Below are 101,155 nucleotides of genomic sequence, written 5' to 3' on the forward strand. Positions count from 1 at the left end.
CCAAAAGAGTAATATTTTCCCCTTGCGCTGTATCTAGATTTTCATTATTAATTATGTTAGATGACATTAATTTTCCAGATTCTATACAATGGTATTTAAAAATATTTTTTAACATTTCTAAATCTTCAGCTGTGTTAAATTCTTCTAATGAAGTATACCCTTTTTCTTGTATAAGCTTTATAAATGCAACGTCAGAAGGTATAAAAAAAGTAAATTCTTTATCTAAAAAACCTCCAAGACTACTTTGTAATGTTTTAAATAGACTATGCGCTACGTTGCAATTATCTAAATTTTCTAAAGCAGCAGCAAATACTCTACTAGTTTCATTACTTAAATCATCTATCACAGATTGTGGTAACAAAACTCTATCTATAGTATGTATCACTCCATTTTTTGTTGGTATATCTGTTAAAATAAAATTTGCTCCTAAAGTAGTCGCATCTATTAATTCGTATCCATTACTTGTAAGTGAAATTTTTATTTTATTACCTCCAGATAGAGTTGCAATTTCCCCTTCAGTAATATCAGAAAAATTTACAACATCTTTTAACACATGATAAGATAATACATCACGCAACAAATCTATTTCAAACGTAGTGTCTATATCATCTAAAGAAGTAATTCCCGCTCCAAGAAGGGCATAAATACCTCCAAATGAGTCATTCGTAGGAGCAAAAACTGTATAAGTCCCGTCTTCATTTAAAGTATCTAACAACCCTGTAATTTCTAAAGCATCTTTTAAAAGAGAAAAATCTTCATTTTCCTGCACTAATTCTGAAATTGTTTTACTATTAGTTGCATTTGTAGTGTTTAAAAACTCTTGTACCTCTGCAGGAATTAAAATTTTATCTATGGTATGTAGTATACCGTTACTAGCTTTAGTATCTATTTCTAATAAATTAGCATTTACCTCAGATGCATCCCCAATAACAAATGTTTCTCCAGAAGCAATTATTTTAATACTATCGCCTTCTAATAGTGTTTCTAGTGTTTCTGCAGAAAGTGCATCCGAATTTAGCTGCTTTTCTACACCATGATATAATAAAATACGCTTAAGTAATTCTATTTCAATAAAATCGTTAAAATCATTAAAACTATTATAATCATCTCCTAACAATATAAACAACTCTTCTATTGCTTTATTAGTAGGAGCAAATAAAGTTAATGGCCCACCAACAGAAAAATTGCTTTCTAAACCAGCTTTTACAATTGCAGCTTTTAATAATGATAAGTCTTCTGCTTTACTAATTGATTCGATAATATTTAACGTAGCTACTTGCTCTACAAATTCTTCTTCTTCTTCCTTAATAGATTCTTCTTTTATTATTTCTTCAATTTTTTCTTCAGAAATATTTTTACTACAAGAAAATAGTATTGCAAAAATGCTCAATAATAGTAGTAGTTTTTTTAACTGTGAGGTGGTTTTCATTTTGTTGTTTTTTGGTTCTCTAAATAATTCTGGAAAATTAGTGCTTAACAAAACCAACTAGATAAACATAACCTTAATTATAAGTTATTCAAAGTTTAAATTTTAAACATTTAATACTATAAAAAACACGATTATTTTTAGAAAAAAAACGTAACTATTTAAACTACCTATCCAAATAACAAAAGTCTTTAAACGCTTACAATACTAGACGTTTAACTACTTACACTTAAAATATAACCCCTAAACTAACTTAAAGTTACAAGATTAATATAACACTTTAAATTAATGAAAATCAAATAGTTACAACCTTTATGAAATATAATTTTGAATGATTCTAATTAGTAACAATATAATAATAGTCCTAACATTAAAAACAACAAAACAAAATATTCAGTTAAACCTAGCTTAAACCATTGCTCTTAATTTTACACCAGAATTTATAACCCATAACAAACACATTAAAGAAAATGAAAAAATTTACAAGTGTATTGCTTTTAGCAGGTTTAGTTTCGGCTACTTCTTGTGACAAATTAGACGATTTTACTGGAGGTGGAAACGGAGAACCTAAAGAAGGTGTAACTTTAAAAAACCACTCTACTGTACCTGCTTTTTTTAAAGTAGCTCCAGAATTCAATGATTTAAAGATATACTCTTTATTAAGTTCTCCAGATGTACTACAAGATTCTCCAAACTTTATTTATGGATCTATGGCTGATGGTGCAGGTCTTTTAAAAGAAGCTGACGGGACTTTTACACTAATTAATAATATTGAAGCAGATTATTCTATTGCTAGAGTAACTTTTGATGAAACTTTTAAACCTGTTAAAGGAGAATATATTCTTAATGCTGAAGCTACAGCATATACTGCACAATGTTCTGGTTCTTTAATTACGCCAGAAGAACACGGTTTTGGACCCACTTATTTATCTGGTGGAGAATGGGGTGGATCTTCTAAAGCAGTTTTTGCTGTAGATCCTTACAAGAGCCCTTCTAATGCATCTGTAGCAACTACATTATCTGCTTTAGGAGAGTGGTCTACTGAAAATGCAGTGGCAATAGGAAAAGATGCTTTCCCTGGGAAAACTATAATTTTCATTGGTGATGACCATTCTGATAATGAAGTTCCTTCTGGACAATTAGGTATGTATGTTGCAGATCAAGGAGATCTTAACAATGGAAAATTATATACTTTAAAAGTTACTACTGAAGGTGTAATATATGAAATGGATATGGCTGAAGGAGAAACTTACGATGCTGAATTCATTGAAATGAATGAAAGAAATATTGATCTTTTAGATGCCGAAGCTAAAGAAAAAGGTGCTATGGGATTCTCTAGATTAGAAGATATTGACTGGAGAAGAGGTATAGCTGCTAACCAAAGAGAATTATACATTACTGTTACTGGTAGAAAAAAAGATGGTCTTGTTGGTAAAGGTTCTACTTACGGAAGAATATACAAAGTAGTTTTAGATAAAGAAGATCCTACAAAAGCAACCATTTCTTGTGTTTTAGATGGAGATAAATTAGATGGTAAAGCAAAAGCTTTCCATAGTCCTGATAACATTGTTGTTACTAAAAACTATGCATACATTCAAGAAGACCCTAATGGATATCCTGATACTGCAGATAAAGCACACTATGCACAATTATACCAATACAACTTAAATACAGGAGAATTAAAAACGGTATTAGAGTGTGATCAAGTTGCAGCTGCAGCTGCTGGTGTTGGTAACACAGAAAGAAATTGGGAAATTACAGGTATGATTGATGTTTCTGAAACTTTAGGGATGGAAGGTACATTTATCATGATTACGCAAAACCATGGTTGGGAACCTGCAGATGGTTCTGCTTTTACGGATCCTTTAGCTAACTCACAAGCAAATAGCCGTAAAGAGGGTAGCCAGTTATTTGTTCTTAAAGGTTTATCTAACTAATAATTTTTGAATGATTAAGCATTTAAAAAAACAATTAAAAAAAGGGGTTTATGTTTACATAAGCCTCTTTGCTTTATCTATTATTTCATGTAATCAGATAAAAAAAGACACTAAAGAGGTTCATCTAAACATGGGTCAAAAACTTCAAAAAAATTATACTGCAAAACTTATTACATGCCAATCGCACTTAGATAGTTTATCTAAAAGTAATTCTAAAAAAGATTTTGAAAAATATTACTTAAATGCTAGAAAAGTGTTTAAACAAGTAGAACCAATGATGGCATTTGTTGATGCAGAAAATTATAAGTTTTTAAACGCACCTAATATATTAAAAGTAGAAGAAGAAGATGCTACTAATATTAAAGTAATGTCTCCTAAAAGCTTTCAGGTATTAGAAGAATCTATTTATACAGAGGAAACTTTAGACATTAAAAAAGTACAAGAAACCGCTAAACTTATATACCATAGATTAAAACTAATTGAAAAAAACACCAAAATAGAGTATTTTAAAGAACACCATGTTCTTTGGCTGCTTAGAGATGCTATACTAAGAGTTTCGCAAACAGGAATTACAGGTTTTGATTCTCCTGTTTTAGAACAATCTTTAGCAGAAGCGCAAGAGGTATACAATACTTTAAATGACTATATACATATTTTAGAAACAGAATTTGTAAATAAAGAACTTTATAATAGTTGGGTTTCTGAAATTGAATCTACTATAAAAAATCTAGATACTAAAAACTTTAATTCATTTAATAGGTATAACTTTATTAAAAATCACACACACAAACAGTTGCGTTTATTTAATGAAACTGTTCTAGACTGGAATACTAAATTTCCATTTACTTTGGCTCTTAAAAATGATGCTCCTTCCCTATTTTCTGATAAAACATTCAACACAGAATATTATTCAGATATAAAAAACAAAGGATTCTCTAAAGAAGTTATTGCTTTAGGACGTGATTTATTCAATGACAAAAGTTTATCTATAAATAACTCTATGAGTTGTGCTACATGTCATAACAAAGAAAAAGCATTTACAGATGGTTTTAAAAAACCTAAAGGACAATTAAGAAATAGTCCAACATTAACATATGCTTCGCTTCAACAAAGCTTTTTTTATGATAATAGAGCAGGAAGTTTAGAAGGCCAAATAGTATCTGTTGTAAATAATGAAACAGAATTTCATACAAATTTAGAAACATTACAAAAAGCTGTAAATACAAGTCCTGATTATAAATCTCGTTTTGATAGTATTTATAATGGCAAAGTAACAGACTATAATATACGCAATGCTATTGCAGAGTATATTAGAACCTTAAATAAATTTAACTCTAAGTTTGATAAAAATATTAATGGTCTAGAAAATACCTTAACCAAAAAAGAAATTAATGGTTTTAATTTATTTATGGGAAAAGCTAAATGTGCAACTTGCCATTTTGCTCCTGTCTTTAATGGTACTGTACCAACATTATATAAGGATACAGAAATAGAGTTATTAGGAGTGCCTACTAAAAACGACACAATTAATGCCATAGTAGATACAGATTTAGGAAGGTATAACGTATTTAAAACTGAGGAAAGAAAACACTTTTTTAAAACTCCAACGGTTAGAAACATAGAACTTACAGCTCCTTATATGCATAATGGTGTTTACACTACACTAGAAGAAGTTGTAGATTTTTATAATCGTGGTGGCGGTGCAGGAATAGGAATAGATTTAGAATTACAAACACTACCTCCTACTCCACTAAATTTATCCGAAATAGAAAAAGAAGACCTCATTCTTTTCATGAAAAGTTTAACTGATTCTACTAAAGAAAATATTTAAATTAAGCTTTTAAATATAAAATAGCCTTGCAGAAATACATAGCTGTAAGGCTATTTTTATTTATAAGTATTTATAAACTATCTTAGAGGTTTAATTTTTTATTTTAAATAAAATATGCAACCAAAAGCCTTTTTAAAAACCTTAAATTTTCTTCATCTTTCTTTAGTATTGGGTCTAATACTTTTTACAGTAATAGCTTATATGCAAAATTCAGAAATAACGGCACAACCAGATTCTAGCAACCCATTTTTATATGCGGTACCAATTATTGCTATTATTGGTTATTTTGGCAGTCAGTTTTTATCAAAAAAAATGTTATCAAAAATTACATCCAACTTATCTTTAGAAGAAAAATTAAAAAAATATAAGTCAGCATCTCATGTAAAGTTTATGATTATTGAACTTCCTGCTATTTTTGCATTATTTGCTTTTTACACTACATCAAATGCTTTGCCTCTTGTAATTGCTGTTTCCTTAATTGCTTATTTATTCTCGCAAAAACCTTCTTTAAATAAAATAAAAACAGATTTAAACTTAAGCAAAGAGGAAATAAAAGCTTTAGAATCATGAAAAATTTCAAAATCCTTATTATAATTATGTTAGCATTCTTAGGTATAAATAAGGCAAAAGCGCAAACGGAAGACTGGGCAAATTTAAAACATTTTCAAAAAGAAAATGAAGCCATTAAAATTCCTTTAGAAAATGAAGATAGAGTAGTTTTCATGGGAAATTCTATTACTATTGGTTGGCTACACAAAAGACCAGATTTTTTTAAAGGAAAACCATATATAAATAGAGGAATTAGCGGGCAAACTACGCCACAAATGCTAATTCGCTTTAGACAAGATGTTGTAGAATTACATCCAAAAGTTGTTGTTCTATTAGCTGGTACAAATGATATTGCTGGAAACACAGGCTCATCCACTTTAAATATGATTATTAATAATATTAAAGGAATGGCCGAAATTGCAAAAGCAAATAATATTAAAGTAATCCTATCTTCTACTCTACCTGCTTATAAATACCCTTGGAGTCCAGAAATTAAACCTGCAGATAAAATTGTTGCATTAAACAAAATGATAAAAGAATATGCATTTGAAAATGACTGTATTTATTTAGATTATTTTTCTGCTATGGTTGATGATAGAAATGGTTTACCTAAAAAATATGCAAAAGATGAGGTACACCCAACAGCAGAAGGTTATGCGGTTATGGAACCTTTAGTAGAAGAAGCAATTAAAGAAGCGCTAAAAAAATAATTTGGAAAAAAATCAACAAGACTGGGACACAATTATTATTGGTTCCGGAGCAGGTGGCTTAGCAGCTGCAATATGTTTGTCTAGAGAAGGACAAAAAGTTTTAGTTCTAGAAAAGCATGATGTTCCTGGCGGTTGGTGTCATAGTTTTTATTTAAACGGTCATAGGTTTACTCCTGGAGTACATTATATTGGCTTATTAGGAGAAGGAGAATCTACAAGCGATTTATATAAAGGGTTAGGTATAGCAAATGATCTTGTTTTTTTTAGAATGAATCCTGATGCTTATGAACACTGCTGGATAGGTAATGAAAAATTTGACTACCCATCTAACCTAGAAAAGTTAAAAGAACGATTAGCAAAACGTTTCCCAAAAGAAAAGAAAAATATTGCTAAATATTTAACTTTAGTAAAAAATGTAAGTACGCAAATATATTCACTTCCATATATTAAAGGTTTTTGGCAAAAAATAACTATTCCATACCGTACTCGTCATATGGGTAAATATGGTTTATTTAGTCTTAAACGTGTAATAAACTGGCATATTAAAGATCCTTTGCTTAAAAACATACTTAACGTGCAATGTGGAGACCACGGGCTACAACCAAGTAAAGCAGCTTTTCCTTTACATTGTGCATTAATGAGTCATTATTTTAATGGTAGTTACTACCCAATGGGTGGCGGTGGTGCTTTAATAAAAGCCAAAACTAATGCTTTAAAAAAACACAATGGCAAAATTCGTACTAGTACAGGTGTTAAAAAAATTATATTAGAAGAAAACTCCAAAATTAAAAAAGCGGTAGGTGTAGAATTAGAAAATGGAGAAAAAATTTACGCCAAAAATATTATTTCTAATGCGGACCCAGGAATTACCTATTTAAAACTCATTGGGGAAGAAAATATTAGTAAAAAGCTTCAAAAAAAACTAAGTAAAACTAAATATTCCTGTACTTCTTTAATGCTCTTCTTAACGGTAAATTTGGATGTAAAAAAAGTAGGGTTAGACTCTGGTAATATTTGGCTAATGCCAGATAAAGATGCCGATGAATTTTATGATGGCTTAATGAAGGAAGATATTTTAAAGGGGGATGCCTTTGAAGGTATGTTTATAAGCTGTACAACACTTAAAGACCCATCTAGTTATAATGGAAAAGAACACTCCTTAGAAGTTATTACTTATATAAATTATGATTCTTTTAAAGAATTTGAGAATGAAAATAAACAACGCTCAAAAGCATATTTAGAGTTTAAAGAGAAATTAACCCAAAAGATGCTTAATGGTTTAGAAAAGGCCATTCCAAATATTAGAGAACATATTATACATCAAGATTTAGGCACACCCATTACAAATGAGTATTATGTAAATAGCACAAGAGGAAATGTATATGGCACAGAAAAAAGTTTAATGCATATTGGCCCATTTGCTTATAAACCAAAAAGTGAGATAGATAATTTATACTTATGTGGTGCCAGTATCTTATCACACGGTGTAGCTGGTGCAGCACATTCTGGAGTAGAAACTGCCAGTATTATTCTAAATTGTGAAGCAGATAGTTTAAGAGAACCACAACCAGATCAAGAATTAACTATTTTAGAAGCAGAAGATTCTACAAATTACCCAGATTGGTTAGTTAAAAAAATAGAACATAGAAAAACAAGAGCAAAAGCTAAATCTTTAGTAGATTAAAAAACTAAAAATAGCTAATAAGTAGAACCCAAAAGTTTCATAAACTTTTAAGTATTTTTGTACTACATAATTTACAACTTAATAGCTATATGAAAAAAATACTTTTTTCTACAATGGGCATCTTTTTTGCATGCAACACATCTCAAAAAACTGTCACAGAAGAACCTAAATCCAAAAAAGAAATAGATGTATCTACAATTGCTACTTCTATAACCGAGGATGAATTAAAAGAACATTTATACGTTTATGCTTCAGACGAATATGAAGGAAGAGAAACAGGGCAACCTGGACAAAAAAAAGCAGTAGAATACATTAAAAAAGAATATGAAAAACTTGGTATTCCTGCTGCAAAAAAAGATGGAGATTATTTTCAAAATGTTCCTTTAAAACTTAATAATGTACCATCAGGAAAAATAGTTTTTAACAATAAAGACTATAATGTAGGCGAACACGTTCTTACCTTTAATGCTGCAAATTTAAATTTTAGCTCTATAACTTATGTTGGTTTTGGTATAGAAGTAGATAATTACTCAGACTATATAGATATTGATGTAAAAGACAAAATTATTTTACTAAAATCTGGAGAGCCAATGGATGATGATAATAATTATATTATTTCTGGGTCTAAAGAAAAATCTATCTGGAGTAATGCCTCTGAAGCCATTGGTAAAAAAATAAAGATAGCTCTAGACAAAGGAGCCAAAGGAGTTCTTTATTATGATTCCTTGAGCTATAATAGATTTAAAAGCAGATTTAATTTCATGAAAGAAAACAATAGTGGCCGCATGGAAGTAATAGATAAAACTAAAAAACAATTTTCAAGTTTGTTTATTGACTCTTTTTTAGCAAAAAATATTTATCCAGAAATAGAAAGCAACAATGTCTCTAAAGTTTTGGAAAGTCCCCTATCTATACAAGTAGCTAGTACAGATGACACGTTAAATTCTGAAAATGTGGTAGCAATATTAAAAGGTTCTGAAAAGCCAGAAGAATATATTGTTATTTCTTCCCATTTAGATCATATTGGCATAACTCCAAAAGGAGAAATTAATAATGGTGCAGATGATGATGGTTCTGGTACTGTAGCACTGCTAGAAATAGCAGAAGCATTTAAAAAAGCAGAAAAGTTAGGGCAAGGTCCAAAAAGGTCTATAGTTTTCTTACATGTCACAGGAGAAGAAAAAGGGTTATTAGGCTCACAATATTATACAGACTTTGACCCTATTTTTCCTTTAGAAAATACCGTAGCCAACTTAAATGTAGACATGATTGGCAGAATAGACCCCAAAAGAGAAGGAAACAGAAATTATATTTACCTAATTGGATCAGACAAATTAAGTACCGATTTGCACAACCTCTCTGAGGAAGTGAACAAAAAGAACACTAATATAGAATTAGATTACACTTATAATGATGAAAACGACCCAAATCGTTTTTATTACCGAAGTGATCATTACAATTTTGCAAAAAATAATATTCCAATTATTTTTTACTTTAACGGCACACATGATGATTATCATAGACCAACCGATACTCCTGATAAAATTAATTATGATTTATTAGAGAATAGAACTAGATTAATTTTTTATACTGCTTGGGAAATTGCCAACAGAGAAAAACGATTAGTAGTAGATAATACAACTAAATAAACTTTAAGACTATAGTAATAAAAAAGCCTTATCAAAAAAGATAAGGCTTTTGCTTTTAGGGTGGAAGACGGGATTCGAACCCGCGACCCTCGGTACCACAAACCGATGCTCTAACCAGCTGAGCTACAACCACCATTTGTAAGCGAGTGCAAAGATAATTTTTTTTATTTAATCTATCAAAATAAACCAAATAAAAAAATGAGAAAAAGCACTAGTAATAATTACTTAATATTATTAACTTGTAAGGTATATAACTATATAATTATAGGTGAATTATATAGGGCTATTTATTGAATCATTTTTAAAATTATGCAAAATTCTAATAATGAATAACTTAAAACATATTCTTAAATTGCTCTTTAACTTAAAAATATTTTTTTGCATTTTTTTTTGTATTACTACGAATATACATTCTCAAAAAAAAAGTATAAAAAAAGATAGTTTATTACGCTTAATTAAAGAGCAAGAGAATAAAAAAAATTTTACGGTAAAGGATACTGTATATATTAATTTATTAAATAAACTAGCAATTGAATATATATATTCTACATCTGACACGCTACCTACCTTATCTAATAACATTTTAGAATATAGTAACGCTATTAATTATGATAAAGGAAAGGGATATGCATATATAGGTTTAAGCAACTATTATTTAGAAAAAGGGAAGGACTCATTAGTCTTTGAATATCTAAAAAATGCTAAAAAAATAGCTTTAAAAACTAAAGACACTACCCTTTTATTAGAAATAAGTAATCATTACGCAATTGAATATGATCATATAGGAGACAGCTCCAAAGCATTAAAAGAATATTTAAAGGGGAAAGTATTAGCCGAAAAAATTGAAAATAAACTGTATTTACTAACTATATATCAAAATATAGCTGTAACCTACAGTCATAAAAAACTATACACTAGAGCTCTTAAATATTTTAATAAAGCAAATGCTTTAGCAAGTAAAATAAATGACTCTATATCTATTGGTATAACTATGTGTAATATGACTAGAGCATATATTGGTTTAAATAACTTTGAGCAAGCCACTAAATGTATTGACAAAGGAATAAGCATTGTAAGCGAGAATGATTTATACGAATGGTTAGGTTATGCATATATGCTAAAAGGAGATATATTACTTAACGAACATAAATATAATGATGCCATTGTATGGTACAAAAAAAGTGAACCTATTCAACTTTCTACAAACTATGACATTGGTGTTATGGATTTATATAATTCTATGGCAAAATTATACATAGAAATAAATAATATTGCTTTAGGAAAAGAATTTGCTATTAAGGCTTCTAATTTAGCAGAAAAAATAAGGTACCCAATTGGTATTTCTAAATCTGCTGAAAATTTATCTTTAATTTATGAAAAATTAAATGATGATACTAATGCTTTAAAATATCATCGTCTTTTTAAAAAAATGTCCGATTCACTTTCTAAAAATGAGCAAGTAATAGGTATTGCGTTGTTAGATATTGAAAATCAACATAAACATGAACAGCAAAAATTAATTAATGAAAACAAAAGTAAAGTTAATAAGCAAAAGAATTTACTCTATTTTTCATTAATTACAATGCTTGTTTTATTTGCAATAGCGTCATTAATTATAAGGAATTTAAACACTCAAAAAAAACTAAGCGAAGCTTTAAAAGTTAAAAACGAAATACTAGCTTTTAATGAAGAAGAATTAAAAAAAATTAATACTACTAAAGATAAATTATTTTCTATTATAGGTCATGATCTCAGAGGACCTATTTTATCCTTAAAACAACTATTACAAGCCACCGAAGAAGAGTCTATAATAAAACGTTTTATCCCTATATTAAAGAATGATGTAGAGCATGTACATTTTACTTTAAATAATTTACTTACTTGGGGGCAAACACAAATGAAAGGTTTTAAAATTTTTGCAAAAAAAATAGATTTAAAAAAAATCATAAAAAACAACATTGATTTATTTGAAATTACTATTAACAAAAAGGAACTCCAAGTTTCTTTAGAAATGCCTAAAATTGTTTATGCTTTTGCAGATGAAGATCATATAGACTTAGTTTTTAGAAATATATTAAATAATGCTATTAAATTTACTGAAGTAGGTGGTTCAATTAAAATTAGCTCTATAAATACAAATAAAGAAGTTCAAGTCTATATTTCGGATACTGGTAAAGGGATTAAAAAAGAAGACATTGATAAGCTTTTTAATAAACGTAAACATTTTTCTACGTATGGCACTTCTAATGAAAAAGGGACAGGCTTAGGCTTATCCTTATGCAAAGAAATGATAGAATTAAACAATGGAGAAATCTGGGTTAAAAGCGAAGAAAATAAGGGTAGTACTTTTGCTTTTAGCATTCCTAATTTAGGAAAAGAATAAACCTATAAGAATACTACAAATCTTCAAAACATCGATAAAACACACGTTTTACAAGACAAAACACACAAAATATGGTGTTTCACAACATTTATTAGCAAACTACTGCGTATCAAGGTAATTTTATTTTCTTAATATATTAAGAAACCATGACTAAAAACTGTACTCCATTAAAGAACAGTTTTCCCCAACAAATAATCCGTAAAATTTTACTTACGGTACTACTTTTATTTATGCTAACTGGAAGCGCACAACAAACAGTTCGCGATAGTTTAGAAAAAATAATAAGAGCTACAGAATTAAAAAGTGATTTTAGTACAAAAGACACTTTATATATTTCATTACTAAATAAATTAGGAAATGAGCTACGGTATTACAATACAGATAGTTTATTGCATATATCTAAAACTGCATTAAAGTATAGTAATGAAGTAAATTATAATTCTGGCAAAATTAATTCATTAATAGCAATAGGAATTTATTACTCTGACCAAGGTTCTCATAAAAAAGGTATTGAGTATTTTAAAAAGGCTTTAAATGTTTCAAAAGAAATAGAAGATTCTAAAAAAATTATACGGTCTCAAAATAATCTTTCTGGTGAATACACATATTTAGGGGATTATGCAATGGCACTTAGTGGCTATTTAGAAGCAGAAGAATTAGCAACTACAACTGCTAACAAAAAAATGCTATCTATAATAAATGAAAATATAGCTAATCTTTATATAAGTCAAAAAGACTATACCCAAGGTTTATTTTTCTTTAAAAAAGTAAAAAAAATAAATGAAGAGTTAAAAAACCCAATTTTCTCTGCCGAAACAATGAGTAATATGGCTTCTGCCTATGCAGATATGGGAGAACTAGACTATGCCATGTTTAATATAAACCAAAGTATTGCAATTTTTGAGAATAAAAAAATAATGGATTGGCTTGCCTATGCATACGAAATAAAGGGGAAAATTTATTTAAAACAAGACAAATACAAATGGGCTCTTTATTGGTATAAACAAAGTGAAATGCTCCATAAGTCACTACAAGATGTTAGAGGCAAAATAAGTCTTCTTAATGGTATGTCTGAAGCTTACTTAGGGCAACAAAAAGATAGTATATCTCAAGTTTATGCAATAAATGCATTTAAATTATCAAAACAATTACAATTTAAGGAAGGATTACAAGAGTGTGCAAAAATATTATACAAGATAAATAAAAATAAAAAAGATTATGAGCAAGCTTTAACATATCATGAGCTTTTCCAAAAAATATCAGATACTCTATCAAGAAAGGAAAATCAGACAAGTTTAACAATGCTCAAAACAAAAGTTGAACATGAAAGACAAAAAGAAGAATTAATACTTTCTAGTGAAAAGGCCATAGCTAAACAAAAAAATTATGTGTACTATGCTTTATCTATCCTGCTTATTTTTATTATAATAACTTTTATAATAAAAAGAAATGAAAAAATACAAAAGAAATTAAATTTAGAATTAAATACAAAAAAGAAAGATTTAGAAAAAAAGGAAATTAATTTACGAGAAATAAATTCTACAAAAGACAAACTATTTTCAATAATTGGACATGATTTAAGAGGCCCTATTGGTGCTTTTCAAGGGCTATTAAAATTATTCAAAGATGGCGAAATTGGTCAAGAAGATTTTTTAGGTTTTGTACCTAAGCTAAAATCAGACATAGATCATATTTCTTTTACTTTAAACAACTTACTATCTTGGGGACAATCTCAAATGAATGGCGCAGTATTAAAACCTTCCGAAGTATGCTTAGAAAATTTAGTTTCAGAAAATATTAATTTGTTATCTGAAACAGCCCATACAAAATCTATAAACCTAATAAATCAATTACCTCCAAAAACGTATTCGTGGGCAGATAAAAATCAAATAGATATTGTAATACGAAATTTAATAAGCAATGCTCTTAAGTTTACACCAGAAAAAGGAACTATTACTATAGGTTCTATGCAAAAAAGAAACACTTGGGAAATTTTTGTAAAAGATACTGGTGTTGGTATGAGCGTTAATATGCAGGAAACAATTTTTAACAAAAATTCTAATGTTACAACTTATGGCACCAATAATGAAAAAGGTACAGGATTAGGCCTTTCCTTATGTAAAGAAATGGTAGAAAAAAATGGCGGCAAAATATGGGTAACAAGTACTTTAGGAAAAGGATCTTGTTTTTATTTTACAGTGCCAAAAACAAAAAAAGAATATAAACAAATTGCTTAAAAAATAGCATCTAAATTATCCACCCCTATTACTCTTTCTACTGTAAAACCCTCTGCATGATTAACCCCTATTAATCTTCCAAAATCTCTTGCTCTATAATCTACACTATCAAAAAAATTCTTGCTTGTTATTGGAGTCTCTGGTTCCTCACTATTTGGGTCATAAAATTGTGAAGCATAAGCTTTTATAGATTCCATTTTAGTATCTACATAACCAGTAATGTCTACAACAAAATCAGGAGTTATATTTTTCCATTGTATATAATGATATACATTTTTTGGCCTCCAAGGTTCTTGTTTTTTACTTTCTACTTTTGTTTCTATTTTTACTAAACCACTTAAAAAACAAGCATCACTTACTAATTTACTCCCTTTTCCATGATCTATATGCCTATCATCAATAGCATTACATAAAACAATTTCCGGGCTATATGTTCTAATTTGCTTTATAATTTGTAATTGGTGCTCCTTGTTATTTACAAAAAAACCATCGGCAAAGCCTAAATTAACACGAACTGCAATACCTAAAATTTCTCCTGCCTTAGCAGCTTCTTTATCTCTTATTTCAGCAGAACCTCTTGTACCCAATTCCCCTCTTGTAAGATCTACAATACCAACTTTTTTTCCACTTGCTATTGCCTTTGCTATAGTGCCTCCTGCTCCTAACTCTGCATCATCTGGGTGTGCACCAAAAACTAATATATCTAATTTCATTTTTTATATTTTAAAACTAGTCGGTAATAGCAAAAACAACTTTCAGTTCTTCTAATTATTTTTTACTAAAATTTATTTTATATCTCCAATAACTTACTGCTCCTAAAACAAAAACTCCAAATACAGTATAGTAAATAAAATTTGGGGTTATAACTTGATCTCCACTAGCATAACTATGCAACCCAACCAGATAAAAGTTTACTCCAAAATAGGTCATCATAATAGAGCCAAATGCTACAACACTTAAAAAGTTAAAAGTCCATTTACCTCTTAAACCAGGAACTAGTCTTGTATGTATTACAAAGGCATAAATCATAATTGATACTAATGCCCAAGTTTCTTTTGGATCCCATCCCCAATAACGACCCCAACTTTCATTTGCCCATTGCCCACCAAGAAAGTTTCCAATTGTTAGCATTATTAAGCCTACAGTTAAAGCCATTTCATTAATAATTGTTAGTTCCTGTAGGTTAATATCCATTCTTTTCTTATTCTTCTTATTGGTTAAAACCATAAGTAATAAAGAAACTACACCTAAGATCATACCAACAGTTAAGGGGCCATAACTACCTACAATTACAGCAACATGTATCATTAACCAATAACTATCTAAAACTGGTTGTAAATTTGCTATAGATGGATCTACCCAACTTTGGTGCGCTATCCATAATAACATAGAGGTAACAAATGCAGTGGCTGCAATTGTCATATTATTTTTTCTTCCTAAATATAATCCCATTGCCATAGTAGACCAAGCAACGTATAATATACTTTCATAAGCATCACTCCAAGGAGCATGGCCAGATATATACCAACGCATTATTAAACCTGCGGTATGCCACAAAAAGAAAATAACAATTACACCTTTAAAAGCGTAAATTCCAATTTTCCATATTTCACGGTCTTTAAAAATTTGAAATATTAGTGTAGAAAACATCAAAACACCTACTACAGCATAATATTTATACAAGCGATTAAAAATATTAAGCTTATTATAAACTACTTCAGCATTTACCTTTTCATCTGAAGGTAAAACTTCTTCACCGTGGTTTTTTTGGTTTTGCTTAAAAGCATCTAATAACTTATCTGCTTCTGCATAGTTGCCAGATTTTTTTGCTTTAGATAAAGTCATTAAATAATAAGGCACTGCATTTTTAACAAAATTAGCATATAAAGAATCTGCAACTTGGTATTGTCCTCCCCTATATTCTACTGCAGATATCCACTTATTATTCTCATTATTTAACAATGGAAAAATTTTTACAATTTGCCCACTCAAAGCTTGGTTTAATAAGCTAAGTCTAATATTAGCATCTTTTATATCTTGCTGAAACTTATTAGGGTTATTTGTGCCTGTTGCAGCTTTTAAAAAGGGTTCTAATTTATAGTTTCCTTTGCTATCAAAAAAGTCTGTAGCCTTTACAAATTCTTTACCCTTTTCTACACCTATAGTTTTTCTAATACTATCATTTTGTTTTTTCTTATCTACCGCAATAAATTCCGTATTATACCATATTGCAGGATTCATCATCATAGATAAAAATACTTGGTCTGCATTTAAATCTTTATAAGTATCCTTTAAACTAAGTTTTCTTAATAATTCTGATGAAAATGTATTTATGGGTTTCATTCTACCACTCTCATCTTGTATGACTAGTTTCCCAAATTTCTCTGCGTGTTCTTTAGAAACCATAGTAGCCATTAAAACAGAGTCTATTTGCGCAATAGTGGGTTCATTATTATGATTATGCCCATCATTTACACTATGTTCTTGACTTAAAACAGATACTGTAGAACTTAATAATAATATTAAAGTAAGTGCGCCTTTTTTTGCTTTTATTTTATGTAGTTTTTCTACTAAATCTCTAAATCGAGTTTTTCCAAAGAAAATAGTTCCTAACAAACCAATATATAAAAGTGTATATCCTATATAGGTTATCCAAGTTCCCCAAAAGTCATGATTTACAGAAAGAACAGTCCCTTTTTCATCTGGATCAAAGCTTGCTTGAAAAAAACGATACCCTTGATGGTCTAATACATGATTCATAAATATTTTATAATCAAAAGGACGTTCATCTTCAATGGTAACTTTACTCATAAAAGAGGCATAGCCTTTTTCTGTACCTGGATATTTTTCGGCAATAAAATCGTTAAGTTTTATACTAAAAGGAAGCTCATATACTTTAGAGCCATAGGCTAAAGCAAAATCTAAACCACCTACCTTTATTTTATCTGTAAAGTTTGATGTTCCTTTTCCTCCAAGTATTTTCTTTTCTACAACTTCGCCATTACTCTCAATTTTTACAATTAAAGCATCTTGACTAGCTTTTGTAATTTCTTCTTCTGGTAATGGCACTACTCCATATTCCCCTTGTGTAATTGGATCTGGAATTACAAATTGCATACCTGCTGTGTTATATAAAGATCTTAATTGTAGTTCTTGTAAACTATCTTTTATAACAGTGCCTTGCATTTGGTCTGCCATTCGCATAAAATCACCTTCGAACGGGGACTTTATACTATAAGAACCGTCTTTAGTAAAAATATTAATAGCGCCTTCTGTACTTTTATTTAAAGCAAATAAAACATTATGAATGCTTACTACTTTACCACTCTCTAAATAATGGTCATGTCTTTGTCCATTACCAGCTTCAACAATTTTTAAAAAGAAGTTTCCGGTATTACTTGGCACCAAACCTAACTTAGCCCCTTTTATAAAATCTACATAAGAAATTGTAAAATCTTGATTATTATAATCGGATTTCCAAGGTAAGTTAGATTTTAATGCTTCAGGAGTAACAATTAAATCATCTTCAAGAACCTTTCTCTTAGGTTCTCCATTTATTTCCCCATCAACAAATGCTGTTAAATATGTTTTATCAGAATAAAAAACTTTTTCTGTATTGCCCTCTCTAATAGGCATCATACCTTCAAAACTAATATACCTAGTTACAAAAGCCCCTAAAATTATTAATATCCAAGAAAGGTGTAATACTAAAACTGGCCACTTTTCTTTTCTTAAAAGTTTATACCTAAAAATATTCCCCACAAAATTAATTACAAAAAACACCATTATAGCTTCAAACCAGGTAGTATTATAAATCCAGATTCTTGCGGTTTCTGTACTATACCAACTTTCTATAAAAGTTCCAAATGCCATTGCTGTTGCAAATACAATAAATAGAACAGACATTAAACGTGTAGAGAAAAAGAATTTTTTAAGTATGTTGGTCATTACAAAAATGAGTTAATTTTCAGCCAGTAAAAATACAGCCTTTTTGCGAGTATTATTTACAATACTACTGTTAAAATAATTACAACGTTTAATTTTAATTGGCTAATTATTTGCTTTATTAAGAGTAAATATATCCTTAATTTAGCAGTATGTTACAAGTAGTAATTTTAGGCACAGGAAATATTGCGCAACATTTGTTTAATATATTTACTACCTACACTAATATTACAATTGTACAAGTAGTAGGCAGAAATAGTAAAGCTTTAGAGTTTTTTAAGGAAAAAACGGAGACCCAAACTAACTTTAACAAAATTAAAAATGCTGATTTTTACATCATAGCTGTTAGCGATTCTGCTGTTGAAGAAGTGGCTTCTTTTCTTAAGAACAAAAACGGTATAGTTGCCCACACAGCTGGGAGCATACCAATGAAAGTATTACAATATCATCCTAATCATGGAATTTTTTATCCGCTCCAAACATTTACAAAAAATTATCCTGTAGATTTTAAGAGTGTACCTATGTGTATTGAAGCAAATACTAATGAAAGTAGTATTCTTTTAAAAAAATTAGCCAATATTATATCAGATACTGTATACGATGTTACCTCAGAACAAAGAAAAAAATTACACTTAACCGCTGTTTTTATAAATAACTTTAGCAACTATATGTATCAAATAGGAAGTGATATTTGTGAGAAAAACGACCTATCTTTTGATATTATAAAGCCTTTAATCCTAGAAACAGCAAAAAAAGGAACGCTATTTAATCCAGAAACTATTTTAACTGGTCCAGCCCGCAGAGGTGACTATAAAACAATAGATATTCATAAATCTCAAATTAATAATAAAGAGCATCTAAAAATATACAATGTTATAACAGATGCAATTCTAAATAAATATGGAAAAAAGCTATAAAGAGTACCTACAAAACGTTACAACTTTTGTTTTTGATGTAGATGGTGTATTTACAGATGGTACTGTACAAGTTACTACCTCTGGAGAAATGTTACGTACAATGAGCGTAAAAGACGGTTATGCTCTAAAAGTTGCCATTAAAAAGGGGTATAATGTTTGTATAATTTCTGGAGGAACAAATGAAGGGGTAAAAATTAGACTTCAAGGACTTGGCGTAAAAGATATTTACATGGGCGCGCATTTAAAAATGCCCCCTTTACAAGAATATTTAACTGCTAATAATATTGCTCCTAAAAATGTTCTTTATATGGGAGATGATATGCCCGATGTACCTCCATTAGAATATGTAGGCCTATCTACTTGCCCGCAAGATGCAATCCCCGAAGTAAAAGCAGTTTCAAAATATATTTCTCATAAAAATGGTGGCCATGCTTGCGTAAGAGATGTTATAGAGCAAGTGCTTAAAGTACGTGGAGATTGGTTGGGAAATTACAGTGCATCAAACGATTAATATGCTTCTACAAAAATTAGAAAAGTATAAAATAATTTTAGCATCTGGATCTCCTAGAAGACAACAATTTTTCAAAGATTTAGGAATCCCTTTTAAAGTACGTTTAAAAGATGTTGATGAAGTTTATCCTGATAATTTAAAAGGGGAGGAAATTTCTGATTATTTAGCAGAATTAAAAGCATCTCCTCAAAAAGAAACTTTGCTAGCTAATGAAATTCTAATAACATCAGACACTGTTGTTTGGTATAATAATGAATCTTTAGCTAAAGCAGCCAATGCAGGGGAAGCCTATAAAATGTTACGGAAATTATCTGGAGATTGGCATAAAGTAATAACATCAGTATGTTTTACTACTTCAATAAAACAAACAACTGTTAACCATACTACCAAAGTAAAATTTAAAGAATTAAGTGATGATGAAATTTGGTATTATATAGAAAATTACAAACCTTTTGACAAAGCAGGTGCGTATGGTATTCAAGAATGGATTGGTCTTATTGCTATTGAAAAAATAGAAGGTTCTTACACTAATGTAGTAGGTTTACCAACACAACTAGTATATAATTATTTAGAAGAAATTACTAAATAAAAATGATTCTAGGTTCCTACTACAAAACCTAGAATCATTAATAATTTACTCCATAATTTAGATTTAAACTTGCTGAGAGTTACCTAGACAGTTTACTTACTTTCTTTTATTAAAAATAATAAGCCATACCAAAAAGTAAATTAGATGTGTCTAATGAAAAATTAAAAGAATCGCTTTTATTTTCATTAAATTGATTTTCTTCTTCTGTTTTAAAAGACGAATATCCTAATGCCCCAATACCCGCTTCTAATGCTAATTTATTAGAAATTAAAAAAGAAATTCCTGGACGAAAACCAAGAAAAATACTTCTCCCATCATTCGTAGACTCTGGAGAATTAGAAGATGTTATATTTCTCCAATTTTTTGAATAATTAACTTCTGCTTGCACATAAATTGCCAGCCTGCTTCCCAAACTTTTATACCCTCTTATAAATGGCAAAACACCAATACTTGTTGATGTATTTTCACTTTCATTAGAATTAAGCATGGGATAGTCAATATTGTTTTTAGAATAACTAGAGGTAATACCTAAACCAACTATGAAATTATCTTTAATTGCATAACCTAATTTTGGAGCAAAACCCATATTGGTATTATTAAACTCTACACTCCCGTTACTAGAATTGTTTTCAGAATTTGAAAAATTAAAAAAAATAGAGCCCCCTAAATATTTAGAGCCTTTCTCTATTTTAAAATTTTCATTCTCTACTTGTGCAGTTAAAAATAGAACGATAAAAAACTGGTAAAAAAGAATATTTTTTTCATTTAAATTATTTTATAGATTAAGTAATGCCTTACATCAACCTTTATACCATTACCATGTTTATTTTCTTAATTAGCATATAAATAACATTGAATTAACTTTTTGTTTTTATGCCTACAAAAATTAAAAAAACATAATTCACTTATATTCTATTTAAAAGCCATCCCTAACTATATTTTTGGTAATTTTATTAAAAATTCACAATCATGAGAAATACTATGTATTTAGTAAGTTTATGTTTTTTACTATTGCTAAATTTTAGTGCATGTAAGAATAAGGCAAAACAAAAAGAAAATGTTTTAGCTCTTGAAGCAAGTTTAAAAAAAGAAAACAGTGTAAAACCTAACAAAGAACCTAATCCAGAGTTTAAAAAGTATTGGTATGTTGGTAATGCAGAAATTACCTCTTACCAACTTACCCAAGCCCGCTATGGAGAACTAAGAGAAGGTAATGCTGTACTTGTTTATGTAACCGAACCTTTTTTGGCAGACAAACAAGTAAAGGCAGATAAACCAAATAAAAACAATATTTCGGTATTAAAACTAAATAGCACAAAAAATTACCTAACAGGAATTTACCCTTATTCTATAATGAATAGTAGTTTTTATCCCGTACACGACAATTCTCATGCATTAAAAATTTCATTTTCTGCCCAGGAATGGTGTGGTCATGTATACGGTCAAATAAATAATAAAGAAGATTTTGAAGTAATGTCTCACTCCTATTTTGAAAGTGATGCGGATCAAAGTTTTAAACTTCAAAAAACGGTTTTAGAAAACGAAATATGGAATAAAATTAGAGTTAACCCAGCCAACCTACCTATTGGGAATTTAAAAATTATTCCTTCTATAGAATATACCACACTATCTCATAAAAAATTAAAGGCTTATAAAGCAATTACATCAATAGAAAAAAAAGGTAGTATTTATTATTATTCTATTTCGTATCCAGAATTGGAAAGAGACTTAACAATACAATTTTCTGCCAAATTTCCATACATAATTGAAGGCTGGGTAGAAACTTTTAATAGTGGATCTGGAGCAAACAAGAAAAAATTAATCTCCACAGCAAAAAAAATAAAAACTATTAAAACTGATTATTGGAATAAGCATGATAATGCGCATTTACATTTAAGAGACAGTTTAAAATTATAATATTATAAAAATTATTAATGGATAATTATTTTACAAGGAACCAAACAGAATTACTAGCCACAGCTGTAACAATTGCTCTTTTTATTACATTAAAACTAATAATAACTAAAGTTGTAAAAAAAACAGGAGAATCTAGTAAGTTTATAGAAATACGAACAAAACTAGTTAACAAGTATATAACTATAATATTATACATTATTGTTATTGGTATCTTAACCTTTATTTGGGGTGTAAACTTTAAAGAAATAGGGCTTTTATTTTCCTCCATTTTTGCAGTAATAGGTATTGCTTTATTTGCGCAATGGTCCATACTAAGTAATTTAACAGCTGGAGTTATACTTTTCTTTGCTTTTCCTTTTAAAATTGGAGATAAAGTAAGAGTTTTAGATAATGATATTAATAGTGAAACTATTTATCTTATTGAGGATATTAAAGCTTTTCATGTAAGTTTACGTAAAGAAAGTGGTGAATTGTTAGTATATCCAAACAGTTTAATGATGCAAAAAGCTGTAGCTCTAATTAACTAAAAACTTTTTTATCTGTTAAAGAAGTTTTAAAAAAAATTACATGGGGTTTAATCTTTATATCTTTGATAGCAATCTAAACCAAAACTCATGCTTCAAAGACTAGCAACTTGCTTACTAGCATTTTTTTCATTTGTATTAAGTTTCTCCCAAGCCCCTCAAAAAAATACGCCTTCAGAAATTTATCATTCTATAGAAAAACTTAATTTTTTAGGAACTGCATTATATGTTGCAGCGCATCCAGATGATGAAAACACAAGACTTATCTCCTATTTATCTAATAAAGTAAAAGCTCGCACAGGCTATTTATCACTCACCAGAGGAGACGGAGGGCAAAACATTATAGGTCCAGAATTAAGAGAATCTTTAGGAGTTCTTAGAACACAAGAATTACTAAAAGCACGTAGTATCGATGGTGGAGAACAGTTTTTTAGTAGAGCTAACGATTTTGGGTATTCTAAACATCCAGACGAAACACTTCAAATTTGGAATAAAGAAGAGATTCTAGGAGATGTCGTACGCGCAATAAGAACATTTAAACCAGATATCATTATTAACAGGTTTGACCATCGTAGTCCAGGTACAACTCATGGCCACCATACCTCTTCTGCAATGCTTAGTGTAGAAGCTTTTGATTTGGTTAATGATGTTACCTCATACGCAAAGCAATTAGAAACTACAGACACATGGCAACCACAAAGGTTATTTTTTAATACCTCATGGTGGTTTTATGGTAGTGAAGAAAAATTTAAAAAGGCCGATAAATCTAAAATGTTAAATGTAGATATTGGTGTGTATTACCCAATGTTAGGAATGTCTAATAATGAAATTGCTGCAATTGCAAGTAGCCAACATTTATGCCAAGGTTTTGGTCGTTTATCAGAAAGAGGTTCCACAAAGGAGTATGTAGAACTACTAAAAGGAGATTTACCGCAAAACAAACATGATTTATTTTATGGCATAAACACCACATGGTCAAGAATTAATGGTGGAAAGGAAATAGGAGCTATATTAAATAAAGTAGAAGCAGAATTTAATTTTAAAAACCCATCTACGCATATCCCAGATTTAGTAAAAGCATATACTTTGCTTCAAAAATCTAGCAACGAACATTGGAAAGCTATTAAATCTAAAGAGCTAAAAGAAATTATTAGTAACCTAGCAGGGCTACATTTAGAAGCTTTTGCGGCAAATACAAATGCCACCCCAGGAGAAACAGTTTCTGTAAACATTGAAGTTATTAATAGAAGCACGTCCCCTATTACACTTAAAGAGGTCTATTTACAAAAAGATAGTGCTAAACACGAGAATATAGATTTACAAGAAAACGTAAAAAATAATTTAAAATTAAACCTTCTTATTCCTGAAAACACTCAATTTACTAGTCCTTACTGGCTAAATGAAAAAGGAACATTAGGAATGTATATTGTAAAGGATAAAAAATTACTTGGCAAACCAGAAACACCAAGAGCCTTTAACGCTACTTATGTTTTAGATTTTAACGGTTCTACAATTACATTTATAAAACCAATTGTATATAAATATGCAAAAAGAGATAAAGGAGAAATTTTTCAGCCTTTTGAAATTGTTCCTGAAGCAACCACAAGCTTCAATGACAAAGTAATAATATTTGCTGATGAAAAATTTAAAGAGGTAGAAGTGTCTGTAAAAGCGCATAAGAATAATATAGAAGGTACAGTACAATTATGTTATGACAAAAAGTGGGGTATAAATAAAGAAACTAAACCTTTTAAAATAGAGAAAAAAGGAGATGAACAAATAATAAAATTCATTTTAACACCTCCAGAGAATGAAAATGAAAGCTATATATCTCCTATTATAAAACTTAATGGAAAAGAGATTACTAAAGACTTAATTACTATTGCGTATGACCATATACCAACACAAACTATTCTTTTACCTGCCGAAGCAAAAGTAGTACGCTTGAACATTAAAAAAGCAGGAGAAAACATAGGGTATATTATGGGTGCCGGTGATGAAGTTCCAAAAAGCTTGCAACAAATAGGATATACAGTACACACTATAGACCCTACAACAATTACAAAAGGTTCCTTACAAAAATTTGATGCCGTTGTTGTTGGTATACGAGCCTATAATGTAATTCCAGAACTAAAATTTAAGCAACCTTTTTTGTTAGATTATGTTAACCAAGGTGGTAATTTAATAATACAGTACAACACTGCTGGCAGATGGGATAAACAGTTTGAAAACATTGCCCCTTACCCACTTCAAATATCAAGAGATAGGGTTACCAATGAAAATTCTGAAGTTAAAATTCTTGCCAAGGATCATTCTGTAATCAATTTTCCAAATCAGATTAACCAGAACGATTTTAATGGTTGGGTACAAGAAAGAGGGTTATATTTTCCAAATAAATGGTCTTCAGAATTTACCCCAATTTTACAAATGAAAGATAAAGGAGAAGCTGCTACAAAAGGAAGCTTATTAGTAGCTCCTTATGGCAAAGGAAATTACATTTATACAGGACTCAGTTTTTTTAGAGAATTACCTGCAGGAGTTCCTGGAGCTTATAAGCTATTCTCTAATCTTTTATCTATAGGAAAAGATTCTATAGAGAAAAAAAGAAAGATTAAAGGATGAAAAACAAAATTAAAAAAGCTTTATGGAAAAAAGAATACACATTAGTACTTGTTCTTAATATAGTATACATATTAGTTTTTTTCTATGTAATGACATCTTTCTGTTAATATGGGAATATTAGATTGGGTAATACTTAGCGGAACACTACTTTTTATTGTTGGTTATGGTGTCTGGAAAACAAAAGGAAGCTCCAATGTAGATGAGTATATTCGTGCTGGTAATAAAGCAAAATGGTGGACAATTGGTCTTTCTGTAATGGCAACGCAGGCAAGTGCTATTACTTTTTTATCTACACCAGGCCAAGCTTTTCATGACGGTATGGGTTTTGTTCAATTTTATTTTGGACTACCTCTTGCAATGATTATTATTTGTATGGTTTTTATACCTCTTTACCATAAAATGAAGGTATATACCGCCTATGAATTTTTGGAGAATAGATTTGACCTTAAAACAAGAACCTTAGCTGCTATATTATTTTTAATACAAAGAGGACTAGCAGCAGGAATTACCATTTTTGCTCCTTCTATAATTTTATCTGCAGTATTAGGTTGGCATTTAAGAACTCTTAATATAATAATAGGAACCTTAGTTATTATATATACTGTTTCTGGAGGCACAAAAGCAGTAAGTGTTACGCAAAAACAGCAAATGTTTATAATAATGTCTGGAATGTTTTTGGCTTTCTTTTTTATATTAGATTATTTTCCCTCAGATATTTCTTTTTCCAAAGCTTTAAAAATTGCTGGAGCTAACAATAAACTAGAAATATTAAATTTTAGCCTTAACACTAAAAGTAGATATACTTTCTGGAGCGGAATTACTGGAGGTTTATTTTTGGCACTGTCTTATTTTGGTACAGATCAAAGTCAGGTACAACGCTATTTATCAGGAAAATCTGTTCGTGAAAGTCAATTAGGACTGGTATTTAATGGTTTCTTAAAAATTCCAATGCAATTCTTTATCCTTCTTGTGGGTGTAATGGTATTTGTTTTTTATCAATATAACCCAGCACCCTTAAACTTTAATCCTTCTGCTACAGAAACCGTACTAAATTCTAACTATAGTGACGAATATAAATTACTGCAAAACGAACAAATAAAATTAGAATCGGAAAAATATATAGCTCAAAATAAATACTCTTCTGCTTTAGATTTAAAAGAGTATACTGCTATTCAAGAAGCTAAACAGCATATTATAAAAATTAACCAGAAAGATGCTAAAAATAGAGTTCTCGCAAAAGAAATCATAAAAAAAGCAGATAAAAGCGCAGAGACAAATGATAAAGATTATGTTTTTATATATTTTATACTAAACAACCTACCAAAAGGGTTAATTGGTCTTTTGCTTGCCGTAATACTATCAGCTGCAATGTCTTCAACAGCATCAGAATTAAATGCTTTAGGAACAATAACAGCATTAGATTTGTATAAAAGGAACAGAAAAGGAACTTTTACAGAAAAACACTACGTAACCGCCTCTAAATGGTTTACTTTAATTTGGGGGGTAATTGCCATTTTAATTGCTTGTATTGCCAATTTATTCGACAATTTAATACAGCTCGTTAATATTATAGGAAGTATATTCTACGGCAACGTATTAGGTATATTTTTATTAGCTTTCTTTTTAAAATGGATAAAGGGTAACGCAGTGTTTTATGCTGCCATACTTACCCAAATTATTATATGCTTTATATATTACTACCTAATACACATTTACCCAGCTGGTGAAGAAAAACTTGGCTATTTATGGTTAAATTTTATTGGTGCGGCTTTAGTAATTTTCATTGCAATACTCTTTCAATTTTTTGATAAAAAGAACAAAAAAATTAAGATTAGAGCTTAAATAATATTTTCTTTATATTGTATAAATTATTTAATTCACTAATTATTCTAATATAGTATCTTTAAAAGTGATTTTAATGAAATATTTTACATGAAATTATCAGGTTCATCTTATAATATTCAACAAAAAATTCTGGTTGCAGTAGACTGTATAATTTTTGGATATGACTCCAACAATCTTAAACTTTTATTATTTAAAAGAAAAGTAGATCCCTTAAAAGGGCAATGGTCTTTAGTTGGTGCATTTGTAAAAAATGATTTGTCTATTAAAGATGCTGCAAAACAAATTTTGTTTGAATCTACAGGTTTAAAAGATATATTTTTAGAAGAACTTAAAACCTATGGAGATATTAACAGGGATCCGGGAGAGCGTGTAATTTCTATAGGACATTACAGTTTAATAGGTATAAATGATTTTGACATTGAGCAAGTAAAAGAATTTGATGCCGAGTGGTTTAATATAAATGAAATTCCAGAATTAATTTTGGACCATAGAATTATGGTTGAAGATGCTATCATTGAACTAAAAAATAAAGTAAGACACCAACCTATTGGTTTTAAACTACTACCAAAACATTTTACATTACCAGATCTTCAAACTTTATACGAATGTATTTATCAAAGACCGTTAGATTCCAGAAATTTTAGAAAAAAATTTCTTTCTTTAAACATATTAATAAAAACAGACAAAAAAGATAGAACCAGCTCTAAAAAAGGAGCTTTTCTATATCGTTTTGACAAAGAAAAATTTAATGATTTAATTGCAAAAGGGTATAACTTCGAAATATAGAATTCTTAAATTTATTTAAATAAGCGTAAATTTTACACTTAAAATATATTTCTTATATTGCAAGCATTATTCATTAATCTTTTTATGTATGATTAAAGATAGTGTTGTTAGTTTTTTTAAAGAAAATTATTCTCCTAATCCCATAATTATAAAGTCTCCTGGAAGAGTTAATATAATAGGGGAACACACAGATTATAATTTAGGTTTTGTTTTACCTGCATCTATAGAAAAAGCTATTTATTTTGCAATACAAGTAAATAACACTTCTACATTTAATATAGAAGCGTTTTTAACGCTTCCAGAAAAAATAACTTTAAATTTAAAAGGAAATGGTCCAAAATTCTCTTGTTTTTGGGGAAAATATTTTAAAGCCATTATTGAAATCTTAAACGAAAAAAATTATACTCTTAAAGGTATAGATTGTGTTTTTGGAGGAGACATTCCAATAGGATCAGGTCTTTCCTCATCAGCTGCTCTTTGCTGTGGTTTTACACTTGCTATTTCTGAATTGTTAGATTTAAAAATACCTAGAGAAGAAATTGCCAAAATTGGACAAGCTGCAGAACATAAAATTGGTCTTAATTGTGGATTAATGGATCAATACGCTGTTTTATTTGGTAAAAAATCTAATGCGCTGTTCTTAGATTGTAAAGATTTAAGTTATAAATATGTTCCAATTAATTTAGTAGGATATAGTTGGGTACTTATAAACTCCAATGTAAAACATGAATTAGCTGTTGGCAATGAGTATAATAACAGAAGACAATCTTGTGAAAATATAGTGGCAAAAGTTAAAGAAACTAGCCCTAATGTAGCCTCATTAAGAGATGTTACAGAAGAAGCTATTCTAAAAGTAAAAGATAGTGTTTCATCAATAGATTTTAAAAGAGCTCTATATGTAATAAAAGAAAATGGTAGGGTTCTAAAAATGATAAGTGCGTTAGAAAAAGGTAACGCAAAAGAAATTGGAACTATTTTATTAGAAGGTCATAGATCCATGTCTTCAGATTTTGAAATTAGCACTTCTGAAATAGACTACTTAGTAGACGTAAGCCAAAAACAAGACGGAGTTGTAGGTTCTAGAATGATGGGTGGAGGCTTTGGAGGTTGCACTATTAATTTAATTAAAGATGAAAACAGAGAAGTAGCTGTAAAAAATATTTTAACAGCTTATAAAAAAGAAACTGAAATTACTTCTGAATATTATCATTTAAAAATAGACGATAGCGTACATATTTTAAATTCTTAAGATAAATGAACGATAATTTTAATGCTGCACCGCATAGACGATATAATATTTTAACTGGTGAATGGGTTTTGGTTTCACCACATAGAACAAAAAGACCGTGGCAAGGAAAAAAAGAAGAGACTGCTAAGCCAGAAATAATTACTTATGATCCAAATTGTTATTTATGCCCTACAAATACAAGAATTAATGGCGAAGTAAATTCAGATTACAAAAACACATTTGTTTTTACAAATGATTTTGGAGCCCTACTTCCTAATAGCTTAGATTTTAATTACGAAGAAGGGCTTTTAAAAGCAGAAGGTGAAACTGGTATTTGCAAAGTAATATGTTTTTCTCCAGACCATTCTTTAACGCTACCTGATATGGAAGTATCAGACATAGAAAAAGTCATCACTACTTGGCAAGAAGAATATAAAGAATTAAGTGCTAAGCCAGAAATTAATCATGTGCAAATATTTGAAAATAAAGGAGCTACAATGGGATGCAGTAACCCGCACCCGCATGGGCAAATATGGGCGCAAAAGTCTACCCCAAATGAAGTTTTAAAGAAAACAGAAAAACAAGAAGAGTATTTTAAAAAACATGGAAAAAGCTTATTAACTGCTTATATAGAACAAGAGTTAAAAGAAAAAGAACGTATTATTTTTGAGAATGAAAGTTTTGTTAGTTTAGTTCCTTTTTGGGCTGTTTGGCCATATGAAGTAATGATTGTTCCTAAAAACCATAGAAAAAGTATTTGCGAACTTACAGGTAAAGAAAAATTAGATTATGCTGAACAACTAAAAATTGTAACGCAAAAATATGATAAGTTATTCGACACCTCCTTTCCTTATTCTTCTGGTATACACCAATCTCCAACAAATGGAGAGTATCCAGAATGGCATTTTCATATGAGCTTCTACCCTCCTTTATTACGTTCTGCAACAGTAAAGAAATTTATGGTAGGTTATGAAATGTTTGGTATGCCACAAAGAGACATAACAGCAGAGTTAGCCGCTAAAAGCTTAAGAGAACTATGAGACTTTCGGTAATAAGTACAAACTATAAAATTAAAGGCAGTTCCCCCGAGTATTTAACTAGCAATTATTTTGCAAATTAAATAACCAACTCTAAACAACAAAAAGCCATAACTTTAAATAATTATGGCTTTTTTAAATTTATATAATCAGAGTTACAAAAGGCTATTCTACTTCAATACCCCACTCTGTTAAAGAGTCTTTGTTCATTTTTATATAATTTGCATTACCTGCTTCTTTAGCAGCTGCTAAAGACCTTTTTGCAGCGGCAATTGCATTTTTATTATCTCCTTGCTTAGCATAAATAAGAGATTGTTTTCTAGACATCCAAAAAGCTTTATCATTCATAGAAACCGCTTTAGCTATCCATTCTTGTGCTTGCTTTAAATCTTTATCTGCCTCATAATAGTAGGAAGCAGCTGCATAATAATCATTTGCAGAAGGTCCATTCATTACAGTTTCTATACTTTTAGATGCTTTAACATCTGTAGGAACAGTAAAAGGAACATTTACCATTGTTTTATCCCATAAAATTCCTAATGATGCTCCGTTATTAGTTAAATCATCAATAGTAATTGTAAAACTCTCTACAGCCATTGGTAAAGCATATACTTTAACTGTTGCTTTGGCTACAACTAAGCTCTCATCCCATGTTTTTGGTGCGCCCCAGTTTTCTGTATTAGAATAGAAAAGCACTTCCCAATTTTCTTTTCCAGGTTTTGTAAAAACAGCATAAGTACCTGCTTTTACTTTAGCACCACTAATTACTACATCGTCACTAAAAGATATTGTAGTGTTTTTATTTGCACCTGTTCTCCATAAAGTATTAAAAGGAACTAAGTTTCCAAAAATCTCTCTACCCTTTTTAGAAGGCCTAGAATATTCTACAGTAACGTCTGTTAAACCTACTTTTTGCTCTAATTTAGAAGCAGGACTAGGTGCTGGTGTTGTAATCTGAGCATTCATAGATAATGAAGCTGCTACAGCTACTAGTGTTAATAGTATTTTTTTCATTTTCATATTATTTTATTGTTCAGGCAAAACTAAACATTATGATAAGGTGTATTTGTTAATAAATCCTTAAATTAAACTAGAAGACACTTACAAAACTAAATCACAAACACATAATTTTGTTTAATTTTTATGAAATATTATTAAACAAAATTGTATATTTGTTTGATGAAACTTTATCAACTACATACCAAACAAAAACTACCTATATCACAAAAAGATGCTTGGGACTTTTTATCAAATCCATCAAATTTAAAAATAATTACACCAGATTACATGGGGTTTAACATCCTATCTAATCAAGATAAAAAAATGTATTCTGGTCAAATAATACATTACAAAGTAACTCCTGTACTTGGAATAAAGACAACTTGGGTAACAGAAATTACTCATGTTAAAGAAGGAGAGTATTTTGTAGATGAACAAAGGTTTGGACCATATTCTTTATGGCATCACAAGCACTTTATAATACCTACAAGCGAAGGGGTTATCATGGAAGATATAATAGACTATAAAATTCCAATGGGGATTTTAGGGCAATTGGCAAATCCTATAATAGTCAAAAAAAAATTAAAAGAAATTTTTACATACAGGTATCTAAAACTGGAAGAACTATTCGGAAAAGTTACAAACAAAAGTCCTGAATTAACTTTTAAAAGTTTTTAAAATGAAAAAAAATATTCTCATAATTGGTGGCTCTAGTGGTATTGGAAAAACTATAGTAAATAATATAATGGAAGAGTATAATTTATATGTTGCAAACAGGTCTAAAGAAAATAGTAACCTAGAAGATGTAACGTATATAAAATTTGATGCTACTAAAGACAACTTAGAAACTTCATTATTACCAGATGTTCTTCATGGATTAATATACTGTCCAGGTAATATAAATCTAAAACCCTTTAAAATACTAAAAACGGAGTCTTTTCGTGAGGATATGGAAATTAACTTTTTCAGTTTAGTTAATATAGTAAAGAGTGTTATTCCTATAATGACGGATGAAGCAAGTATTGTTTTATTTAGTACTGTTGCTGTTGGTACTGGCATGCCTTTTCATACAAGTATTGCTGCTGCTAAAGGTGCTATTGAAGGTTTTGCAAAATCACTGGCTGCAGAATATGCCCCAAAAATTAGAGTAAATGTAATTGCTCCTTCCTTAGTAGATACTCCTTTATCCAAACGCTTATTAAACAATGACAAAAGAAGAGAAGCAATGGCCAACAGACATCCTTTAAAGAGAATTGGCAATACAGAAGATATTGCAAGTATGGCTGGTTTTTTAATCAGTAATAAAAGTACCTGGATTACAGGTCAAACAATAGGAATAGATGGTGGTTTATCTCAAATAAATAAAGGGTAAAATGAAGATAAAGGTTTCTATTTTTTGGTTTAGAAGAGATTTACGTTTACATGATAATGTTGGTTTTTATAACGCATTGCAAAGTGGAAATCCAGTTCTTCCTATTTTTATTTTTGACAAAATTATTTTAGACAAGCTTCCTAAAAATGATGCTAGAGTTAGCTTTATTCACAAAACTCTTCAAGAAATGAGAGAAACACTCTCTAAAAAATACAGTAGTTCACTAGCTGTATTTTATAACGACCCCAAAGAAGTCTTTAAGAATCTTTCTGACAACTATAATATAGAAACTATTTTTACAAATCATGACTATGAACCCTATGCCATAAAAAGGGATTTAGAAATTCAAAAAATATTAGGTGATAAAAAAATAGGCTTTAAATCTTTTAAAGATCAAGTAGTTTTTGAAAAGGGAGATATTTTAAAAGCAGACACTACACCTTACGTAGTATACACACCCTATAAAAATAAGTGGAAAACACAATTTAATCCTAATGCACACTTAAAACAATTCCCTAGTGAAACCATTTTAAATAATTGTATTAAAGATAGTAATACAGAAAATATAACTTTAAAAGAAATTGGTTTTACTCCTTCGTCCATAAAAGTAGAAAACCCTACTACCACTCCACTTTTAATTCAACACTACGAGGAAACAAGAAACTTCCCAGCAAAAGAAAATGGCACTTCAAAATTAGGTCCACATTTACGATTTGGAACCGTATCCATTAGAAAAATGTTACAAAAAGCAATTAATGAAGACAATGAGGTTTTCTGGAATGAATTAATTTGGAGAGAATTTTTTATGCAAATTCTTTGGCATTTTCCCAAGACCGTTAATTATTCTTTTAAACCAAAATACGATAGAATAGATTGGAGAAATAACGAACAAGAATTTGTAGCATGGAAAAACGGTAAAACTGGCTATCCTTTAGTCGATGCTGGAATGCGAGAATTAAATACAACTGGTTATATGCATAATAGAGTGCGTATGCTTACCGCTAGTTTTCTATGCAAACATTTATTAATAGATTGGCGTTGGGGAGAAGCTTATTTTGCAGAAAAACTATTAGACTATGAATTAAGTTCTAACATAGGTAACTGGCAATGGGCTTCTGGTAGTGGTGTAGATGCTGCACCTTATTTTAGAATTTTTAACCCTACTACACAAATAAAAAAATTTGATAACAAGTTAGAGTACATAAATAAATGGGTTCCAGAATTTCAGGAACTAAATTATCCTTCCAAAATTGTAGACCATACTTTTGCAAGAGAACGCTGTTTAAAAGCTTATAAAGAAGCTCTAAATTAAAATGAAAATAATAACAATATATTAAAACTCTAATCTTAAATTTTTAATTACTTTTAAAAAGTAATTAAAAAAACATACAAAATGAACACTCAAGAAGTTGCAAATAAATGGCGTAAAATGTGTGCTGAAGGTAAAAATTTAGAATGTATTACTGAATTATATGCAGAGGATATTGTTAGTAAAGAAATGCCCGGTATGCCTGGAGAATTAATCACTGGCAAGCAAAATGTTTGGAATAAAAGTAAAGATTGGTTAGAAAGTGTAGAGGATTTTCATGCAAGTGAAATTTCTGAGCCAGTTGTAGCTGGAAACTTTTTTACTGCAAAAATGACTTTTGACTGTACTTTTAAAGAAAGAGGAAGACAGCAAATGGAAGAACTTTGTGTTTATGAAGTAAAAGATGGAAAAATTGCTAGTGAGCAGTATTTATACTCAATGGGGTAATAATTTAATAAAAATATAATTCCTGTAAAGATTGAGCAGTAGTTTAATAATAAAGCCCATTACTTATAAAAAAAACCTGGCCCATAAGGCATTCTGTGATGTATCCAGACTTTCCTTTACAACATTTTATATTAGAAAAAGATTCTGAAGGCATTCATTTTGGAGGTTATGTAAAAGATGAGTTAGTCTGTGTAGTTTCTTTATTTATAAATAATAAAGAAGCACAGTTTAGAAAATTAGCCACCAAAGAAACACATCAGAAAAATGGGTATGGTACAAAAATGATAAACCACCTTTTAGAGTATTCAAAAAAGAATAACGTAACAAAGTTTTGGTGTAATGCCAGAGAAAACAAAGCAAGCTTTTATCATAAATTTGGTTTAAAAGAAACGAATAAAACTTATGTAAATTCAGGAATAAACTTTGTAATAATGGAACTTAATTTTTTAACAAAACAATGATGAAAAGAGCTATACTTTTATTCTTAATATTAAAATGTTTTTCTGTTTGTTCCCAAGAATTTAATTTCCAATACGATCATTATTCCGTTATTGTAAAAGACTCTGATAAAAGTGCTGAGTTTTACAGCTCTATTTTAAAGCTAAAAGAAACCCCTCACCCTACTCTAGCAAAAGGGTTTAGATGGTTTATTATAAACAACAACTCTCAAATTCATTTAATTCAGAAAGAAAACCCAGAATACAAAAAACATAAATCTGTTCATTTATGTTTAGCAACCCAAAATCTTAAGGATTTTATAACTCATTTAAAAGAAAATAACATTACGTATTACAATTGGCCCGGCACTAAAAATGCAATTACTGTTAGAGCAGATGGCGTACAACAAATTTATTTTCAAGACCCAGATGGGTATTGGATAGAGATTAATGATGCTAAACATTAAAAAACAATGAATTCAATAAAAAACATTTTTCCACTTGGTTTTCCTTGGCAAACGCAAGACCCTTTTCTTTTTTGTGCATATCATTATGATTTGTATCCTAAAGGCAATGAAGAAATGGGACCTGCAGTATCTTTAAAAGGCAGAAATTTAGGTAATGATTTTACCATTAAAGATGGTTGGCGAATGTATCATGGAAAAACTATTCCGGGGTTTCCATCACACCCACACAGAGGTTTTGAAACCATTTCTATTGCAAATAAAGGTTTTTGCGATCATTCAGACTCTTTAGGTGCTGCAGGTAGGTTTGGCAACGGAGATGTACAATGGATGACTGCCGGAGCTGGTGTGCAACATTCCGAAATGTTTCCTTTATTAAATACCGAAGAAAAAAACCCTTTAGAGTTTTTTCAAATATGGCTAAACCTAGCTAAAAAAGATAAATTTGTAGCACCGCATTTTGCAATGTTATGGAATGAAGATATTCCTATAATAAAAAATACTTCTTCCACTATTAAAGTAATTGCTGGAACTTATAACAAAGTTAATGCATGCAACCCTGCTCCTAATTCATGGGCTGCAAATACTGAAAATGAAGTAGCTATATGGACACTACATTTAGAAGCTAATACAAGTTTTAGTTTACCTGCTTCTAAAAATGATATAAACAGAACACTATATTTTTATGATGGAGATGCTATTCTTATAGAAGACAAAACTATTACTCCAAATCATGGTATAGATTTAATTTCTAATAAAGAAACAACTATAAAAGTAGGCAAAGAAAAAGCACATATATTACTATTACAAGGTAAACCTATTAAAGAACCTATTGTACAACATGGCCCTTTTGTAATGAATACAGAGACAGAAATAAGAGATACTATGAAAGAATATGGTCTTACTCAATTTGGTGGGTGGCCATGGCAATACGCGGATAACGTACATCCAAAAGAAAAGGGAAGATTTGCCAAATACCCAGACGGAACTTTAATTGAAAAATAGGTTAATAAAAAAGCAACTCGTATGAGTTGCTTTTTTATTTTATACTCCAAAAGGTATTTTACACACGAACAATTTTTGCTCCAATAGCACGTAAACGCTCGTCTATATTTTCATACCCACGATCTATTTGCTCAATATTATGAATAGTAGACTCTCCTTTTGCTGATAAAGCTGCAATTAATAAAGAAACTCCTGCTCTAATATCTGGGGAGGTCATTGTTGTTGCCTTTAAACTAGATTTAAAATCGTGTCCCATAACAGTTGCTCTATGAGGGTCACAAAGAATAATTTTAGCGCCCATATCTATTAACTTATCTACAAAAAATAACCTGCTTTCAAACATTTTTTGATGAATAAGTACTTCTCCCCTTGCCTGTGAAGCTACCACCAAAATAATACTTAAAATATCTGGCGTAAGTCCTGGCCAAGGTGCGTCTGCAATAGTTAATATAGAACCATCTATATAATTCTGAATTTCATAACCATCCTTATGACAAGGAATATAAATATCATCGCCTTTCTTTTCTACAGTAACACCAAGCTTTCTAAAAGTAGTAGGTATTTGCCCTAAATCTTTCCAACTTACATTTTTAATGGTTAACTCACTTTTTGTCATTGCAGCAAGACCAATCCAACTACCAATTTCAATCATATCTGGTAGCATAGTATGCTCAGTACCACCAAGAGAATCTACCCCTTGAATAATAAGCATATTAGAACCTATTCCAGATATTTTTGCTCCCATACGCACTAACATTTTACAAAGTTGTTGCAAATAAGGTTCACAAGCAGCATTATAAATAGTGGTTTCACCTTCTGCTAAAACAGCTGCCATTACAATATTAGCAGTTCCTGTAACAGAAGCTTCATCTAGTAACATGTATGTTCCTTTGAGCTTTTTAGCTTCTACACCATAAAAATGTTCTTCTTTATTGTATCTAAATTTTGCGCCAAGATTAATAAATCCTTCAAAATGGGTATCCAATCTTCTACGACCAATTTTATCACCACCTGGTTTTGGAATGTACCCTTTTCCAAAACGTGCTAATAAAGGGCCTACAAGCATTATAGAACCTCTAAGTCCTCTACCATCTTGTTTAAATTGGTCAGATTGTAAATATTCTAAATTAACATCATCTGCTTTAAAAGTGTAAGTTCCCTTACCTCTTTTTTGGATTTTTACACCCAAATCTTCTAGTAAAGCAATAAGTTTATTAACATCGACAATATCTGGAATGTTATTTATTGTCACTTTTTCTGAAGTTAGTAATACTGCACAAAGTATTTGTAAAGCTTCATTTTTTGCACCTTGAGGTGTTATTTCACCAGATAAGGCATGACCACCTTCAATCTTAAATGTTCCCATGTAGTTGTATGAAGAAGTTTAATAGCGTTTTTTACCGCGATTATTATTTTTTGAATATTTTTTTCCTGAATTATTATTTCTAGGTGTTTTTGCAACTCTATTTTTTAAAAACTGACCGCTATCCGTTAAAGTAACTTCTTCTGTTTTTAAATCAATTTTACCATCACTCAACTCATGCAAATGCTTAAATATAGCTTTATCATCTACAGTGTCTTTATTCCAGTTTAGATAGCACTTTTTCATATGGTTTGCTATTGCAAACTCTAAACCTTCACGCATATCTCCTTTTTCCCATTCTACAGCAACATCAATCATACGTTTAATATTGTTTCCATAAAAACGATACTTTGGAAAATTCTGAGGATACTCTAATGCTTCTGGTCTTTGTTTTAAAACCTCTTTGGAGGTAATAGGAAAAGGCGAGTCTACATCTAATTTAAAATCAGACATAATAAACAATTGATCCCATAACTTATGCTGAAAATCTGGCACATCTCTTAAATGCGGCTGTAAATTGCCCATTACATCTATGATAGACTTTGCAATTTTGTTTCTTTCCTCGCGATCTTCTATAGATACCGCATGATCTACCATTTTCTGAAAATGACGGCCATATTCTGGTATTATTAAATGAGGACGTTCTGTATTGTACTCTAAGTTTTCTATTAAATTCAAATTAAAAGTTTTAGGCTTTTATAAGTATAAAAGTGAAGTATTTTTATAACGACTGCAAAATAAGAAAATTATACTATATATTATTATTTTATAAGGATATTACACCCTCTATCTGTGTTACCTCTTTATATTTAGCTACAACAGCTTCCGGATTTTTTAGAGTCACTGTTATAGAAAGGCTTGTATATTTTCCATTTTTAGATTTTTTAGACTCAATAACCGCTCCTGTATTATCAAAAATAGCATTAATAGCATCTATCTTTTCTTTCTTGCTAAGTACAATAAATTTATACAAATAGGTAGAAGGCCATTTTGATGTATCATACAATTGCTCAATTAGTTTTTTATAAAACTCTTCGGATTTTTCAGTATCCATTTTTATTTCTTTTTACACAAAGATAGTAGTTAGTTACTAATTTTTTTATCCTTTAGGTTTCCTTACTTTTGTTTCTATAAATTTTAAAGTTTGAATCCAAAAAAAATAGTAATTACTGGTGGCCCAGGAACAGGTAAAACCTCGGTAATAAACGCTTTAGAAAATGAAGGTTTTTATTGTTTTCATGAAATAATAAGAACTATGACTTTAGAAGCCAAAAAAGAATTAGATCAAAGCTCTTTAGCATCTAATCCCCTAGCTTTTGTAAAAGACCCTAATGCTTTTAATGATATGCTTTTTAATGGCAGATACAAGCAGTTTATAGATGCAAACAGTCGTAAAGAAAATATACTTTTTTTTGACAGAGGAATTCCAGATGTACTAGCTTATATGGATTATTTTAAACAAGAATATCCAGAGAATTACATAGGTACTTGTATGGATTATAAGTACTCTCAAATTTTTATTTTACCTCCTTGGAAAGAGATCTATGTTTCAGATAATGAACGACTAGAAAATTTTAAAGAAGCAGTTGAAATTCATAATCATTTAGAAAAAACATATACTCGTTTTGGTTATAATACCATAACTGTCCCAACAGGAACTATTGCAGATAGAGTTTCCTTTATAAAAAAGAAAATAGATAGTGCTAACAAACCCTAAAGATCTTCTTGAAAAATATTGGGGTTTTACAACCTTTAGAGGGTCACAAGAAAAAATAATTAATGCCGTATTAAACGGTAAAGATGTTCTTGCTTTACTACCAACTGGCGGAGGAAAATCCTTGTGTTTTCAGTTACCTGCATTAGCTTTAGACGGTATTTGTATTGTAGTATCACCTTTAGTCGCATTAATACAAAACCAAGTAGACAGTTTACAAAAAAAGGGTATAAAAGCTATTGCTCTTACAGGTGGTATTCCTTTTAATGAAATAAATAATTTACTAGATAATTGTATCTATGGTAATTATAAGTTCCTATACTTATCTCCTGAGCGCTTAAAACAAGAAATTGTTGCTACAAGAATACAACAAATGAATGTTAATCTTCTAGTTATAGATGAAGCGCATTGCATATCGCAATGGGGGCATGATTTTAGACCTGCATATTTAGAATGTACTAACCTAAAAACATTAGCTCCAAACATTCCAATGATTGCTTTAACAGCAACAGCTACACAACAAGTAGTAAAAGATATTGAAACAAACTTAAATTATAAGGACTCTCTTTTTATTAAAGACTCTTTCTATAGAAGCAATCTTGCATATAAAGTACTCTGGGACGAAAACAAAAAAGGCCGTCTAAAACAACTATTTAGTGGAGTAGAAAAAAGCGGTATTGTATATGTAAGAAATAGAAAAAACACAATTGAGATCTCAAATTTTTTAAATCAAAATAATCTTAGTGCTACTTTTTTCCATGGCGGACTTTCTAAAAAAGAAAAAGAAAAAAAGCTAGACTCTTGGTTAGCCAATGAAACTAACATTATGGTTGCTACTAATGCCTTTGGTATGGGCATAGACAAACCAGATGTGCGTTTAGTGGTGCACTACCAAATACCAGATTGTATAGAAAATTACTTTCAAGAAGCTGGTAGAGCTGGTAGAGACAATCAATTTTCTGAAGTAGTGCTTATTACCAACAAAACAGATGAAGAAAGGTTAAAAAAACAATTTCTAAGTGTTTTACCAGATGTAAAAACCTTAAAAGTTATTTATAGGAAATTAAGCAACTTTTTTCAAATTTCTTATGGAGAAGGGCACACTATAAAACAACAATTAAACTTTAATGAATTTTGCTCTAGATACTCCTTAAATCCTTTATTAACCTATAATTCGTTAAAAGTTTTAGACCAGAATTCGGTTATATCCTTATCAGAAGCATACCATATAAAAACAACTATACAATTTATTACTACAAAAGAACAACTATTAAGTTATTTAGAAAAAAATGAATCTATTGCGTTAATTACGCAAGTAATATTAAGAACTTATGGAGGTATTTTTGAATTTGAAACCAAAATAGACACCTATCTTCTTGCTAAAAAAACAGGACAAAAAGAAGAATTAATTATTTCTATCCTAAAACAATTAGAAAAAGCAGAAATAATAACCTACCAAGGAAAGCATAGCGATTTAGAAATAACGTATTTAATACCAAGAGAAGACGACCACACTATTAATAGATTTGCCAATAAAGTAGTAGAAAGGAATACCATTAAAAAAAACCAAATAAAAGATATGCTCTCTTTTATTAATAATAATGCTATATGTAGAAGTAAACTATTACTAAAATATTTTGGAGAAGATAAAAGTGAAGATTGTGGTATATGTGATGTTTGCGTTGCTAAAAGTACAAAGCCTGACTTTAAAAAAATTTCAAAAGACATATTACAATTAATACACTCTAAAAGTTTTTCTTCTAGAGAAATTATACAACTCCTACCCTATTCAGAAACTAACCTAATATATACTTTACAACAATTATTAGAAAAAGGGTATTTAAAAATAAATTCTAAAAACGAATACGAAATAAGCTAAAAATGAAAAATATAAGAATACTCTTTATGGGTACCCCAGACTTTGCTGTAGCAACACTTTCTGCAATAGTAGCGTCTAAATATAATGTTATTGGTGTAATTACAGCTCCAGACAGGCCAGCTGGCAGAGGTCGTAAACTAAACACCTCGGCAGTAAAAAAGTATGCTTTAGAACAAAATATTCCAATACTACAGCCAACCAACCTTAAAGACACCTCTTTTTTAGAAGAACTAAAAAAGTTAAACGCTAATTTACAAATTGTAGTTGCGTTTAGAATGCTCCCAAAAGTAGTATGGCAAATGCCAGAATATGGTACTTTTAATTTGCATGCATCTTTATTACCAAGTTATAGAGGTGCTGCTCCAATAAACTGGGCCATAATTAATGGAGAAACAAAAACGGGAGTTACTACTTTCTTTATAGACGATAAAATAGATACTGGAGAAATAATATTACAAGAAGAAACCACAATAACGCAGGAGGATACCGCAGGAACATTACATGACAAGTTAATGGTTATTGGAGCTACATTAGTAATAAAGACTATTACTGCAATATCTAACAACACAGTTACACTACAAAAACAAAAGGAGTCTAAAGAATTAAAGTCTGCCTATAAAATTCATAAAGAAACCTGTAAAGTAGATTGGCAATTACCGTTAAATTCTATTTATAATCATATTCGTGGTCTTTGTCCTTATCCTGCAGCATGGACAACTTTATATAATGGTAATGAGGAAATATTCTTAAAAATATATGCTATTTCTAAAACAGAAGAAATACATACTTATAAGTTTGGACAACTAATTTTTAATAAAAAAGAAATTAAAGTAGCTGTAAAAAATGGATTTATTAATCTATTAGAAATTCAATTACCAGGAAAGCGAAAAATGAAAACTAACGATGTTCTTAATGGACTAAAATTAGAAGAAAACGCACATCTTGTGTAAAGTCCTACTACCATTGGGCTGCGAGAAGCGTAAAAAATACCCTACTTTATTAACAAACCGCCTGAGTTATCAACAAAATAGGGTATTTCCCTTGATTTTACTTGTGTTCGTCGGAAATCCATATAAATTTGTTAGAGGATTGAAATTATTTTAACAATTAATTTAATTATATTATGAACAAAACAGAATTAATCGATGCAATGGCAGCTGACTCTGGTATTACAAAAGCAGCAGCAAAAAAAGCTTTAGAATCTTTCTTAGGAAATGTTGAAGGATCTCTTAAAAGTGGTGGACGTGTTTCTTTAGTAGGATTCGGATCTTGGTCTGTATCTAAAAGAAATGCAAGAGAAGGAAGAAACCCTTCTACTGGAAAAACTATCCAAATTGCAGCAAAAAATGTAGTAAAGTTTAAAGCTGGAGCTGATTTAGGTAAAGCAGTAAACTAATCTGTATAAAATACAGTATATAAAGAGCGTTTCTATTCTTAGAAACGCTTTTTTTATTCCAAAGGTTTTTGGTTTCTATTATAAATACCTTATTTTAGATAACGTAAGGATGTTATAATGATAGATATAAAACCCAATAAAGGAAAACTATTAATTGCAGAGCCTGCCTTAACAGGAGATGTATCTTTTAACAGATCTGTGGTTTTATTAGCCGAACATAACCAGGAAGGCTCTGTTGGTTTTATATTAAACAAACCGTTAGACTACTTTATTAATGATTTAGTTAAAGAAATTAAATTTCCTTTTCAAGTGTATAATGGTGGCCCAGTAGAACAGGACAACTTATACTTTATACACAAAGTCCCACATTTAATTACCAATAGCATAGAAATATCTGATGGTATATTCTGGGGTGGAGATTTTGATATTGCAGTAAAATTAATAAATAAAGAATTAATTACTGAAAATGAAATTAGGTTCTTTTTAGGATACTCAGGTTGGTCCTCTCTTCAATTAGACCAAGAACTTACTTCTAAATCTTGGATTGTAATAAAAAACAAGTACCAAAGCGGTATTATACAAAAATCTGCGGGAGCTTTTTGGAAAGAAAAAATGTTAGAATTAGGTGGCAAATACCTTATCTGGTCTAATGCTCCAGAAAACCCTAGTTTAAACTAAATCTCTTTTTTGCAAGCGTATAACTGCATTTAGTTTTCCAACTAATTCTTTTGCAACGACAGCTGTATATTGTTTTTTACGATATTTAGTTACCGGTTTAATTCCTTTAATAGAATTTGTAAAAAATAATTCATCCGCTTTTTGAAGTTCAAAAGTAGAAATAGAGGTCTCCTCTAAGACATAGCCTTCTAATTTCTTAAGAATATTTATAAGTTGTTTTCTAATAATACCATTTACACAACCATCCTGTAATGGTGGGGTTTTAATAATATTACCTTTTACAAGGAAAATATTCCCATTTAATCCTTCTACAACGTTCTTAGAGTTGTTTATTAACAAACAATTATCGTAATCATTTTCTTTTGCAAAAACACTCCCTACTACGTTTAAAATTCTATTATTGGTTTTTAAATTAGAAAGCATATCCGCATTAACATAAAAATCTTTAAATAACTCTACTTCGTATTTTTCGGTATTTAAAATATAATAAGGAGCATCTAAAGGGCTTGTTTCAATAACAAAAGATACAGTATTTGTTTTTGGCAAATATAGGCCTCCAGAATTTCTATAAATTGTTAATCGCACTCTGGCCTTATCGTTACATTTATTTTGAACAGCCAACTTTTTTATTTGCTCTTCTAAATACTCTAACGTAAACTCCATTGGTATTTCCATACGAATAATACGCATAGAGGCCATTAATCTTAAATAATGTTCTTCCCATAAAAGAACCTCATTATTTACTAAACGAATGGTTTCAAAAAGAGCATCGCCATACCTAAGTCCTCTATTTTCTTGATTAAGAAAAAGAACGTCATCCTCAATAATTTCACCATTAAAATTAACCATAAAAAAAGCCTTAATAAATTAAGGCCAAAGATACTATTAATATTAGAAAAGGGTTATTTAGAACCTAAAATACTCTTTAAATCTGAAACTTGATTTTCCCATAACATTTTTGCTTCATCTAGCTCATCTTCTTCTGCAAAATCTGTAATAAATAAAGAAACATCCTTTGTTATTTCATCTACAATTATTTTAAGCTCAAAGAAACTATCATCTTCATTATCTACCCAAGAAAATCTAACAAAATCGTCATTCTTCTTTTTTAGTAATCTTGCTTCTTCTTCTGCACCATCCCAAATAAACTCAAACAACTCTCCTCTAGAATTCACATTATCTGCAAACCACTCTGATAAACCAGAAGGTGTAGATAAATATTGATATAATAGCTGTGGAGAGGATTGTATTACAAATTCTATTTCATATTTTATTTTATCACTCATTCTATACAATTTAATAAAGCCCAATATATATATTTATATATGATAAAAAAATAAAACAGTGAAGAATATTTTTTTTGCAACTATAGTTGCAAGGTATTAAAATTAAACTATATATTTGCATCCGTTAAAAAAACCTGGCGAGGTAGCTCAGTTGGTTAGAGCGTCGGATTCATAACCCGGAGGTCACGAGTTCAACTCTCGTTCTCGCTACTATAAAAAGCAAAAAACCCAAGATTAAAATCTTGGGTTTTTTGCTTTTTATAATGCCCTGTCCTGAAATAGCGATACACTAAAAATTAGTACCGTTTAATATTCTAATTTATTAGCTTTAAATTTTAACTGATTTTATAAAATATCGTCATTTTTAATACATCTAACAATAATTAGTATCTAGTTTATGTATCTGAATATAGAATTTAAACCACTAGACTAAGACAGTCTACATTTCAAAAATCTTTATGCAACACAAATAATAAAGATTACTCTACAAATTGTTACTTAAAAAACTAATTTTGTAAATACTCTAAAACATTACTATTAATACGTTCTTGTATGTCAGATATATCTGCTTTCACAAAGGTTTCTCCTGTAATATTTTCATAAAGCTCAATATATCTATCAGAAACAGAGGTAATATATTCATCGGTCATTTCTGGTACAGTTTGCCCTTCTAACCCTTGAAAATTATTACTTATTAACCATTGTCTTACAAATTCCTTAGAAAGTTGTTTTTGAGCTTCTCCATTTTTTTGTCTTTCTTCATAACCATCTACATAAAAATATCTAGAAGAATCTGGTGTATGTATTTCATCTATCAATACAATTTTACCATCTGCCGTTTTACCAAATTCATATTTAGTATCTACCAGAATTAAACCTCTCTTAGCTGCTATTTCTGTTCCCCTTTGGAATAATGCATTAGTATATTTTTCTAATATTATATAATCTTCTTCCGAAACAATTCCTTTTTTAAGAATGTCTTCTCTAGAAATATCTTCATCATGGTCTCCCATTTCTGCTTTAGTAGCAGGAGTAATAATTGGTGAAGGAAATTTATCATTCTCTTTCATTCCTTCTGGCATAGAAACTCCACAAAGCATTCTTTTACCTGCTTTATATTCTCTTGCTGCATGGCCAGACATGTATCCACGAATTACCATTTCTACTTTAAAAGGCTCACAAGCATGCCCTACAGCTACATTGGGGTCTGGAGTAGCCGTTAACCAATTTGGTACTATATCGGCAGTATCTGCCATCATTTTAGTGGCAATTTGATTTAGAATTTGGCCTTTATAAGGAATTCCTTTTGGCATTACTACATCAAAAGCAGAAAGACGGTCTGTAGCTACCATTACTAAAACATCATCCTTTAATTTATAAACCTCTCTAACTTTTCCTTTATAAACGCTTTGTTGCTCTGGAAAATTAAAATTGGTATCTATAATTGTATTACTCATATTCTTTATTAATTCTGATGTTCTATACTCTTGTATGCTGAAATTACTTTTTTAACTAACTTATGACGAATTACGTCTTTTTCATCTAAATATATAACCCCTATCCCTTCTACATTTTGAAGTATTAGAATGGCTTCTTTTAAACCAGATATGGTTCTTCTTGGCAAATCTATTTGCCCCGGATCACCTGTTAATAAAAATTTTGCGTTTTTACCCATACGCGTTAAAAACATTTTCATTTGGGCATGCGTAGTATTTTGGGCTTCATCTAAAATAACAAAAGCGTTATCTAAAGTTCTACCTCTCATAAAAGCCATAGGAGCTATTTGTATAGTCCCGTTTTCTATATAGTGGGTTAATTTTTCAGCAGGAATCATATCCCGTAAAGCATCGTATAAAGGTTGCATATACGGATCTAGTTTTTCCTGTAAATCTCCTGGTAAAAATCCTAAGTTTTCTCCTGCTTCAACAGCCGGTCTAGTTAAAATAATTCTCCTTACTTGCTTTTCTTTCAAAGCTTTCACTGCAATAGCTACACTAGTATAGGTTTTTCCTGTACCTGCTGGGCCAATTGCAAAAACCATATCACTTTTCTTAGCTGCATCTACTAATTTACGCTGATTGGCTGTTCTTGCTTTAATTAATCTTCCACTAACGCCATGCACTAAAACTTCTCCACTATCCTCCGAAGTTGTATATTCTGCTTCGTCTTCACTAGTTAAAACCCTTTCAATAGCATTTTCATCTAAAGTATTATACTTAGCAAAGTGTGCCGTAAGCATATCAAAACGCTTTTCAAACTCTTCTAAAAGTTCTTCATCACCATAAACCTTAATTTTACTTCCTCTTGCTACTACTTTTAGCTTTGGAAAATATTTTTTTATAAGGTTAATATTCTCGTTTCCTTGTCCAAAAAACTCTCTAGGACTAATCTCCGTTATCTCTAAAATAAGTTCGTTCAAAAAATTTTACAGTTTTTAAGTTATGGTATAAAAATATTAAAATGCTCCGTTAATTTTGTTTAATTTTGTTTAACAAACTTAAGTAATTTTTCAGTTTACATAACCAAAAACATATCAACATTGCTGTATGGCAATAATTACACTAACTACAGATTTTGGACTTAAAGATTTTTATGTTGGAGCCCTAAAGGGTTCTATATATAAAGAATTGGATACTATTAAGATTGTAGACATCTCTCATCATATAGAACCTTTTAATATACAACAGTGTTCGTATGTTTTAGAAAACTCCTATAAAAGCTTTCCTAAAGGGACTATACATATAGTTGGTATAGATTCGGAATCTACCATAGAGAACCAACATATTGTTGCTTTAATAGATGAACATTATTTTATAACCGCAAATACTGGTGTTATTGGTTTATTAACTGCTGATAAAAAACCAACAAAAATATTTAAAATTGCCATTCCAAACTCAAACAAAGGCCCTTTTCCTGTAAAAGATGTTTTTGTGAAAGTTGCTTGCCATATTGCAAGAGGTGGTACACTAGAGGTCATAGGAAAACCATTTAATGCTCTTAAAGAAATAAAAGAATTTTCTGCTATGGTTTCTGATAGTGGAAATAAAATTACTGGTAATGTTATTTATATAGATAATTACGGTAATGTAGTAACGAATATTCCAAAACATCTTTTTGATTCTTATAGAAACGGAAGAGATTTTGAATTACATGCTAGAAACAATATTATTAAAAAAATTCATAATAGATATAGTGATATTATTGATTTTAGCATAGACAAAGCTAGCCGTAAAGGTCCAGGAGATTTATTGGCTTTATTTAATTCCTCGGAGTATATAGAACTTGCTATATATAAAAGTAACTTAGATACTGTTGGTGGGGCTTCTACCCTATTAGGGTTAGATTATAGAGATACTATATCTATAAATTTTATTTAACATGATAGTACGCATTGTAAAATTGACTTTTAAAGAAGAAAACATTGCTACTTTTGAAGCTATTTTTAAAGAAACAAAACATAAAATTAGAAGTAGTAGTGGGTGTTCTTTTTTAGAGTTATACCAAGACAAAAACAACCCTTCAATATTTTTTACTTATAGTTACTGGGAAGACGAGTCTTTTTTAAACGCCTATAGAGAATCCGATTTTTTTAAAACAGTTTGGCAAAAAACAAAAATTCTTTTTGCAGAAAGGCCACAAGCATGGAGCGTTCAAAAAAGAGCTATTCTAGAATAACTACAAAAGCGCTTTTAACTTTGTACTCCTTCTAACAAAAGCAAGAAGCTCTTACTTAAAGTTTTATTATTTAAAAGCCTCCAAAAATTTGTTAATAAATAATAAACACAAAAGCAACATTAAACACTCATTTACAACACATTAACCACACAAAACAGTATTTACCGCTACTAAATTCTGTTAATAAGTTTGTTTCCATAAAAAGAGCATTTAAAATATCTTTGTTAAGCAAGATAAAAAATAGCTTTACTCCTATTTTATATTTATTACTGTTTACAAAAAGATATTTTCAACAAAAAACTAACGAATGAAATTTATAGTATCTAGTACGTACTTATTAAAACAATTACAAACTTTAGGTGGTGTAATTAACAATAGTAACACCCTACCTATTTTAGATAATTTTCTTTTTGACCTTAAGCAGAATACGTTAACTGTATCTGCTTCCGATTTAGAAACTACCATGAGTTCTATTTTAGAAGTAGATTCTGATGCAGAAGGAACCATTGCAGTTCCTGCAAAATTATTATTAGAAACTTTAAAAACTTTTCCGGAGCAACCATTAACCTTTGTTGTGGAAAACAATAATACCGTAGAAATAAGCTCTAACCATGGTAAATATGCTCTTGCGTATGCAGATGGTGCAGAATTTCCTAAAGCTGTAGAATTAGCGGACCCTAGTTCTACTACAATTTTAGGAGATGTTTTGGCAACCGCTTTAAACAAAACTATTTTTGCTGCTGGTAATGATGATTTAAGACCCGTAATGAGTGGCGTTTTCTTTCAGTTTTCTCCAGAAAATTTAACTTTTGTAGCTACAGATGCACATAAATTAGTAAAATACCAACGTACCGATATTACAGCGTCTCAAGTAGCAGAGTTTATAATGCCTAAAAAGCCTTTAAATTTATTAAAAGGAATTTTAGCTGGTAGTGAGGCTGATGTTACTATAGAGTATAATGATAGTAATGCAAAATTTAGTTTTGAAAACACAGAACTAATTTGTAGACTAATTGACGGTAAATATCCTAACTACGAAGCGGTAATACCAAAAGAAAATCCAAACAAACTTACTATTTCAAGAACACAATTATTAAGTTCTGTACGTAGGGTTTCTATTTTCTCTAATAAAACTACACACCAGATAAGACTTAAAATAGCTGGTGCAGAATTAAACATTTCTGCAGAAGATATAGATTACAGTAATAAAGCAGAAGAACGTTTAACATGTTCTTATCAAGGAGATGATATGCAAATTGGTTTTAACTCTCGTTTTTTAACCGAAATGCTTAATAACCTTACCTCTGATGATATTGCTTTAGAAATGAGTTTACCAAACAGAGCTGGGATTCTTACTCCCGCAGACGGTTTAGATGAAGGAGAAACCGTTACTATGCTTGTTATGCCAGTAATGCTAAATAGCTAAGAAAACTTTTATATACTAAAAAAGTCCACCTAAAAAAAAGGTGGGCTTTTTGTTTTTACACCGTTTATGAGATTTAAGAAATAAACTTAAAAGTTCCAAAATAACTTGGCGCTTCTCCATTAGTAGCTTTTATAGCATTTACTGCTGGCATTATTAATCCTAAAACAGCTGCAAAACCAATAATTAAAAACCCTAAGCCTAAAAGTAGTATGCAAGGAATTCCTATACATATATATGCAATTAAACTTAATTGAAAGTTAATAACCGCCTTACCATGCTCCTCCATGGCGTGTACTTTGTCTTTAGTTGTTAGCCAAATAATTAAAGGAACTATAAGACCGCCAAAACCAGTTACATAATCTAAATATTGTGATAAGTGGGTTACTACTAATAATTGTTTATCGTCTCTTTTTGCTATATGTGTATTTACTATTTCCATATTTTTTTGATTTATTTTAATTGATGCTTAACTACTAATAAGACGAGGAACTGCGATTTTTGTTACAAAAAAATACCTCAGGGAAAATCCCTGAGGTATTTATAAGAAAATAATCTTTAAAATTTAACTATCTGGAAAAAACAGCTTACTGTTTTTTAAGCAGCTTTGCTAATTTAGATTTGTCTTTAGCAATAGCGTTAGTTTCCTTTTCTATTTTCCCGTTAATTTTTTCAATAGCAACAGGAGACAAACTACCTTTAGCTTTTCCTTTTGCTAATTTAGATTGCAGCTTACTTATTTGTTTTTCACTTTTAGCAATACCCTTCTTTTTACTAGAAATAGCTTTTGCCAATTTTTCCGCTTTTTTTGCTTCTTTTTCGGCTTTTTTTATTTCTTTTTCTGCTTTCTTAGCTTTTTTCTCTGCTTTCTCTATTTTCTTTTCCGCTTCTTTTTGCTCCTTCTCTTCTGCTTCTTTAATGGCATCTTCATCCATTTCAACCGCTTCTTCTTCTTTTTCTACCTCTTTTATTTCAATTTCGGCTTCCACCCTTTCCTCAATTTCTGTTTCTAAAGGAGTAGCTTCTTCTAGAGTCATTTCTGTAGCTGTAGTAACATCTACTTCTGTTGGTATTCCATCTTCTCCCACTACTTCTGCAGGTACAACCTCTTGTACTATAGTTTCTTGCGCATTGGCAATACTAACTGCAAAAGAGCTCACTATTAAGGCACATTTTAATACATTTTTCATTTTCTTTTTTTTAATGTTAATGGTAAATTAATTGATACGAATTTAAATTATTTTTTAATATAAAAACCAAACAAATAAGTAACCTTCACAAAAAATAGAGACACCTATTTCTATTTTCATTTTACTTATTTTTGCTAAAGATGCAAACAACAATAAACGATACTATAATTGCTTTAGCTACACCTTCTGGTGCAGGTGCTATTGCTGTAATACGCCTTTCTGGGCCAAATGCTATTGTAATAGCATCTAACCATTTTATATCTTCATTTAATAAGAAACTAAAAAAGCAAAAAAGTCACACTATTCTTTTAGGAAATATTGTAGATGGAGATAGAACTTTAGATCAAGTACTAGTTTCTGTATTTAAAAACCCTAATTCGTATACCGGAGAAAATGTAGTAGAAATATCTTGTCACGGTTCTCCATATATTCAACAACAAATAATTCAGCTATTTTTAAGAAATGGTTGCCGAATGGCAAATGCGGGAGAGTTTACCCTAAGAGCTTTTTTAAATGGCAAGATGGATTTAAGTCAGGCTGAAGCCGTTGCCGATTTAATTTCTTCCGAAAACGAAGCATCGCACCAAATAGCCATGCAACAAATGCGCGGTGGTTTTAGTAATGAAATTAAAAGTTTAAGAGATCAATTATTAAACTTTGCCTCTTTAATAGAGTTAGAGTTAGATTTTGCTGAGGAAGATGTAGAATTTGCAGACCGTTCTGCTTTTGTTTCCCTTGTAAATAAAATTAATACGGTCTTAAAAGGACTTATAGATTCTTTTGCTGTTGGGAACGTTATAAAAAATGGTATTCCTGTGGCCATTGTTGGGGAACCCAATGTAGGTAAATCTACCTTATTAAATGCCCTATTAAATGAAGAAAGGGCTATTGTAAGCGATATTGCAGGTACTACTAGAGATACTATAGAAGATGAAATTTCTATTGGCGGTATTGGTTTTCGTTTTATAGATACCGCAGGTATTAGAGATACTAAAGATGTTGTTGAAAATATTGGTATTAAAAAAACTTTTGAAAAAATAGAACAAGCGCAGGTAGTTCTATTTTTAGTAGATGCAAAAGAAGTGCAGAGTACAGACTTAGGAATTCAGAGTTTAGTAATAGAAATTGAAAAAATAAAAAACAAATACCCTCTAAAGCCTTTACTTGTAATAGCCAATAAAAGAGATATACTTTCTACAAAAGAAATAGAACATTTTTCCTCTATTGTATCTAACCTCTTACCTATTTCTGCAAAAACTGGCGAAGGTGTTGAGGCTTTAAAAAACAAATTACTCGAGTTTGTAAATACAGGAGCCTTACGTAATAACGAAACCATTGTTACCAATACCAGACATTACGATTCTTTACTTAAAGCACTAGAAGCCATACAAAAAGTACAATTTGGTATAGACGAAGAACTCCCTAGCGACCTTATGGCTATAGATGTTAAAGATGCCTTATACCATCTTGGAGAGATCACAGGGCAAGTCACCAACGATGAGCTTTTAGGTAATATTTTTGCAAATTTTTGTATCGGCAAGTAGTTGATTATCAATTAATTAAAAAAATAATTACCACAAAAAATACTATCGTATTAGAAATACTACCTTGGTACTATAACCGGCGAGATTACATTAGGGTAATTTTTTATATTCCACTTGCTATTTTATGTACCAGAAAGTAGAACTACACCCTATAATCTCAACGACAAAAAATGATAGTATAAACATATGTATATTAAAGTTTTTTCTGTCAAAATGACAACTTATCATCTGAATATCAACAATTCTATGACATTTATAAAGATTTGTTAAAATGGTTAGGTTTTTGCTGGTTATAATTCTATGAAAATTAGTGAAAGGTATAATTTAAGTAAAACTCAAGCTGAACTCGATTTTATTGATATAGATACATCTGAAGATATGCCATTATTCTTAGACCCGTTTTTTTTAGGGACTAGAACTGATAAATGGTCAATCAATGCATCTAGAACAATTAGAAGTTTTTTTCAAAAAGTAATCGATTTAATAATCTCGAAAAAAGAGAACGAAGCTAAAGCCTTATTCGATTATCTTCACGAGCCTAATTCGACCTGTTTAGGTATGTCTATAGGTAAACCTAGAGGGAGAGGTGTAGGCTTTACTGACACAGACAAAATATATAATAGCCTTTCAAAAAGCAAAGCCATCCAGACTGGACTTGTAAGAGATATAGAAGATAGTACTTTGTTTATAGACAATTTCGGAAAAGATAAACTTTCAGATATGGCTACAAATATTATAACTGGTCATTTAGTAGAATACACAAAGAACCAATGCAATCTGCATGATATTCCATTAACTGAAAATATCCCATCTGGATATTTTTGGGATTCTATAAGTGAAAGCTGGATTACTGAATATTCTGAAATGTTGGTAGTTGAAGGAGAAGTTAAGCTTTTAGTTCCCAAAGGAATTGTTTCTTTTGCAAAATCGTATACCCCCGATAGATATTGCCAGCATTATGTTCTAAATTTTTTGCAAAATGAGCATCTTAGATTAAATACAGCATTGGTTGAAAAAAGAACGAATGGGGAGCGATATGTAACTAAAAAAAGCCTCAAAGAGCAATTACCAAAGGAAATGAAAGAGTTCTTGAGAGATTTTACAATAAAGCATCCAGAACTTTTAGAGCGATTTAAAAATGAAACAAAAATAGAATCTCTTAACAATCTAGAATTTTCAGAATTTAACGTAAATAAATTAATAGATTCATTAACTAATCGTTTATTAGAAATAAATTCTGGTAGGGATACTGCTGACGATTTTCATAATATAATTATTGGAATACTTGAAGTAATATTTTATCCACATTTGTTAAACCCGACTAAAGAATATGCAATTCATCAAGGTAGGAAGAGGGTTGATATAACATTTGACAATGGTGCGAAAGATGGTATTTTTAATAGATTATCAAATAATATGGGCATTCCAAGCTCATACATCTATGTGGAATGTAAAAACTATTCAACAGATGTTGCTAATCCTGAGCTTGACCAATTATCAGGACGATTTTCTGTAAATAATGGGCAAGTCGGGTTCTTAGTATGTCGTTCAATTAATAATATGGAATTATTCATTGAAAGGTGCAGAGATACTTATAAAGATGGTCGTGGGTTGGTCATTCCAATTGTAGATGATGATATTAATGAATTATTAAAAAATTATAACGATTGGGATTACAGCTACACAGAAAAGTTTTTATCGGATAGGATAAGGAAAATAGTAATTAGTTAATTATAGAATTTGATTTAAATAGCCCTCTAATAGAAGATTATGAAAGTAAGGCTAAAGATGAAAACGAATCCTAAAATCAAGTTAGTTAGTAACTAACTTCGAATATTTTGTACCCCATTTGCACCCCAAAACCGTAACTAATTGATAATCAATATAAGTTATTTTCTGTATTGGAAAACAACTCTACTATAGCTTGCAATAACTAAATGTAAATAACTATAAATAAAACAGTTATAATTATTAATGTTTTACTTGCCTTTCTTTTATAAGTTTATATTTTCACTCCTCATTATTTGGTTAGGAACAACAACTAAGATTGCATAAAATATTCTAGCTACATACATCTTTATGTTAAGGCTAACTGTAACAATTTGCGTTGCACATATAACATAACTTAGATATTCTTAAATTTTTTCCTTAAAAGTTTTAATATAATCGCTTGGTGTTTGTCCAAATTGTTTTTTAAAACATGTTCTAAAATACTTAGCGTCTGAAAAACCAACCATAAAAACAACTTCGGTAATAGAATATTGACCAGAGAGAATGAGTGTGGCTGCTCGTTTTATTCGAATAGTTCTTATGAATTCTGAAGTAGATTGCCCTGTAATAGATTTTATTTTGTTATGAAGTGAGGATCTACTCATACCAATATCTAGTGAAAATTTTTCAACCGAGTAATCTGAATTATCAATATTTTTATCAATATATTTAAAAGATTTTTTTAAGAAGTTTTTATCTAGTTTACTAGACAATTCTTTCCAACTGGAAGGTGTAGATTTTGTCTTGAATTTTTCAGCCCATTGTTGTTTTGTTTTTAAAATATTGTTAACCCTAAGTCTTAAAATCTCCATATTAAATGGTTTTAACACAAACTCATCTGCACCAGCTTCTAGACCTTCTTTCTCATTTTCTAACCCTAGTTTTGCTGTAAGTATTATAACTGGGATATGGCTTGTGCTAATATCATTTTTTATTATTTTACACATCTCAACACCATTCATTATAGGCATCATTAAATCTGATATAATGATATCTGGCCCCATTTTTAATGCAATATCTAATCCTTCTTTTCCATTTTTAGCACATATTACTTTGTAATAGCTTTCAAAGTAATTAGATAAATATTCTCTTAAATCGGTATTATCTTCAACTACTAATAATGTTGGTGTTTCTTTACTGTGCACTACCTTTTTTGTAGTTTCTGGAAGTGTTATTAAAGCGCTCTTAAAATCTTTAACTTCATTTTTAACGAAACTAAAATTATATTGTTTTGGCTGGATTTCGAGCATAGAATCATTTTCATATTCCTCTTTAGATATAGGAATTGAAACGGTACAGGTGGTTCCTTTATTTACAACACTATCCATGAAAATATTGCCTTTATGAATTTTAACTAATCGCTTTGTATACGCTAAGCCAAGGCCAGAACCGGTTTGTATACTATTACTTTCTTTTTTAACTTGATAAAACCTTTCAAATACACTTGATAAATCTTCGCTAGCTATTCCAATACCTTCATCTACAACTTTTATGATGGCGCAAACTTTACCATTAATAATTTCTTTATCTAAAATTAAATCAATGCTTTTATCAGGAGGTGTAAACTTAAAAGCATTCGATAATAAATTATAAACAACTTTTTCAATTTTATCATTGTCAAACCAACCCATTATTGATTTTTCACTAGTTTGAAACTTGAAATTTACTTGTCTTTCAGCCGCAATTTCCTCAAATGCATTATAAATTTCGGTTAAAAAACTTACAAAATCGCCTTCTTCTACTATCAAATTTACATTGCCAGATTCTGCACTTCTGAAGTCTAATAATTGATTAATTAACTTTAATAAACGTGTTGAATTTTTATACATTATAGCATTTAAACGCTGTAAATATTTAGCATCATTACTTCCCTCCATAATTTGCTGTAGAGGTCCAATTATAAGTGTTAATGGTGTTCTTAATTCATGAGATATATTTGTGAAAAATCTTAATTTCATTTGATTTATCTCTTCTGATTTTTCATGTAAAGCACTTTCTAATTTTATTTGATTTTTTAATTTTATTTGATTCCATCTTACTTTATTTACAATAAAAGCAATTATTCCTAATAGCAAAATAAAAAATATAATTGCTCCTGTTGTTAGGTACCAAGGTGGTGTAATTGTTATCATTATTACCTTTGGAACATCACTCCAAACCGAAGAGCTATTAGAGCCATATACTTTAAAAACGTAATCTCCTGGCGGCACGTTGGTATACGATGCAAATTTACGATCTTGACCTATAGTTTTATGAGTTTTTTCTTCAAACCCTTCTAGGACAAACTTGTACTTGTTTTTTTTAGGGTTTGAAAAATGCATACTTGAAAATTCAAATTCAAAAGAATTTAAATGATATGGAAGTACAATTTTTTTGGTAGCATTTATACCTTCAGTTAATATAACTCTACCATTTATTTTTTCATTAACCTTAATAGGTTCATTAAATAGTTTAAAATTTGTAAGTGTTACTTGTGGTTTTTGAGTATTAACTGTAAAATTATTGGGATGAAAAAAAGTAAACCCACCTACTCCTCCAGATAACATCATCCCTGACGATGTAAATTCCATAGCATTATCTGCAAACTGATTGACATTAAAGCCATCTTCTTTTTCAAAATATATTATCTTTCCCGTACTAGGGTTTAATTTAGAAACTTGTCTTGTATGAATGCACCAAATATTTCCCTCAAAATCCTCTTTTACTTGAGAAACAACATCATTAGGTAAACCATCTTTAACCGTATAATTAGTAAATTTATAAGCATCTCTATTAGAATAACTTAAACGGTTTAACCCTCCTCCATAAGTTCCAATATAAAAATCCCCATTTTTAGCTTGATGAATATCTACTACATGGTTGCTACTTAAAGTATTTTTATCTTCAGGGTTACTGTAAAATTTTTCAAAAGTTACTTCACCAGTTGAGGAACGATTTAATTTATTTAACCCATTAACCGTAGCTACCCATATAACTCCTTGGTTGTCTTCTATAATATCTCTAATATTATTACTAGATAAACTTGTAGAATCTTTACTAGACGCATTATAATTAACCGTATAATAAGAGTTGGTTTGCTTATTAAAACTTATTTTTATTAAACCCTTTTCCCATGAACCAATCCAAATATTTCCTTTTCGGTCTTCTTCTATAGCAAAAACCTGAGTATCAATTATATCTCCTAAATTATCTTTTACATCATCAATTTCATTAATCTTGTAAGTTCCGTATTTATCACTATAATCTATTTTAAACAATCCGTTTAAAGCCCCTACCCATATTGCCCCTTCACTATCACTAATTAAACGCTTTACTTCTGGGAATAATGTGGCTTTATCTGTTTTTATGCCGCTAATGGAATCTAAGTAAATTATAGGTGAACCAGATATATTGGGTACATTATTTTTAAACACGTCTTTATCTAAAGCAGCAATAACCCCATTCTGTGTTCCAAACCAAAAATTCCCTTTTTTGTCTTCACACAAAGTAACTATTTGAGATTTGAACAACTGTGATGAATATTTATTATCTAAATACTCGGTTGAATTGTAAAAAGAATGACTCTCTAAATCCATTTTAAACAGACCGTTGGTTAAAGCACATAACCACAAAACATTAGAGTTATCAATAAAAATTTTTTGAATATCTTGATTGGCTATTTCATTTTTTAGTTGTTTGTCATTCGATAAATTTTTAATCTCTCCAGACTCAATATTATAGTTTAGTAGCAGCCTATTTCCTGCAATCCAGATTCTACCTTCTTTATCTCCGGACATATTAATAAGGCGCTGTTCTTTTAATTGGCTACGGACTATACTTTTCTTAAGTTTTATTGTTTTAGATTCAACAACTTCTAAATCAGCATTTAATTTTACATTTAACAACTCAAGCGCATCATTTATTATCCATAAAGTGTTTTTTGGATATTCTAAAATGTCAAGTACGGCACTTTTACTATCAAACAACGCATCTGTGTAACCTGTAGCCTTAATAGACAATTTTGGAGTTGTACCATCTCTTATAATATCAATTTGATGTAGTTTAGAAGTCTTAGAGGGTGTTAACAACCAAAATTTACCATTTGCAGAAGGCTTAATATTTTCAATGTCTAATTTAAACCCTTCATATTTATTTAAAAAAAACTCATATTTTAATTTTCCTTGATCATCAATTTCAAAAAACTTTATACCGTCTAAAGAATTAATAAAGAAAATGCCCGATTCCGTCTGGTATATGTTATTTCTACTTGTAAAATCAAGGGTATCACCTGCCTCAAAATAAGTATCAATTTTTCCTGTGTCAGGGTTTATTCTATTAAGTCCAGATATGGTTCCTACCCAAATATAACCATCTTTGTCTTCAAACAATTTAAATATAACACTACTGCTTAACCCTTTATCACTTACTCCATAATTATATTGCTCCATGGAGTAGCCATCATATTTATTTACCCCATTTAAAGTGGCAAACCATAAGTAACCATTCTTGTCTTGAATAATACTAGTAACTCTATTATGAGATAAACCTTGGTCCCCTCCTATTTGATGTAATCGCCATTGCGAAAACATAGTAGTATAAATAAGCAGAAAAAAAACTGCTAAATAAAGTCTTCTTGTATTTAATATCATTTATAATAAAACCTTTGCTAAATATAAGTATAAACAATTTTTAAATAACCTTGCAAAAAAACAATATATATAGGATGATTTTAATTAAAAAATATTGATTATACTTATATATTCATATTGACTACAGTGCAATGTTAAAAAACAACTGGTGAAACAAAACCAATACACCCATTTAAGAATCAATTCTTAAGTTTTATAGTATATTAAACTCTATATTAACTACTTTATGCAGACGCTCTATGAATAAAATTAAAAGGCACCTTATACTTTCCTTTTTCCTTGTTTAGAATCATTTTAGCAGCCATATCTCCCATAATATTGAAATCTGTAGATACTACCGAAATTCCAAAAAGATTTTTCAGAGGCGTATCGTTGTAAGAAATAACACCAATATCTTCTCCAAGTTTAAATTCTTTCTCTCTTGCTTGTTCTACAAAAGTTACCAATTCCGACTCTTCAATAATAATGAATAAATCTCCTTTATTGATGGCCATATCATCAGACACTTTATCTATTACTTCAAAATCAAACTTATACGTATCACAAAATTTTCCAAAACCATGAAAAATTCTTCTAGGATATGGATAAATTGATTCTTGAGGATATACCAATATTATTTTTTTGTATTTACTTAATATATGAAGTCCTTCTGATAATGCGCCATAAATATCTTTCTCGAAATCTTGATACACCGTTATAATCTGATTTTGATTTGCTTCTAAAGCATTATCCATTAAAATAAGTTTATTTTCTGGCATCTTCTTTAAAGCTTGAGAAACTTTTGGGGTCATACTAGTATGCTCCAAACTTTCCGTTTTAAAGTGCGGCATAATAACATAATAATCATAAGATAACTTGTGTTTGTCTAGCAGGTTTAAAAAAAGTTTTTCATCGCTATTGTAAATATGAAGATCTGTAACTGCATTTTCTCCAATAGAATCTGCAAATGCATTATAAATTTTCATTTTGTAAGCACTTAACTTATTAATTAAAAACAAAATATTAACCTTAGATATAAGTTCTGTTCTAGCTATATAAAACCCTTTACCTCTTATAGAAGAAATAATATTCCGTTTTTTTAAAATGTTGTACGCCTTTTCAACGGTATCACGAGACACAAATAAATTTTCACTAAAACTATTGATTGAAGGGATTTTCTGGTCTATTACTAAATTTCCAACGGAAATATTATGAATTATAGATTTAACAATCTGCTCATATTTAGATTCTCTTGAATATTCATCAATTTTAATAAGTTCTGTTATTTCCATGTTAGTAAAATTTAAAAAGTTAGAGTATGTAGAATATATAAATGGGTAATGGATACGCATTCAAAAAAAAAAGGATACTGCAATATTATAATAACACTGTTCTTTCTTTAAGGAGATATGTTTAAGAAAGGGGGGTAAACGCATGTATTTAAAGGGGTATATGTTTTTAATACAGGGGTAAATGTATATACAGTGTACCCTTTGTAATCAAAAAAATAAGTTTTATGGTAATTCCTTTTGAAGGTTTTTTTACCTTTTAATGGTATATTTTGAAGGATAATTTACCTCTTTTACCCATCCATAGTAATTAAAAGTAAACTACCTCGGGGCAAGCCCACGAGGCATTAGAAGGAAAATTAGCATTGATTTTGACGCAAGCGTCGGAGCATTTAAATCTCGATAATCGAGTAAAAGACTATTTAATTAAGATCTATCTTACTCATGCCTCTATAGCCTCCAGCTTGCACACCAATAGTTTCAGGAGCAAATTTAGAGGGGTCAAATGTCTTATTAGGAATAGGTATTACGGCATTAGACTCAGCTATACGGTTTTCAATTATTTTATCCAGTTCAATTATTATTTCAGGGTAAAGCTTTGAAAGATCGTTATGTTCTCCAATATCCCATTTTAAGTTATAAAGTCGATAATCATGCGTAAAATCTTTCCCTAAGTGAAAAATTCGAATTAATTTCCAATCTCCCGAACGAACCGAAATTGAAGCTGGCAACCAGTCTGGAACCTTAGGCTGATGCGGAAAAAATGTAATAATTGCATCTCTTTCAATGGTTTCTCCTTTTAACGTTGGTGATATATCCATGCCGTCAATAATATGATCTTCTGGTAGTGGTATATTTGCTAAATTTAAAAGAGTTGGATAAAAGTCTGTAGATTGTATTATTTGGTCTGATCTTGTCTTAGGTGTTGTTATACCTGGACAAGAAATAATAGTTGGCACTCTAATACCGCCTTCATACATAGTTGCTTTTCCTCCTCGTAAGGGTCTATTACTTGTAGGTGGAGTAATATACTTTTCTCCAGAAGGCAAGACATCGGTGATACCGTTATACATATTACCTCCATTATCACTTGTAAAAACAATAATGGTGTTTTTTGCAATGTCTAACCTATCAATTTCATCTAACAGCTTGCCTACAGCTTGATCCAAAGAATGTACCATAGCTGCGTATGTAGAAGAATGTTGCAAATCTGTAAGGTCTACTTTAGAACTGTAATATTTTTTTAGAGTTTCCTTAGCGTTAAAAGGAGCATGTACAGAAAATTGCCAGTAATTCATAAAAAAAGGTTTAGACTTATCTACATTTCTTAGCCAAGAAACAGCTTCGTCTGCCATTCTATCTTCTATATGTTCTTTGCCATATTTTTCGTTAAAATTAGGGTATTTCCAAGGTGCCACAAAACTTCCCGCAGGACCTGGTCCTGGCCAATGAGGGACGTCAATATCAAAACCGTGTTGTAAAGGAGAATAAGGGTCGCTCCCTAAATGCCACTTTCCAAAATGTGCCGTAGAATAGCCTGCTTTTTTAAATTGTTTTACTAAAGTTGGTAGTGTATTGTCTAAACGAGATACCGAAACACAATTCACAGCTTTGTTCTCGCTATTTGGGTTTTCTTCAAGCGATGCTTTAAGTAAAACTTTTTTAAGATGTGCTGTTGGTGCCGTAATCCCTGTTCGCAAAGGTGTTTGTCCCGTAAGAATACTAGATCTAGTAGGAGAACACAAAGGGCTTGCAGCGTAAGCATTTGTATATGTTATACCTCGCGCTGCTAATCGTTCTAAATTTGGCGTCTCATAGAGCTTGGTTTTTCCATACAATGTTACATCACTCCAACCTAAATCATCAGCCAAAATAAATACAACATTTGGCTTGTTTTGTGCAGATGCATTTACAATTAAGACCAAAGTAAAGAGTAAAAAAACTAGTTTTTTCATTATACCATTTTAAAATTCACATTTAATTTTATTGATTTATGTTCTCCTAAAGCTGAATTTTAGATTACTGATTGACTTTTTTATTAATGCAAATAATCGTAACAATATTAACACTAAACAAGTAAAAAAGCATCCTGTTGCTTCTGCGATAAGAACCTAGGTACAGTTTTTAATAATTAGGTAAGTAACTAAACCTAAAATCTTTAGAATCTATTTGTTACTAACGTAGAAACTAAAGTTGTTTACAACAATATTTTTTTTAAAAAACTAGTTGAGTTTGTTTTGGAGAAACATCTCATTCATTATTAATTGTGTTGTAATTTATTGGTTTTTTCAAAAATTTTAACACCTATTTTTCTTTATTAGACTATTAAAAAGCATCTGTTTATAGTAACTATCGACAGAAACGACAGGATGCAAAAATCTATTTTTAGCAATAAGTTTGCTAAGCTAGAATTCTATTTTAGTGACGCTTTAGTGTTCAATAAAAAAACGCAAATGAAAAAAATAGCACTCATAATTCTGTCTATAATCTTATTTCAAGCTTGTTCAAAAAAAGTAGAAAATAACATCTCTATTAACAAGGTTACTGTTAATTATTTTGAAAGTCCATTAGGTATTGATGATCCAAATCCTAGTATTAGTTGGACAATGACATCAAACAAAAAAAACAAAACACAAACTGCTTATCAAATTAAAGTAGCAGGCTTAAAGGAGTCTTTAAATACTGATGATAACATACTCTGGGATACAGGTAAATTAATGTCTAACCAAAATTCACAAGTACGTTATGCAGGTCAAGAATTGCAATCTAGACAACACTGTTATTTTAAAATTAGAGTATGGGATGAAAATGATGTTGCTTCGGCTTGGAGCAAAGTAAACTTATGGACCATGGGTTTACTAAATAAGTCTGACTGGAAAGCAAAATGGATAGGTTATAAAACAACAGATAAAAACAAAAAAGATACTTTACATTTACCTCCTCCTCCTTATTTAAGAAAATCATTTAACGCAAAGCCCAACATCAAAAAAGCAACACTATATGTAACTGCACTTGGTGCTTTTGAAATGTCTCTGAATGGTAAAAAAATAGGTAAAGATTTATTAACCCCTGGTTGGAGCGATTATAACAAACGTATTTATTATAAAACTTACAACGTAACACCATATTTAAATGTAGGCGATAATGCAATTGGTGCTATACTGGGAGATGCCTGGTATGCTGGTTATGTTGGCCCAAAAGTATTATCTAAACCAAGAAATAGAGAGTTGTATGGCTTGCACCCTGGGTTACTATCTCAACTAGAAATTGAATATGACAACGGCGACAAAGATATTATAGCTTCAGATGAAAGCTGGAAAGCTAATGAAGGGCCTTTTATTTATGCCGATTTACTTATGGGCGTAGCTTATAACGCCAATTTAGAACTTCCAAATTGGAATACTACCAATTATGATGACAAGGATTGGAATCCTGTGTTTATCCATAAAGGTACAGAAGGTGCCATTCAGGCATATCCAGGGAATAGCATACAGGTATATGACGAAATTGAACCTATTGAAATTACAGAACCAAAAAAAGATACATACATTTTTAACTTAGGGCAAAACTTTGCAGGACACGCAAGACTACAAGTTACTGGTAATAAAAACGACACCATTGTTATTCGTTTTGGAGAAAGATTACATGACGATGGTAAACTAATGACTGAAAACTTAAGATTTGCAAGAGCTACAGACACGTATATTTTAAAAGGTGAAGGCACAGAAATTTGGGAACCTAAGTTTACGTACCACGGTTTTCAATATGTTGAGGTTACGGGTCTTAAAACAAAACCTAGTAATAAAACTATAACCGGTATACCATTTGGATCCTCAATTCCTTTTGAAAGTTCATTCACTTCTTCTGATGAAGTTTTAAATAAAATGTATGAAAATGTACTATGGACTCAACATTCTAACTTCATGGAAGTGCCTACAGATAGTCCGCAACGCGACGAACGCTTAGGATGGTTAGGAGACGTACAGATTTTTTCTAGGTCTGCACTTTATAATGCTAATATAGGTGCGTTTAATACAAAATGGTTTGCAGATGTTCGTGATGCGCAGTATGATAGTGGCCCTTATGCTGTTTTTGCTCCTAGACCCTACCCTAAATTAGTTTGGTATTCTCCAGGTTGGATGGAAGCAGGTGTAATGGTACCTTACAACACCTATAAATTTTATAATGACACAAAAGTTATTAAAAGTCATTATGAATCAATGACGCGATTTATGAATTACCATATTGAGAAAAGTAAAGTTCACAAATTTTATCCAGAAGACTCATGGCAAGAAGCAAGACCTGAAGGTGGCTTTGGAGATTGGTTATCTATGACTGATAAACATCTTTCTCATGATATCTTAGCCTCTATGCATTATCAATATGCGTTAAAGATTATGTCCGAAATGAGTGGTGCTATTGGTAAACAAGAAAAAGCAAACTATTATGAAGCACTATATAACGAATCGGTTAGTGCATTTATTAACCATTATATGGATGAAGATGGAAAATTTCAAATAGACGAAGCTATTTACGGAGAAGGAAAAGGCTATTTTGAAGGAGAAAAAGGCTTTACAGGACACACACAATCTGCATATGCAACAGCTATATATTTTGATTTATTACCACCTGAACTAAAAGAAAAAGCTGGAAAACATCTTGTGGATTTACTAGCTGAAAACAATAATTTACCATCTTCGGGCATTTTAGGGATTAGACAATTATTACCAGCGCTATCCTCCATTGGACGTTCTGATTTAGCTTACGAAATCTTATTAAAAAAGGATTATCCAAGTTGGGGTTTCCATATAAAAAACGGCGCTACAACAATTTGGGAACGTTGGAATAGTTACACCCCAGAAGATGGTTTTAATGGAGAAATGAATGCAAAAATGAACTCTTTTAACCACTACGCATTCGGTGCATTTTCTCAGTTCCTTTTTAGCGATATAGCAGGTATTACTACAAAAGATGCTGGTTTTAACAACATAAAGATAAAACCAAAACTAGGTAATCTGGCATTGACTAATGCTAACGCAAAATACGCTTCTATTAATGGGGATATTGCTTCTTCTTGGTCAATTGACGGTTCCAATTTTAAATTAGAAGTAGAAATACCTGTAAATACTAAAGCTTCTGTATATATACCATCTAAAGAAGGAGGTGTTATATCTGAATCTGGTAGTGAAATTGATTCAAAATTCATAAAATTCCTAAAACAAGAAGATGGTTACAAGGTATATAAAGTAGGATCTGGAAGCTACAAGTTTACATCTGAATTATAATATCTAATAGCTTTAACAGCATTATGACTTTGTTTAAAACAAAATTCTTCTACATTTTAGTACTAGCAGTAGTGCTTTGCAACTGTAAATCAGAGCAAAAACATGAATTTGGGAGTACAATAAGTATTAATACTGAGGATATACAAAACGGGAAACTCATTTTTGAGCAAAAATGTAGTCCCTGCCATAACTTTAAACAAGACGCAATAGGCCCCAACCTTAGTGGAATTACAAAAGAAGTTAATGCCAAATGGATAAAAGAATTTATTAAGAATCCATTTAAAATGGTGTCAAAAAATGATGCTCGCGCAAAAGTATTGAAACAAAAGTATAAAATATACATGCCTGGGTTTCCAGACTTTTCTGAAAAAGAATATGAAGAACTTTTAAGTTATATGAATTCGTACACAGAAAAAGCAGTATCAAATCTTAATAATTTAAAGAATTCTATGGATAACCCAATTATAGATACTCTTATTTATTCAGACACAAAAGCCAATATAGAATTTGTTGCTCAAGTACCTGCTTCAGGAAAAAACCCTTCTTTAGCCCGAATAAATAAGTTAGAATGTACTCGTAATTCCGGACGATTATTTATAAATGATTTAAGAGGAATGCTTTATGAAATAAAAGATAGCCAACCAAAACTATATATGAGAATATCCGAATATCATGATAATTTTATACATGAACCAGGATTAGGAACTGGGTTTGGAAGTTTTGCATTTCATCCAGACTTTGAAAAAAACGGACTTTTTTATACGTCTCATTCTGAGAAACCAGAAATAAATAAAGCCGATTTCCCCCTCCCAGACAGTATTCCTACAAAACTGCAATGGGTTGTTAAAGAGTGGAGAAGTGAAGATACAAAAAGCCCAAATTTCAAAGGCTCAATTAGAGAGATTTTACGTATTGATTTTGTAACTATAATGCACGGCATTCAAGAAATTGCATTTAACCCATATAGCTCTAAAAATGACCCCGACTACGGAATGTTATATATTGGAGTTGGAGATGGAGGTGCTGTAGTACAAGGGTTTCCAAAAATAGCCTTGCATGGAGGGGCTCAAGTTTGGGGAACAATTTTAAGAATAAACCCTAAGGCTAATACTAGTGAAAATGGCAACTATGGAATTCCTACAGATAATCCATTTATAAACACAAAAAATAAAAAAGGAGAAATTTGGGCTTCTGGTTTACGAAACCCAAATAGAATTAGCTGGAATGCAAAAGGACAAATGTTTGCAAGCGATATTGGTCACAAGGTAACAGAAGAAGTAAACCTTATAGAACCAGGTAAGTTTTATGGCTGGCCTATTAGAGAAGGTAAATTCGTAGTTGATCCTTTTGGAAACCAAAGTTTGGCATATCCATTACCAAAAAATGACGTCGATTATGCAGTTACATATCCCGTAATTCAATATGACCATGATGATGGCACTGCCATTAGCGGAGGTTTCTTTTCTAATAGAGCACCCTTTAAGGGTAAATACATTTTTGGAGATATTCCTGAGGGCATTGTATATATAGCAGACCTCTCAAAAACCAACTCTGACCAAAGGAACATTAAAAAGTTACATCTAGTTTATAAAGGAAAGCAAACAGATTTTGGACAACTAACAAAAAAAACTCGTATAGACCTTAGATTAGGTCAGGATTGCGATGGAAACATATATATGTTTACTAAAGCAGATGGTAAAATATATAAAATAAAGAGTGAGTAGTTTCTATTTCTAGACTCGTACTTAAAAACTATTTTATAAGATAGTAGAATTTATAATAAACTAAGTATAGGGATATGGCATTTTTAGGAGGTATATTACTTGTAGCATTGGGTGGGGTTTTAGAAGGTCTTTTTTCAATACCCGTTACCAAAGTAAAAACATGGGAGTTTGAAAATATATGGGGTGTTGGGTCGCTTCTTGCACTTTTATTATTACCCTGGCCTTTATCCTATTTTTTCGTGGACAATTTATGGCAATTATACACGTCTATACCAAGTTCTGTTTTAATAGGTGTTGTATTATGTGGTTTTGCTTGGGGATTAGGTGGTATATATTGGGGACGCGCAATTGCAAACTTGGGAATGGCTTTGGGGGTTTCTATACTAATGGGACTCATTAATGTTTTCGGTTCAATAGTACCTTTGTCTGTTTTTGAACCAAACAAACTATTTACTCTAGGAGGCTATGTATTAATATTAGCTATTATTATAATGATTGTAGGGATAATTATAATATCAATTGCAGGTAAAAAGAAAGAGCAAGCTTTAGCTATACGAGAAAGTAAAGTAGTTGAAAACAAGAAAACAGGAACATTTCGTTTGGGTTTAATCTTTTGCTTAATCTCGGGTATTCTTTCTTCTGCAGTTAATTTTGCATTTATTATTGGTACTCCAATAACTGAGGAAGCAGTAAACATGCTAGTACCTAATTACGCCACAAGTTTTGCTATTTGGAGCTTAGTTTTCACGGCAAATTTTTCCATCAATACCATTTATGCTTTTTATATGATGTTTAAAAAAGAAAGCCTGAAAAAATTATCTAAAGGACGCTTTTCTAGAGAATGGATAGGGGCTATTTTTATGGGCTTAGCATGGCCTGGAGGCATTATTATATATGGTATTGGCGCAAATGCAATGGGTCCTTATGGAGCCTATGCTGGTTTCCCTATGATGATATTAGCATCCATTATAGCAGGAAATTTAGCAGGTGCTTTAGGTGGCGAATGGAAAAACTCTGGAGTAGCACCTCGCCGAATTATGATAACGGGAATTTTAGTATTGTGTTTAGCGTTCTCTTTACTAGGATATTCTACTTACATGATGAATGTATAACAGTCTTATACGAATAGAAATATGAAAAAGTTATCAATAATTGACGCACACATTCATCTTTGGGATTTAAAACTCTTAGCTTATCCTTGGCTGGATCAATTCCCTAATATAAATAGAACTTTTTCCTTATCAGATTACAATAAGGCTACTACAGAACAATCCATTGAAAAAATGATTTTTGTTCAAGCGGAATGCAAACCTTCACAATTTTTAAAAGAAGTGGAATGGGTTCAAGCACTTTCAGAAAAAGATAAAAGACTTGCTGCTATAATACCTTGGGCGCCTTTACATACAGGAAATGCAGTAGCAGAAGTATTAGAAAAATTTAAACAAAACCCCAAAATAAAAGGAGTTAGACAATTAATTCAACCGCAAGAAGATTTAAATTTTTGTATTGATCACGATTTTGTACAAGGAGTTAGACTTTTGGGCAAAAACAATTTACATTTTGAATTAACCATAGCCCCAAAACATTTTCCTGCCGTTTTAAAACTTATAGAAAAATGTCCGGACACAAAATTTATTTTAAATCATATAGGAAATCCTAACATACTAAAAAAGGAAATACAGCCTTGGAAGGAACACCTAAAAGCATTTGCTAATTCTGGACCGCATTACTGCAAATTTTCAAACTTAGTCTGCAATGCCCATTTAGAACACTGGAGTATAGATGACTTAAGACCTTATTATGAAACAGTTATAGATGTTTTTGGTTCAGAAAAATTAATATGGGGTAGCGATTGGCCTCATGCACTTCGTGCATCCTCTTGGTCAAAATGGTTTAAAACATCAGTTTCTTTAACGGATGATCTTAGCGAAAAGGAGCGTACTAAAATTTTTAAAACAAATGCAATTCGTTTTTATAACATATAAATTAAAACAACTATGAGCAATACATTACATAAAAGCAATCATAAATTTATCCCACAAAGGTTTGCAGGTAAGGTTGCCATTGTTACAGGTGGAGCATCTGGTTTAGGAAGAGCTATTGTCGAAGAATTTTGTAAAGAAGGTGGCAAAGTTCTATTTACAGATATAAGCGATTTGGGCAAAAGAAAACAGGAAAATGATGCAAAAAATAATTATGATACTACATTTTTAATGGGAGACATGGGAGATGAAGCATTTTGCAAAACTACTATAGCTGAAACCATAAAAAAGTATGGGAGAATTGACTATTTAATCAATAATGCTTTTTCTTTTGCCGCAGCAGGTATTAACGCTGAAACTAAAGATTGGATGCGAAGTTTTGAAGTAGGTCCATTAGCCTATGCAAGAATGGCACAAGAGGTTTACTCCTATATGAAAAAATCTGGTGGAGGAGCTATTGTAAATATTTCAAGTATTTCTGCTCATATCGCACAAAAAGACAGATGGACTTACAATGCATCAAAAGGCGCTGTAAATCAACTAACTAAATGCCAGGCTCTAGATTTTGCTCAACATAACATAAGAGTAAACAGCGTAGACCCTGGATGGATATGGACTCACGAAACCGATAAAGCCGCAAATCTAGACGGAGGCGGTAGAGAAAAATGGGATCCCATTTGGGGTCGTTTTCATATGCTAAGGCGCATGGGGCTTGCCATAGAAGTTGCAAGACCTGTACTCTTTTTATTAAGTAATGACGCTTCCTTTATTACTGGCACTAATATAGCTGTAGATGGCGGTTACCTCTCAATAGGGCCAGAAGGCTTAGGTGAAAATACTATAAATGCAGGGTCGCAATAATTCAATAATTCTTTTTTAGAAGTATGATAGAAGAACACATCAAGGAGATTAAAAAAAAGCTTGGAGCTGACAAAGTTCTACTTGGAGAAAAAATTAAGGAAAGATATTCTCATATCTGGGAAATAAACAAGCCTTTGAATGCTAAAGCTGTCGTGTTTCCATCAACAACGCAAGATGTTTCAGATATCTTAACTATTTGTCATGAATACCACCAACCCATCGTAGTACACGGAGGGTTAACAAACCTTACAGGAAGTACAGAAACTAACGTTGACGAATTAGTCATTTGCATGGAAAAAATGAATGCGATTGAAGAGTTCGATTTATCCAGTCGTACAATAACTGTACAATCAGGAGTAATTTTAGAAGTTATACATCAGGAAGTAAAAAAAGAAAATTTATTATTTCCTATGAGTTTTGGTGCTCAAGGCTCAGCTCAAATAGGAGGAGTAATTGCGACAAATGCTGGTGGGCTGCGTGTTTTTAGGTATGGAATGACCAGGAATTTAGTTTTAGGACTAGAAGTTGTTTTAGCTAATGGTACCATTATTTCATCTATGAAAAAAATTCTAAAAGATAATTCTGGTTATGATTTAAAACAATTATTTATTGGTTCTGAAGGTACATTAGGAGTAATAACTAAAGCAGTATTAAGGCTACAGCAAAAGCCTAAAAGTAGAAATAGTGCGTATGTAGCCATGAACAATTTTGAAAATGTAGTATCATTTTTAAAATTTATAGATCAAGGTTTAGCAGGCACTTTAAGTGGTTATGAATTATTATGGGAGCGTAATTATAAAGCTATGACCTCTCCCTCAACAGGTATTGCTAAACCACTACCCTATGGATATAAGTATTATGTACTTATAGAAAGTTTAGGAAGTAATCATAATAAAGATCAACAAAAACTAGAATCGTTATTGGAGGAAGCTTTAATGAATGAGCTTATTTTAGACGCAGCTTTAGCACAATCAATAAAACACATAAAGTTGTTTTGGAGAATTCGGGAAGATGTTGACGTTCTAGTTTCTCAATGTAAAAACGTTCAAAACTTTGACGTAAGTCTCCCGGTTTCAGAAATAGGTGCTTATGTTGACGACGTTTTTAATACTTTAAATACTATTCCCCAAGTAGAAAACTTTTTTGCACATGGCCATGTAGCCGATGGTAATATTCATTTTTTAATAAGTAAAAACGAGAACACTACAGAGCTTATTAATAAGATAAATAATATTATATATAGGCCATTAACAACTCTTGGTGGTTCTGTCTCTGCAGAGCATGGTATTGGAACCCATAAAAAACCTTACCTAAAACTTTGCCGATCCATAGAAGAAATACAATTAATGCAGTGCTTAAAAACTGCCATGGATTCTAGAGGTATTTTAAATAGAGACAAAGTAATTGATTTTAAGAAGTAAATTACTGAATAACCATATAAAATATTTTATAACAATTAATTATTTGATAAAATTATTGAGGCGTAAATGTATTTATGGAAGTATTGCTAATGTTTTAAAAACTATAAAAAGGCACTAATTTTTAAAAAAATCTGCTTCTTACTAATATTTAATCCTTTTTTATAGGATTTTTTAAAGAAAGATATTTCTTTCAAATATACAGTGTTAAATTTTATATAGAAAGTTAAAAATAATTCAACTTCATTTATATAACTATATGTGTTATACGGAAAATAACAATAGTTAAAAAAAATATTCTTACAAAGAATTTAAATTATTAATAGAAAAAAAATATAAATCCCACAGATTCGGCAGGATGGAATTTTCTTTGAAATAATATAGATTTACATTGATAGTTTGATTTTTGTACTAAGCAAATCAACTAAATCCAATCAACTAAGTTCAACTAACTAAATTTAATTAAATGATGAAAAAACAACTTAAAAAAATTCACAAAAAAGTACTGTATATGTGCTTTATTTTAATATCTCTTGGAATGTATTCGCAAGAGAATACTATTACAGGTAAAGTAACTTCAGAAGATGGTATGCCACTAGTAGGTGTAAATATTATACAAAAAGGAACAAAAAACGGTCAAGTAGCCGATTTTGATGGTAATTACAAGATAAAATTAGTAACTGGATCAAAAACACTTATTTTCTCTTATTTAGGCTTTACAACTAAAGAGGTTGTCGTAGCGGGTCAATCCACTATTAATGTTATTTTAATAGAAGATGCACAGAGTCTTGATGAGGTTGTTGTGGTTGGGTATGGTACCCAAACTAGAACTGATTTAGTTGGTTCCGTTGGCTCTGTTAAAGGAGAAGACATTGCTAAAATGCCAGTCCCTACGTTTGACATGGCTCTGCAAGGTCGTACCGCAGGATTAAACATTACCAATACATCTAGCGAACCTGGTGGACAAGTTACTATTAGAATTAGAGGTAATAACTCCATATTAGGAAATAATGCACCTTTAATTGTTATAGACGGTTATCCAATGCCTACAGGGAATGAGGCTAGTACCGCAGGAGCAGGAGAGGGCAACCAAACCTCATCTAACCTTTTAAGTTTCCTAAACCCTGCGGAAATAGAATCTGTTGAGATTCTTAAAGATGCGTCATCAACTGCTATTTATGGTTCTCGTGGTGCAAATGGAGTAATAATTGTTACTACAAAAAAAGGAAATTACGAGCAGGCTACTCAAATTAATTTAACAGCAGAAACTGGGTTTAGTGATATTAAAGATTTTCCTGAAGTTTTAGATGGACCAACGTATGCTAAATGGAGAAATGAAGTAGCTGTTATAAACAATAGACCTCTACTTTTTGATGGGGTTGATAGACCCTTGCCTGAAAACGCATCGACAACAGATTGGTTAGGTAGAATTTTGAGAACAGGTATTACTAACAGATACCAGCTTACTGCATCTGGAGGGGGAAATAAGTCTAGATATTTCTTATCAGCTAATTACTTAAAAAATGAAGGTATTGTAAAATTCACAGATTTCTCTAGAGCAAATATCAGGCTAAATGTGGATAATGAGCTTACAAAGCGCTTAAGCACCAATACATCTGTAAATTATGTACGCTCACAAAATAATAGATCAGGAGAAGGATCTGGTTCTATTATAAACTCAGGATCTGTTTTTTCAGCTTACAAGAACGCTCCAACGGCAACGCCTGATGACCCTATAGATGAAGGTGATGGTACTTCTAATTTTTTTACAGATCCTTTGGTAGAATTAAGGGACACTCGTAATGAAACCTATAACGAAAATTTAATCTTAAGCATCTTAACAAGATATAAAATATCAGAGAATTTAACCTTTAACCTTTCAACAGGTACAAATAGCTCAAATAGTAGAAGAGAAGTTTATTTTCCAAAAACAACTAGACAAGGTAGATTACGTAATTCTAGGGCTGTTTATAACGTTAGTAGCAATCGTAATTATTTGGTTGAATCGTATTTATCCTACAACAAGGCATTTGAGAAAAGTAATTTGGATTTAACCGGAGGGTATTCTTATCAAATTGATAATACACGTCGTTTAAATACTATCGTAGATGATTTTCCAGTTGATAACTTAGAGACAGATAATGTTGGACTAGGATTAAACCCTATAATACCCACAAGTTCTAGGATCGAAAGAATTTTATCTTCTTACTACGCTAGATTTAACTATAACTACGATAAAAAATATTACTTATCACTAACAGCTCGTGCAGATGGCTCCAGCGTTTTTGCTGAAAATAAAAAATGGGGGTACTTCCCTTCTATAGGTCTAGGGTGGACTGTATCAAATGAAAATTTTCTAAAAGAATCAGAAACATTGAGTAACTTAAAGCTTAGAGCAAGTTATGGTATTACAGGTTCTCAATCTATAGCCCCATTGCGTTCTTTAACCCTTTTGGGTACTGCAAATGCTGTATATGGAGATAATCTATTTTCTGGTTTAGCACCTGTAAGAATTGGAAACCCAGATTTAGAATGGGAAAAGACAAAGCAGTTTAACATTGGATTGGATGCAGGATTTCTAAAAAACAGATTTACTGCTTCTATAGATTATTACAATAAAACAACAGACGATTTATTATTAAATTTCCCACTTCCAAATTCAGCCGGAATTAACTCTCTTACTGCCAATGCTGGTAGTATTGAAAATAAAGGATTTGAAGTTGTATTAGGAGGATATATAATAGATAACAAAGACTTTAAATGGAACACCAATTTTAACTGGAGTAATAATAAAACAACCGTTTTGAGCCTTGGAGATAATGATGCAGATATTTTTGGCCCTGGACCCGCCACAAATATTGTAACAGACCCAACAAACGTTATGCGAGTAGGTGAAGCTTTTGGTGCTTTATATGGGTATAAAGTAATAGGTATACTCCAAGAAAGTGATTTTGATGCTTCTGGTGCAGCAACGGTTCCAATACGTGCAAATCAAGCTCCTGGTCAATATAAATTTCAAGATATAAGTGGACCAAATGGAGTTCCAGATGGTATAATAAGTGGTTTAGATCGAGGAATAATAGGTGACACTAATCCAGATTATATTTTTGGTTGGAACAACGATTTTACATATAAAAATTTAACTTTAAGTTTATTTTTTCAAGGTTCCATTGGAAATGATGTGATGAATCTAAATAACTCTTTTCTAGGTACAGGGAGAATTGTGAATAATGCTTTTGAAGACTGGTATGTAAACCGATGGACACCAGAAAACCCTACAAATGATACTCGATATCCTAATTACACTGGAGGCAATGGAGGTTTTTTTGCACCAAACTCTGCTACTATAGAAGATGCATCATACGTAAGGTTAAAAAATGTAAGTATTGGTTATAATATTCCTGTAGCTAAAATTAAAGAAATATCATCTGCAAGGATTTATGTAACAGGAACCAACCTACTAACCTTTACAGACTATTCAGGCTTTGACCCAGAGGTTAATATTCGTGGTGGTAATAATCTTTCCCAAGGTATAGATTTTGCTTCTTATCCAAGAGCTCAAACTTTTACTTTAGGTATAAATATTGGTTTCTAATAATGGTTTAATTTAAATAAAATACTAATGAAAAAATTAAAATATATAATTCTGCTGATAAGTCTTGCAGCTTGTTCTAATTTAGAAGAAGAAGTGTATTCAGAAATCAGTCCATCAAATTATTATCAAAACGTAGCTGAAGCTGAAGTTGCAGTAACCTCAATTTATAATTCATATAACAGAGCTGTTAGTCTCTATGATTTTGGGTTGTCATCATTAACTGTAGTACCATCACCAAAAATGCAATCTAAAACGTCTTGGAGAAGAAAATGGGCAAACTATACTACGGATGCTACGGATGCTATTTCTTTACCTCGTGTTTGGAGACCATTTTATCAAGGTATATTTAGATCTAATGTCCTTATTGCAGAATTAGAAGGGAGAGAATTTATAAGTGAAGAAGAAACTGCACGAAAAGAAATAATAGCAGAAGCTAAATTTTTAAGATCGTGGTCCTTTTTTAATCTAGTGCAACTTTTTGGTGCTGTTCCAATGCCATTAAAGCCAGCTATTAAAGCTGAAGAAGCTCAACTTCCTAGGACACCAATAGCAAATGTATATCAACAAATTATTTTAGATTTACAAGAAGCCGAAACGAACTTGCCTAGCAATAAGAGAAGTGAAACACAACTAGGGCGACCTATTCAGGCTACAGCTAAGTTTTTACTTGCAAAAGTATATTTAACTATGGCAGGCTTACCTTTAGAGGATGCAAGTGCTATGGCATTAGCAAATACTAAAATACAAGAAGTTATAGACTTAGAAGATACCGCACAAGGATATAAATTATTAGAAAGCTATGCAGATGCTATTTGGGTAGAAAATAACGATGAGCGTATATTTGCTATTCAGCAAACACAATCTGTATCAAGTCAAGGTACTGCTTTTGGGCATGTTTGGGGGTCTCGAAATAGACTTAATAACCCAGGTCTTGGTCAACGCCATGGTGGATTTACAAAAGATTTTTATGACTCTTTTGAAGCAACCGATGTACGTAGAGATGTTACTATGGCATACTCCTATGTAGATAGAGATGGCATTACACGTACTTTTGCAGATGGTTACTATCCTGAGCGTGAAGGTATATATCAAAATAAGTATGTAGACCTTGATCAAAATGCAGTTGATGGTGATCCAGATATGATTGTTTATAGATATTCTGACGCGCTACTAATGGCAGCAGAAATTGAGAATAGTTTAAATGGGCCTACAGCTACAGCCTATGGCTATTTAAACAGAGTGAGAACCAGAGCAAATGCAACAGATGCCCCAGCTGGTATGACGCAACAAGAATTTGCCGAATATACATATGAAGAACGCTACAAAGAACTTTCTTTTGAATTTCAAGAAATATATGATATTAGAAGATTAGGTAAAGTAGAAGAAGTTTTATCACAACATCCTGAGAATATAATTTGGGCGCCAACAAATACAGCATATAATCCAAATTTTAATTTGTGGCCTTTACCTGTAGGTGAAGTTAATACCAATCCTGAAATTCTTGAAAATAACCCTGGATGGTAATTTTGTGTTTAGTTAGTTTTTAAAGGCTACTGCAGAGTAGCCTTTTTGTTTAAAATAAATATATGTCTAAATGAAAAGCATAGCTTTTATAGTAATTACCTTTATTTGTAGTGTTTACGAAATATCAATTAACAATTCTCCACTAAGTATTAATGATTTAAAAACAGAATACCATACAAACCCGAAGGGTATTGATGTTTTAAAGCCTAGATTTAGTTGGGTTTTAACTGGTAAAGGAAGAAATAGAACACAAACAGCATACAGAATACTTGTGTCATCTTCTGAAAAAAAATTAAGTAATAATCAAGGAGATATATGGGATAGTAAAAAAATAACTTCCAATAACACCAACCAAATTGAATATAAAGGGAAGATCTTATCATCGCACACGACTTATTATTGGAAGGTAAAAGTGTGGGATGAATCCAATAGTGAATCTACTTGGAGTAAAACTGCACATTGGTCCATGGGCTTATTAAAATTCTCTAAATGGAAAGGACTTTTTATAAGCCATGATGTAGGTTACGACAAAACAGATAAATATGATAGTTTATACCTACCCCCTGCCAGATACCTTCGCAAATCCTTCACCCCTAAAAAAAAGATAAAAAAAGCAACTGCATATACAACTGCATTAGGATTATATGAACTAAGACTAAACGGAAGTAAAGTAGGCGACGATCATTTTGCTCCAGGATGGACAGACTATAACAAGCGTTTGTATTACCAAACATATGATATTACCAAGCATATTAAAGAAGGAGAAAATGTTATAGGCGCAATTATTGCAGATGGATGGTATGCAGGATATATAGGTTATGGTTTATTTGTTCGGTTAGACAAGGTTCGTGAATTTTATGGTGTTAATCCATCATTCATGGGACAAATACACTTAGAATATGAAGATGGCAGTGTAGAGATTATCCCTACTGATACATCTTGGAAATCTAATCAAGGAGCTATACGTGAAGCTGATATTTTAATGGGAGAAGTTTACGATGCTACAATGGAAAATACAGGTTGGGATAGTCCAAACTATAACGATGCATCTTGGAAAACACCCAAAGTATATACCTATCCTAATGGAAAATTACAAGTACACCCTGGCAACTTAGTAAAAAATACAGAACGTATAAGACCTATTAAAATTACAGAGCCAACATCTGGTGTTTATGTTTTTGATATGGGGAAAAACATTGCAGGTATACCAGAGTTAAAAGTTAAAGGTCCTAAAGGAACAAAAATTAGACTTAGGTTTGGAGAGATTTTAAAAAGAGATGGCAACATACAAACAGAAAACCTTCGTTTAGCAAGAGCGACAGACACGTATATTCTTAAAGGAGAGGGAGAAGAAGTTTGGCAACCAAAATTCACGTATCATGGCTTTCAATATATAGAAGTTACTGGTTTCCCTGGAAAACCTACTTTAGATGCTATTACAGGTTTAGTACTAAGTTCGATTAAAACTGATGCAAGTACTTTCAGTTCGTCTAATGCAATGAATAATGCGCTTTATAAAAATATAAAAACAACTCAAGAAGCTAATTTTTTTGATATACCTACTGATTGCCCACAAAGGGATGAACGTTTAGGGTGGCTAGGCGATGCGCAAACTTACATGCGCTCTGCATCTTTTAATGCAGATGTAGCCTCTTTTATGTCAAAATTTTTGATTGATGTAGACGATGCCCAACGCTGGTATGGAGCCTATCCTAATTTTGCACCATTTCCGTATTCAAGACCAAACCAATACGCTCCTGCTTGGATGGATGCGGGTATTATTATTCCGTATAACATGTACAAAGTGTATAATGATACTCGAATTTTAGAATACATGTATGCTGGAATGGAGAAGTTTATGGAATTTCAAGCTGATGCAAGTACAGATTTTATTAGGCCCGGTGGTGGGAATAATTGGGGCGATTGGCTATCGGTAAATGAAGCGACAAGTCATGATTTTATTGGAGCTTCTTATTATGGTTATGATGCTAAACTAATGGCTGAAATGGCAGAAGCGTTAGGAAAAATCGCTGATGCTAAAAAGTATAAAACCTTATTCGAAAGTATAAAAACTGCTTTTGCTAAAAAATACATACTAGAAAACGGACACACTTCTGAAGATACACAAACCTCCTACGCTTTAGCTTTATATTTTGATTTATTTCCAGAACACCTTGCAAAAAAGGGAGCTTCTAGACTAGCAGAAAAAATTGAAAAGAATGGCTTTAAATTTTCTTCCGGTTTTCTGGGAACAAAACATGTTATGCTCGCTTTATCAAAATACGGTTTTGATGATATCGCTTACAAGTTATTTCAGCAAACCGAGTACCCAAGTTGGGGATATTCTGTTGTAAATGGAAGTACGTCTATTTGGGAGCGTTGGAATAGTTATACCAAAGACGAGTCATCAAATTCAGATCTAAATAGCTCCATGAATTCGTTTAGCCACTACGCTTTTGGTTCTGTAGCAGAATGGATGTTTATGAATGCTGTTGGAATAGAGACAGAAGATTCTGGTTACAGAAATATAATTATAAAACCTGCCATAAGTAAAGAAATGAACTTTATAAAAGGGAGTTACAAAAGTATTAACGGTACCATATCTTCAGCTTGGAATTGGGAGAAAAATCATTTAATAATGAACATTGAAATACCAACAAATACATGTGCTAAAGTATACATTCCAACATTGCAAGTATCTAAAATTAAAGAAAGTAATATAGCTTTAAAGAAAAACTCAGATATTAAAGTTTTACAGTCAGAAGAAAAATTTACAGTACTTAAAGTAGGTTCTGGTAAATATTCATTCAAAATAAAAACTGACTAAATAAAAATTTAAAACAAATATTTAAAAATGAAAAACATAATTATCCTATTTTCTTTGTTAATCTGTTTAACAAGTTGTCAAAATTCAAATGAACACAAAACACCCTGGGTTTCAATTTTTGATGGAGAAACCTTAAATGGTTGGACACAAAAAGGAGGCAAAGCTAAATATGAAGTAAGAGACGGTGCTATAGTAGGAATAGATGTAAGAGATACACCTAATTCTTTTTTAACCACAGATAAAATGTATGAAGATTTTATTTTAGAATTAGATTTCAAAGCAGATTCCTCAATGAACACAGGTGTTCAGATAAGAAGCAATAGTTTCCCATATTATAAAAAAGGAGTAGTTCACGGCTATCAAGTAGAAATAGACCCTTCTCCACGTTCATGGAGTGGTGGCATTTATGATGAACAACGCAGGGGGTGGCTAAATCCATTAAACAATAACCCTAAAGCCCAAAAAGCTTTTAAGCAAAACGACTGGAATCATTTTAGGATAGAAGCCATTGGAGATACTGTAAAAACATGGGTAAATAATATCCCTGCTTCGTATTTAATTGATGATAAAACAGCTTCCGGATTTATAGGCTTGCAAGTGCATCGCATTATTGGGGAAAAGAAAGAAGGCACAGAAATAATTTGGAAAAACATTAAAATACTTACAAAGAACTTGTCTAAATATTCAAGAAAATCTAATTTAGAGCCTATTAACACAAAAAACAGACTTACAATAAATGAAGAGAAGTCTGGTTGGAAAATGTTATGGGATGGTAAAACTACAACGGGATGGAAAGGTGCTAAATTGGATGTCTTTCCTGAAAAAGGATGGAAAATCAACGATGGAGAATTAATTGTATTGTCTTCTGGAGGTGCCGAATCTGCCGCTGGTGGAGATATTGTTACAGAGGAATTGTATGGCGATTTTCAATTAAAAGTAGATTTTAAACTAACGCCAGGAGCAAATAGTGGCATTAAATATTATGTAGATACCACTATAAATAAAGGATCTGGATCATCAATAGGTTTAGAATATCAAATTTTGGATGATGCTATTCATCCTGATGCAAAATTAGGGAGTCATGAGGGAAGTAGAACGGTTTGTTCTCTATACGATTTAATTCAGGCTAATCCAAAGAAGCCAATAAAGAAGATAGGAGAATGGAATAGCGCTCATATTATCTCTAAAGATAACCATGTGGAGCATTGGTTAAATGGCATGAAAGTTTTAGAATATAACCGAGGAAGTGAAGCTTTTTTGAAATTAGTTAAAGAGAGTAAATATGCAAAATGGTCTGGCTTTGGGTTATTAGAAAAAGGACAAATTTTACTGCAGGACCATGGGGATCGTGTGGCATTCAAAAACATTAAAATTAAATCGTATTAATTATTATGACTACAAGAAGAAATTTTATCAAGAAAAGTACTTTAGCTGGTGCTGCCATAACTACAGGAGCTTCAGCTATGGCAATGTCTGCTAAAAGCTACAATAATATTATTGGAGCTAATGAGCGTTTAAACATAGCTATTGCAGGTTTAGGAAGAAGACTAAATGCTTTTAAAGCACCTATAGCTCTAAAAGAAAGTAATGTGAAATTACTTTATCTGTGTGATGTCATGGAAAGTCAGCGGCTTAAAGGTCTTAAAAAGTTTAAAGAACACATTAACTATAATCCTAAATTAGAAAATGATATTAGAAAAGTATTAGATGATAAAGATGTAGATGTTCTTATAAATGCAACTCCAGACCATTGGCATGCACCTGGTTCTATTATGGCGATGAAAGCAGGTAAACATGTATATGTTGAGAAACCATGTAGCCACAATATGTATGAAAACGAACAACTAGTTAAAGCGTCGAAGCATTTTAGTAAAGTAGTTCAAATGGGAAATCAACAACGTTCTTCTGGGCATACTATAGAAATAATAAACAAAATACATAGTGGTATTATTGGTAAGCCATATAAAGCTATCGCTTTTTATAATAATTCACGAGGAAAGGTTCCATTACAAAAAAAGGCGCTTATTCCTGAAGGCTTAGATTGGGATTTGTGGCAAGGACCAGCGCCTAGAAGAAATTACACTTCAGAAACATGGAATTATAATTGGCATTGGTACGGTTGGGAATACGGAACAGCCGAAGCTGGTAATAATGGTACCCATGAACTAGATGTGGCAAGATGGGCTTTAGATGTGGATTTTCCTGAGCATGTTTATGTTGAAGCAGAAAAGCGTCAATTTATAAATGATGGCTGGGAAATGTATGATGATATGGAAGCCACATTTAAGTTTAATGATAATAAAACTATTAAATGGGACTGTAAATCTAGAAATGGTTATAGTTCTTATGGCACAGGTCGAGGTACTGTTATTTTTGGAACCGAAGGTTCGGTATTTGTAAATAGAGAAAAATATATACTATATGACCGCAGTGGAAAAATAGTTAAAGAATACAATTCAAAATCAAACGAATCAGGAACAGCACTTGGTGGTGGTGGAGATACATCTACAAAACACGTTCAAAATATGTTTGAGGCTATCCGTGGTAAAGATAAATTAAATGCTCCAATTGATGATGCAAGTAAAAGTATGGCAATGGTTCATTATTGTAATATTGCTTACAGGATTAATAAAGGTTTTGATATTGATAATAAAACAGGAAAAATTTACGATAGAGAAGCCATGAAACTATGGTCACGTAATTATGAACCTGGATGGGAACCAACATTTTAATAAAACTCTAATTTTTAGTATAATAATACATTTAGTAATGTGTGTGTTTTGTTAATCGTAGTAGTTTTGGGCGAAAGTAAATTTTCGCCCTTTTTAATTATTATACACTATCTATCTGTTTAGCTTATATTTTTCACTTAATCTTGCTGGCATAGCAGAAGGAGTATATACAACACCAGTACCACGATCTCCTTGCGATTTATAGTGAGGGCTATCTGCAGTACTTTCTGGCTTATAGTTAAGCTCTCCACTTTCTTTTACCCACCAATTAAGCCATTCTTTTTCCAATTCTAAAACTTTTTCATGATACACTTGAGACACATCATTAGTCTCTAGAGGGTCTTCTATCGTATTGTATAACTCCCATCCATTATCGTCTACTTCAATTAAACTCCATTCTGAAGTTCTAATCGCACGATTATCCATAAACTGAAAGTACATTGGATCTTCTCGTTTCCATGTTTTTCCTTTTAACAAAGGTATAAATGACTGGCCTACAAGTTTATTATCCTCTGATTCGGAAGATGTTTTTGCTGCTTCTAAAAATGTAGGCATAAAATCTACTACGTTTATAGCTTCAGTGCTTATAGAATTAGGTTTTGGTATAGATTGTGGCCATTTAACAATTGCCCCAGTTTTAACACCTCCTGAGTGTTGGCTTATTTTATATAGTCTTAAAGGGCTAACACTTGTATAAGCCCAACCTGTGCCCAATTGATAGTTGGCACCTAAATCTCCAGGTAAAAGTCCCTTTTTGAGTAAGGTTTTGTCAAGAACAGAAAAAGAATCTGTACCATTATCACTTAAAAATAGTATTAATGTATTTTTATCTTGATTAGTAGCTTTTAAAGCATCCATTAATTGTCCAATACCTTTATCCATTCGTTCTACCATTGCGGCATAAACAGACATTCTTAAATCTTCTAAATCCTTTTGCGCATCTGTTAAGGTATTCCAGTCTGGTAAGTTTTGAGGATATTCTGGAAAAGAAGCCTCAGCTGCTATAAGTCCAAAAGATTTTTGTTTTTCAATACGTTGTTCTCTTACAGATTGCCAACCTTTTAGATAAGAACCGCGATATTTCATAATATCTTCTTTAGGGGCTTGTAATGGGTTGTGGGGGGATTGATAACTTAAATATAAAAAGAAAGGCTCTTTATTTTGTCCGTTGTTAGATTTCACAAATTCAACGGCTCTCTCAGAAAAAGCGTCTGTAGAATAAAAAGAATTCCCAAAGTCTTCATATTTTTGCTCATTAATCCTATAGTCTTTACCTCCTTTAAAATAAGAAGAATAACCTCCCAAAAAACCGAAGAAGTAATCAAACCCCTTTTTATTTGGTGTGCCATCTAAATGCCATTTTCCAATTAAACCTGTTCTATAGCCCTCTTTTTTTAATTCTTGAGCAATATTAGGACCATTTTGGGCGCCAAAACCTGCTCTTGGCCACCATTTACCCGTTAGCATTGCACTTCTTGAAGCTACACACATACCGGCATTAAATACATTAGGAAGACGAATTCCTTCACTAGCCAAATTGTCTAAAGTTGGAGTACTTATTTCTCCACCATAGCACCCTAAATCACTATAACCCAAATCGTCTGCCATAATTACAATAATGTTTGGCGACCCTACTTCTTTTGGGTTTTCAGTTTTACAACTTTCTGCAAGACAAACAGTAATACACAATAGAATGCATCTAATATTAAAAAATGTATTTTTAGAATAAAAGGTGTAAAATGAGCAATTTTTTTTCATTTGTAATATTATGTATAAAAAATAGAATTAGATATTTGAATTAAAAGATGAAAACCTATCTATAAAGGGGGTATCTCTAACTTCTTTTTTAGGGTTATAACTTTCATTAATCTTTGGCCAATAACGTTTATCTACATTAAGTTTTAACCAACTCATTAACTTGTTAAACATTTTATCTGTAAGTTCTGGGTTTTCTGTTATTAAGTTGTTTTTCTCATACGGGTCTTCCTCTATATTGTATAGGTGGAATCTTCCATACCAATCAAAAATAAGTTTGTAATCACCTTCTCTAATTGCAGAATGTGGCGTAAGTGCATAAGGTTCAAAAGGGCTATTATAAATTACGTTAAAAGGGTAATGCCAATAATGTGTTGTTTTGGTGTAGCTGTTATTTTCATTTTTTACATCAGAAAGTATTGGTATTAAGCTTTCACCATCAAGCTTGTTTTTGGCTACAATATCTTTAGCGTTATAACCTGCCGCATCTAATAAAGAGGGATAAATATCAGTACAATCCACAGGAATATCTACCCATTTTCCTTCTTGTACTTTTCCTTTCCATTTAAAAACCAAGGGTACTCTAATTCCGCCTTCCGTTACACAGGCTTTTCCTCCTAAAAATGGGTCGTTGTTGGTTCCTTTATTGTTTGGTGTAACTTCGGCATCAATACCTCCATTATCAGACATAAAAACAACAAGTGTATTTTCCTCAATACCAAGTTCTTTTATCTTTTCTAGAATAGCCCCTACTGAGCGGTCTAAACTTTTAATCATTGAAGCATAAACTGGATCATCATGCCCATTCCAACCTTTATTTACTTTACTTTCAAAATACGATACTTCTTCAGGTTTACCTTGATAAGGTGTATGAATAGCAAAATGTGAAAAGTACAAGAAAAAGGGTTTGTCCTTGACTTTTGCTCTATCTTCTATAAACCGTAAGGCTTGTACAGTAAGGTCATCTGTTAAATATTTTTTATTTGTTTCTTTTCCTGAACTCCCTATTTCTAATGCTTCTGGAGCAACTTTTGGAAAATTTTTATTTGTTCTATCATTCCATACTTTTCTCCAATTATAATACTTAGACCCTCCAGCATCAAACCAAGCTAAAGGCTCAAAACCTTGGTCTTTGGGTTGATACCCTTTGGCTCCAAAGCCTCCGAGATGCCACTTTCCAATGAAGCTCGAATGATAGTCTTTAAGTGCTTCGGCAATGGACAGTTCGTCTCTTCCTTCATCAAGTTCACTACCTGTTGGAATGGCAGAATTAGAAATTCCGTTAGTTAGTGCTTGCTCAATCTTTATGGGGTCTTTGTGTTCAAAAACGTCGTGTATGTAATAGCCATTAGGTACTTCTTCATTTTGATTATAATAGGTTGCTCTTGGTGGCATAGCAGTAGTAAAACCTAGTCTCCCTGAATATTTGCCTGTTAATATACTTGCTCTTGTAGGCGAGCATAATTGATTTGCATAGGCTTGCGAAAAGGATGTACCTTCAACTACCAATTTATCAATATTAGGTGTTTCATAAAACATTTCGTCTGGATGTGTGCCAGTAAATTTATTAGCATAAGCTTGACAATCCATGATACCATAATCGTCGGCAAGTATAAAAATTATATTAGGGCGGGATGCATTTTTATCTTCTGTACTTTTCTTATTTGCATTCGATTCGCATCCTGCAAAGAATAATACTAAAAGACAAATACTACCTAACTTTAAATATTTCATGTGATATATAATTACTGTCTATTTAACTTTGGTTATTATTAATATGACCATTTAAAACAATTAATTCTATCTGATTATATGCATTTATATTTATGCTATAAGAGGTTTTTGAAGCATGAGTAAAAAAGGCAATGATGTATAATAGAAAAAACCAAAAATATTTGTGCATAGTACTATTCTGAAGGTAATTTATATGATATAAAATTACAGTACCTATTCCAAAAAACCATCCTGCCGAATATGGTTCTTTCACAGAAGGGGCATGATTGTTTTGTTAATCTTTATCGATAATTTAGCTCTCTATAATTAGAATTTAAGATTTATAAAATTTCAAAAAACCAATTAAAACAATCATAAGTATATCAAAATGAAGAATTTAATAAAATTATTGTTTTTTTTATTATCAATAAACATTGGTGCTCAAGGTATAGATAAATCTTTGTATGCTTTTGATTTTAAGATGGATAGTCTTAGCATCCCCCAACGGGCAGAACTTTTTGAAAAGCTTGGTTATAGTGGCACTACATTTATTGTAAAAAACAATGAGCAAATAAAAAAACTACAAGAATATTTAGATACTAAAGCGTTTTCTTCAGGAAAATTATCTATTCCAGTAGTTTATTTCCCGTTTGATTTCTCTAATGATTCTGAAAAAGAAAACAAATTATGGCGCGAAGCATTAAGTGCATTGCCAGAAGGAACGGATCTATGGGTTATCATCTTGAAAAAAGATGCTACAAAGGAAAAAACTTTGGCACTTTTGAAAAACATGACAACTGAAGCTCAAGAATTAAACAAGAATATTGTTATCTATCCGCACGATAATTGTTTTATAGAATCAGCAGAAGAAGCCATTCCATATATTGAGGAGTTAAATGTTCCAAACCTCTATCTAACTCTACACCTATGTCATGAATTAAGAGCAGGTAATGGAAACCGTTTATTGGATGTCGCTATAAAATCGGCTCCATATTTAAAGTTTGCATCCATTTCTGGTTCTAATGTAACGATGTTCAATAATGATAAAGGAAATTGGTCTGATGCTATAAAGCCTTTGGATAAAGGTGATTATGATGTGTCTAAATTTGTATCTGTGTTGCAAAAAATAAAGTTTCAAGGCAAAACCATGTTGCATACTTTTGGAATTGAAGAAGCTCCTAAAGAGCACTTGTCTCGTTCTATTAAGAAATGGAATACTTTGGTAGATACTACATACAAAACTCTAAATAACAATCTAAATAACATTTTAGATAACCCGGAAAATGCATATTGGGATAATGTTTCAAAAACTTGGTTTATTTCTAGTCTTGGAGGAGAAAAAGTAACGATTGAAAAAGATGGTTATGGATGGCTTACCCGTCTGGACGAAAACGGAAATGTTATATCAAATAGATGGGTTGAAGGTTTAGATGCGCCAACAGGAATGGCTTCTTATAAAAACTTACTGTATGTTGCAGATAGGGGTGTTTTAGTAGAAATAGATATTTCCAAAGGAAAAATTATTAGAAAAATAAATTTACCTAATTCTGAGTTCGCTAATGATGTTGCGGCTACAACCAGCGGAGATATTTACGTATCTGACACATTCACAAATAGTATTTACAAACTACCAAAAAACAAAAATATAGAGGTTTTTATTAAAAATGATGTCCTGGAGTTCCCAAATGGTTTATGGATAGATGGAGAACATTTAATAGTTGCTACATGGGGACCAATGACCAATCGTGAAACTTTTGAAACAAGCAGAAAAGGAACATTAATGAGAATAAATCTAAAGACAAAGGAAATAAAACCTATAGGTGAAGGCTTTCCTATTGCTAACTTTGATGGAGTTGTAAAGTATGGAAAGTTCTATTATGCAACAGATTGGACTGGAGGAAGGCTATTAAAAATTAGTAACGACGGAAATGTAGAAGAAGTAATCTCTGGTTTTTCACAACTTGCCGATTTAGGTATTAATACAGAAAAAGGAATTATCATGATTCCTGAAATGAGCAAAAACCGTTTCATTTTTTTCAATCTAAAAGCTCTATAAACTAAAAAATAAGTGTTTTACTTAAAATTGTACGCAAAATAGCTTGTTAATATAAAATGGACATATTTAATTTAAAAAATAAAAGAGCTATTGTTACTGGAGGCGGTAGCGGCATTGGAAGAGCTATTAGTACCGTTTTAGCGCAACAAGGAGCATTAGTTTATATTTTAGATATAGACGAAACAGGAGCAGATAGCCTTCTTGCTGATATTCATAAAAAAGGAGGGCGAGCGGTTTTTAAAAAGTGTGATATATCTATTAAGCAAGAAGTTGATGATGCAATTAAAGCTGCTGCTGGATCTAAAAAAAAGCTAGATATCATTATTAATAATGCAGGCATAGCACATATAGGAAGCCTTGAAAAAACATCTACAGAGGATTTTAATAAGCTGTTTTCTGTCAATGTAGAAGGTGTTTTTCATGTGATGAAATCTTCTTTACCATTTTTAAAATCAAATGGAGGTGTTATTATTAATATGGCTTCTATAGCAGCCTCAGTTGGAATTAAAGATAGGTTTGCCTATAGCATGACGAAAAGTGCTGTAGTTGGTATGACACTCTCAGTTGCGAAGGATTATATAAACTACAATATTCGTTGTAATTCTATTTCGCCAGGCAGAGTACATACACCTTTTATAAACGGGTTTTTAAAGAGAAACTACCCCGGTCAAGAAATGATTATGTTTGATAAATTATCAAAGTCTCAGCCAATTGGCAGAATGGGAAATTCTAAAGAAGTTGCACACCTTGTACTATATCTATGTTCTGATGAAGCTTCATTTGTTACAGGCAGTAATTATGATATTGATGGAGGTTTTACGCGTTTAAATAACTAATATTTAACCATATAAATATTCTACAAATTTTAAAAATAAGACAATGAAATTAATTCGTTTTGGAGTATTGGGCCAAGAAAAACCAGGTGTATTAATAAATGGTGAGCGTAAAGATTTATCATCAGTGTTCAATGATTGGGATAAAGATTTTTTTAATACTAATGGACTTAAAAAATTAGACGAATGTTTAAAAAATATGGCAGTATACCCTAATGTAGATAAATCTGAACGTTGGGGTGCTTGCGTAGCTCGTCCAGGTAAGGTAATATGTATTGGCCTTAACTATTCTGATCATGCTGAGGAATCTGGAATGGCTATTCCTAAAGAACCTATAATATTTCAAAAAGGTTCTAATACAGTGGTTGGCCCTTATGATGATATTATTATTCCTAGAAATTCTGAGAAAACAGATTGGGAAGTAGAATTAGGTGTTATAGTAGGAAAAGATACAAAGTACTTAAATTCTATAGAAGAAGCCAAAGGTTGTATTGCTGGGTATTGTACTTCTCATGATGTATCTGAAAGAGCATTTCAGTTAGAAAGAGGTGGGCAATGGACTAAAGGAAAGTCTTGCGATAACTTTAACCCTTTAGGGCCTTATTTAGTAACAACAGATGAGATTAACGATGTTCAGAACCTAAATATGAAATTAACAGTTAATGGGGTTCAAAAACAAAAAGGCAATACAGGTTATATGATTTTTGATGTATATCGGGTAATTCATCATTTATCTCAATTTATGACTTTAGAAGCAGGAGATATTATAAACACAGGTACACCGCCAGGAGTTGGTTTAGGGTTTAATCCTCCTCAATATTTAAAAGAAAATGATATAGTTGAGCTTGAAATAGAAGGATTAGGAAGTCAAAAGCAAACTTGTGTAAATGCATTTTAGATCAGTAATTTACCTCTATTTAAGTATTTAGGGGTATTTACTCTAGATTTTATTTTTAATTTGGTGATGTACATACTTCACTTACTATATCACTTTGTTTTGCCGTTTAAAAAATTTCAAGATATCCATCATAAAACTATTAGTTGATTTTCTTTAAAATTAGGTATTTCAATATTAAAATGGTCGTACACTTATATTTTACTAAAAGACTTTCCTTTCTTAAAAAAACTATTTAATGAATATTAATTCTTTAGCATTTATCGCTTCTTTATAATTTGCTTTAATAGTTCGATACCTATTAAAGAACTTTTTATTTTCTACATGTTTTAGTACAACAATAATAGTGTTGTCTTCACTTTTTTCTATTTCAGACACTACAACATTTAAATTAATTAAATTTTTATAATTAGCTAATCCTCCTTTTTTTATTATAAAATTTTTTCTTGGTAATATTAAGTATTTGTAATTAGATGCAGAAGGATATCCTATCTCTAATTTAGTTCCTATTTTAATGACATTACTTTCTGAAGAGGTATTTGCTTTTATACTAGTACTCATACTTATATATAATACTATTACTAAATTTGACAATTATAATATTAATTATCTTTAACTAATTTAGAATATAGAGCTATTTAATTATTTAATTCACAAAATTTTCTATATATCAGTAGCTTTTCATTATTTGTAAAATTCTTATTCTCAAACCAATCTATAGCTTTTATTTTTTCATTTTCAATTTGAGCTTCTCGTATAGCTTTTAAAGAAACTAAATGCCAATGTGTAGCATAATCTCTATAAACAGAAAAACCAACATCTTCCATTATATAAGAAATTTTTGGATCATTTTTTAAACGCACTCCATTTTTTAAAACAGCAAGGGTTTTTGTTGTCTTTTCAACTACAGAGAAAGTATATCTTGCTAGGTCTTCAAAACCATCTCTTTTAACATTGTACACCTTATCCCCTATTTTAAGTTTTTCCATAATCTATTTAATAAATAGCTTTCAAAAATAAAATGTACCACTCAATCTAACCATTATTTTCATTTAATTTTATAAACAAAATAGTACTCAATATATTTTATTCATAAACTACAAAACATCAATCAATTATATTTATTTTATTATAATTTCAATTATTTTATTAAAATAAATGCACTTTTGCACTCTAATAAAATTTGAAATGTCTTTAGAGAGAGAAATAAATAAAAGGTCTGGTGGCAACTGTGAATTATGTAGTTCTACTGAAAGTTTACAAGTTTATGCAATTACACCACAAAAATTAGGGGATATTAATGATAATATTCATGCTTGTTCTACATGTGTAACACAAATAGAAGATTCTACAATTACAGAAGCAAATCACTGGAGGTGTTTAAATGACAGTATGTGGAGTGAAGTTTCTGCAGTAAAAATTATAGTATGGAGAATGCTATCTAGATTAAGAAAAGAAGGTTGGCCGCAGGATTTATTAGATATGATGTATTTAGAGGAAGAAGAGCTTAATTGGGCCCAAGCAACTGGTGAAGGACAAGACCCTGAAGACAGAGTTATTCATAGAGATAGTAATGGTGTTATTATTAATGCAGGGGATAGTGTTGTTCTTATTAAAGATTTACCTGTAAAAGGCTCTAGTATGGTTGCAAAAAGGGGCACTGCAGTTCGTAGAGTTTCTTTAGATCATGAAAATGCAGAATTCATTGAAGGTAAAGTAAATGGCATACAAATTGTTATAATTACAAAATATGTAAAAAAGATATAAGCTGTAATATCTTTAGAATGTACTCGTTTTATAATATACTAACTAAGATTTATTTATATGTTTAGTTTTTTTGAAAAGAAAACTTTTTTAATAGACCATTTAAAAGGTTTTACTGATATACACAATCATATTTTACCAGGGATTGACGATGGAGCAAAAACAGTAGAAGATTCTATAGAACTTATTAAGGGATTTTCTGAATTTGGGGTTACTGACTTTATTGCCACGCCACATATTATGCATAATTATTACCCAAATAATAATGAAAGTATTTCTAAAGCCTATGTAAAATTAAAAAAAGAGCTTGCAGCTAGAAACATGAATAGTATTTCTATTTCAATAGCGGCAGAACATATGATTGATGCCAATTTTGAAACAATATTAGAAGACAATAAGGTAATGCCGTTAGAGAAAAGTTATCTTTTGATTGAAATGTCTTATTTACAAGCTTCTATAAATTTTGATAATGCAATTCAAAAAATTTCAGAAAAAAGATTATTTCCAATTCTTGCACACCCAGAACGTTATGTTTATTTACATCCAAAATTTGGGAAGTACAAGAAATATAAAAGTAAGGGTATTATGCTTCAATTAAACTTACTTTCGCTAAGTAATTATTATGGCAAAGATGTTCAAAAAACTGGAAATAGGCTTTTAAACGAAAATTTAATAGACTTTGCTGGTTCTGATATTCATAATATTAGACAATTAAATAGTCTAAAAGAAATAAAACTTACGAAAAAACAATTGCAAAAAATAATACCTGTTATTGATAAAACAATACAGAGTTTTTATTAAACAAAAAGTCCTCTAAATAAGTTTATTTAGAGGACTTTTTTGATTCATTTTTAAATTAGAATTTCCACCATTTTTTTACAGTTTTCCCATAACCGTAACCATACTTCCCACCATATCCTAAGTTAGATTCTTTAACATCATTCACAACAAAAGATAATCCATTTAATTTACCTTCTTCTTTGAGTTTTAAAGGAAACTCTAACACTCTTGTTTCTGTAACACCAGCCCTTGTAACATAAATTATATGGTCTGCATACTCTGTAAGTAATAAAGTATCTGTCACTACCATTAATGGAGCAGTATCTACAATCACATAATCATACTTTAAAGAAGCTTCTGCAATCAAGTCTTTTATTCGATTACTCATCAACAATTCAGATGGGTTTGGTGGTATTTTCCCTGAATAAATAACATCTATAGTATTTGTATGTACTAGCATTGGATTAATTATATCTTTAGATGATAATGAATCATCATATAAGTACTCTGTTAACCCAGCATCTTTATTTCTACTTGGCTTACCAAGCTTATCTACATCTTTATTATTGCTAAAAAATGTATATAATTTGGGGTTTCTAATATCTGCGCCTATCAATAATACTTTTTTATCTGTATTTGCTAGTATCATAGTCAAATTAGAAGATAAAAATGTTTTTCCTTCTCCTGGAACACTTGAGGTAACAAAAATTACATTATTCCTCCCTCCTTTTTTAGATTTTATTAAATAATCTAAATTAGTTCTTAGAATACGTAATGACTCTCCTAAAACAGAACGATCTTCTTTTTTAACTAAAAATTCATCTTTCTTACCAAGTTTAGGTAATTCTGCTAAAACTGGAACTTCTTTTACTAACTTTTCTAAACCAGTTTTACTATGAATTTTATTATCCAATAAATCAACTGTATAGATAATAGAAAAAGGAATAAGCATTCCAAATATTAAAGAAGCTAATAAAATTAAAGGTTTCTTAGGGCTTATTGGAAAATCTCCTTTTTGATAAGCATTATCAATAATTTTAGATTTAGGAGAACTAGAGGCCGCAGTAATTTGGGACTCTTCCCTTTTTTGCAAAAGATAAAGGTATAATGACTCTGTAGTTTGCTGTTGTCTTGTTATATCTCTTAATTGTCTTTCGTTCTTAGGAGCCGAATAAATTTTAGAATTAATTCTAGACATCTGTCCAGATAAATTATTCACCTGTAAACCTAAATTACGTTCCATTCCTGATAAACTAGATTTCATACTTTCTTTCAAACCATTTAGTTGCTGATCTAGATTTACTATAATTGGGTTTTGTTCATTTGAGCTCTTCAATAAGCGATTTCTCTCCAACACTAATTCATTGTATTTTGCAGTAGTATTAGCTATTGTTGGATCAGATAATCCAACATTTGAAGGTAACACTTCATACCCACTCTCACTTGAAACATAATCTTTCATTCCTGAAGCTATATTTAATTGCGTTTTGGCATTTTCCAATTCCTGTCTATTTGCCGCACCTACATTTAATGCTATATTAGCTTCACTTGCTATGTCTGTTACTCCCTTACTAGTTTTAAAATCTTGCGCAGATTGATCTACAGAAGTTAAATTACCTGAAATCTCTTGAATTCGGTCATTAATAAATTTTGAAGTTTTATCCGCTATTATTTGTTTATCGACTACTGCATTAGCATTATATGTTCTTATCAAAGAATTCATAATATCTATAGCTCTTGAAGGAATAGCATCATTTAAAGATATATTAATAATATTAGAAAACTCTTGAGCTGAAGAAACAATAATTTTACTCTGATAGCCTTCTGCAACTTTAAAAATTGGATTAATATTAACTCTTATCCTACTTCCTTTATAATCTTCAAAAAAAGGAATGTTTGGAGTAATTACAATATCCCCAAGTTTTGTTTGTATATTTTTTCCAAAAGAATATACTTTAAGTGGACTATCTTCAAATTCACTAAACCCAAAAGTAGTATCCGATGATAACTCTATAAAGAACTCATAAGATGAAGAATTTATTAAAGAATCATTATTGATAAAATTAATTTTAAAAGGTCTACTTTTATAAAGTTCAGTACTTTTAATTTTTCCTAATTGAGTAACTGTAATATTAAGCTTTAACTCTTCTACTACTTGTATAAAATTTGATCTAGAATTTAATATTTCTATCTCATCTTCTACCTTATTTTTTGCTCCTCCACCTATAAAACTTAATTCATTAAAAGCAGATAATTCTGAGGCAGAACTTTTATCTTCTATTATTTGAATTTTAGCATTTGCGGCATATTCTGGAGTTGCATACCTAATGTATAGTAATGCAAAAATTAATGCTATTAATCCAGATATTAAAAACCATTTCCAATGCTTAGTATAAACCTTTAATATTTCTTTTAAATCTAAATTATTAGATGAAAAGTCTTGAGAATTCATTATTATTTATTTTAATTTAATAACCCTATCTTAATTTTTTTACCTAGTAATAATTAAAACAGTTGAAGTAATCAAAACTGATGCAATTGAAACCCATATTGATGCCCTATTATCTAATGTTGAAGATGTAATTGCTGATTTATTAGGTTCTACATAAACCACGTCATTTTGAGTAAGATAATATACTGGGGAGTTTAAAGATTCCTTTTGAGTTAAATCTACTCTAGTATAAACTTTTGTTCCATTAAAATCTCTTATTACCAAAACATTATCTCGCATACCTTTAATAGTTAAGTCATTGGCTAAACCCAATGCTTCTAATATTGTAATTTGCTCTCCGTTAACCAAATAAGTACCTGGTCTATTAACTTCACCCAGCACTGTAATTGAAAAATTCTTTAAACGAATATTAACAATTGGATTTTTTAAATATAAACTTAACTTTTCTTTTATAAGCTCTTTTGTCTCTTCAGGAGAAAGACCAACAACTTTTACAGCTCCCAAAACTGGAAAATCTATTTCCCCATTCTTATCTATAATATAGTCTACTTGTTCTGGTCTAATACCACCCTCTTCTGCTCCTTTAAAAAGATTAAACGGCATACTAGCTTCCGGATCTAAAGTAGAAACATGTATACTAATAACATCGTCTATTTTAAATTTATTAGTATACGAATTATCACTAACAATGGTTTCATAATCACTCGCATTTTGAAAATAAACTACATCTTTTTTAGATGCGCATGAACTTAAAAATAATGTAATGCTTAATAAAGAAATTAAAGTTTGTTTAATGGTCATAGTTTGTTTTAAAAAAGTTAATTACTGCAAGATTAATAAAAAATTATGATTGAACAATTTTTAATCTAGCTTTATCATTTTTAGATTTATTATCCTTTTTATCAAATTTGCAAAGTTCAGAGTTATTAGAAACAAATTCGGGAACAATTTTCTTCATGAGTCTTACTGTATCTCCATTAAAAAACATATTTGCTATACACAATTCATCTATTTTTGACCTTACACCTTCATAATCAAGCTCTCTAACTTTACTAATTTTTATTTTCTTATGATATGTTGGCAAAGTACTTTCCCCATTAGCTAGTAACTCCTCATATAATTTTTCCCCAGGACGTAATCCTGTAATTTTTATATCAATATCTTTTGGATAATTTAACCCAGATAATTTAATCATGTTTTTTGCTAAATCAAATATTTTAACAGACTCTCCCATATCAAAAATAAATATCTCACCACCTTCTCCCATTGCCCCAGCTTCCAATACTAGTTGAGAAGCTTCCGGAATTGTCATAAAATACCTGGTAACATCTTTGTGAGTTAAAGTCAAAGGCCCCCCCTTTTCAATTTGCTTTCTAAACAATGGAATAACCGATCCATTTGAGCCTAGAACATTTCCAAATCTTGTAGTAATAAATTTAGTTTTATTTTCTTGTTGCATACAACTTATATACATCTCCGCAATTCTTTTACTAGCACCCATAACATTAGTAGGGTTAACAGCTTTATCTGTTGATACGAATACAAACTTCCCTACCTTATGATTAATAGATAAATCTGCTACAGTTTTAGTTCCTGCAATATTAATTTTTATAGCTTCATAAGAATTATACTCCATTAAAGGTACATGTTTATATGCTGCAGCATGAAAAACCATATTTGGTTTATGCTCCTGAAAAATAGCGTTTAACCTATTTTTATCTCTAATATCTGCTACAATAGGAACAAAATTATGATATCCATTTTGTTTTAATTCTTGCTGCAAATCATATAAAGGAGACTCAGATTGGTCAATAACTATTAAAGATTTATAACTATAGCTACATATTTGTCTTACAATTTCACTACCTATAGAACCAGCACCTCCAGTAACTAAAACAACTTTATCTTTGAGTTCCATTTCTATTTTACTATTCTTAATAGATATTGGTGCTCTATCTAATAAATCTTCAATTTGAACTTTCTTTATTTGAGATACTTTTAATTCCCCATTAATCCAATCTTCTACAGGAGGAACTATTTTAACTAGAACAGGATAATCCACCAAGCTCTCTACTAAAACTCTAAGCTTATTTGGTTCTATATTTTGAATAGAAAAAATAACTTCTGTAATATTCTTATTAACTAAAAAATCTTGAGTTAATTCTTTTTCATGAAAAACATTAACCCCATTAATTTGTTTACCAGATTTTTTAACATCTCTATCAATATAACCAACTACTCTAGCCTTACTTCTTGAATTTGATGTAAGAGCATTACTTGTTAAGATTCCAGATTCTCCTGCTCCATAAATCAAAACGTTTTTAGTTATCTTATAATTTCTAACTAAAAAATTACTATAAATTGATTTAAAAATGAAACGAGAAGCTGTTAGACCTATAAAACTTAAAAGACTATGTATAATAATTATAGAAAGCGGAATAGTAAAATCGTCAATAACATTTATACTTTTATTAAATAAAACCATTGATATTAGCAAAATACTTGCTAAACATGTTGCATTAAAAATATTATAGACATCTCTAACACCTGTATGGCGCACCACTCCTTTATAGGAACCTACAAACAAGAAAGAAACCAAGGAAAGTATAGCTACAATAGGTAATTGTACTAGCAGCTTATTAATATCAAAATCTAGAGATAAATTAAATCTAATACAATATGCTACAAAGAAAGCAATACCAGTAATTAACACATCTATTACTAAAACTAGCCATTTAGATGCAAATCTATTTATATTATGGGCTAAGTAATTATCTACCATTTGATACTTTTTAAATTAACAATATTAATTAATTTTATTGCTAATATAGTCACTCAATTATTTATATAATTGTACAAACATTAAATTTCGTTTAAGCTTATTAAATATTCGTCTAAACGACATTAAACTATAAAACTAAGGGAACTTAAAAATATTGTATTGATAAAAAACTCTTAAGTTTTTATTTATATATCACACAAATATACACTAAATTAAAAGTCTCTTATTTAAAACTAAAAACAACATTAAAACAAACCCCAAAATAGTATTAAAAAGCAGCTTTTTTAAAGTTCATTTTAATTCTTTTAAATAAATAAGTTTTTAATCGATTAAATAATTGGCTTTACCGTTTTAATTGAAGTTTAATTCTTACATGACATAAATTTGAATAACATTACATATTAGACGAAAAGTAAAAATGAAAAAGCAGGATTCTACAACTAAAAATATATTATTCATATTATTATGTTTAGCGTGTTTAATTGTAAATAGTCAAAACCAATCTCAAGAAGGAGAATGGAGTAACCCAATACCATTTGGGATTGTACCTGTTGCAGCTGCAAATCTTCCCGACGGAAGGTTGTTAACCTGGTCTTCACAATTTAGAAATACATTTATAGAGTCCGGTGATGGCATGACTTATACAGAAATTTTTGATCCAACTATTGGTCCTGATGGAACAGCTCTTGGAGAAACTGTTGCTCAGACTAATCATGATATGTTCTGTCCTGGAATAAATAACCTTGCAGATGGTCGTATCCTTTCCGCAGGAGGTACAACAAGTGAAAAAACAAGTATCTACGACCCTGAAACAAACCAATGGTCAACTGCCCAAGATATGCACATACCTAGAGGCTATCAAGGTAATACTACTCTAGCAAATGGAGCTGTTTTTACTGTTGGAGGATCATGGAGCCAAGGTGCAGGTAATAATGGTGGAAAAGATGCCGAAATATGGTCTCCAGAAACAGGTTGGATTAGTTTGCCATTCATTAAAGGAAGTGACATTTACAATGCTACTGATTTAGCTAAAGAAGAGCAAGGATTATATAGAGTAGATAATCATGTATGGCTATGGCCAGCACCTAATGGACACTTATTTCATGCCGGACCTAGTGAAATGATGCATTGGATAGACACAAATGTAGATGGAGGTCAAATAGTAAGTGCAGGAAATCGTGGGACTGACACTTATTCCATGAAAGGAACAACTGTCATGTTTGATATTGGCAAAATACTAAAAGTTGGTGGCGCAGAATCTTATGGTGCAAATTCTTCTAGTACTACTCCGGCAAAAAACAATTCTTATGTTATAGATTTAAATAATGTTGATTATGGAGATGCGCCTCTAGTTACTCAAAGTGGTAACTTAGCTTTTAGCAGAACAATGCACAATAGTACTGTACTTCCGAATGGACAAGTATTAGTCACAGGAGGATTAGACCGTGGAGCTGTTTTCACAGATGTAGGTGCTAGATACGAAGCTGAATTATTTGATCCAACTAATAACACTTGGACTACAGTTGCTAGCATGTCCGAAGCAAGAACATACCATAGCGTTTCTATTTTATTAACAGACGGAAGAGTTTTTGTAGGAGGTGGAGGACTATGTGATGACACCGATGGTTGCGAAAACCATTTTAATGCAGAAATATACAGCCCTCCTTATCTTTTTGATAATTCAGGTGAATTAGCTATAAGGCCAAATATTACAGCCCCCGACACTGCGGATTATGAAACAAGTATTACAGTAACTGGGAGTAACAATATTCAAGAATTTAGCTTAATTCGTTTCTCTGCCGCTACCCATAGTACAAATAATGAACAACGTAGAATACCATTAAATTTCTCTGGAAATGGCACTTATAATGTTTCTATACCTAACAGAAACCTTTTACCCCCAGGATATTACATGCTTTTTGGGATAGATAATAATGGAGTCCCTTCCGTAGCAGAAACTATAAAAATAGGTAATGCTATCCCGCTAAATATTCAAGACCCAAATTTAATTGTTGATTTAAAATTTGATGATGGATCTAGTACAACGGCAACAGATAGTTCTTCTTATGGAAATGACGCTTTCATTGAAGAAAGAGACAACAATGGAAACACAATTCCACCTGTTAATTACTCATGGGAAACTGGCCTTTTTGGAGGAGCAATAGAGTTTGATGGATTAGAACACAATAGTAACAGCTTATTATTTATGCCTTACTCCTCTTCCCTAGCCACACTAAATAACAATATTACTGTTATGGCATGGGTGTATAGAAACTCTGCAGGTAGCACTATTCCACAAACAGGAAAAGTTGCTAACGTAGGTCTATTAAGTCATGATTACACTAGCACTCTATTCTTTGGTTTTCATAACACTATGTACAAATGGGCTTTTGAAACAGATAACGGCCCAGTAGATTTATATGCTGGTAATACACCTATGGACACTTGGGTACATATTGCAGCTACTTATGATGGAAAAATAGCTAAACTATATGCAAATGGAGAACTTATATCTTGGAAAGAAAGAACAGGAACTATCCCTTTTTTAAATGATGGAAGTCTACAATCTCACTTTACTACTTCTGGTTTTTTTGATAATCGTACTCCAGCAGAACTACCCGGATACGCAAATCAGAGTGGTATTACAGATGAAATTAATGGAAAAATAGATGAATTTAAAATTTACAATAAAATTTTAGGGGAAGAAGAAATAAAAAATGTTTTTAAGGAAGGGCAACTAACCGGAAATACTTCTGTTCCAGATTGCCCTAATGGAACTATAACTGCTCAATTCAGAGTAGGAACAACTGGCAGTTGGCAAACAGGAAATAATATAAATGCAGTAGAAGGAGATGAAATATACATTAGAGCGCAAGTCACAAGTGGCAACTATTATGTTACTACACCACAAATAGATGGTCCTACTTTTAACTCTAATGGAAACTCAAATTATTTTTATCAAATAGATACAAGTGTTCACGATTTCGGGAACCCTGAAAGAAACAATGGACTCGTAGACCAAAGCAATGTTGGACAATTTGTACTAACAACATCAGAAGGGTGTTCTGCTGTAATTAATTTAAATGTTATTGGTGTATGTGGACCGCAAGACACTGCTGTTTCTCCTGAATATCAAATAAATGGAGTTTGGTCTAGTGGTCTAAATTCAATAACAGTTAATGAAGGTGATTTAGTAGTTCTAAGTGCTCTCCCTAATGACATAAATGGCAACCCGCTAGATATTACTATCACTTTACCAGATGGAAACATTGTAGATGACAATTATAGCCTAGGAAATGTTACTACTGCAAGTCAAGGGTCATACATATTAACTTCAGAAGAAGGATGTTCAGTTTCTCTAAACTTAAATGTACAATCCTCATCTTGTTCATCTTCTCAAATTAAACACCAAATAAATGGTAGTGGTTCATTTGTTTTGGGAAGCTCTGAAGTAACTATTGATGAAGGAGATAGTATTTTATTAAGTATGGATCCTGATGGTACTATTTTTTCTATTACTGGCCCCAACGATAATAACAAACCCTTAAACAATCAAAGTTTAAATATTTCAAATACAACAACATTAGACGATGGAACATATACCTTTACTACTGATACAGGCTGTATTTACAACCTTCTAGTTAACATAACTCCTTTTGATTGTAATTCTTTAGGATTACAAACTTCTTATAGTGTTAATAATGGAGCCTTTGTGAATGGTAGCTCTTCTGTAACTATTACAGAAGGGGATGATATTACTTTAGCTCTAATTCCTAATGGAACTAGCTTTAGTATTTCCGGGCCTAATTCTAAACCTTCTAATACTAACAACTTAGTTATAACTAATGCAACTGCTTCTGATGAAGGTACCTATACCTATAACACCCCGCAAGGTTGCGCTATAAACCTAAATGTAAACGTAGAATCTTTTGATTGTAATTCTTTAGGATTACAAACTTCTTATAGTGTTAATAATGGAGCCTTTGTGAATGGTAGCTCTTCT

76 protein-coding genes and 2 tRNA genes (1 of these 78 cut by a window edge) are annotated in these 101,155 nt (G+C 31.0%); 53 read left to right on the forward strand and 25 right to left on the reverse strand.

All coding sequences use genetic code 11. The features are described 5' to 3' along the window. A protein-coding gene (locus Q0945_RS09075) for a fasciclin domain-containing protein (protein ID WP_299433792.1) crosses the window boundary here: on the reverse strand, window positions 1-1,429 show its 5' portion. It extends 140 nt beyond the left edge of the window; only the first 1,429 of its 1,569 coding nucleotides appear in the window; its start codon is at window positions 1,427-1,429; the stop codon falls past the left edge of the window. Window positions 1,430-1,896: 467 nt separating this feature from the next. On the opposite strand from Q0945_RS09075, the gene Q0945_RS09080 reads away from it, so the two are divergent. The 6 genes from Q0945_RS09080 to Q0945_RS09105 all read left to right on the forward strand — a co-directional run bounded on the left by Q0945_RS09080 (window position 1,897) and on the right by Q0945_RS09105 (window position 9,786). Then, window positions 1,897-3,363 (forward strand): alkaline phosphatase PhoX, encoded by a 1,467-nt coding sequence (locus Q0945_RS09080; RefSeq protein WP_299433795.1) that lies wholly within the window; start codon window positions 1,897-1,899, stop codon window positions 3,361-3,363. 10 nt (window positions 3,364-3,373) lie between these two features. Then, on the forward strand, window positions 3,374-5,194 hold the full coding sequence (locus tag Q0945_RS09085; protein ID WP_299433798.1) for a cytochrome c peroxidase: 1,821 nt from the start codon (window positions 3,374-3,376) through the stop codon (window positions 5,192-5,194). A 114-nt stretch (window positions 5,195-5,308) separates the two neighbouring features. Then, window positions 5,309-5,764, forward strand: a complete 456-nt coding sequence (locus Q0945_RS09090) for a hypothetical protein (protein ID WP_299433801.1) — start codon at window positions 5,309-5,311, stop codon at window positions 5,762-5,764. Beyond that, on the forward strand, window positions 5,761-6,453 hold the full coding sequence (locus tag Q0945_RS09095; RefSeq protein ID WP_299433804.1) for an SGNH/GDSL hydrolase family protein: 693 nt from the start codon (window positions 5,761-5,763) through the stop codon (window positions 6,451-6,453). Before Q0945_RS09090 ends, Q0945_RS09095 begins: the two co-directional genes overlap by 4 nt. Before the next feature lies 1 nt (window position 6,454). Continuing rightward, entirely contained in the window at window positions 6,455-8,137 is a 1,683-nt protein-coding gene (locus Q0945_RS09100) for an NAD(P)/FAD-dependent oxidoreductase (RefSeq protein WP_299433806.1), read from the forward strand. An 89-nt stretch (window positions 8,138-8,226) separates the two neighbouring features. Next, a complete protein-coding gene (locus Q0945_RS09105; RefSeq protein WP_299433808.1) occupies window positions 8,227-9,786 on the forward strand; it encodes a M28 family metallopeptidase in 1,560 nt (519 codons plus the stop codon). A gap of 58 nt (window positions 9,787-9,844) precedes the next feature. On the opposite strand, the gene Q0945_RS09110 is transcribed toward Q0945_RS09105, so the two are convergent. Then, window positions 9,845-9,920: transfer RNA gene (locus Q0945_RS09110), tRNA-His, on the reverse strand. 191 nt (window positions 9,921-10,111) lie between these two features. On the opposite strand from Q0945_RS09110, the gene Q0945_RS09115 reads away from it, so the two are divergent. Beyond that, window positions 10,112-12,169, forward strand: coding sequence for a tetratricopeptide repeat-containing sensor histidine kinase (locus Q0945_RS09115; protein ID WP_299433810.1), 2,058 nt, complete (start codon window positions 10,112-10,114; stop codon window positions 12,167-12,169). A gap of 146 nt (window positions 12,170-12,315) precedes the next feature. Then, window positions 12,316-14,406, forward strand: coding sequence for a tetratricopeptide repeat-containing sensor histidine kinase (locus Q0945_RS09120; protein WP_299433812.1), 2,091 nt, complete (start codon window positions 12,316-12,318; stop codon window positions 14,404-14,406). Here the strand turns inward: Q0945_RS09120 and bshB1 are convergent. Next, entirely contained in the window at window positions 14,403-15,119 is a 717-nt protein-coding gene (bshB1, locus tag Q0945_RS09125; RefSeq protein ID WP_299433814.1) for a bacillithiol biosynthesis deacetylase BshB1, read from the reverse strand. The two genes, Q0945_RS09120 and bshB1, sit on opposite strands and share 4 nt — an antisense overlap. 55 nt (window positions 15,120-15,174) lie before the next feature. Beyond that, window positions 15,175-18,354, reverse strand: coding sequence for a cytochrome c biogenesis protein CcsA (gene ccsA / locus Q0945_RS09130; protein ID WP_299433816.1), 3,180 nt, complete (start codon window positions 18,352-18,354; stop codon window positions 15,175-15,177). Between the two features lie 149 nt (window positions 18,355-18,503). On the opposite strand from ccsA, the gene Q0945_RS09135 reads away from it, so the two are divergent. Genes Q0945_RS09135 through Q0945_RS09145 form a run of 3 tightly spaced genes read left to right on the forward strand, consistent with a single transcriptional unit; the run spans window position 18,504 to window position 20,368 of the window. Then, window positions 18,504-19,268 (forward strand): Rossmann-like and DUF2520 domain-containing protein, encoded by a 765-nt coding sequence (locus tag Q0945_RS09135; RefSeq protein ID WP_299433817.1) that lies wholly within the window; start codon window positions 18,504-18,506, stop codon window positions 19,266-19,268. After that, window positions 19,252-19,779, forward strand: coding sequence for an HAD hydrolase family protein (locus tag Q0945_RS09140; protein WP_299433818.1), 528 nt, complete (start codon window positions 19,252-19,254; stop codon window positions 19,777-19,779). The genes Q0945_RS09135 and Q0945_RS09140 overlap by 17 nt, the downstream gene beginning before the upstream one ends. Window position 19,780: 1 nt before the next feature. After that, complete coding sequence (locus Q0945_RS09145; RefSeq protein WP_299433819.1) at window positions 19,781-20,368, forward strand: Maf-like protein; 588 nt, start codon at window positions 19,781-19,783, stop codon at window positions 20,366-20,368. Window positions 20,369-20,477: 109 nt separating this feature from the next. On the opposite strand, the gene Q0945_RS09150 is transcribed toward Q0945_RS09145, so the two are convergent. Continuing rightward, entirely contained in the window at window positions 20,478-21,122 is a 645-nt protein-coding gene (locus tag Q0945_RS09150; RefSeq protein WP_366136149.1) for an outer membrane beta-barrel protein, read from the reverse strand. A 215-nt stretch (window positions 21,123-21,337) separates the two neighbouring features. Between Q0945_RS09150 and Q0945_RS09155 the strand changes: the two genes are divergently transcribed. The 7 genes from Q0945_RS09155 to Q0945_RS09185 all read left to right on the forward strand — a co-directional run bounded on the left by Q0945_RS09155 (window position 21,338) and on the right by Q0945_RS09185 (window position 30,330). Beyond that, on the forward strand, window positions 21,338-22,285 hold the full coding sequence (locus Q0945_RS09155; protein WP_299433820.1) for a septum formation inhibitor Maf: 948 nt from the start codon (window positions 21,338-21,340) through the stop codon (window positions 22,283-22,285). Window positions 22,286-22,302: 17 nt separating this feature from the next. Then, window positions 22,303-22,812, forward strand: a complete 510-nt coding sequence (locus Q0945_RS09160; RefSeq protein ID WP_299433821.1) for a mechanosensitive ion channel domain-containing protein — start codon at window positions 22,303-22,305, stop codon at window positions 22,810-22,812. A gap of 87 nt (window positions 22,813-22,899) precedes the next feature. Then, the gene (locus Q0945_RS09165) at window positions 22,900-25,431 is read left to right on the forward strand and encodes a PIG-L family deacetylase (RefSeq protein WP_299433822.1); all 2,532 of its coding nucleotides are present in this window, start codon (window positions 22,900-22,902) and stop codon (window positions 25,429-25,431) included. A 108-nt stretch (window positions 25,432-25,539) separates the two neighbouring features. Beyond that, entirely contained in the window at window positions 25,540-27,273 is a 1,734-nt protein-coding gene (locus Q0945_RS09170) for a sodium:solute symporter (protein WP_299433823.1), read from the forward strand. A 90-nt stretch (window positions 27,274-27,363) separates the two neighbouring features. Next, on the forward strand, window positions 27,364-28,062 hold the full coding sequence (locus Q0945_RS09175; RefSeq protein ID WP_299433824.1) for an NUDIX domain-containing protein: 699 nt from the start codon (window positions 27,364-27,366) through the stop codon (window positions 28,060-28,062). An 88-nt stretch (window positions 28,063-28,150) separates the two neighbouring features. After that, window positions 28,151-29,311, forward strand: a complete 1,161-nt coding sequence (gene galK / locus Q0945_RS09180) for a galactokinase (RefSeq protein ID WP_299433825.1) — start codon at window positions 28,151-28,153, stop codon at window positions 29,309-29,311. 5 nt (window positions 29,312-29,316) lie between these two features. Beyond that, window positions 29,317-30,330 (forward strand): UDP-glucose--hexose-1-phosphate uridylyltransferase, encoded by a 1,014-nt coding sequence (locus Q0945_RS09185; protein WP_299433826.1) that lies wholly within the window; start codon window positions 29,317-29,319, stop codon window positions 30,328-30,330. A 162-nt stretch (window positions 30,331-30,492) separates the two neighbouring features. Here the strand turns inward: Q0945_RS09185 and Q0945_RS09190 are convergent, their stop codons facing one another. Continuing rightward, a complete protein-coding gene (locus tag Q0945_RS09190; protein ID WP_299433827.1) occupies window positions 30,493-31,341 on the reverse strand; it encodes a DUF2911 domain-containing protein in 849 nt (282 codons plus the stop codon). Between the two features lie 165 nt (window positions 31,342-31,506). Here Q0945_RS09190 and Q0945_RS09195 point away from each other — a divergent pair, with 165 nt between their 5' ends. From Q0945_RS09195 to Q0945_RS09225, 7 genes are all read left to right on the forward strand, one after another. Beyond that, window positions 31,507-32,004 carry an SRPBCC family protein gene (locus tag Q0945_RS09195; protein ID WP_299433828.1) on the forward strand — a complete coding sequence of 166 codons (498 nt, stop codon included), beginning with the start codon at window positions 31,507-31,509 and terminating at the stop codon, window positions 32,002-32,004. A 1-nt stretch (window position 32,005) separates the two neighbouring features. Further along, window positions 32,006-32,698, forward strand: coding sequence for an SDR family oxidoreductase (locus Q0945_RS09200; RefSeq protein WP_299433830.1), 693 nt, complete (start codon window positions 32,006-32,008; stop codon window positions 32,696-32,698). A 1-nt stretch (window position 32,699) separates the two neighbouring features. Beyond that, window positions 32,700-34,010 carry a deoxyribodipyrimidine photo-lyase gene (locus tag Q0945_RS09205; RefSeq protein ID WP_299433832.1) on the forward strand — a complete coding sequence of 437 codons (1,311 nt, stop codon included), beginning with the start codon at window positions 32,700-32,702 and terminating at the stop codon, window positions 34,008-34,010. An 81-nt stretch (window positions 34,011-34,091) separates the two neighbouring features. Beyond that, window positions 34,092-34,454 (forward strand): nuclear transport factor 2 family protein, encoded by a 363-nt coding sequence (locus Q0945_RS09210; RefSeq protein ID WP_299433834.1) that lies wholly within the window; start codon window positions 34,092-34,094, stop codon window positions 34,452-34,454. Window positions 34,455-34,552: 98 nt separating this feature from the next. Further along, window positions 34,553-34,915, forward strand: coding sequence for a GNAT family N-acetyltransferase (locus Q0945_RS09215; RefSeq protein ID WP_299433931.1), 363 nt, complete (start codon window positions 34,553-34,555; stop codon window positions 34,913-34,915). Continuing rightward, window positions 34,915-35,358, forward strand: a complete 444-nt coding sequence (locus tag Q0945_RS09220) for a VOC family protein (RefSeq protein WP_299433836.1) — start codon at window positions 34,915-34,917, stop codon at window positions 35,356-35,358. Before Q0945_RS09215 ends, Q0945_RS09220 begins: the two co-directional genes overlap by 1 nt. A 6-nt stretch (window positions 35,359-35,364) precedes the next feature. Beyond that, window positions 35,365-36,360 (forward strand): pirin family protein, encoded by a 996-nt coding sequence (locus Q0945_RS09225; RefSeq protein WP_299433838.1) that lies wholly within the window; start codon window positions 35,365-35,367, stop codon window positions 36,358-36,360. A gap of 58 nt (window positions 36,361-36,418) precedes the next feature. Here the strand turns inward: Q0945_RS09225 and murA are convergent, their stop codons facing one another. The 3 genes from murA to Q0945_RS09240 all read right to left on the reverse strand — a co-directional run bounded on the left by murA (window position 36,419) and on the right by Q0945_RS09240 (window position 38,777). Continuing rightward, window positions 36,419-37,726 (reverse strand): UDP-N-acetylglucosamine 1-carboxyvinyltransferase, encoded by a 1,308-nt coding sequence (gene murA, locus Q0945_RS09230; RefSeq protein WP_299433840.1) that lies wholly within the window; start codon window positions 37,724-37,726, stop codon window positions 36,419-36,421. 18 nt (window positions 37,727-37,744) lie between these two features. Continuing rightward, window positions 37,745-38,401 carry a DUF4290 domain-containing protein gene (locus Q0945_RS09235; RefSeq protein ID WP_298485520.1) on the reverse strand — a complete coding sequence of 219 codons (657 nt, stop codon included), beginning with the start codon at window positions 38,399-38,401 and terminating at the stop codon, window positions 37,745-37,747. A gap of 88 nt (window positions 38,402-38,489) precedes the next feature. Continuing rightward, complete coding sequence (locus Q0945_RS09240; protein WP_299433842.1) at window positions 38,490-38,777, reverse strand: DUF493 family protein; 288 nt, start codon at window positions 38,775-38,777, stop codon at window positions 38,490-38,492. A 90-nt stretch (window positions 38,778-38,867) separates the two neighbouring features. Between Q0945_RS09240 and Q0945_RS09245 the strand changes: the two genes are divergently transcribed. The 5 genes from Q0945_RS09245 (at window position 38,868) to Q0945_RS09265 (ending at window position 43,390) form a co-directional block, all read left to right on the forward strand. Further along, the gene (locus tag Q0945_RS09245) at window positions 38,868-39,440 is read left to right on the forward strand and encodes an ATP-binding protein (RefSeq protein WP_299433844.1); all 573 of its coding nucleotides are present in this window, start codon (window positions 38,868-38,870) and stop codon (window positions 39,438-39,440) included. Further along, window positions 39,424-41,316 carry a RecQ family ATP-dependent DNA helicase gene (locus tag Q0945_RS09250; protein WP_299433846.1) on the forward strand — a complete coding sequence of 631 codons (1,893 nt, stop codon included), beginning with the start codon at window positions 39,424-39,426 and terminating at the stop codon, window positions 41,314-41,316. The genes Q0945_RS09245 and Q0945_RS09250 overlap by 17 nt, the downstream gene beginning before the upstream one ends. Window positions 41,317-41,318: 2 nt before the next feature. Then, window positions 41,319-42,266 carry a methionyl-tRNA formyltransferase gene (gene fmt, locus Q0945_RS09255; RefSeq protein ID WP_299433848.1) on the forward strand — a complete coding sequence of 316 codons (948 nt, stop codon included), beginning with the start codon at window positions 41,319-41,321 and terminating at the stop codon, window positions 42,264-42,266. Between the two features lie 173 nt (window positions 42,267-42,439). Further along, window positions 42,440-42,712: an HU family DNA-binding protein gene (locus tag Q0945_RS09260; protein ID WP_121065908.1), complete on the forward strand. Its 273-nt coding sequence runs from the start codon at window positions 42,440-42,442 to the stop codon at window positions 42,710-42,712. A gap of 117 nt (window positions 42,713-42,829) precedes the next feature. After that, on the forward strand, window positions 42,830-43,390 hold the full coding sequence (locus Q0945_RS09265; RefSeq protein WP_299433850.1) for a YqgE/AlgH family protein: 561 nt from the start codon (window positions 42,830-42,832) through the stop codon (window positions 43,388-43,390). Here the strand turns inward: Q0945_RS09265 and Q0945_RS09270 are convergent. Together Q0945_RS09270 and Q0945_RS09275 are read right to left on the reverse strand one after the other, a co-directional pair. After that, window positions 43,382-44,239: an aminotransferase class IV gene (locus tag Q0945_RS09270; protein WP_299433852.1), complete on the reverse strand. Its 858-nt coding sequence runs from the start codon at window positions 44,237-44,239 to the stop codon at window positions 43,382-43,384. The two genes, Q0945_RS09265 and Q0945_RS09270, sit on opposite strands and share 9 nt — an antisense overlap. A 53-nt stretch (window positions 44,240-44,292) precedes the next feature. Then, entirely contained in the window at window positions 44,293-44,676 is a 384-nt protein-coding gene (locus Q0945_RS09275; protein WP_299433854.1) for an START-like domain-containing protein, read from the reverse strand. Between the two features lie 136 nt (window positions 44,677-44,812). Here Q0945_RS09275 and Q0945_RS09280 point away from each other — a divergent pair. Then, window positions 44,813-44,886 (forward strand) — tRNA-Met (locus tag Q0945_RS09280). A 296-nt stretch (window positions 44,887-45,182) separates the two neighbouring features. Here Q0945_RS09280 and Q0945_RS09285 read toward each other — a convergent pair. Then, a complete protein-coding gene (locus tag Q0945_RS09285) occupies window positions 45,183-46,133 on the reverse strand; it encodes a phosphoribosylaminoimidazolesuccinocarboxamide synthase (protein ID WP_299433856.1) in 951 nt (316 codons plus the stop codon). Between the two features lie 8 nt (window positions 46,134-46,141). Continuing rightward, window positions 46,142-47,095 carry a PhoH family protein gene (locus Q0945_RS09290; protein ID WP_299433858.1) on the reverse strand — a complete coding sequence of 318 codons (954 nt, stop codon included), beginning with the start codon at window positions 47,093-47,095 and terminating at the stop codon, window positions 46,142-46,144. A gap of 127 nt (window positions 47,096-47,222) precedes the next feature. On the opposite strand from Q0945_RS09290, the gene Q0945_RS09295 reads away from it, so the two are divergent. From Q0945_RS09295 to dnaN, 3 genes are all read left to right on the forward strand, one after another. Then, on the forward strand, window positions 47,223-48,053 hold the full coding sequence (locus Q0945_RS09295; protein WP_299433860.1) for an SAM-dependent chlorinase/fluorinase: 831 nt from the start codon (window positions 47,223-47,225) through the stop codon (window positions 48,051-48,053). Between the two features lies 1 nt (window position 48,054). Then, complete coding sequence (locus Q0945_RS09300; RefSeq protein WP_299433862.1) at window positions 48,055-48,351, forward strand: antibiotic biosynthesis monooxygenase family protein; 297 nt, start codon at window positions 48,055-48,057, stop codon at window positions 48,349-48,351. A gap of 307 nt (window positions 48,352-48,658) precedes the next feature. Next, window positions 48,659-49,777: a DNA polymerase III subunit beta gene (dnaN, locus tag Q0945_RS09305; protein WP_299433864.1), complete on the forward strand. Its 1,119-nt coding sequence runs from the start codon at window positions 48,659-48,661 to the stop codon at window positions 49,775-49,777. Between the two features lie 73 nt (window positions 49,778-49,850). Here the strand turns inward: dnaN and Q0945_RS09310 are convergent, their stop codons facing one another. Together Q0945_RS09310 and Q0945_RS09315 are read right to left on the reverse strand one after the other, a co-directional pair. Further along, a complete protein-coding gene (locus Q0945_RS09310; protein ID WP_299433866.1) occupies window positions 49,851-50,216 on the reverse strand; it encodes a DUF4870 domain-containing protein in 366 nt (121 codons plus the stop codon). Between the two features lie 145 nt (window positions 50,217-50,361). After that, complete coding sequence (locus Q0945_RS09315; protein WP_299433868.1) at window positions 50,362-50,964, reverse strand: hypothetical protein; 603 nt, start codon at window positions 50,962-50,964, stop codon at window positions 50,362-50,364. A 140-nt stretch (window positions 50,965-51,104) separates the two neighbouring features. Between Q0945_RS09315 and mnmE the strand changes: the two genes are divergently transcribed. Further along, on the forward strand, window positions 51,105-52,508 hold the full coding sequence (gene mnmE, locus Q0945_RS09320) for a tRNA uridine-5-carboxymethylaminomethyl(34) synthesis GTPase MnmE (protein ID WP_299433870.1): 1,404 nt from the start codon (window positions 51,105-51,107) through the stop codon (window positions 52,506-52,508). 300 nt (window positions 52,509-52,808) lie between these two features. Then, entirely contained in the window at window positions 52,809-54,239 is a 1,431-nt protein-coding gene (locus tag Q0945_RS09325; protein ID WP_299433872.1) for a hypothetical protein, read from the forward strand. A 404-nt stretch (window positions 54,240-54,643) separates the two neighbouring features. On the opposite strand, the gene Q0945_RS09330 is transcribed toward Q0945_RS09325, so the two are convergent. From Q0945_RS09330 to Q0945_RS09340, 3 genes are all read right to left on the reverse strand, one after another. Next, window positions 54,644-58,906: a hybrid sensor histidine kinase/response regulator transcription factor gene (locus Q0945_RS09330; protein ID WP_299433874.1), complete on the reverse strand. Its 4,263-nt coding sequence runs from the start codon at window positions 58,904-58,906 to the stop codon at window positions 54,644-54,646. Between the two features lie 224 nt (window positions 58,907-59,130). After that, window positions 59,131-60,177 carry a GntR family transcriptional regulator gene (locus Q0945_RS09335; protein WP_299433876.1) on the reverse strand — a complete coding sequence of 349 codons (1,047 nt, stop codon included), beginning with the start codon at window positions 60,175-60,177 and terminating at the stop codon, window positions 59,131-59,133. Between the two features lie 419 nt (window positions 60,178-60,596). Next, window positions 60,597-62,129 carry a sulfatase gene (locus Q0945_RS09340; protein WP_299433878.1) on the reverse strand — a complete coding sequence of 511 codons (1,533 nt, stop codon included), beginning with the start codon at window positions 62,127-62,129 and terminating at the stop codon, window positions 60,597-60,599. A 498-nt stretch (window positions 62,130-62,627) separates the two neighbouring features. Between Q0945_RS09340 and Q0945_RS09345 the strand changes: the two genes are divergently transcribed. From Q0945_RS09345 to Q0945_RS09395, 11 genes are all read left to right on the forward strand, one after another. Further along, window positions 62,628-65,459, forward strand: coding sequence for an alpha-L-rhamnosidase (locus Q0945_RS09345; RefSeq protein ID WP_299433880.1), 2,832 nt, complete (start codon window positions 62,628-62,630; stop codon window positions 65,457-65,459). A 23-nt stretch (window positions 65,460-65,482) separates the two neighbouring features. Then, window positions 65,483-67,183: a PQQ-dependent sugar dehydrogenase gene (locus Q0945_RS09350; RefSeq protein WP_299433882.1), complete on the forward strand. Its 1,701-nt coding sequence runs from the start codon at window positions 65,483-65,485 to the stop codon at window positions 67,181-67,183. Between the two features lie 74 nt (window positions 67,184-67,257). Further along, the gene (locus tag Q0945_RS09355) at window positions 67,258-68,295 is read left to right on the forward strand and encodes an L-rhamnose/proton symporter RhaT (RefSeq protein WP_299433884.1); all 1,038 of its coding nucleotides are present in this window, start codon (window positions 67,258-67,260) and stop codon (window positions 68,293-68,295) included. A gap of 21 nt (window positions 68,296-68,316) precedes the next feature. Then, window positions 68,317-69,168 carry an amidohydrolase family protein gene (locus Q0945_RS09360; protein ID WP_299433886.1) on the forward strand — a complete coding sequence of 284 codons (852 nt, stop codon included), beginning with the start codon at window positions 68,317-68,319 and terminating at the stop codon, window positions 69,166-69,168. A gap of 12 nt (window positions 69,169-69,180) precedes the next feature. Further along, window positions 69,181-70,026, forward strand: coding sequence for an SDR family oxidoreductase (locus Q0945_RS09365; RefSeq protein WP_299433888.1), 846 nt, complete (start codon window positions 69,181-69,183; stop codon window positions 70,024-70,026). A 23-nt stretch (window positions 70,027-70,049) separates the two neighbouring features. Beyond that, window positions 70,050-71,447, forward strand: coding sequence for an FAD-binding oxidoreductase (locus Q0945_RS09370; RefSeq protein ID WP_299433890.1), 1,398 nt, complete (start codon window positions 70,050-70,052; stop codon window positions 71,445-71,447). 508 nt (window positions 71,448-71,955) lie between these two features. After that, the gene (locus Q0945_RS09375) at window positions 71,956-75,039 is read left to right on the forward strand and encodes a TonB-dependent receptor (protein WP_299433892.1); all 3,084 of its coding nucleotides are present in this window, start codon (window positions 71,956-71,958) and stop codon (window positions 75,037-75,039) included. A gap of 27 nt (window positions 75,040-75,066) precedes the next feature. After that, window positions 75,067-76,563, forward strand: coding sequence for a RagB/SusD family nutrient uptake outer membrane protein (locus tag Q0945_RS09380; protein WP_299433894.1), 1,497 nt, complete (start codon window positions 75,067-75,069; stop codon window positions 76,561-76,563). A gap of 70 nt (window positions 76,564-76,633) precedes the next feature. Beyond that, complete coding sequence (locus tag Q0945_RS09385; RefSeq protein WP_299433896.1) at window positions 76,634-79,390, forward strand: alpha-L-rhamnosidase; 2,757 nt, start codon at window positions 76,634-76,636, stop codon at window positions 79,388-79,390. Between the two features lie 27 nt (window positions 79,391-79,417). Continuing rightward, complete coding sequence (locus tag Q0945_RS09390; RefSeq protein ID WP_299433898.1) at window positions 79,418-80,776, forward strand: DUF1080 domain-containing protein; 1,359 nt, start codon at window positions 79,418-79,420, stop codon at window positions 80,774-80,776. A 5-nt stretch (window positions 80,777-80,781) separates the two neighbouring features. Then, window positions 80,782-82,122: a Gfo/Idh/MocA family oxidoreductase gene (locus Q0945_RS09395; RefSeq protein ID WP_299433900.1), complete on the forward strand. Its 1,341-nt coding sequence runs from the start codon at window positions 80,782-80,784 to the stop codon at window positions 82,120-82,122. Between the two features lie 111 nt (window positions 82,123-82,233). Here Q0945_RS09395 and Q0945_RS09400 read toward each other — a convergent pair whose 3' ends face one another. Next, window positions 82,234-83,880 carry an arylsulfatase gene (locus Q0945_RS09400; RefSeq protein WP_299433902.1) on the reverse strand — a complete coding sequence of 549 codons (1,647 nt, stop codon included), beginning with the start codon at window positions 83,878-83,880 and terminating at the stop codon, window positions 82,234-82,236. A gap of 27 nt (window positions 83,881-83,907) precedes the next feature. Then, the gene (locus Q0945_RS09405; protein WP_299433904.1) at window positions 83,908-85,611 is read right to left on the reverse strand and encodes a sulfatase; all 1,704 of its coding nucleotides are present in this window, start codon (window positions 85,609-85,611) and stop codon (window positions 83,908-83,910) included. Between the two features lie 367 nt (window positions 85,612-85,978). Here Q0945_RS09405 and Q0945_RS09410 point away from each other — a divergent pair, with 367 nt between their 5' ends. Genes Q0945_RS09410 through Q0945_RS09420 form a run of 3 tightly spaced genes read left to right on the forward strand, consistent with a single transcriptional unit; the run spans window position 85,979 to window position 89,377 of the window. Next, a complete protein-coding gene (locus Q0945_RS09410) occupies window positions 85,979-87,646 on the forward strand; it encodes a hypothetical protein (protein WP_299433906.1) in 1,668 nt (555 codons plus the stop codon). 56 nt (window positions 87,647-87,702) lie between these two features. Next, on the forward strand, window positions 87,703-88,482 hold the full coding sequence (locus Q0945_RS09415; RefSeq protein WP_299433908.1) for an SDR family oxidoreductase: 780 nt from the start codon (window positions 87,703-87,705) through the stop codon (window positions 88,480-88,482). A gap of 43 nt (window positions 88,483-88,525) precedes the next feature. Further along, window positions 88,526-89,377 (forward strand): fumarylacetoacetate hydrolase family protein, encoded by an 852-nt coding sequence (locus tag Q0945_RS09420; protein WP_299433910.1) that lies wholly within the window; start codon window positions 88,526-88,528, stop codon window positions 89,375-89,377. Window positions 89,378-89,605: 228 nt separating this feature from the next. On the opposite strand, the gene Q0945_RS09425 is transcribed toward Q0945_RS09420, so the two are convergent. Together Q0945_RS09425 and Q0945_RS09430 are read right to left on the reverse strand one after the other, a co-directional pair. Next, on the reverse strand, window positions 89,606-89,935 hold the full coding sequence (locus tag Q0945_RS09425) for a hypothetical protein (protein ID WP_299433911.1): 330 nt from the start codon (window positions 89,933-89,935) through the stop codon (window positions 89,606-89,608). Between the two features lie 77 nt (window positions 89,936-90,012). After that, entirely contained in the window at window positions 90,013-90,363 is a 351-nt protein-coding gene (locus Q0945_RS09430) for a pyruvate kinase (RefSeq protein ID WP_299433913.1), read from the reverse strand. 199 nt (window positions 90,364-90,562) lie between these two features. Between Q0945_RS09430 and Q0945_RS09435 the strand changes: the two genes are divergently transcribed. Next, window positions 90,563-91,141 (forward strand): alkylphosphonate utilization protein, encoded by a 579-nt coding sequence (locus Q0945_RS09435; RefSeq protein WP_299433915.1) that lies wholly within the window; start codon window positions 90,563-90,565, stop codon window positions 91,139-91,141. A 57-nt stretch (window positions 91,142-91,198) separates the two neighbouring features. Then, on the forward strand, window positions 91,199-91,939 hold the full coding sequence (locus Q0945_RS09440) for a CpsB/CapC family capsule biosynthesis tyrosine phosphatase (RefSeq protein ID WP_299433917.1): 741 nt from the start codon (window positions 91,199-91,201) through the stop codon (window positions 91,937-91,939). Window positions 91,940-91,994: 55 nt separating this feature from the next. On the opposite strand, the gene Q0945_RS09445 is transcribed toward Q0945_RS09440, so the two are convergent. The 3 genes from Q0945_RS09445 to Q0945_RS09455 are packed head-to-tail and all read right to left on the reverse strand — an operon-like array spanning window position 91,995 to window position 97,152. Then, window positions 91,995-94,370, reverse strand: a complete 2,376-nt coding sequence (locus tag Q0945_RS09445; protein ID WP_299433919.1) for a tyrosine-protein kinase — start codon at window positions 94,368-94,370, stop codon at window positions 91,995-91,997. 39 nt (window positions 94,371-94,409) lie between these two features. Further along, window positions 94,410-95,171, reverse strand: coding sequence for a polysaccharide biosynthesis/export family protein (locus Q0945_RS09450; RefSeq protein WP_299433921.1), 762 nt, complete (start codon window positions 95,169-95,171; stop codon window positions 94,410-94,412). Between the two features lie 43 nt (window positions 95,172-95,214). Further along, window positions 95,215-97,152 carry a nucleoside-diphosphate sugar epimerase/dehydratase gene (locus Q0945_RS09455; protein WP_299433923.1) on the reverse strand — a complete coding sequence of 646 codons (1,938 nt, stop codon included), beginning with the start codon at window positions 97,150-97,152 and terminating at the stop codon, window positions 95,215-95,217. Window positions 97,153-97,570: 418 nt separating this feature from the next. Between Q0945_RS09455 and Q0945_RS09460 the strand changes: the two genes are divergently transcribed. Next, on the forward strand, window positions 97,571-101,155 hold a 3,585-nt coding region (locus Q0945_RS09460; protein ID WP_299433925.1), incomplete at its 3' end, for a galactose oxidase-like domain-containing protein.

It is taken from the genome of uncultured Maribacter sp. (genome assembly GCF_947500405.1).
Lineage (GTDB): Bacteria > Bacteroidota > Bacteroidia > Flavobacteriales > Flavobacteriaceae > Maribacter_B.

What these genes read in the sequence shown, in the direction of transcription:
- Q0945_RS09080 (WP_299433795.1), top strand. Translation starts at nt 1,897, where the DNA reads ATGAAAAAATTTACAAGTGTATTGCTTTTAGCAGGTTTAGTTTCGGCT.
- Q0945_RS09085 (WP_299433798.1), top strand. Translation starts at nt 3,374, where the DNA reads ATGATTAAGCATTTAAAAAAACAATTAAAAAAAGGGGTTTATGTTTAC.
- Q0945_RS09090 (WP_299433801.1), top strand. Translation starts at nt 5,309, where the DNA reads ATGCAACCAAAAGCCTTTTTAAAAACCTTAAATTTTCTTCATCTTTCT.
- Q0945_RS09095 (WP_299433804.1), top strand. Translation starts at nt 5,761, where the DNA reads ATGAAAAATTTCAAAATCCTTATTATAATTATGTTAGCATTCTTAGGT.
- Q0945_RS09105 (WP_299433808.1), top strand. Translation starts at nt 8,227, where the DNA reads ATGAAAAAAATACTTTTTTCTACAATGGGCATCTTTTTTGCATGCAAC.
- Q0945_RS09115 (WP_299433810.1), top strand. Translation starts at nt 10,112, where the DNA reads ATGAATAACTTAAAACATATTCTTAAATTGCTCTTTAACTTAAAAATA.
- Q0945_RS09120 (WP_299433812.1), top strand. Translation starts at nt 12,316, where the DNA reads ATGACTAAAAACTGTACTCCATTAAAGAACAGTTTTCCCCAACAAATA.
- bshB1 (WP_299433814.1), bottom strand. Translation starts at nt 15,119, where the DNA reads ATGAAATTAGATATATTAGTTTTTGGTGCACACCCAGATGATGCAGAG.
- ccsA (WP_299433816.1), bottom strand. Translation starts at nt 18,354, where the DNA reads ATGACCAACATACTTAAAAAATTCTTTTTCTCTACACGTTTAATGTCT.
- Q0945_RS09135 (WP_299433817.1), top strand. Translation starts at nt 18,504, where the DNA reads ATGTTACAAGTAGTAATTTTAGGCACAGGAAATATTGCGCAACATTTG.
- Q0945_RS09140 (WP_299433818.1), top strand. Translation starts at nt 19,252, where the DNA reads ATGGAAAAAAGCTATAAAGAGTACCTACAAAACGTTACAACTTTTGTT.
- Q0945_RS09145 (WP_299433819.1), top strand. Translation starts at nt 19,781, where the DNA reads ATGCTTCTACAAAAATTAGAAAAGTATAAAATAATTTTAGCATCTGGA.
- Q0945_RS09155 (WP_299433820.1), top strand. Translation starts at nt 21,338, where the DNA reads ATGAGAAATACTATGTATTTAGTAAGTTTATGTTTTTTACTATTGCTA.
- Q0945_RS09160 (WP_299433821.1), top strand. Translation starts at nt 22,303, where the DNA reads ATGGATAATTATTTTACAAGGAACCAAACAGAATTACTAGCCACAGCT.
- Q0945_RS09165 (WP_299433822.1), top strand. Translation starts at nt 22,900, where the DNA reads ATGCTTCAAAGACTAGCAACTTGCTTACTAGCATTTTTTTCATTTGTA.
- Q0945_RS09170 (WP_299433823.1), top strand. Translation starts at nt 25,540, where the DNA reads ATGGGAATATTAGATTGGGTAATACTTAGCGGAACACTACTTTTTATT.
- Q0945_RS09175 (WP_299433824.1), top strand. Translation starts at nt 27,364, where the DNA reads ATGAAATTATCAGGTTCATCTTATAATATTCAACAAAAAATTCTGGTT.
- galK (WP_299433825.1), top strand. Translation starts at nt 28,151, where the DNA reads ATGATTAAAGATAGTGTTGTTAGTTTTTTTAAAGAAAATTATTCTCCT.
- Q0945_RS09185 (WP_299433826.1), top strand. Translation starts at nt 29,317, where the DNA reads ATGAACGATAATTTTAATGCTGCACCGCATAGACGATATAATATTTTA.
- Q0945_RS09190 (WP_299433827.1), bottom strand. Translation starts at nt 31,341, where the DNA reads ATGAAAAAAATACTATTAACACTAGTAGCTGTAGCAGCTTCATTATCT.
- Q0945_RS09195 (WP_299433828.1), top strand. Translation starts at nt 31,507, where the DNA reads ATGAAACTTTATCAACTACATACCAAACAAAAACTACCTATATCACAA.
- Q0945_RS09200 (WP_299433830.1), top strand. Translation starts at nt 32,006, where the DNA reads ATGAAAAAAAATATTCTCATAATTGGTGGCTCTAGTGGTATTGGAAAA.
- Q0945_RS09205 (WP_299433832.1), top strand. Translation starts at nt 32,700, where the DNA reads ATGAAGATAAAGGTTTCTATTTTTTGGTTTAGAAGAGATTTACGTTTA.
- Q0945_RS09210 (WP_299433834.1), top strand. Translation starts at nt 34,092, where the DNA reads ATGAACACTCAAGAAGTTGCAAATAAATGGCGTAAAATGTGTGCTGAA.
- Q0945_RS09215 (WP_299433931.1), top strand. Translation starts at nt 34,553, where the DNA reads ATGTATCCAGACTTTCCTTTACAACATTTTATATTAGAAAAAGATTCT.
- Q0945_RS09220 (WP_299433836.1), top strand. Translation starts at nt 34,915, where the DNA reads ATGAAAAGAGCTATACTTTTATTCTTAATATTAAAATGTTTTTCTGTT.
- Q0945_RS09225 (WP_299433838.1), top strand. Translation starts at nt 35,365, where the DNA reads ATGAATTCAATAAAAAACATTTTTCCACTTGGTTTTCCTTGGCAAACG.
- murA (WP_299433840.1), bottom strand. Translation starts at nt 37,726, where the DNA reads ATGGGAACATTTAAGATTGAAGGTGGTCATGCCTTATCTGGTGAAATA.
- Q0945_RS09240 (WP_299433842.1), bottom strand. Translation starts at nt 38,777, where the DNA reads ATGGATACTGAAAAATCCGAAGAGTTTTATAAAAAACTAATTGAGCAA.
- fmt (WP_299433848.1), top strand. Translation starts at nt 41,319, where the DNA reads ATGAAAAATATAAGAATACTCTTTATGGGTACCCCAGACTTTGCTGTA.
- Q0945_RS09260 (WP_121065908.1), top strand. Translation starts at nt 42,440, where the DNA reads ATGAACAAAACAGAATTAATCGATGCAATGGCAGCTGACTCTGGTATT.
- Q0945_RS09265 (WP_299433850.1), top strand. Translation starts at nt 42,830, where the DNA reads ATGATAGATATAAAACCCAATAAAGGAAAACTATTAATTGCAGAGCCT.
- Q0945_RS09270 (WP_299433852.1), bottom strand. Translation starts at nt 44,239, where the DNA reads ATGGTTAATTTTAATGGTGAAATTATTGAGGATGACGTTCTTTTTCTT.
- Q0945_RS09275 (WP_299433854.1), bottom strand. Translation starts at nt 44,676, where the DNA reads ATGAGTGATAAAATAAAATATGAAATAGAATTTGTAATACAATCCTCT.
- Q0945_RS09285 (WP_299433856.1), bottom strand. Translation starts at nt 46,133, where the DNA reads ATGAGTAATACAATTATAGATACCAATTTTAATTTTCCAGAGCAACAA.
- Q0945_RS09295 (WP_299433860.1), top strand. Translation starts at nt 47,223, where the DNA reads ATGGCAATAATTACACTAACTACAGATTTTGGACTTAAAGATTTTTAT.
- Q0945_RS09300 (WP_299433862.1), top strand. Translation starts at nt 48,055, where the DNA reads ATGATAGTACGCATTGTAAAATTGACTTTTAAAGAAGAAAACATTGCT.
- dnaN (WP_299433864.1), top strand. Translation starts at nt 48,659, where the DNA reads ATGAAATTTATAGTATCTAGTACGTACTTATTAAAACAATTACAAACT.
- Q0945_RS09310 (WP_299433866.1), bottom strand. Translation starts at nt 50,216, where the DNA reads ATGGAAATAGTAAATACACATATAGCAAAAAGAGACGATAAACAATTA.
- Q0945_RS09315 (WP_299433868.1), bottom strand. Translation starts at nt 50,964, where the DNA reads ATGAAAAATGTATTAAAATGTGCCTTAATAGTGAGCTCTTTTGCAGTT.
- mnmE (WP_299433870.1), top strand. Translation starts at nt 51,105, where the DNA reads ATGCAAACAACAATAAACGATACTATAATTGCTTTAGCTACACCTTCT.
- Q0945_RS09325 (WP_299433872.1), top strand. Translation starts at nt 52,809, where the DNA reads ATGAAAATTAGTGAAAGGTATAATTTAAGTAAAACTCAAGCTGAACTC.
- Q0945_RS09330 (WP_299433874.1), bottom strand. Translation starts at nt 58,906, where the DNA reads ATGATATTAAATACAAGAAGACTTTATTTAGCAGTTTTTTTTCTGCTT.
- Q0945_RS09335 (WP_299433876.1), bottom strand. Translation starts at nt 60,177, where the DNA reads ATGGAAATAACAGAACTTATTAAAATTGATGAATATTCAAGAGAATCT.
- Q0945_RS09340 (WP_299433878.1), bottom strand. Translation starts at nt 62,129, where the DNA reads ATGAAAAAACTAGTTTTTTTACTCTTTACTTTGGTCTTAATTGTAAAT.
- Q0945_RS09345 (WP_299433880.1), top strand. Translation starts at nt 62,628, where the DNA reads ATGAAAAAAATAGCACTCATAATTCTGTCTATAATCTTATTTCAAGCT.
- Q0945_RS09350 (WP_299433882.1), top strand. Translation starts at nt 65,483, where the DNA reads ATGACTTTGTTTAAAACAAAATTCTTCTACATTTTAGTACTAGCAGTA.
- Q0945_RS09355 (WP_299433884.1), top strand. Translation starts at nt 67,258, where the DNA reads ATGGCATTTTTAGGAGGTATATTACTTGTAGCATTGGGTGGGGTTTTA.
- Q0945_RS09360 (WP_299433886.1), top strand. Translation starts at nt 68,317, where the DNA reads ATGAAAAAGTTATCAATAATTGACGCACACATTCATCTTTGGGATTTA.
- Q0945_RS09365 (WP_299433888.1), top strand. Translation starts at nt 69,181, where the DNA reads ATGAGCAATACATTACATAAAAGCAATCATAAATTTATCCCACAAAGG.
- Q0945_RS09370 (WP_299433890.1), top strand. Translation starts at nt 70,050, where the DNA reads ATGATAGAAGAACACATCAAGGAGATTAAAAAAAAGCTTGGAGCTGAC.
- Q0945_RS09375 (WP_299433892.1), top strand. Translation starts at nt 71,956, where the DNA reads ATGTGCTTTATTTTAATATCTCTTGGAATGTATTCGCAAGAGAATACT.
- Q0945_RS09380 (WP_299433894.1), top strand. Translation starts at nt 75,067, where the DNA reads ATGAAAAAATTAAAATATATAATTCTGCTGATAAGTCTTGCAGCTTGT.
- Q0945_RS09385 (WP_299433896.1), top strand. Translation starts at nt 76,634, where the DNA reads ATGAAAAGCATAGCTTTTATAGTAATTACCTTTATTTGTAGTGTTTAC.
- Q0945_RS09390 (WP_299433898.1), top strand. Translation starts at nt 79,418, where the DNA reads ATGAAAAACATAATTATCCTATTTTCTTTGTTAATCTGTTTAACAAGT.
- Q0945_RS09395 (WP_299433900.1), top strand. Translation starts at nt 80,782, where the DNA reads ATGACTACAAGAAGAAATTTTATCAAGAAAAGTACTTTAGCTGGTGCT.
- Q0945_RS09400 (WP_299433902.1), bottom strand. Translation starts at nt 83,880, where the DNA reads ATGAAAAAAAATTGCTCATTTTACACCTTTTATTCTAAAAATACATTT.
- Q0945_RS09405 (WP_299433904.1), bottom strand. Translation starts at nt 85,611, where the DNA reads ATGAAATATTTAAAGTTAGGTAGTATTTGTCTTTTAGTATTATTCTTT.
- Q0945_RS09410 (WP_299433906.1), top strand. Translation starts at nt 85,979, where the DNA reads ATGAAGAATTTAATAAAATTATTGTTTTTTTTATTATCAATAAACATT.
- Q0945_RS09415 (WP_299433908.1), top strand. Translation starts at nt 87,703, where the DNA reads ATGGACATATTTAATTTAAAAAATAAAAGAGCTATTGTTACTGGAGGC.
- Q0945_RS09420 (WP_299433910.1), top strand. Translation starts at nt 88,526, where the DNA reads ATGAAATTAATTCGTTTTGGAGTATTGGGCCAAGAAAAACCAGGTGTA.
- Q0945_RS09425 (WP_299433911.1), bottom strand. Translation starts at nt 89,935, where the DNA reads ATGAGTACTAGTATAAAAGCAAATACCTCTTCAGAAAGTAATGTCATT.
- Q0945_RS09430 (WP_299433913.1), bottom strand. Translation starts at nt 90,363, where the DNA reads ATGGAAAAACTTAAAATAGGGGATAAGGTGTACAATGTTAAAAGAGAT.
- Q0945_RS09435 (WP_299433915.1), top strand. Translation starts at nt 90,563, where the DNA reads ATGTCTTTAGAGAGAGAAATAAATAAAAGGTCTGGTGGCAACTGTGAA.
- Q0945_RS09440 (WP_299433917.1), top strand. Translation starts at nt 91,199, where the DNA reads ATGTTTAGTTTTTTTGAAAAGAAAACTTTTTTAATAGACCATTTAAAA.
- Q0945_RS09445 (WP_299433919.1), bottom strand. Translation starts at nt 94,370, where the DNA reads ATGAATTCTCAAGACTTTTCATCTAATAATTTAGATTTAAAAGAAATA.
- Q0945_RS09450 (WP_299433921.1), bottom strand. Translation starts at nt 95,171, where the DNA reads ATGACCATTAAACAAACTTTAATTTCTTTATTAAGCATTACATTATTT.
- Q0945_RS09455 (WP_299433923.1), bottom strand. Translation starts at nt 97,152, where the DNA reads ATGGTAGATAATTACTTAGCCCATAATATAAATAGATTTGCATCTAAA.